Source organism: Microbacterium sp. Bi98, from assembly GCF_918698045.1.
Taxonomy (GTDB): domain Bacteria; phylum Actinomycetota; class Actinomycetes; order Actinomycetales; family Microbacteriaceae; genus Microbacterium.
Genome location: NZ_CAKKLK010000014.1, coordinates 1 through 88999 on the forward strand (window position 1 = coordinate 1; position 88999 = coordinate 88999).

Genomic DNA, 88999 nt, shown 5'->3' on the forward strand with positions numbered 1-88999 from the left:
CCGCTGCGCCCACCCCCGCCGCAGTCTGACCCCGTCTCACCCAGGAAGAGAGAAACCCCATGCTTCGCTCGCTCTACTCCGGAATCTCCGGTCTCCGCTCGCACCAGACCATGCTCGACGTCACGGGCAACAACATCGCCAACGTCAACACGGCAGGGTTCAAGGGCTCGTCCGTGCTGTTCCAGGACTCGCTGTCCCAGCTCATCGGCAACCCGGGTATCCCCGACGACGAGGTCGGAGGTCGCAACCCCGCCCAGGTCGGTCTGGGCGTGCAGGTCGCCGGCGTGCGCACCAACTTCGCTCAGGGCTCGGCCCAGGCGACGGGCCGCGGTGGCGACCTGATGATCTCGGGCGACGGCTTCTTCGCCGTCCGAGCCGGTGGAGAGACCCTCTACACGCGGGCGGGCGGCTTCTCGTTCGACCCCACCGGCAAGATGGTGACCGCCGACGGCTCGATCGTGCAGGGCTGGTCGGCGCAGGACGGCGTGGTGAACACGGGGCAGGCGACGGGCAACATCGTGCTGCCGCTCGAGGCGGTGTCACCTGCGAAGGCGACGACCTCGGCGACGGTCACCGGCAACCTGCCCTCGACCGCCGCGGTCGGTGACGAGCTGGTGCGCGACGTGACCGTCTACGACGCCCAGGGCACGCCGTCGACCCTCAGCCTGACCTTCACGAAGACGGCGGCCGGATGGGACGTGACCGAGCCGACCAGCGGCGCAACGGGGGCGCTGACCTTCACCGACGGCAAGCAGGCCGGCGCAGGCCTCACGCTCGCAGCCGGCGCCGTCAGCGTCGACCTGGGTGCGGTCACGGGCTACGCGAACATGTCGACGGTGGCCGTGACGGAGCAGGACGGATCGGCTGCCGGCACGTTGAAGTCCTACAGCATCACCGGCGACGGATCCATCGTCGGCACATTCAGCAACGGTGCGACGCAGACGCTGGGCAAGATAGCCATGGCGACGTTCGCGAACCCCGAGGGGCTGGAGAAGGCGGGCGGCACGGCCTACCGCGCATCCGTGAACTCCGGAGCTGTGCGCATCGGGGAGCCGGGCCAGGCCGGCTTCGGCAACCTCGTCTCGGGTGCGCTGGAGATGAGCAACGTCGACCTCTCGCAGGAGTTCACCAACCTCATCGTCGCCCAGCGCGGGTTCCAGGCCAACGCGCGCATCATCACCACGAGCGACGAGGTCCTGCAGGAGCTCACGCAGCTCAAGCGCTGATCGCCTGCGCCGACTCGGTCGGACACGCGCGACGAGGCCCGCCCCTGGTTACCGGGGGCGGGCCTCGTCGCGATAGTCGGAGCAGACTTCCCCCTCTCATCCGAAGCCCGGAGAACCCCCGATGATCATCGTCACCCGCCTCGACCGCACCCGGTTCGCGGTGAACCCCGACCTGATCGAACGCATCCACGCCTCGCCGGACACCACTCTGCACATGGTCGACGGTCATGTGTACGTGGTCGAGGAGGATCTCGACGCCCTGATCGATCTGATCGTCGCGTACCGGGCGCGCGTGCTCGGCGCTGCCCAGGCACTGACCTCGCAGACGGGGGCATGACGGTGGATCCCGCATTCATCATCGGGGTGATCCTGGCGTTCGGCGCGCTGGTGGCGATGATCACGATGGAGGGGGCGAGCTTCGAGGCTCTGCTCATTCCGGCGCCGATGATCCTCGTGCTCGGCTCGACGATCGGCGTCGGCATCGCCAGCCACACCCTCCGCGACACGATCCTCGCTGTGAAGAGCCTCGGGCGCATGGTCAGGGGCCCGAAGATGACGCCGGAGGCGGTCATCCCCTTCCTCGTGGGGTATGCCGAGAAGGCCAGGGGCGAAGGTCTGCTGGCACTGGAGCAGGAGCTCGACTCGGCACCCGATGCATTCACCCGACAGGCGCTGCAGGCTCTCGCCGACGGAACGGATGCCGAGGATCTGCGCACGGTCATGGACGACGAGATCGCCGCGACATCGTCGCGCAACCGCGTGGCGTCGAAGTTCTTCGGCTCGCTGGGCGGATATGCGCCCACGATCGGGATCGTCGGCACCGTCGTCTCGCTGACCCACGTGCTCGAGAAGCTCGACGAACCCGACCACCTCGGGCCGATGATCGCTGCGGCCTTCGTCGCCACGCTCTGGGGTCTGCTCTCGGCCAACTTCATCTGGAACCCGATCGCCGGTCGCCTCGGACGGATCGGAGCCGTCGAGCTCGAGCGGATGACCCTGGTCTCGGAGGGCATGCTCGCCATCCAGGCCGGAAGCGCACCGCACCTGCTCCAGGAGCGCCTCGAGGCGCTGTCGACCGTGAAGCCCAAGGCCGCCAAGAAGAAGCGCGAGCCCGAACGGGCAGAGGGCGTGCAATGAGCACAGCCCGTCGAGCTCGCGGTCGCGGGCATGAGGATGACTCGCACGATGAGCCGGACGAGCGCTGGGCCGTCTCGTACGCCGACATGGTCACGGTTCTGATGTGCCTGTTCATCGTGCTCTTCGCCGTGTCGAACGTCGACAAGACGAAGTTCGAACTGCTCGCGAACAGCCTCGCCACGGGCTTCGGGCAGGAGAGCACCGAGGGCGGTGCCGACACGGCCGAGGGCGTGATCGTGCCGCCTGAACTGCAGGACGATGACGGGGTGGTCGACCTCGCGGCGCGGGCCGAGATCGAGTTCGAGTCGCTCGAGGGACTGCGCGATCGCATGAGCACCTCGCTGGCGGCACAGGGCCTGCAGGACACGGTGCAGTTCGTCATCGACGACCGGGGGCTCCAGGTGGGGCTGGTCGGCGCAGAGACGTTCTTCGCCGACAACAGCACCGACCTCTCGGCGAAGGCGGACGCCGTGCTCGACACGATCGGAGACGTGCTCGTCACGGTCGACAACCAGGTGAGTGTCGAGGGGCACGCCGACCACCGCGTCTCCGCCGCACCCTTCGCCACCAACTGGGAGCTCTCCGGCGGGCGCGCGACCCAGGTGGCGCGGTTCCTCGTCGAGCACGAAGGCGTCGGAGGACCCCGTGTGAAGGCGACGGCGTTCTCGGACACCCGACCCATCGTGCCGGGCGACACCCCTCAGGCGCTGGCCAGCAACAGACGCGTCGACATCATCGTCGAATCGAACGAAGAAGAGCAGGTGAGAGCGCTGATACCCGCTCTTGCGGCTGCTGCGAACAACTGAGCTCACGTGAACACCACCGTCGAGGAGACCGTCATGACCGCATCCGCCTTGCTCGATGACCCCGCCCTGCGCCATCCGGCATACGATTTCGGACGCCCCGCCCAGCTCGGACGCGAGAGCACCCGCCATCTCGAAGCGGCCTTCGAGTCGTTCGCCCGGCTGTGGTCGTCCCAGCTCACGGCGAAGATCCGCGTGCGCGCGCACCTCGCACTCGAGACCGTCGAGCTCGTGTCGTACGAGGAGTACGCCGACACCCTGCCCGGGACGACGGCCATGGTCGCCGGCTCGTTCGCCGACCGCGACGAGCCGTGCGTCGTGCAGTTCGGCCTCGACAGCGCCCTGCTGTGGGTGGTGCAGATGATGGGCGGCAGGAGCACATCGCTTCCCGAAGCCCGCACCTTCACGCCGATCGAGCTCGCCCTCGTCCGCAACCTGATGGAGGGCACCTTCGAGCACCTCCACGCCAGCCTCGGCGCCCTGCTCCCTGGTGCACCGCGCTTCACCGCGGTGCACTACAACCCCCAGTACATGCAGGTCATCTCCGCGACGGCGGCGGTGATCGTCGCCCGATACACCATGCGTCTCGGCGATTCCGAGTCGACCGCGACGGTGATGCTGCCGGCGACCGCGGTCGTCGACCGCCTCGCGGCCACGGGATCGGACGCGGCATCGGCGCATTCGACGGATCAGACCCTGGAGCAGGTGCGCAGCACGCCGTTGGAGCTGACGCTGCGCCTCGCGCCCATCACGATCGGCACCGGAGAGATCCTCGATCTCGCACCGGGCGACCTGCTGCGCCTGCCTCACCCCGAGACCCGGCCGTACGAGCTCATGGCCGGGCAGACCCGGATAGCTCTCGCGACACCGGGCAGCAGAGGCTCGCGCCTCACCTGCAAGATCACGACCACCCATGAGGAGACCCACTGATGAGCACCTTCCACGAGACCGCCATCGCCGCGGCGATCGCCGGCAAGCTGCCGTTCGGCTACCCCGTGATCCCCGCACCGTCCACCGACCCCGGCGCGTCGGGCGACGCGGTGGTCGTCACCTTCACGGGCAGCCCCGGGGCCCGCATCGCGATCCAGGTCGTCGACCCGTCGCAGCTCGAGGACGGCTCCAAGAACGCTCAGCTGGCCGATCGCCTGCACCCGATCTTCGAGGCGGCCGCCGCCGTGCTCGGCAGCGGCTCGCTCGGCGACGGAGCCGTGGTCGACGCCGCCGAGGTCTTCACCGACTCCGGGACCCAGGTGTTCGACATGGTCGACGCCGACGGCAGCGTCGTGGCGCGTGCATCCGTGCGCATCGACGGAGCCAGGGCGGCATCCGCGTCGGGTCCGCAGCGGCTCAACCGCATCGCGGGGGTCGAGATGGAGCTCGTGGTCGAGATCGGGCGCACGCGGATGCCGGTGCGCGACGTGCTCTCGCTCGAGCCGGGCCGTGTGGTCGAGCTCGACCGCGCCGCCGGGTCTCCCGCCGACATCAAGCTCAACGGCCGACTGATCGGGCACGGCACGGTCGTCGTCGCCGAGGGCGACTTCGCGATCCGCGTCGAGCGCATCCTCGACAGCGCCGAGACGGTCTGAGCGTGGACGACATCCTCGTCGCGCTCCGTGCGATCGTCGCGCTGGGAGCGGTGCTCGGGCTGCTGCTCTTCCTGAGCCGCCGCCTGCAGAAGTCGCAGGCGAAGGGCATGAGTCCGCTGGCTGGGCTGATGCCGAAGAAGCTCGCCAAGCTGACCGAGCTCGTGCCGACGCGGCCCGCCGCGGCGCCGCGTGCGCGCCCGGAGAAGATCACCGTGGTGGCGAGGTCGGGCATCGGCGGCAAGGCCCAGCTCGTCGTGGCGGAGTTCGGCGGCATCCGCTACGTGCTCGGCGTGACGGAGCACGGGATCAACGTCGTCGACACCCAGGAGGCTCCTCCTCTCGAGCAGGAGGAGGTCGTCTCCTCGGACGTACGATCCGCCTCCGTCGAGATGCCCGATGACATCGTGGACCGCGCGCTGCGCTCGGTCGCCTGATACGCGGTCAGCGCATCGGTCGACGCGGTTACGTGCACCTCGTGATGTCGCGATAGTCGACTGCGAGCACGGATCGCTCGACCCCCTGGCTACGGATCGGCCACGCCACCCATCTTCGGAGTGCCGCCGTGCCCGCATCCGCCGCAGTCGCCGCGCCGCCGTCTGCGCGCGCACCGCGAGTGCCTCGCCGCCCGTGGGTGCTGCTCGCCGCGGTGCTCGTCGTCGTGACCGCACTCGTGCTGCTGCAGGCCACAGGGGCGCACGCAGCGGCGATGCACGTCCCGACTCAGGTCGGTGACGGCGAGGGCGACGGTGTGACGATCAACGGCATCAACGGGGCGCCGTCCGACAGCATCATGACGTTGCTGGGCATCACCGTGCTCAGCGTCGCTCCGGCGCTGCTGCTGATGATGTCGAGCTTCACCAAGATCTTCGTCGTGCTGGCCCTCACCCGGAACGCGCTCTCGCTGCCGTCGATCCCGCCGAACCAGGTGCTGGCCGGTCTCAGCCTGTTCCTGACGCTGTTCATCATGTGGCCGGTGCTCACCGACATCAACACCGTCGCCGTCGCGCCGTTCACCGACGGCCAGATCGACTTCGGCAGGGCGTTCGATCTCGCCCAGGAGCCCTTGCGGCAGTGGATGCTCTCGTACACGCGCGAAGAGGACATCGCGCTGATGCATCGCGCAGCGCAGATGGAGAACCCCACCGACGCCGCGAGCATCCCGCTGCAGACGCTCGTCCCGGCCTTCATGATCAGCGAACTGCGCGCGGCGTTCCTGATCGGGTTCATCATCTTCGTGCCGTTCCTCGTCATCGACCTGGTGGTCGCGAGCGCACTCATGTCGATGGGCATGATGATGCTGCCGCCCGTCATGATCTCGTTGCCGTTCAAGATCCTCCTGTTCCTGCTCATCGACGGATGGGGCATGGTCATCACCGCGCTCGTCCAGTCCTACAACGGGGGTGGCGGGTGAACCCCGAAGCGGTCATCGACATCGGTCAGGCGGCGCTCATCGTCGGTGCGAAGCTCTGCGCGCCCCTGCTCATCACCGCCCTGGTGGTGGGCTTCGCGATCTCGCTGCTGCAGTCCATCACCCAGGTGCAGGAGATGACGATCTCGTTCGTGCCGAAGCTCGTCGCCGTCGGCATCGCGCTCCTCGTCACGGGGCACTGGATGATCGCCGAGATGATCGCGTTCACGAACGAGATGTTCGCGCGGATACCGTCGCTGCTGAACGGCGGCTGATGAACATCCCGATCGATTTCACCTGGCTGGAGGCGACCTCGCTCGCCTGCGTGCGGATCACGGCATTCCTGGTCCTCGCCCCGCCGTTCAGTCACGGCACGATCCCGATGCGGATCCGCGCGATGCTCGGCGTCGGTCTCGCTCTCGCCGTGTCGCCGGTCGTGACCGCAGGATATGAGCGCCTCGACACCGGGGCCTTCATGCTCGCACTGGCAGGGCAGGCCCTCACGGGGGCGCTCCTCGGCTTCCTCGTGATGGTGCTCTTCAGCGCGATCCAGGGCGCCGGCCACCTCGTCGACACCTTCGGCGGGTTCCAGCTGGCTCAGGCCTTCGATCCCGGCATGGCGATCAACGGCGCACAGTTCACCCGACTGTTCCAGATGACCGCGATCATGCTGCTGTTCGCCTCCGACGGATACCAGCTCGTGCTCGGCGGTCTGTTCCGATCGTTCGACGCGGTGCCGGTCACCGGCATGATCGATCTCGCCAAGCCCGCCGAGGCGCTCGTCGGCGCTGCGGGACAGATGATGCTCAGCGCGGTGCAGATCGCGGGACCGCTGCTCATCGTGCTCTTCCTCGCCGACGTCGGACTCGGTCTGGTCAGCCGCGTCGCGCCCGCCCTGAACGCCTTCGCGATGGGCTTCCCGATCAAGATCGGTCTCACCCTCCTGCTCGTCGGATTCGTCTACGCGGCGCTCCCGAGCGTGGTCGCCGTGATCGCCGAGGAGGCTGCGCGACTGCTCCTGGGGGTGACCCGATGAGCGAGACCGACACCGGCGAACGCACCGAGAAGGCGACCGAGCGTCGCCTGAAGGAAGCGAGGAAGAAGGGCCAGATCGGCCGCAGCCAGGACTTCACGGCCTGGGTCTGCATCGCCGCCGCGGCCGTCATGATGGTGCCGACGATCGCCTCGGGCACGCAGGTGGTCACCGAGCTGTTCCTCGCCGTGACGCCCGTCGCGATGAACCCCACCGACGGCGCCGCCATGGATGTGCTGAGCTCGGCCATCACCTCGCTCGGTGGCATCCTGCTCCCGATGCTGGTGGTGGTGCTGCTCGCCACCACGGCCACCGCGGTCGCGCAGGGCGGCATCCACCTGCGCGGGGTGACCATGCGCACCGAGCAGTTCAACATCGTGTCGGGCGTCAAGCGCGTCTTCGGCCGGCAGGCGCTCTGGGAGGGCGCCAAGGCGCTGCTGAAGACCGTGGCCATCGGGCTCGCACTGTGGATCGTCGTCTCGGGTCTCGTCCCGGTACTGATGGCCAGCGGCAGCCACAACATCACCTGGCTGCTCGAGCAGGCGGCCGGGGGAGCGGTCGCGCTGCTGCAGGTCGCCGTGGCGGTGGGCATCCTGCTCGCAGCGATCGATGTGGCGGTGGTCATGCGGCGCAACCGCAAGCACACGCACATGACGAAGAACGAAGCCAAGGACGAGCACAAGAAGACCGAGGGCGACCCGCTCGTGCGCTCCCAGCGCCGCTCGCGGCAGCTCGCCATGAGCCGCAACAGGATGATCGCCGCGGTGGGCGACAGCGACGTCGTGCTCGTGAACCCCACGCACGTGGCGGTGGCGCTGCGCTACGAGCCGGGCAAGTCGGCGCCACGGGTCGTGGCGAAGGGCGCGGGGATCGTCGCGCAGAAGATCCGCGAGAAGGCGGAGGAGAACGGCGTGCCGATGATCAGGGACATCCCTCTCGCACGCGCGCTGCACTCGGCCTGCGAGATCGGGCGGGAGATCCCCGAAGAGCTCTACACCGCGGTCGCCCAGGTGCTCGCCTTCATCGAGCACCTCAAACGTCGAGGCTCGGCCAGGGGAACGCACACGATGCCCTTCGCCAGCACCAGGGACCGCGGCCTGTGAGTCCGGCCGCGAGCACATCAGAACGAGCAGAGAGAATCAGAAGGCGAGACGCATGATCGGTCAGCTGTTGTCCAAGGGGGCTGTTCCCGTCGGTGTGGTGGGGATCATCCTCCTGCTCATCGTGCCCATCCCGACCGGTCTGCTCGACGTGCTCATCGTCCTGAACATCTCGTTCGCGCTGCTGATCCTCCTGACCGCGATGTTCGTGAAGAAGCCTTTGGACTTCTCGGTGTTCCCGAGTCTGCTGCTCGTCGCGACCCTCTTCCGGCTCGGCCTCAACGTCGCGTCGACCCGCCTCGTGCTCAGCGAGGCCCACGCGGGTCAGGTGATCCAGGCGTTCGGTCAGATCACCATCAGCGGCTCACTCGTGATCGGTGCCGTGATCTTCCTCATCCTCACCGTCATCCAGTTCGTCGTGGTCACCAAGGGTGCCGAGCGCGTCGCCGAGGTGGGCGCGCGCTTCACGCTCGACGCCATGCCGGGCAAGCAGATGGCGATCGACGCCGACCTGAACGCCGGTCTGATCACGGATGACGAGGCGCGCAGGCGACGCGCAGAGGTCGCCGCGGAGGCCGACTTCTACGGTGCGATGGACGGTGCGTCGAAGTTCGTCAAGGGAGATGCGATCGCGGGCATCGTGATCGTGGTCATCAACTTCGTCGGCGGCATCATCATCGGCATGGTGCAGCACGGGATGGAGGTCGGCGAGGCGCTCGAGACCTACAGCATCCTCACCATCGGCGATGGGCTGGTGACCCAGATCCCCGCCCTGCTCATGGCGGTGTCGACCGGCATGATCGTCACGCGTGAGAACGCGGAGGCCGAGATGGGTCAGGCCGCCGGCCGTCAGCTCATGCAGTCCCGCAACGCCCTGGTGATCACCGGACTCGCCGCCATCGCCATGGGGTTCATCCCCGGGATGCCGCTCGTGATCTTCCTGGCGATCGGAGCGGTCCTGCTGTTCGCGGCATCCCGCGTGAAGGCGAACGAGGACCGCGATGCCGCACGTGAAGCGGATGCCCTGCAGCAGGAGGCCGTCGAGGCCGGCAGCGAGGGCCCGGAGGACCTCATGGACCGGATGCGCGTGCACGCCCTCGAGATCTCGCTGTCTCCCGACATCGTCGATCTCGCCTCAGGGGGAGCGGGAGATCTGCTCACCCGGGTGAAGTCCCTCCGCCGCAAGCTCGCCCTCGACATCGGCATCCTCATGCCGCCGGTGCGCACGCGGGACAACATCGAGCTGCCCGCGCAGACGTACTCGATCCTCATCGCCGGGGTCGAGGCCGGACGCGGGTCGGTTCCTCGGGGCCACGTTCTCGCGATCGGCACGGGACTCGAGCAGCTTCCGGGCACGGCCGTGGTCGACCCGGTGTTCGGTCTCGAGGGCAAGTGGGTGCCCGCCGAGATGTCGCACGCCGCCGACATGGCCGGCGCGACGGTGATCGATCGGGCGAGCGTCATCATCACCCACCTCTCCGACATCGTGCAGAGCCAGGCCGACCGCCTGCTCTCCCTCGAAGACGTCCGTCAGCTGACCGAGCACCTTAAGCAGTCCAGCCCTGCGACGGTCGAGGAGCTCACCCCGGCCGTGCTGTCGCTCGCCGCGATCCAGCGCGTGCTGGCGGGGCTCCTCTCCGAGCGGGTGCCGATCAACGACCTGGCGCGCATCTACGAGGCGCTCGCGCTCCGAGGCAAGACGTCGACGGAGACGGCGGGTCTCATCGACGCGGCCAGGGCGGCGCTCGGGCCGGCGATCGCCTCGCGCTTCGCCGAGGACGGACGCATCCGGGTCGTCATGTTCGAGCCGATCCTCGAGCAGCAGATGCTCGAGGGCATGCGCGTCGTCGACGGTCACCCGCAGATCGTGCTGACGCCGGAGGCGACGATGCAGGTGCTCGAGAACGTGCGCCGCACTGTCGCCGAACTCGACCAGGTCGGTCCGGAGCCGGTTCTCGTCTGCGCGCCGTCGCTGCGACAGGCGGTGCGTCGGATGGTGTCATCGCAGGTCAGCGGCCTTCCGGTGCTCTCCTACGACGAGGCTGCGGCGGGCGGTCTCGCGACCGACGTGGTCGGCGTCGTCCGCATGACGCAGTCGGCTCTTCCCAGCGGCGCGTTGTAGCGTTCGATTCTGCTCATTTATGAGTTGAGTGCGATACGTTTGTGAGCAGAGGGCGCACCGGCGCTCACGCCATGGAAGGCAGACGACGCATGCTGGTACTGACGAGACGCGCCAACGAGAGCATCGTGATCGGCGACGACATCACCGTCACGATCCTCGCCGTGACGCCGAGCGGTGTCCGTGTCGGCATCGACGCCCCTCGCGACAAGCGCATCAACCGCGCCGAGATCGTCATCGCCGTGAGCGATGCGAATCAGGAGGCCGTGCAGACCTCCTCCGACGACTCCGCCGAATCGCTCATTCTCGGCGCCCTGGGCAGAACCACCCCTGCTCCATGATCGGACGCTCGGAGTGTCATCTCCGGGACTCCGAGTTACTGCGTCGAGCGTTGTCGCGATAGTCGTTCATGTGACGGGCGATCCCGTCATGGAAACCGCGACATGACGAGGTGACGAATCGTGGCCGCTCACGACCTGAGCATGCAACTGATGCGAGAGCGCGATCTGCTGGAGGTGCTGCTGTTCAAGCTCGACGAGCAGCAGATGCTGCTCGCGACCGGACGCAACCGGTGGATCCACCATGCGGCGAACGAGATCGAGCGGGTCCTCGCGGCCATGCCGACCGTCGCACTGTCGCGCGACACGCTGGTCATCGCGGTGGCTGATGAGTGGGGCGTGCCCGAGGCGACGACGCTCCGCGATCTGATCGAGGCTGCGCCGACCGACGCGTGGCGCGAGATCCTGTCGGGTCATCTCGAGGCCATGACCACTCTGGCCGACGAGATCGGCGACATGAAGAAGGTCAACGAGCAGCGTCTGCGCACGGCGATCCGGGTGACGCAGGAGACGATCGCCGGCCTCGGGGTGCCGACCGGCGAGTACGACACGCACGGCGACGTCGTCCGCGGCGCGGACGCCCGACTTCTCGACACCAGGGTCTGAGGTAACCATGTCTTCCTTCGCAGGGCTCCGCCTCGCAGAATCCGCGCTCTCGGCCGCACGCGCGGGGATGACCGTCACGGGTCAGAACATCGCCAACCAGACGACTCCGGGCTACACGCGCCAGCGGGTGGAGCAGACCTCGCTCTCGGCGCCGGGGCAGACGGGGCTCTGGCCATCCGGCATCGCCATCGGCGGGGGAGTGGGCGTGACCGGGATCGCGAGGCTCGGCGACGACATCCTCGATGCCCGTGTGCGCGACGCGCTGTCGACCTCCGGCTTCTGGTCGGCTCGTGCGACGGCAGCGAGCCGCGCAGAGGACGTGCTGGCCGAACCCACGAAGGACGGTCTCGCGGCGAACCTCAACAGGTTCTGGTCGGGCTGGTCCGACCTCGCCAACACGCCGGATCCGGCAGCGGCGCAGGTCGTGCTCTCGAATGCCGACGTGCTCATCGGACAGATCGCGGAGGGCTACCAGACCATTGCGGGGCAGTGGAACGACCTGCGCAGTCAGGTCGACGGTCAGCTCGCCGACGTCAACGCCGCTGCGAGCCAGGTGGCCACTCTCAACGGGCAGATCAGGGAGGCGCTGCAATCGGGGCGCAACGCCAACGAGCTCATGGATCAGCGCAGCGTCCTCGCCCAGCAGCTCTCGTCGGCCGTCGGTGCGAAGGGCATCGTCGAGCCGGACGGCACACTGACTCTTCGCGTCGACGGCAATGCACTCGTGTCGGGCGACAGCAGCCGAGCGCTCGTCGCGAGCGGACCGCGTGACATCGCGGACGCAGGTCGGATCACCGTCTCATGGGCGGATCGACCGAACCTCGCGGTGCCGATCACGGGTGGCGTCGTCGGCGGCACGATCAGCGCTCTGGCCCCCGCGTCCGACGGGGGGACGCTCGCCGGTGTCGCGGCCGCCTACAACGAGACGGCGACCGCGCTCGCGACCGCCGTGAACGACGTGCACCGCACCGGCGTCACCTCGTCGGGGGCGGCCGGAGGCGACTTCTTCGCGCTCGACGGTTCGGGTCCGGCGGCGCTGGGACTCCGTGTCGTCCCGACGGGACTCGATCAGCTGGCACTGGCAGCGCCGGGTGCGGGCGCGAAGGACACCACCATCGCCGACCGCATCAGTGCGCTGGGGACATCTGCGGCGGGGCCCAGCAAGACGTGGTCGACGTTCGTCACCGGGTTCGCAGTCGCCGTCGCCGGGGATCTGCAGCGCGCGGACATCGCCGATATGGGCGCGGTCGCGGCGGTCACCGCGCAGCAGTCGAACGCCTCGGTGGACGGCGACGAGGAGACGATCAACCTCCTGACCTACCAGACCGCATACCAGGCGGCGGCTCGCGTTCTGACGGCCGTCGACGAGGCACTGGATCTGTTGATCAACCGCACCGGCCTCGTCGGCCGCTGACTCTGGGGAGAGTGAAATGATCGGTCGAATCACGACCAGCACCATGACGCAGCAGTCGCTGCGCACACTGCAGACCAACCTCGCGGATCGCGCACGGCTGCAGGATCAGGCCGCGTCGCAGCGCGCCTTCCGCGCGCCGAGCGACGATCCGGCCGCCGCGGCCACGGCGCTCGGTGTGCACGGTGATCAGGCGCGCGTCGCTCAGTTCGCCCGCAACCTCAGCGACGGGATGGCGTGGGTGACCACGGTCGACACCGCTCTCGGCGCGAGCGCCGATCTGCTCAACCGCGCGCGTGATCTCACCGCACAGGGAGCGAACTCGGGCGCGCTGAGCCCGACCGCTCGCGAGTCGATCGCCCAGGAGCTCGAGTCGATCAGCGCAGAGCTGCTCGCCAAGGCGAACACGAGGGTGCTCGGCCGCAGCGTCTTCGCGGGAACGAGCGATGCGGGAGCCGCGTTCGATCCCACCACCTTCAGCTTCAACGGCGGCGCGGGCGACGGCGTGCATCGCCGCATCAGCGAGAACGAGACCGTGCGCGTGGACTTCGACGGCGCTCAGGCGTTCGGCGAAGGGGCCGACAGCGCCTTCGCCCTGCTGAACGACATCGCGGCGGAACTGCGCAGCGGTGCCGAGGTCGGCTCGCGTCTCGGCGACATCGATGCGCGGCTGAAGGACGTCACCGCGGCTCGCGGATCCACGGGCGCTCGTCAGGTGCAGATCGAGCGGGCGTCGGCGCAGAATCTCTCCTCGTCGATCGACCTCGAAGCGCGCCGTGCCGAGGTCGAGAACGTCGACAGTCTCGAGGTGCTCGTGCACCTGCAGTCGGCCGAGCTCGTGTTCCAATCCGCCCTGCAGGTGACGGCCCGCTCGCTGCAGACCAATCTGATGGAGTTCCTGCGATGAGCGCACCCACTGACCGAACGACGGCGACGGTCGACGTCGAGTTCGCTTCGCCGATGCCCGGACTCGCTCCGCACACGTCTTTCACCCTCGAGCAGATCGACGGAGCGGAGGGCCTGCACGCGCTGCGTGCGACGGATGCCGACGTGCGCCTGTTCCTCCTCGACCCGCGATCCGGGGACTACGGCTACGAGCCGAGCATCCCCGCAGACGTGCAGTCCGAGATCGGCGCAGCCGACGAGTCGGAGATCCGGGTGTTCGTCGTGGCGAACCCCTCGGCCGACGGCGTGTACATCAACCTGCGTGCGCCGATCCTGATCCACACCGGATCCGGCCGTGCCGCACAGGCGATCCTCGAGGATCAGCGCTACCCGATCCGCGCCCTGCTGGGTGCCTGAGCAGGACGCGACGTTCCACGGCTCTTTCGACAGGGTGGACTCCCGGCACGGGGAGAATTCCGAGATTCACCGCATATACCAAGGAAGAGCATCTATCCTCTAAGAGCACAGGCTGGGGTACTGGCGGGATCCCGGCGTCGTCGCAGGAGATCGGGACCTGGGGCACGTCATGGATGCGGTTGGTAGGGGTACAGCGCACGACGCTCGGTGACGAGCGACATTCCATGGGACGGAAGACGACATGAGCACATCAAGGACGCTCGAGACGAATCGGGTGAGCAAGCGGGAGTTCGTGCAGAGATTCGCACGACGCGGTGGCATCTCGGTTCAGGCCGCACAGACGGCGTACAACGCGATGATCGACGAGCTCCTCGACCTCGTAGGCCGCGGGAACACGGTCACACTCACCAACTTCGGCAAGTTCTATCCGCAGACGCACAAGGGGCACCGGGTGCAGTTCGCGAAGGACGACGGAGACGCCGAGGTCAACGACTACACCGTGCTGAAGTTCTCCGCGACGCGCGAGGTGAACCGCCGCGTCAAGGTGAACGATTAGTCATCGTTATCTGAACGTAAACGAGAATCCCCGGAGGTTTTGGCCTCCGGGGATATTTCTTGCCCGTCGCACCCCTAGTCTGTAGTCAGATGTAGTTCTGGCCACTGGGGAGAGGCCGCGCTGTGAGTCGCTGGGGAGGGCTTGCACTTACAGTGAAAGAGGCGAATCCGATGCCTATGCGTGCCCGCAACCAGCTCGTGGTCGATCACCTGCACATCGTCGGCGCGGCGACGGCCTATGTGGCGTCTCGACTCACGCATGTCTCCCGTGACGACCTCGCCTCTGCCGGTGCGTTCGCGCTGGTCCGCGCAGCCGAGAAGTTCGACGCGACCCTCGGCGTGCCCTTCGGCGCGTTCGCTCGAGGACGCGTCAACTGGGCGCTGAAAGACGAGCTGCGGTCGATGGACTGGGCGCCTCGAGATGTTCGGGTGCGAGCCAAGCAGACGACGAAGGTCCGACAGACACTCACGGCCGCCCTCGGTCGCACGCCCACTGTGGCGGAGATCGCGGCAGCCATGGGCGTCGACACGGCCGTCGCGCGCGAAGGGCTCGCCGACGCCGAGCGTCTGCTGACGAGTCTCGATGCGCCGGACGCGCCGGAGATCGTGTGGACCGGCTACCTGCCCGAGGAGCTCGCGATCGCCTCCGAGCGCGACGAGTTCCTGCGGCGCGCCGTCGACGCGCTGCCGGAGCGCAAGCGGGCGATCATCACGGCGATCTATTTCGAGGACCGCACGGTCAAGGATCTCGCGGAGCAGCTCGGCGTCTCCCACGCCGCCGTCTCGCAGCAGCGTGCGGAAGCCGTGCGCATGCTTCGAGATGCGCTGGATCGGCACTACGCCGACACCCCTCAGCGTGAGGCAGCACCGGCAGCGCGGTCCTCCGCGTCGGCGCTGGACGCGTACTTCGAGCGCCTCGCGGCCGGCGGTCAGCGGTTCACGCGCGCGATACTGTCGCACGCGGTCGGCGTCTGATCCGTCGCGCGCACGCGCGTGGCCGCAGGGCCGTCAGAGACCGAAGCCGTAGCTGGGCTGACCCACCAGGATGAGACTGACCGTCGTCGGGTAGACCTCGGGCTCTTCATCCTCATCGTCGAGCAGCTCGAGCTTGTGGATCGGCACGAAGATGCCGCCGTCCGGCTCGAAGATCAGATCCTTCGGCACAAACGAGGCGAAGATCGACCGTGTCGCGTGGCGCAGCTCGAACGTGCGACCGACGTCGCCGCGCTCGAAGAGGTTCATCTCGACCTCATCCGACCACACCTTGCCGTCGGGGAAGCGAGCCTCGATGCGATAGGTGCTCGGTTCGACCGCCTTGATGTTGAGATCCTCCACGACGTCCGCGAACAGTGCGTCCGGCTGCTCGAGTTCGAAGGCGATGGCGCGGAGGTGGTCGTAATTGAGGCGAGCGCGACGCGAGAACAGCGCGACGTTCTCGATCTCGTCCGGGTCCGCGTGGGGGGCCTGATCGATGAGGTACTGGCGCACCTCGTCGGGACCGGGGTACTCGAATCGCATGTGGTAGTGGAACCGGCCGGGGCGATTGACGATGTACGTGCTGACGTCGCTGATGTCGTTCACCGTGAGGCAGTAGATGCGCTTCACGGACGAGAGGCCGTCGAACAGGGACAGGAACTGGTTCTGTCGATTGCCTCCCTCTGCGCCCCCGCGGCGGCCAGCGGGGAAGATCTTCTCGAACTCGTCGAAGATGATCAGACACTCGTCGAGGGTGTCCAGGAACTCCACGATGCCGTCGTTGTCCTCTGAGACGATCACGACGGGCAGGCACTGCTCGAGGGCCTCCTCGGCGACCATGCGAAGGAACAGCGTCTTGCCGATCCCCTTGTCGCCGGAGAGCATCACGCCCAGGCTGCGGTCCGAGAGGGCGTAGGACCGGAAGATCTTGTCGACCTTCCTGTCTCGGCCGCCGTAGACGCGCTCGGTGCCGACGGTGAGGTCGTCGATCTTGATCAGGCTGAAGCCCTCTTTCGAGGTGAAGTGCACCCGATAGGTGCCGAGAGGGAACTCATGATGCGTGCGGACGGCGTCGTCGTAGACGCGGACGTGTCCGCCCGTCTCGATGTAGGTGCTGGTCAAGATCCTTCTCCTTCGCTCCCCGTGTTGATATATCGGTTGAGATCGGACTGTCGTAAGGCGTTCGGCGAGATAATTTCGCAGTACCCTGAGCGGACAGCGGGCGTGGGGACGCCCGGGTCAGGGGAACCGCTATGGGGACGAACGCAGGCGAGCAGCCGATCGCGGGGTCGATCGTCATCGTGGTCGAGGCCGCGCCGCAGGGGCTGCTGCAGTACACGCTGGATCCTGACGATCGTCAGCCCGAATGGCAGGTGATCCTCATCGCCCATGACGATGCCGTGATGGGCGCCGCGACGACACCGGAGCAGACGGCGGAGCTGCTGGTGCGCGGCAGCGTCGAGTGCATCAGGCAGAGCATCCCGAGCCTCGAGGTCGGCGGACTCACCATGCGGCCGGAGCTCGGGCCGAACGACAACGCCCAGATCGTCGCCGCCGGCGAGGCCACCTTCCTACAGTCCGAGTGGGATGCGGTCGTGAAGCAGGCGGGCGATCTCCCCGAGGGCTGAGCGCGAGCCTGCCACTCCCGGCGGCACCGTCAGGCCGGCGTCAGGAACGCGTCGACGATCAGCGCCCCGCGGATCTCGCGAAGCTCGTCGATGATGCGATCGATTCCCCGCGCGGTCACCGAAGGCATCTGCAGATCGTGGGGTCCCAGTGGTTCGAGCCGTCCGGTGCGAACCCGGATCACCTCCCAGCCGGCGGAGCGCAGGGCGCGATCCTTGCGGAGATCGGTCTGCTCGCGGGTGCCGACATGCTCGAGTCCGTGGCGCCCGACCGTGTCGTACTCGATCGCGACACGGAGCTCCGGCAGCAGGATGTCCGGCCACACCTCGGTATGGCGGAAGAACGGGCGAGAGACTTTGACCGCGTTGACACCGGTCGTGACGGAGATGCGGGCGGCGAGCATCGCGCGGAGTCTGGCCTCGGCGGCGGATGCCGGTGCCGGGGCGCAGACGCTGGAGAAGGCTTCGCCGGAGGGGAGATCGGGCGTCTTGCTGCAGAGGGTGAGCGGGCGTTTCGGCCGTCGGGGTATCGCGCGGGCTTCGCCCAGCACGACCGGCTGGGGCCTGGCGAGCGTCGAGCATTCCGGGCACCACGCCGACTGGCGGCGCACCCGCCCGGGGCGTTCGCGCTGCTCAGTGGGGGTGGCGGCGAAACGATGGCCCACTCGGCATTCCCAGCACAACAGCACATCGGCCGCCAACGGCACCTGCGAGAGTGCGATGCCGTGATTGAGTTCGGGGTGGTACTGGCGGATCAGTTCGGGGTAGGCGGCCCACTGCGAACGATAGGTGCCGATCTCGTAGGGCACCTCCCGTCCTCGCGAGAACTGGCGTCTCGCCCACCACGACTGCACGGGTTCGGTCACGTCGGGCAACCTACCGGGCACTCCGGACATCGCCAGGAGGGGCTGGACGTGACAGACTCGCGGAGAGCAATGAGTCCGATGAACGGACAGAGGGAGTCGTCATGCCGCAGCGGATCGTGATCAGTGGCGCATCGGGCCTGATCGGCACGGCGCTCGCCTCGTCGCTGCGGTCGGACGGTGTGGAGGTGACGACCCTCGTGCGTCGCCCTCCGCGTGATCTGTCTGAGGTGCAGTGGATGCCGGGGGAGCGCGAGCTCGACCCCGATGTGCTGGCGGGCGCTGTCGCCGTGGTCGCGCTGGGTGGTGCGAGCGTCGGGCGTCTGCCTTGGACGCGACGGTATCGCCGCGAACTCGTCGAGTCCCGACTGACGGGTACCCGCACGCTCGCGACGGCGGTGCGCACCCTGCGAGACGATGCTCCGGCGTTCGTGTCGGCATCCGCTGTCGGCTACTACGGCTCGGCGCCGGGCGAGGTGCTGACCGAGGCGTCGCTCGCGGGCGACACGTTCCTGGCGCAGCTGTGCGTCCGATGGGAGCAGGAGGCGCTGCGCGCGGGGGAGCAGACGACGGTCGCGCTGCTGCGCACCGCTCCGATCATCCATCGCAAGGGTGTGCTGAAGCCGCTCATCCAGCTCACTCGGTTCGGGGTCGCCGGTCCGATCGGGCCCGGCACCCAGATCTGGCCATGGATCTCTCTCGACGATGAGGTGCGCGGCATCCGACACGTGATCGACCAGCGCCTCGAGGGGCCCGTCAACTTCACCGGGCCGACGCGTGCCTCGGCGAACGACATCGGTCGCGCCCTCGCGAAGAGGATGCGCCGACCGTTCTGGATCCCGGCTCCTGCCTGGGCCCTCCGGCTCGCGCTGAGTCGGTCGGCCGCCGATTCGCTGCTGCTCTCCGATGCGGACGTCAGACCCGGCGCGCTCGAAGGCTCGGGCTTCGAGTTTCGGCACACGACAGCCCAGCAGGCCGTCGACGCCGCGCTGTGATCGGGCGACGACGACGGCCGTGCAGGCTCAGTGCCCGTGCGGGTCGCGCCGATTGAGTGTCTCGACCACCTGCGCATAGTCTCCCCGTGCTTCGCCGTAGCGCAGGAACTTCACGTTCTCGACCTGGATCTCGGTCGCATCCGGCTGGGTCTCGATCAGGTCGACGACCTCGCTGACGAACTCGTCGAGCGGCATCGCGAACTCGCTGGTCTCCTGCCCCGGCATGAGCGAGGTGCGGACGGAGGGCGGTTCGAGCTCGAGCACGCTCACACTCGTGTCGGCGAGCTGCAGACGCAGAGATTCGCTGAGCATGTGGATGGCCGCTTTCGTCGCGTTGTAGGTGGGCGTCACGCGGAGCGGCGCGAAGGCCAGACCGGACGACACCGTCATGATCGTCGCGTCCGGCATGGTGCGCAGGTGCTCGATGAAGGCCGCGATCAGCCGGATCGGACCCAGGAGGTTGGTGGTGACGGTGGCCTCGGCGTCGTCGAGGAACCCCTCGGGCGACGTCCAGTCCTCGACCCGCATGATCCCGGCCATCGGGATGACCACGTTGAGCGAGGGGTGGGCGGCCATGACCGTCTGCGCGGCCGCCCGGATGCTGTCGGCGTCCGTCGTGTCGATCCGGACGGTGTGGATGCCCGGGTTCGCCGCGGCGATCTCGTCGAGCAGCTCGGCGCGACGCCCGCCCACGATCACGGTGTTGCCCCGATCGCTGAGCCGCAGAGCGAGGGCGAGGCCGATACCGCTCGTGGCACCGGGGATGAAGATGGTGTTTCCGCTGATGTTCATACGTCCACTCTTCGTGCTCTCGCCCAGGCCCTCCAGAGATGGCGCATCCAGGGATCGGGCGTCCCTGGATGCGCGAGGCAGAGCACGAGATACTGCAGAGGTGGACAGAGAAGCACTGGCCGAGTTCCTCGTGCGTCGCAGGGAGCAGCTGAAGCCGTCCGACGTCGGCCTCGGTGCGGGGGCGCGTCGACGCACCCCCGGGCTTCGACGCGAGGAGGTCGCGCAGCTCGCCGCCATGTCGACCGACTACTACGCGCGGCTCGAGCAGCAGCGCGGGCCGCAGCCCAGCGTGCAGATCCTCGGCTCGCTCGCACGGGCGCTGCGTCTGACCCCCGACGAGCGTGACTACCTGCATCGGGTCTGCGGACACAGCGCACCGGACCGCACGATCTTCACCGACTACGTGCATCCGGGGATGCTCCGCGTGCTCGACCGGCTTCACGACACGCCCGCATTCGTCGTCTCCGCGCTCGACGAGGTGCTGATCCAGAATGACGCAGCACGCGCTCTGCTCGGCGACGCGAGCGGTCTGGAGGGGATCGAGCGCAGTGGGATCTACCGCTGGTTCGCGCACCCGGACGACGAGCGCCGGCGGTACCCGGAGGAGGATCATCCGCGTCACAGTCGTGTGCTCGTGGCCTCCCTCCGATCCGCCTATGGCGCCCTGGGCGAGCGGTCTCGCGCCGGCGAGATCGTCCGCGAGCTCGCGTCGCTCAGCCCGGAGTTCGCACAGCTGTGGGAGGTGCACGAGGTCAGGCGGCGCTTCGAAGACCACAAGGTCCTGATCCATCCCGAGATCGGTCCGATCGAAGTCGACTGCCAGGCGCTTTTCACCGAGGACGAATCCCAGGCGCTCATCGTCCTGACAGCGGCGCCGGGCAGCGACGCCGAGAGCAAGCTCGAGCTGCTCAGAGTGCTCGGGACGCAGCGCGTCTGAGAGCCGTGACGCGCCGTCGTCCGAGGGTCTACGACCGAGACGCCTCAGGACGCCTCAGGACTCCTCGTGCGATGCGGGATCCGCGTCGAACAGTCGCCCATCGGGGCGTCCGAGCGCCGTGATCGCCTCGACCTCCGCATCCGACAGCACGATCGCTCCGGCCGCGAGGTTCGACACCTGATGCTCGAGCGACGACGCCTTCGGGATCGCGACAGTCTCGCGTGCCACATGCCAGGCGAGCACGGTCTGCGCGGGGGAGATCCCATGGGCGGCAGCCACCTCGCCGATCACCCTCTCCTCGATGAGTTGCTTCGCCCGACCGAGAGGACTCCATGCTTCGGTGAGGATGCCGTGCTCCCGGTGGTAGGCGAGCTGATCGGTCTGCGGGAAGTACGGGTGCACCTCGATCTGGTTCACGACGGGCCTGACCCCGGTCTCCCGCTCGATGCGCTCGAGGTGCTCCGGCAGGAAGTTCGAGACGCCGATCTGCCTCACGACGCCGCGCTGCTGAGCGTCGACCAGCGCCTCCCAGGCCTGCACGTACTCGTCCTGCTGCGGGTTCGGCCAGTGGATCAGATGCAGATCGATCGCGTCGACCCCGAGCCGCGACCGGCTCTCCTCGATGCTCGTCCGCGCCTTCGCGCGCGGGTGATGGCGTCCGGGCAGCTTGGTCGTGACGATGAGCTCTGCGGCGTCCACGTCGGATGCGCGCACGCCGCGACCGACTGACCCCTCGTTCTCGTAGTTGAAGGCCGAGTCGATCAGGCGGTATCCGGCCCCGATCGCCGTGGTGACCGCATCCGCACCCGCGTCGCCGTCGAGCGCGTATGTTCCGAGTCCGAGAGCCGGAAGAGCGAAGCCGTTGTGTGCCGTGAAGTGAGGAAGAGCCGTCATGGCGCCAGCGTACGCTGGAGCGATGAGCGTGGTGCAGAGGATGGCGTCGGATGACGGTGTCCCCGATAATGCCGAGCGGTGTCCCTGTGGCTCCGGAGATCTCTTCGGCGGATGCTGCGGCCCGCTGCTCGGCGGCGCCGCTGCGCCGACGGCCGAACGCCTGATGCGCTCCCGGTTCACGGCGTTCGCGATCGGGGATGCCGCGTACCTCCTGGCGTCCTGGCATCCGTCGACCCGTCCGACCGACCTCGACCTCGACCTCGACGTGGTGTGGCGGCGGCTCGTGATCATCGATCGGGTCGACGGCGGACCCTTCGACCGAGAGGGCGTGGTCGAGTTCGAGGCGTTCTGGCGGCAGGATGCCGAGCGCGGTTCGCTGCGTGAACGGAGCCGCTTCGTGCGGGAGGAGCGCAGCTGGCTGTACCTCGACGGACAGGTCGGGTGATGGACGGGGCTGGGCAGCGACTAGATTTGAGAGCGTGAACGCCAGCCCAGAACACCAGCGCATCCTGCTCGACGTCGCCGACCTGGACCGGCGCATCGCGCAGGCTGAGCGCGCGCGCACCAAGCCGCCGCAGGCCGCTCGCATCGCCGAGCTCGTCGCCATCCGTCAGGAGCAGCTCCGAGAGCTGACGACTCTGACGGGTGTGCGCGATGACGTTCGCACCGAGCTCACGCGTCTCGAAGCCGATGTGAAGCTCGTCGAACAGCGTCGCGCCCGTGACGCCGATCGACTGGCCACGGCGACGAACTCGAAGGAGGCGCAGGCTCTCGAGCACGAGATCGCCAGTCTCGCCAAGCGCCAGAGCGATCTCGAGGATATCGAGCTCGACGTCATGGGGCGCGTAGAGGACGCAGACGCGGCGGTCGCCGCTCAGCAGGCACTGCTCGGGACGACCACCGCGGAGGGCACCGCGCTCACCGCTCAGGCCAAGGCCGACGTCGCCACTGCGACCGATCTGATCGCGCAGTTGACTCGCGACCGTGAGGCGGTCACGGCGACCCTTCCGGCGCCGCTCCTCGCCGAGTACACGCGTCGCGCTGCGAACAGTGCCGGTGCGGCGCTGCTCACCCGCGGAACGTGCGAGGGATGTCGGATCCTGCTCCCCGGCACCGACCTGAACGACATCCGCAATGCGGCAGACGACCTCGTGGTGTCCTGCCCCGAGTGCGGGTGCATCCTGGTGCGCACCGAGGAATCCGGGCTGTGATCTGCGCGCCGCGAGCGCGACGGCGGTGAGCTCGCGGCTCCAGACCGAACGTCGGATCGCCCTGGTCAAGGGCGTGACGGGTGCATACATCGCCGTGGAGCTCGACTCGGACGATGTCGAGGTCGCGCGGACCGAGCTCTCTCCGACCGAGATGCCGGTGTGGGTGGCCGAGCAGGAACGCGTCGATCCGCCCCGGTGGGTGATCCGCAGCGCCCGGGAGATCTACCCCGTGCTGCTCGCCTCGGGTGTTCTTCTCGGCCGATCGCATGATCTGGTGCTCTGCCACGCGATCCTCCGCGACACCGACACCGTCGCTCGTCCGCTCGCACCGTCCGCATCGTGGGTGCGACGCGAACCCGTCGACGACGCACCGGCATTGTTCGAGGTCGCCGAGCACAGCGATTCGCACGACCCCGTGGCGGATGCGCTCGATCAGTACCGCGAGCAGCGCCGAGTCCTGCGCGACAGCAAGGACGGGCGGCTGACCCTGCTCACGTCGGCCGAGTCGGCGGGTGGCCTCATCGCCGAGGAGATGCGCGCTGCCGGCCTGCCGTGGAACGAGTCCGTGCACGACGGCATCCTCACCGAGATCCTGGGCACTCGACCGATCGCGGGCGGCCTTCCCAGCCGCATGGTGGTTCAAGGAGAGAGGGTGCGCTCGATCCTCAGCGACCCCACGCTCAACCTCGAGAGCCAGCCGAAGCTGCTGCGCGCTCTGCACCGCGTCGGCGTGCAGGTCGAGTCGACGAGCCGGTGGGAACTCGCCCAGCACAGCCACGCCGTGGTCGAACCGCTCCTGGCCTACAAGAAGCTGTCGCGGCTGCTGAGCGCCAACGGGTGGGCCTGGCTCGCCGATTGGGTGCACGACGGCCGGTTCCGACCGATCTACATCACGGGCGGCGTCGTGACGGGACGATGGGCATCGGCGGGTGGCGGCGCCCTCCAGCTGCCGCGCAATCTGCGCGCCGCCGTGCGCGCTGACGACGGATGGACGCTCGTCGTCGCGGATGTCGCCCAGCTCGAGCCGCGGATGCTGGCCGGCATGGCCGGTGACCGCGCGATGGCCCGGGCGGCCCAGGGCAAGGACCTCTATGAGGGAGTCGTCGAGTCCGGCGCGGTCGCCACGCGAGAGGAGGCCAAGTACGCCGTCCTCGGGGCGATGTACGGCGCGACCACCGGTGACAGCGGCAGGTTGGTCCCTCGACTGCGCAAGGTGTATCCGCGCGCGATGGCCCTCGTCGACCGCGCCGCGCGCTTCGGAGAGGACGGGGGAGTCGTCTCGACGTGGTTGGGACGATCGTCTCCTCGCCCGTCGACGGAGTGGGAGGCGATGCAGGCTGCGGCTACCGGCGCGGATGCCGACCCTGCGGAGGTCGCCCTCGCCCGGCGTCGGGCCCGGGACTGGGGCCGCTTCACCCGCAACTTCGTGGTGCAGGGGACCGCGGCCGAGTGGTCGTTGATCTGGCTGGCGGAGATCAGGCATCGCCTGCAACTGCTGCCCGTCGCGGAGCGCGAAGCGCCGGCATCCGGGATCTTCGGTTCCCGCGCACACCTGGCCTTCTTCCTGCACGACGAGGTGATCCTGCATGTCCCGCAGGAGCAGGCGGATGCTGCGGCCGACGCGGTGCGCGAGGCCGCGGCCGTGGCCACCCGCCGCCTCTTCGGCAACTTCCCGATCGACGTGCCGCTCGATCTCCGCATCGCGGAGTCGGCGGAGAAGTAGCGCAGCCTGGTCGTAGACTGGAGCTGTGAATGGGTCGACTGGACGGCCGCGTGGCGGGCAACCGCACCGAGGAACGTCCGGGCTCCTCAGGGCAGGACGGTGGGTAACGCCCACCCGGAGCAATCCGCGAGAAAGTGCCACAGAGAGCAGACCGCCCCGCAAGGGGTAAGGGTGAAAGGGTGGTGTAAGAGACCACCGGGGGCCATGGTGACATGGCCCGCCAGGTAAACCTCGTCCGGAGCAAGGTCAGACAGAGGATGTTGACGCGGCTCGCCGAGTCCTCGGGTAGACCGCTAGAGTGCCACGGCAACGTGGCGCCGAGAGAGATGGCCGTCGAAGGGGCGAAGAACCCCGGAACAGAACCCGGCGTACAGGTCGGCCCATTCGCACCCACCTCCTGAGCAGGGCCGCGCTGGCTTCCTGGCCGGATGCTCGATAGCGTTCGGGCATGTCGAACCGTTCTGCCGCCACGACGCTCCTCGCGGCTCTGTCACTCGCAGCGCTCAGCGGGTGCACCGCCACGATGCCTGAGGTCGCAGCGACCACGGCAGCCGTTCAGCCCGCGGCTGTGCCGACGCCGAGCGACACGCCCGCGCCGACACCGACCCCACCCGCAGAGGCGAGTCGCTGCACGGTGCTGTCGATGATCTCGATCCCGGGATACAGCGAGGGAGACGAGGAACCCACCTTCTACGCGACATGGAACGGTGTCGCACCGGTGGACAACGGCGAGACCGACTTCGCTCGCGGCACGGTCACGCATACGGCAGACGGGCTCATCTCGACTTACACGGTCGCGGCGGGGGATGCGCCATCCGCCGTGAGGGAGCGGCTGTGCACGGACGTCTATGCGGCGATGACCTACAGCCGTCTGGGTTCGATGCTGTACCCCGGTGATGTGCTGACGCTGGGACCGGGAGCCATGGAGCCGCTCGTGACGGAGCCGTTCGTGAGGGAGCCGCAGCGTCAGTGAGAGCGGGGGAGCGTGGCGATCGCAGTTGCATTGCCGAGCAAGTCTTTTGCTTAGCTAGTTATCTTGATATGTTGTGCGCGTGACCGCGACTTCTGGGTCACCTGCCAGCAGGTCCCCAGCATGCTGGCGAGCGCCCCGCGAATTCCCCAGGTTCCCCGGGGCGCTCTTTTCTCTCGCTCACGGCATCGGCGTGGTCGTCACGCCAGACGGTCCTGCCCCGGCTGATCCTTTCGGGGCATGGAATCTTCGAGCTTCCTGCGCGCGAGGTTACGTCGCACCAGCGGCCAGAACAGCACGAGCGCGCCGGTGGCGACGAGGCTCGTCCAGACCTGGGTGCGACCCCCTTCGCTGAACATCATCACGACGATCACCGCGGCGATGCACGCGATCAGGAGCACGTTCAGCCAGGGGTGCAGCCACATCCTGAGTTTCAGGTTCGCCACCTCTTCCGGCGTCATCTTCTGGCGGAGTCGCCACTGTGTGACGGCGATGAAGACGTACACGAACAGTGCGACCAGGCCCGCGGAGTTCATGATGAAGTCGAAGATGCCCGATCCCGGGGTGAAGAAGTTCACGAGCGTTGCGATCAGGCCGCCGCTGGTCGAGGCGAGCAGCGCCATCACCGGGACGCCGCTCTTCGACCGCTTCGCCACGATCTTCGGCGCGAAGCCCTGCTCGGCGAGGGCCGCGAACATGCGCGACGCCGAGTACAGGCCCGAGTTGAGCACCGAGATCACCGCCGTGAAGATCACGAGCTGCATGATGATGCTCGCGCCCGGGATGCCGAACTGCTCGAGGGCGTAGGTGAAGGGCGCGTTGGCGACGTCGGTCGGCACAGGCAGTTCGTTCCAGGGCACCACGGTGACGATGATGAGCACCGAGCCGACGAAGAACAGCAGGATGCGCCAGATGATCGTGCTCGTCGCCTGACGGATGCCCTTGGCGGGATCCTCCGATTCGGCGGAGGCCATGACGGCGATCTCGGTGCCGAAGTACGAGAAGATCACCAGGGCCACACCGGTGAACGCAACGCCGAAGCCGTTCGGGGCGAATCCGCCGTGTTCCCAGAGGTTGGAGATCGACACCTCCGAGTTCGGCCACAGGCCGAAGGCGAACAGCAGACCCGCGCCGAGGAAGACGACGATCGCGAGCACCTTGACGCTGGCGAGCCAGAACTCCACCTCGCCGAACGCGCGCACCGAGATGATGTTCGTGCCGACGAAGATGCCGATGAGGATCAGCGACCAGGCCCATGACGGCACGGCGGGGAACCAGCTCGCCATCGTCTCGCCGCCCAGCACCGCCTCATACGCGAGGACTCCGACCCAGAAGTACCAGTACAGCCATCCCACGAGGTAGGCGGCCCAGTTGCCGAGGCCCACTCGCGCATATTCCATGAACGAGCCGATCGCCGGGCGCGACGCCGCCATCTCGCCCAGCATGCGCATGGCGAGGAAGACGAGCAGGCCGCCGATGAGGTACGACAGCACGGCGGCCGGACCCACGGCGCGGATGACATTCCCGGATCCGACGAACAGGCTCGCTCCGATGATGCCGCCGAGGGTGATCATGGTGACGTGACGCGACCGCAGCTTCTTCGCCTGTGGTCTGTCGACGGGCACCATCCCGGCTGTCGTCTCCGGCGATACCGGCCGGTCCCATGATGATTCGGATGGTTCGTTCATCTCGACGCTGCCTTTCGTTGCCGTCCGGCCTCACCGTCGAGGCTCAGACGGGCGGGGTGCCATAGTGTCACGTCGTCGGGCCGCCGCGCGGGTGATCCGGTGAGACGCGCCGCAATCCCGGACGCGACGAAGGCCCCGCCGGATCGGCGGGGCCTTCGTCGTCTCTGTGGTCGGGGAATCAGTCGCCGGCGAGCGAAGCCGCGCCGATGATGCCGGAGTTGTTGCGGTGGATCGCCGGGACGATCGGTGTCTTGAGGTCGAGAAGCGGGAGGAAGTCACCGGCGTTCTTCGACACTCCGCCGCCGACCACGAACAGGTCGGGGCTGAAGAGGAACTCGATGTGCGAGTAGAACTTCTGCAGACGTTCCGCCCACTCCGCCCAGCTGAGTCCCTCGCGCTCGCGCGCCGAGGTGGCTGCATACGTCTCGACCGACTCGTACTCGCCGAAGTTCAGGTGGCCGAGCTCGGTGTTCGGCAGCAGGACTCCGTCGTACAGGAATGCCGAGCCGATGCCCGTGCCGAGGGTCGTGAGCAGCGTGAAGCCGCGCACATCCCGCGCCGCGCCGTGGCGGGCCTCCGCGACGCCGGCGGCATCCGCATCGTTGACGAAGACGATGTTGCGCCCGAGCCCGTCGCGGAAGAACCGCTCGGCGTCGAAGTCGATCCATTCCTTCGAGACGTTGGCGGCCGAGAGCGTCTTGCCGCGCTTGACGATCGCCGGGAACGCCACGCCGAGGGGAAGAGTCGTGTCCTTGACGTCGAGCGTCTTCAGAACCGTCTGCACGGCCTGCAGGACGTCCTGCGGTGATGCGCCCTCAGGAGTGGGTACGCGTACCCTGTCCGAGGCCATGGTGCCGTGCTCGAGGTCGACCAGACCTGCCTTGATACCCGTGCCGCCGATGTCGACGCCGATCGCTTTTGCCATGCTGGTTAGCTTAGCGACCACGCTCAGCGCCAGTAGGATCGATGACACCACGTGAAGAAGGGGATCGGCCATGTCGAACGGCGATGAGAAGTACTGGTACAACCTGGAGACCGGCCAGGTGGAATTCGGCATGATCTCCGCATCGGCCGACCGCGTCGGCCCCTTCGACACCGAGGCTGAGGCGTCTCGGGCTCCGGAGAAGCTCAAGGAGCGTTCGCGCGCCTGGGCTGAGGAGGAAGCAGCCGAGAGCGGCTGGGACGCCGGTATCGGCAAGGCCGAGTGACCGTGGACAAGCAGAGGGATTTCGTCCTCCGGACGATCGAAGAGCGCGGCGTCAAGTTCGTCCGCCTGTGGTTCACCGATGTCATCGGCACGCTCAAGTCCGTCGCCATCGCGCCGGCCGAGGTCGAGGGCGCGTTCGCCGAGGGCATCGGATTCGACGGTTCGGCCATCGAGGGCCTGACCCGCAGCTACGAGTCCGACCTGCTCGCCCAGCCCGACCCCACCACCTTCCAGACCCTGCCGTGGCGCGGCGAGATCGACCCGACCGCGCGCATGTTCTGCGACATCACGACGCCGGACGGCCGTCCTGCCGTCTCCGACCCCCGCCATGTGCTCAAGCGCACGCTCGCCAAGGCGGCGGATGCCGGATTCACGTTCTACACGCACCCCGAGATCGAGTTCTACCTCCTCAAGTCGTCGTCGTTCGGCCCTGAGGGTCCGGTTCCGGTCGACTCCGCCGGCTACTTCGACAACGTTCCCGGCGGCACGGCGCACGACTTCCGCCGCCGTTCCGTGCGGATGCTCGAGGATCTCGGCATCTCCGTCGAGTTCAGCCACCACGAGGGCGGCCCGGGTCAGAACGAGATCGACCTGCGCTACGCGGACGCGCTGACGATGGCCGACAACGTCATGACCTTCCGCACCGTCATCAAAGAGGTCGCGATCGAGCAGGGCGTCTACGCCACCTTCATGCCGAAGCCGCTGAGCGGTCACCCCGGAAGCGGCATGCACACGCACATGTCGCTCTTCGAGGGCGAGCGCAACGCGTTCTATGAAGAGGGCGCCAAGTACCAGCTCTCCAAGACCGGACGACACTTCATCGCCGGCCTGCTGCGTCACGCCAACGAGATGGCGGCGGTGACCAACCAGTTCGTGAACTCCTACAAGCGGCTCTGGGGCGGCGACGAGGCTCCGAGCTTCGTCACCTGGGGCCACAACAACCGCTCCGCTCTGGTGCGCGTGCCGATGTACAAGCCCAACAAGGGCGGTTCGTCGCGTGTCGAGTACCGCGCGCTCGACTCGGCAGCCAACCCGTATCTCGCGTACGCCCTCATGCTCGCGGCCGGCCTCAAGGGCATCGAGGAGGAGTACGAGCTGCCTCCCGAGGCCGAGGACAACGTGTGGTCGCTCAGCGACGCAGAGCGCCGCGCGCTCGGCTATTCTGCGCTTCCGGCGAGCCTCGACCACGCGCTCGAGTACATGGAGAGCTCCGAGCTCGTCGCCGAGACCCTCGGCGAATCGGTCTTCAACTACGTGCTGCTCAACAAGCGCAAGGAGTGGGAGGCCTACCGCGGCCAGGTCACTCCGCTGGAGCTGAAGAACAACCTCGAGCTGCTCTGAGCGTCGCCGATGGCCCGTTCGGACGACTCCGTCTCTCTCTCCGCGCTGGCCAGGCTGGGGTTCGCCGAGCTCAGTGAGGCGGCGGCGAATCTCACCGAGCTCGCGACCCTGATCGGAGTCGAGCGCTCACTTCTGCTCAGCGAGGCGGACGCGGCCGACCCCGATGCGGCGGTCGAGGGGATGCTGCGCGTGGCACGGCGCGATGCGGCACCCATCGCCGCCCTGTTCACCGACCAGCGGGCGCGCCGACGTGCGTGGCGGGTGTTCGGGGCGTCGCAGGGCTTCGCCGACTTCTTCCTGCGGCATCCGACCGAGATCTCGGTGCTCGGCGACACGTCCACCGAACTGCCCTCTGCGCACGAGCTGCGCGATCGGATGCTCGAGGCCGTCGGAGCGCGCGACGGATTCGCCGAGTCGGGCGATGACAGCGCGGTGGTCACGCTGCGTGTGGCGTATCGCCGCAACCTCGCTCTGATCGCCGCGATCGACCTGACGGCGCACAACCCTGTGCGCATCGTCGCGGATGTCGCCGCCGCGCTGGCCGATATCGCGGGCGCGGCGCTGGAGGCGTCTCTGGCGATCGCGCGTCGGCGGCTGGTCGACACGATGAGTCGCGAGCAGGTCGCGGCCACGCAGCTGGCAATCATCGGGATGGGCAAGGCGGGTGCACGCGAGCTGAACTACGTCAGCGATGTCGATGTGATCTTCGTCGGCGGAACCGCAGACGAGGACGCCGTCCCGGAGTCGCGCGCGATCGACATCGCGACCCGTCTCGCGAGGGAGACGATGCGAGGACTGAGCGGCATCGAGGTCGAGCCCCCGCTGTGGGAGGTCGACGCCGCGCTCCGTCCCGAAGGCAAGCAGGGCGCGCTCGTCCGGTCGCTCGGCTCGCACCTGGCCTACTACGACCGCTGGGCGAAGAGCTGGGAGTTCCAGGCGCTACTGAAGGCGCGACCCCTCGCGGGCGATGCGGAGCTCGGCGCCGAGTACATCGCCGCCGTGCAGCCGAAGGTCTTCTCCAGTGCCGCGCGTGAGAACTTCGTCGACAGCGTGCAGCGCATGCGCGAGCGGGTCATGGAGCACATCGACCCCGAGGATGCCCCGTACCAGCTCAAACTCGGCTCGGGCGGCCTGCGTGACATCGAGTTCACCGTGCAGCTGCTGCAGCTCGTGCACGGCCTCACAGACCCCCGTCTGCGCACGCGGGGCACACTCGAGAGCCTCGACGCCCTGGTGGAGGGCGGCTACATCGGCCGGGCCGAGGCTGCGTCTTTCGCCGATGACTACTGCGTGCTGCGGTTGATGGAGCACAGGTTGCAGCTCCGCGAGCTCAGCCGCACCCACCTGATGCCCCGCACACCGGCGGGCCTCCGGGTGCTCGCGCGCAGCACCGGCCTGGGCGAGTCCGGTGAAGCGATCTGGGCGCGCTGGGAGAGCGTGCGGCGGGAGGTGCGCGACATCCACACCCGCCTGTTCTACCGGCCTCTCCTGAGCGCTGTGGCGGCGCTGCCGGAAGAGGAGCGCACGCTGTCCACGGCACAGGCGCACGACCGGCTCATGGCGATCGGCTTCCGGGATCCGGCCGGCGCCCTGCGCCACATCGGTGCACTCACCACCGGATTGAGCCGCAAGGCGACCATCCAGCGGCATCTCATGCCCGTGATGGTGCGCTGGTTCGCCGACGGCAGCGACCCCGACTATGCGTTGATCGCGTTCCGTCGCATCAGCGAACGCCTCGGCGACACTCCCTGGTTCCTCCGGATGCTGCGTGATTCCTCGGGCGCTGCCGAGAGCCTGACGCGCCTCCTCTCGTCGTCGCGCTACGTCGGCGAGCTCATGGAGTGGATACCCGAGTCCGTCGCCTGGCTCGACAGCAGCGAGCTGCTGCGGCCCCGCAGCGGGGCCGCTCTCGACGAGGAGGCCAGGGCCATCCAGACGCGGCACAGGAACGTCGGCGACGCGCTGCAGGCGGTGCGAGCGCTGCGGCGGCGCGAGCTGCTGCGAACGGCGATGGGCGGCGTCCTCGACGTGCTCTCGATCGAGCAGATCGCGACGTCCCTGACCGAGATCACCGACGCGACGATCCAGGCGGCGCTGCGCGCGGTCCGCCGCGAGATCGTCCCGCTCGACGATGAGGCGCTCGACTTCGCGGTGATCGGCATGGGGCGGTTCGGGGGAGCGGAGCTGGGCTTCGGCTCCGATGCCGACATCCTCTACGTGTACGACGCGAACGGCGTCGATCCGCAACGCGCGCAGACGCTCGCCACGCGCATCGTCGCCGGCCTCCGAGAGCACCTCACCGACCACCGTGTGCCGTTGGACCTCGATGCCGATCTCCGTCCGGAGGGACGCAACGGACCCGTCGTCCGATCGATCGACGCGTATGCGGAGTACTACCGGCGCTGGTCGCTCTCCTGGGAGGCTCAGGCACTCCTGCGGGCGAGAGGCGTGGCGGGCAGCGCGACTCTCATCGAGAAGTTCACCGCCCTCGCCGACAGCATCCGCTACCCCGCCGAGATCGACCTGCAGGGAACCCGCGAGATCAAGCGCATCAAGGCGCGAGTCGAGGGAGAGCGGCTGCCTCAGGGAGTCGATCCTCGTCGACACCTGAAGCTCGGTCCGGGCACGCTGAGCGACGTCGAGTGGCTGGTGCAGCTGCTCCAGCTGCAGCACGCCCATGACGCACCGGCCCTGCGCACCACGTCGACGCTCACGGCGCTCCAGGCGGCCGTCGACGCAGGCTACGTTCCCGCCGAATCCGCCGATCTCCTCCGGGCCGCGTGGCTGCTGTCGAGCCGTCTGCGATCCGCGATCACCCTCTACACGGGCAAGACGAGCGACGTGCTCCCGACGGATCCGCGCGACCTCGACGCCATCGGTCGGCTGCTCGGGTACCCCGACCGTTCGGCGAGCATTCTCGACGACGACTACCTCGGCGTGACCCGGCGTGCGCGCCGGGCATTCGAGCAGCTCTTCTACGGCTAGCCTGGCTCCATGACGATCTCGAAGCTCGGTGTGATCTGGAACCCCTCGAAGGTCGATGGGGACTCGCTGCGCGCAGCCGTCGCCGAGACCTTCGTCTCCGACGGTGTCGGCACTCCTGTCGAGTGGTGGGAGACCAGCATCGAGGACCCGGGGCGGGGAATGGCCGCCGAAGCTGTGGCCGCAGGCTGCGACGTGGTGATCGCCGTCGGCGGCGACGGCACCGTCCGGGCGGTCGCTGAATCGTTGGCGGGCACGGACGCCGCGCTGGGCATCGTGCCGCAGGGCACGGGCAACCTGCTCGCGCGGAACCTCGAGATCCCCCTGAACGACATCCCCGCCGCGTTGGTTCGGGTGCGCGACGGCGAGCCGCAGCGGATCGACATGGGCTGGGTCGACCACGACGGCACCGAGCACGCGTTCGTGGTGATGGTCGGTTTCGGCATCGACGCGCAGATGCTGGTCGAGACCGACGAGGATCTGAAGAACCGAGCCGGATGGATCGCCTACGTCGAGGCGATGGGACGTGCTCTCGCCGGCACCGAGATGACCGACATCACCCTGACGCTCGACGATCAGGAGCCGCAGGGGCTTCGCGGTCACACCATGCTGATCGGCAACTGCGGCATGCTGCAGGGCGGCATCCGTCTCCTGCCGGATGCGGTGCTCGACGACGGACTGCTCGACATGCTGCTCGTGAGCGCCGAAGGGCCCCTCCAGTGGCTCGACACCGTCCGTGCCTTCGTCTGGGAGAACGGCATCCGTCGCATGATGGGCAATGTCGACACCGCTGTGAGCACCGACTCGACGACGCACATCTCCGCGGAGCGGGTGCGCGTGCAGCTCGCGTCACCGCAGATGTTCGAGATCGATGGCGAAGAGGTCGGACACATCTCCGACTTCACCGTGCGGGTCCAGCCCGCCGCCCTCACCGTTCGCTGAGGGTTCCCGGTGGGACGACCTTGCTGTCCTGCGTCGGGAAGACGACCTTCTGCACGATGATGATGATGCTCGCGGCGACGGGGATGGCGACGAGTGCGCCGAGGATCCCGCCGAGTGCGCCACCGGCGACGGCCGCGATCACCACGAGCGCTCCGGGAACGGCGACCGCCTTGTTCATGATTCGCGGGGACAGGACGTATGCCTCGATCTGCATGTAGACGAGGTAATAGCCGAACGCGATGAGAGCGGTCACCGGGCTCACGATGAGGCAGATCAGCGCATTGATGATCGAGGCGCTCAACGTTCCGACGAGCGGGATCATCGAGCCGATGAAGGCGATCAGCGCGAGAAGCGCCGGCACGGGGGCTCCGATGATGCTCAGCACGATCAGGCTCAGGATGCCGTTGATGAGCGCCAGGCTGGCCTGCCCCATCACGTAGCGCCCGACGGCGCCGGAGACGTCTTCGAGGAGCCCTCCGAAGGTGTCGCGCTGGTAGGACGGGACGAAGCGCACCGCGACGCGCTTCATGCTGCGCAGCGAGGCCATGAAGTACAGGGTCAGGATGAGCACGATGGTGACGCCGGTGAAGCCGCCGGCGATGCCGGCGCCGACCGCGAAGACTCCGCCGCTGATGTTGAGGATGTTGCCCGGATCCTGGACGAAGCTCAGCACGCCCTGCGCCGCGTCGTCGAAGGTGGAACCGAACTGCTCGCTCACGTCCTTGAACCAGGCGCTGGCCATGAAGTCCTCGACCATCTTCGGGCCGTCCTGGATCAGGTTGGTCACCTGCTCGATGAGAAGAGGCACGATGGCCAGGATGATGCCGGCGAAGACCAGGATCACGACGGACACGACGATGGCGACGGCGGCCGGGCGAGGGAGCTTGCGTTCGATGAACGAGACGATCGGGTCGAGCCCGAGTGCGAGGAAGATCGCCACCCCGATGTAGACCAGCACCGTGGCGAGCTGGTTGACGATTCCGCCGAGCATCAGCGCGACGAGCACACCCAGAGCACCGAGGAGGCCGAACATGAACGGGTTGATCCGGGCGATCGCCGCCGCCGCTGTCTTCGGCTGCGCGGGAGGAGTCTCGGTGGTGTGGACCCTCTTCGGCTGCAGCCTGTCGTACTTGCGGCGCATGATGGCCCCCCACTTGTGTTCATTCGGACCCCTCAGTTGACCAGTAGGGGCGGGTGAAAGCAAGCGCGACACGGTCGTGCGGGTGCCGGATCCCCCATGCGGGGGATGCGGTGACCGCGAGGCGTTCGTACGGTGGATGACATGACGGATGCAGAGAAGGATTCGCAGAAGAAGCCGCAGAACGGTCTTGCAGTCGGCCTCGGCCTGGGCATCGCCGTCGGGGCGGGGCTCGGACTCACCGTGTTCGACAACCTCGCTCTCGGAATGGGCCTCGGTCTCTCGATCGGCGTCGCGATCGGCGTCGCGGTGGATTCGCGCGCCGGCGAGTGAGAACTTCCGCGACCGCGGGGACGTCGCGGGCTCGCGTAGTCTTCAGAACATGGCGAAGCGGGGTGGACGGGGTGCACGGTGGCGGTACCGCCGCGAGTGGCTGCTGACTGCGGTGTCGGCGCTGCTCTTCGCCTACATGGTCGGGCTCGTGCTGGTCACGCTGACCTGGAGCGTCGCCTATTCCCTCCCGCAGTGGATCCTCATCGGAGTCATGGTGACCGGGTCGGCCGTGCTGCTCGCATGGCAGGTGCGCAAGGTCCGCGGGCTTCGACGCAGCCGCGACCGGTGAGCTCGGCGCCGCCGTCCGTCGCCCAGGGCTACACCGTAGCGGGCGCGTAGGCCCATCCCGGCCCGGCTCGAACGGGCAGCCTCCCTCTCCGAAAAACTGGACGCGGAGCCGGGGTGAGCTCACGCGCCTAGGGCGGGACCGAGAAAGACTCTACGCGAGACGCACAGAGAGCCCGCCAGGCATGGCCTGACGGGCTCTCTGTGCGATTCGGCGGACCTACCCCCGAAATCCCGCGGGATCTGGTTACACCCCGAAGTACAGCTCGTACTCGAACGGGTGCGGGCGCTGAGCCATCGGCAGGATCTCGTTCTCGTACTTGTACGAGATCCAGGTCTCGATGAGCTCCTCGGTGAAGACGCCACCCTCGAGGAGGAACTGGTGGTCCTCCTTCAGTGCGTCGAGCGAGTCGAGCAGCGAGTTCGGGACCTGCGGGATGTTCTTCGCCTCCTCGGGGGGAAGCTCGTAGAGGTCCTTGTCGACGGGCTCGTGCGGCTCGATGCGGTTCTTGATGCCGTCGAGGCCGGCCATGAGCTGCGCGGCGAAGGCGAGGTACGGGTTGCCCGATGCGTCAGGCGCGCGGAACTCGATGCGCTTGGCCTTCGGGTTGGAGCCCGTGATCGGGATGCGGATGGCAGCCGAGCGGTTTCCGGCCGAGTAGACCAGGTTGACCGGAGCCTCGAAGCCCTTGACCAGACGGTGGTAGCTGTTCAGGGTCGGGTTCGTGAAGGCGAGCAGCGCCGGAGCGTGCGCCAGGATGCCGCCGATGTACCAGCGAGCGATGTCGCTGAGCTGACCGTAGCCGGCCTCGTCGTAGAAGAGCGGCTTGCCGTCGTTCCACAGCGACTGGTGCGTGTGCATTCCCGATCCGTTGTCGCCGTACAGCGGCTTCGGCATGAAGGTGGCGACCTTGCCCCACTCTTCGGCGGTGTTCTTGACGATGTACTTGAACTTCAGGATGTCGTCCGCCGAGTGCACCATGGTGTCGAAGCGGTAGTTGATCTCCTGCTGGCCGGCGGTGCCGACCTCGTGGTGCGAGCGCTCGAGGATGAACCCGGCGTCGATCAGCTTCAGGGTGATGTCGTCGCGCAGGTCAGCGGTCTTGTCGACCGGGCTGACGGGGAAGTAGCCACCCTTGTACGGGGTCTTGTTGGCGAGGTTTCCGCCCTCTTCCTCACGACCGGTGTTCCACGCGGCCTCTTCGGAATCGACCTTGTAGAAGCTCTCGCCGGCGGTGACCGAGTAGCGCACGTCGTCGAAGATGTAGAACTCGGCCTCGGGGGCGAAGAACGCCGTGTCGGCGATGCCGGTGGAGGCGAGGTACTTCTCGGCCTTCTTCGCGACCTGGCGCGGGTCCTTCGAGTAGATCTCTCCCGTGCGCGGGTTGTAGATGTCGAAGATCATCACGAGGGTGCTCGCCTCGCGGAACGGGTCCATGTATGCCGTCGTGACGTCAGGGATGAGCTGCATGTCGGACTCGTGGATGCTGGCGAAGCCACGGATCGAAGAGCCGTCGAACAGCTGTCCGTCCACGAAGAAGTCCTCGTCGACAGTGGCCGCAGGGATGTTGAAGTGCTGCTGAACACCAGGGAGATCAGTGAATCGGATGTCAAGGAACTTGACGTCGTTCTCCTTGATGTAGGTCAGCACCTCGGACGAATCTTTGAACATGTACGACTCCTGGATTGCGGATCGATGGCTTCACGGCCATTGTGCACAGTACGTGCGGGGCGTTACCCCACGGTATCCGCTTTGTTTCGAGCATGTTACGCGCCGGTAGGCTGGATACGTGACGGACGCTGTGAACACGTACCCCGGAGAACGACTCGGAATGCCGCAGACGGGGACGGGCAGCATCGCCCGCCCTGGACGGCGAATCGGGGCCCTTCTCATCGACTATGTGGCTGCGACGATCATCGCCACCGGGTTCCTCGGCTACGACCAGTTCGCACTGCCCGCCGAGGCCGGCCTCACCATGTTCGCGCCGATGGCGGTCTTCGCCCTGCTGCAGATCCTCTTCATCCCGACGGCCGGCGGAAGCCCCGGGCACCGTATCCTCGGCATGCGCGTGGTACGTCTGGGCGGCGGCTGGGTGGGGATCTGGCGTCCGATCGTCCGCACGCTGCTGATCATCATCGTGATCCCGGCGGTCATCTGGGACGCCGATCAGCGAGGAATCCACGACAAGGTGACGGGACTCGTGCTCATCCGCGCCTGATCGGGCTCACTCCTTGCCGCGATTGCGGCGTCTGGCCTCGCGCGGAGCGCGACCGCCGAGGAACGAACGGGCAGGGTCGACGATATAACCCTGTCGCAGCGCTTCGCGACCGATGAGCATGCGGAAACCCATCTCGTCCCGGTTGCTCAGCGTGACCTCCGCGAGCACCTCCCGGTCATGCAGACGGATCAGCATCTCGACGACGAGTCGCTCCTGGGCATGGCCCGATGAGCTGCGCACGGCGCGGCGATCATGCACAGGGGACTCGACGATGACGGCATCCTCCTGGCTGTCCTGCCAGGGCTTCACACGGAACCGAACCCACGACACGCCGTCGCGCTCGAACTCCTGGATCTGGAATGCGTGCAGCGAAGAGGTGCGCGCGCCCGTGTCGATCTTGGCTTTGAGCCAGTCGACTCCGAGATCAGGCAGGCTCACCCATTCTCGCCACCCGATAAGGGTGTTTGAATGGGATGACTTACTCACCCGACCATCCTGGCAGGAAATCCCCCGTGAAGATCGCAGTGCTCTCCCGCGCGCCGCAGGCGTACTCCACCCAAAGGCTGCGCGCCGCTGCGCTCCAGCGCGGTCACAACGTCAAGGTGCTCAACACGCTGCGATTCGCGATCGACCTCACCGCAGACGAGCCGGACCTGCACTACCGGGGCCGTCAGCTCAGCGACTACGACGCGATCCTGCCTCGCATCGGCAACTCGATCACCTACTTCGGCACCGCCGTCGTGCGCCAGTTCGAGCAGATGGACGTCTACACGCCGAACACGGCGAACGGGATCTCGAGCGCGCGGGACAAGCTCCGCGCGAATCAGATCCTCTCGCGCCACAACATCGCGATGCCTCCCACGGCCTTCGTCCGCAACCGTGCGGACGTCCGTCCGGCGATCGAACGCGTCGGGGGTGCTCCTGTCGTCATCAAGCTCCTCGAGGGCACGCAGGGGATCGGTGTGATCCTCGCGCCGCAGGTGAAGGTGGCCGAGGCCATCATCGAGACGCTGCACTCGACCAAGCAGAACGTGCTGATCCAGAAGTTCATCTCCGAGAGCCGCGGGCGCGACATCCGCGCTCTCGTCGTGGGCGACCGCGTGGTCGCCGCGATGCGGCGATCGGCGGCGGGTGACGAGTTCCGCTCGAACGTCCACCGTGGAGGCTCGGTGGAAGCCGTCGAGCTCGATCCGATCTACGAGCGCGCAGCCGTGCGCTCAGCCCAGATCATGGGGCTCCGCGTCGCCGGAGTCGACATGCTCGAAGGCGACGACGGCCCGCTCGTCATGGAGGTCAACTCGTCGCCTGGCCTGCAGGGCATCGAGACGGCCACGAAGCTCGACGTCGCAGGCGCCATCATCGACTACATCGCCGGCCAGGTCGCATTCCCCGAGATCGATGTGCGTCAGCGCCTGACCGTCTCCACGGGATACGGGGTCGCCGAGCTGATGGTGCACGGAGCTGTCGACCTCGTCGGCAAGACACTCGGCGAAGCCGGACTGTGGGAGCGCGACATCACCGTGCTCACGCTGCACCGCGGCGTCTCCGTCATCCCGAACCCGCGCAAGCACGTCGTCCTCGAGGCCGAGGATCGGCTCTTCTGCTTCGGCAAGCTCGACGAGATGCGGTCGATGGTTCCGGAACGTCGCCGTCGCCGCGCGAAGGTCCGTCGCCTTCCGCGTCAGCCGCTGTCGGAGTGAACGACGAAGCGCGGACGCCCTCGCGATGAGGTGCGGCCGCGCTTCTGCGTGTGCGGGGGTCAGCTCAACGCGGACGCTGCGCCCTGACCTTGGTGGGGTCGATGCCCTTCGGGATAGGGAGCGACGAGATCGACTGCGACACGGACTCGATGCGTCGGATGACGGCACCCATGGTGGCCTTGTCGATGACCTTCGGAAGCTTCTTGATGGTCTTTGCGAGGTCGGCGATCGCGACGTCGTCGTCGCCGTGGCCGACGTAGAGCACCGTGACCGGCACGCCGTGGGCCACACGGGCTGCCTTGCTGCGCTCATCGTTGACCAGTCGGGTGAGGCGGCCGCGGGAGCCCTCTCCGACGACCACGACGCCGCCGCGACCCACGGTGCGGTAGACGGCATCCTGCGTCTTCGGGTTGATGCCGACCGGCGTCTCGGATCCCTGCCAGTTGCGTCCGAGGCTCGTGCTCAGCACGTGGCCCGTGGCGCCCGGCATACCGTCGATCTTCTGGTACATCGCAGAAGTCGATAGGCGCGTCATCAGGAACATCGCGCCGAGCAGACCGAGCATCAGACCGGAGATGCCCCAGAGGATGAGAGTCCAGACCTGGAACGGCGGGATCAGGTAGCCCACGATGAGGCCGATGAGGACACCGATGACCAGCAGCGCGATCTGGGCCCAGGGCAGCCAGGGGTAGATCTCCCTCGTGAACTTGAAGAGGGACTTGATCTGGGAGAAGAATCCCGGACGCTTCTCGGGCGCGGACGTGCGGTTTGCCATGTGCATAAGAATACCGACTCCGGGGTGCGCTGATGGCGTCGTTCGCGTCGGGCGGATTCGGGCGCCTCGTCTTCTCCTGCACACGCGGCCGATTCGTGCGCATGCGTGCACATCATGCGATGTCTGCGTGGGAGCGCCGTGCGATGCGATGACATGGGGGAATGGCGGAGAAGGAAACGAAGGCGAGCGGTGCGGCACTGGTGCCCGGTGCGCATCGGACGATCAGGAGGATCGACGCGGACGAGGGGCCGTACGCGGGAACGCTGGTCACCCGAGGCGCGGCGATGGCCGTTCTGGTGGACTCCGCCTCGATCAGCGGGTGGGCTGGGTGGGACCACGCCGGTGACGACCACGTCGCGGGGCCGCTCGACATCGTGCGGCGCGCCGACGGGCACGACGCGCTGCTCCCATGGTGCACCGAGAGGGTCTCGACGTTCGTCGGTCGTCGCGCGGCAGCCGGCGTCGCGCTCGGCTCCGGGGAGATGACGACCCTGGTCGCCAGCATCCTGCGAGGTCTCGGTGAGCTCGGACGGACCGACGAGCACGAACACACGGGTGGCTGGTGGCTCACGGATGACGGGCGACCGACTTTCGTGATCGGCGCAGGCGAGACGGCACGGACGGCAGCGGCGGGTCTCGTCGCGCGGATTCGCGAGGACTGCGTCGACCGCGCACTCGGTCGCCTGCTCGTCACGATCGAGGAAGGGCTGAGCGCTGCCACAGGACGGCCGGGGATGCCGATGCGACAGCTCGAGGGGTGGGAGGCAGAGCTGTTCGACACCGCGGCGCCGAAACCGCTGAGACGCGATGTGCATGCGCCTGAGCTGGCGAGAAGTGCGGACGCAGCGATCCGCGCAGCGGTCGTGCGACCCGACGAGCGAAGTCGGATGAGAACCCGTGCCACTCGCCCTATGGCGGATAGCCGCGTGCGCGCTGTGACGTCTCGCGTCGTCGCGCCCTTGCTGCGTCGCCTCGACCTCTGGCGGGGTGCGATGCTCCTCGTGGTCGCGCGCCGGCATCGGAGAGACGCGGATCGAGCACGCGCCGCCCGCGTCGACAGGAGGATGGAGGCCCCCACAGGGGGCGTCCGAACCCCCGTGCGACGTGGGCGGAGGGCGATCGTCGCTGCGGCTGCGGCCGTAGCGGTGCTCGCCGGCGGACTCCTCTGGCCTGGGGGAGCGACAGGGGAACCGGGCGACGGGGGTACCACGGCGGTGCCGACGAGCGGTCGGGACGCGGAGCAGATCGACTCTGCGTCTGCCGATCCGTCACCGGCGGCGACGCCGACGGCACCCGAACCGAAGCCGGACGAGTCCCCGAAGGGATCACCGCCCGAGCGAGCCGATCCGGAGGATCCGGTCGAGGCGGCGCACCACCTCATCGACGCGATCAGTACCTGCGCGGCGAACGACGACGCGGTCTGTGCCGAAGCGGTCGCTCAGGGGTCCATCGGGGTCGCGGACGCATTGGCGGAAGGTGAGGAAGCATTACAGCTCGAACCCGTGGACGAGTACGGGGATGTCGCCGTGATCCGAGCTTCTGCGTCGGGAGGGGAAGAGGACGGGGCGGAGTCCGCCGCTGGGGAGCGGATGGTCGTACTCGTCCGGGTGGCAGAGAAATGGCTGGTCCGCGACGTGTACGACGTCGCGGACCAGCCAGGATGATGCGGCGGTCAGGCTCCGAGCTGAGCGGCGAACTGCGCCGACTCGAGGCGGGCCTTCACAGCACCGAGGAAGCGTGCGGCGTCTGCTCCGTCGATGATGCGGTGGTCGTACGAGAGAGCGAGGTACACGTACGAGCGGACGGCGATCGCATCTGCGCCGCCGACCTTGACGAGACCGGGGCGCTTGACGACCGTTCCGGTGCCGAGAATCGCCGACTGCGGCAGGAAGACGACCGGAGTGTCGAACAGCGCGCCACGCGAACCCGTGTTGGTCAGCGTGAACGTGCCGCCGGCGAGCTCGTCGGGCTTCAGCTTGTTGTCGCGCGTGCGTGCCGCGAGGTCGGCGATCTCATGCGCGATCTCGGCGATGTTCTTCGACGCGGCGTCGCGCAGCACCGGCGTGAGCAGACCGCGCTCGGTGTCCACGGCGATCGAGACGTTCTCGGACTCGGGGTAGACGATCTGCTCGCCGTCGACCGTGGCGTTCACGATCGGGAAGGCACGCAGAGCCTCTGCGGCAGCGAGGGCGAAGAACGGCAGGAACGACAGCTTGTCGCCCGTCTTCTCGAGGAAAGACGCCTTGACGCTGTCGCGGTACTCCGCCAGAGCGGTCACATCGACCTCGACGACCGTCGTGAGCTGTGCGGTCTGCTGCATCGACTCGACGGCGCGCTTGGCCAGAACCTTGCGCAGGCGCGACATCGGCTGCGTGGTGCCACGCAACGGCGAGACCTCGAGCGGAGCGGGCGCAGCAGGGGCGGCCGCAGCGGCGGGTGCCGCCGACGCGCTCTCTGCGGCCTTGAGCACATCTTCCTTACGGATGCGTCCGCCGACGCCGGTACCGGTGACACTGGCCAGGTCGACGCCCTGCTGCGAAGCCAGACGGCGCACGAGCGGGGTCACGTACAGGTTGTCGCTCTCGGTCGGGAGGGACAGCTTCTGCTCGGCCGGAGCCGGAGCCGGAGCCGGAGCCGGAGCCGATGCCGCCGCGGGCGCGGGCTCGGACGGCGCTGCCGCCGGGGCGGGGGCGACAGGTGCGGACGCACCCTCGCTTGCCGGAGCCTGCTGCACGGGGGCCTCTGCCGCGGGAGCAGCAGGTGCTTCTGCCGCAGATGCGGGAGTCTCGGTGGGAGCGACAGGAGCCTCGGCGGCCGGAGCCTGCGCAGCCGGTGCGGCGGCGGGAGCTGCTCCAGAACCGACACGAGCAAGCACAGCGCCGACCTCGACGGTCTCGTCTTCGGCGGCGACGATCTCCTGCAGCACGCCGGCGACCGGCGAGGGGATCTCGGTGTCGACCTTGTCGGTCGAGATCTCCAGCAGTGCCTCGTCGACCTCGACGGTGTCGCCGATCTGCTTGAGCCAGCGGGTGACGGTGCCTTCGGTCACACTCTCGCCGAGTTCGGGGAGGACGATGTCCGTAGCGTCGCCTGCGGGGGCAGCGGCCGGGGCAGCCGCGGCAGCGGGCGCAGCTTCGGCAGCAGGAGCGGGCTCCGAGGGGGCCTCGGCCTGCGGTGCTGCATCCTGAGGGGCCTCCTCCGCGGCGGGCGCTGCGGCTGCAGGAGCATCCGCGGCAGGAGCAGCGGCGCTGCCGTCGCCGATACGCGCGAGGAGCGCGCCGACCTCGACGGTCTCGTCCTCGGCGACGAGGATCTCCTCGATCACACCGGTGACGGGCGAGGGGATCTCGGTGTCGACCTTGTCGGTCGAGATCTCGAGCAGGCCCTCATCCGCCTGAACGGTGTCTCCCACCTGCTTGAGCCAGCGGGTGACGGTACCCTCTGTGACGCTCTCGCCGAGAGGGGGGAGGACGACGGATGTGCTCATGACTGAGTCTCCTTCAGGAAGTTAAATGACGCGTGTCTAGCTTAGTGAACTGTTCACCGGTTGGTGTTCAGAGGGCGTGCAGCGGTTTTCCGGCGAGGGCGAGGAAGGCTTCACCGAGCGCCTCGCTCTGTGTGGGATGCGCATGGATCAGGGGGGCGATGTCCTCGGGGTGGGCCTCCCACGCGACGGCCAGCTGGCCCTCGGTGATGAGCTCGCCCACTCGGTCGCCGAGCAGATGGACACCGATGACGGGCCCGTCCTTGAGCCGGACCACCTTCACGAGGCCGGCTGTGCCGATGATCTCGCTCTTGCCGTTGCCGGCGAGGTTGTACTCGTACGCCACGACAGCGTCGGCGCCGTGCTCGGTGACGGCAGCCTCCTCCGTGACGCCGACCGAGGCGACCTCGGGGCTCGAGTACGTGACCTTCGGGATCTGGATGTCGGGGACGTGCGCGGGGGAGAGACCGGCGATGCGTTCCGCGACGGCGATGCCCTGCTGGAAACCGCGGTGAGCGAGCTGCAGACCGGGCGTGATGTCTCCGACGGCCCAGAGCCCGGGCACACCGGTGCGCAGGTCCTGATCGACCGTGACGAAACCACGATCGAGAGTCACGCCGGCCTCTTCGAAGCCGAGGTCGGCCGTGACCGGACCTCGTCCGACCGCCACGAGAAGGAAGTCGGCGGTGAACTCCTTGCCGTCCTCCAGCGTGACGGTCACCGAGCTGTCGTCCTGCGTGGCGCTCTGGTAGCGGATTCCGAGGGAGTACTGGATGCCGCGGCGGCGGAACGCCCGTTCGAGGCCCTTGCTCATCGCGATGTCCTCGTTGGGCACCAGGTGCGGCAGCGCTTCGATGATGGTGACCTCGGTGCCGAACGAACGCCAGACGCTGGCGAACTCCACGCCGATCACGCCGCCGCCGAGCACGAGCACGCGCTCGGGGATCACGTCGAGCGACAGCGCCTGTTCGCTGGTGAGGATCCGCCCGCCGATCTCGAGTCCCGGGAGGGTCCGGCTGTACGAGCCGGTGGCGAGGATGACATCGGCGCCGACGTAGACGTCGTCGCCCACGCTCACCGACCGGTCGGCGTTCAGGCGACCGAAGCCGGCGACGGTCGTGATGCCGCGGGCCTTCACCAGGCCCTCGAGGCCCTTGTACTTCTTAGCGACGATCCCCTCGCGGTATGCGCGCACCCCGGCGGGGTCGATTCCGTCGAGGGTCGCGGAGATGCCGACGTGGGCGGCGTCTCGCACATGCTCGGCGACCTCGGCCGCGTGCAGCAGCGCCTTCGTCGGGATGCAGCCGCGGTGCAGGCAGGTGCCGCCGACCTTGTCCTTCTCGATGAGCGCGACGGACTTGCCGAGCTCGCTCGCACGCAGAGCGGCGGCGTACCCGCCGCTGCCTCCGCCCAGGACGACGATGTCGAAGGTGTGCGTGGTCATGGTCATGCCTCCTTGTGGGATGCTTCGGCGAACGCGATGATCGACCGGACCATCGCTCCGGTGGGGCCCTTGTCGGTGAAGCCGTACGGTGCGCCGTTGTGCTCGCCGGAGCCGGCGATGTCGAGGTGCACCCACGGGATGCGCGGGGCGTCCTTCTCGTCGGAGACCCGGCCGACGAAGCGGCGCAGGAAGAGGCCGGCGTACGACGCCCCACCCATCCGATCGCTCATGTTGGCGTTCTGCATGTCGGCGATGGGGGAGTCCAGCGAGTCCTCCATGTAGGCCGGGAGCGGCATGTGCCACGCGAGCTCATCGGCGGCGTCGGCGGCGGCGAGGAACTCCGCGACGGAGTCGTCGTCACCGAATACGCCGGTGTGGCGGTGCCCGAGAGCCATCACGATCGCTCCGGTGAGAGTCGCGACGTCGATGATGACGTCGGGGTTCTCGCGGCTGGCCGCGACGAGGCCGTCGGCCATGACCAGGCGCCCCTCTGCATCCGTGTTCGGAACCTCGACGGTCGTGCCGTCGAGGATGCGGATGACGTCTCCCGGACGCAATGCACGACCTGACGGCATGTTGTCGGTGATGCAGAGCCAAGCGGTGACGTGCACGGGCAGGGCGAGAGCGGCGATCGCCCGCAGTGCTGCGACGCTCGTCGCGGCACCGGCCATGTCGAACTTCATGCCGACCATCGAGGCCGCCGGCTTGAGCGACAGCCCGCCGGTGTCGAACGTGATCCCCTTGCCGACGAGTGCGATGTGACGTGTGGCGTTCGCGGGTGCGTAGTCGAGACGGACGAGGCGCGGCGGCCTGTCGGAGCCCTGCGCGACGCCGAGGATACCGCCGAAGCCCTGTTCGGCGAGCGACTTCTCGTCGAGGATCTCCACCGAGACATCCGCCAGCCCGTCGACGCTGTCGGCTGCGCTCTGTGCGAGCTGGGCCGGGCTCTGCCACTCGGCCGGGACGAACACGAGATCCTTGATGAGGGCCATCGCCTCGCCGACGGCGATGGACCTGGAGAGTGCGGACTCGTCGAGGTCGGCATGCAGCAGGACGGAAGACGCGCGGGTCTTGCCCGACTCCTTGCGGTAGCCGTCGAACCGGTAGCCGCCGAGCACGGCGCCCTCTGCGGCGGCGGCCGCGAACTGCTCGAGACCGGGAGCCAGGGCCACCGAGACCGTCTCGAAGCCGGTCAGAGACCGGAGGGCTGTGCCTACGGCGTTGCGCACGGCGGAGGCATCGGGCTCACGGCCTACGCCGACGACGGCGAACGGCAGGGTCGTGACCTCGGGGGCGTAGGCCCGCGTGAACGACGAGGCCGAGCCGGTGTGGCCGACGGCCTGCAGGGAGTCGGCGAGTCCGGGGTAGCCGGTCAGCGACTCTGCGGAGTCCGAGATCTCGGGGATGACGAGCACTGCGGCGTCTGCAGCGCTTCCTGGGAACTGATCTGTGGTGCGCGAGAGCGCGGGAAGCGTCATACCTCCATCCTAGGAGGGTCGCGCGCCCGGGCGCCGAGCGGGTGTTCGCTCTCAGCTTGAAGGTCACCGCCCGGCCGTCCGAAGCTGCTCGTAGCATTGACTCATGCCCTTCTCCGGAGAGATCCATGAACGTGTAGCGAACGCACCGGTCGTGCCGCGCGGACTGCCCCTTGTCCTGCTCCTGACGGGTTTCACCGACGCAGGCAGCGCCGTCTCCGGGCTCATCGAGCACCTTCGCGAGACGACGTCGCCCGAGCCGATCGCCGTCTTCGACAACGACGTGCTGCTGGACTACCGCGCCCGCCGCCCGGTGATCTCCTTCGACCAGGATCACCTGACCGAGTTCCGTCCTGCCCGGCTGGAGCTCTCGCTCGCGACCGACGCCCTCGGCCAGAAGTTCCTCCTCCTCGCCGGTTACGAGCCGGACTTCGCCTGGAACGAGTTCGCGCGCACCGTGCTCGAGCTCGCCGACGAATTCGAGGTCTCCGGGCTCAACTGGGTGCACTCGATCGCGATGCCGGTCCCGCACACCCGCCCCATCGGCACGACGGTGAGCGGCAACCGCCGTGAGCTCACCGTGGCTCACTCGGTATGGCGCCCGCGCACCCAGGTGCCGGCCACTGCGGGGCATCTCCTCGAATTCCGCTTCGCGGAGCACGGTGAGCGCGTCGTCGGGTTCGTGCTGCTCGTACCGCACTACCTCGCCGAGACCGAGAACCCCGACGCCGTGATCGCGGCAGCCGAGAAGCTGATGGCCGCCACAGGCCTGGTCATCCTGCTCGATGAGGTGCAGGAGCGCCGCCAGGACTACCTCACGCGCGTCGACGACCAGGTGCTGGGCAACGATGAGCTGCAGCAGATGGTGCAGGGGCTCGAGCGCCGCTACGACGCGTATATGGCCGGTCGTGATCCTGAGGACGGGTCGTACGACGAGGGCGGATTCAACGAGCGCGACCTGCCGAGCGCGGATGAGCTCGCCGCAGAACTCGAGCGCTACCTCGCCTCGCGCCCCAGCGGCGACGAGGACAAGCCGGGTCGCGGCTGACATCGAGCGAGCGAACTTGGGCGGATTGCACCTGCATGCCCACACGTGTGCGATACTAGGACTCTGACCCGTTGTCAATCGATCTTTCCGGAGATCGGACTTGACAAGGGTCTTACTAGTGTCCGAAATGCTCCGGGGCCTGCGAGCGGCCCCGTGAAAGGCGAAACGTGACTCCTGCCACGACGAAGAAGACCCGGACGAAGAAGACCGCCGACGCTCCCGAGGTCGATGCTCCGGTCGAGGAGGCCGCTGAGAAGCCGGCGCCCAAGACCGCCGCGCAGCGTGCCGCTGCCAAGCGCGCGCCCGCGAAGAAGAAGAAGGCCGATGACATCGTCGAAGACGACGAGACTCCTCCCGCCGCAGAGCCCGATGAGGACGATGAGGACTCCAAGCCGAAGTTCACCGAGCCTCTGCCCACGGGAGCGATCGTCATCTCGTCGAACGACGACGAAGACGTGCCCGTCTACTCCACCCAGATCACCGGTGCGACCGCCGACCCTGTCAAGGACTACCTGAAGCAGATCGGAAAGGTCGCCCTGCTGAACGCGGCCGAAGAGGTCGAGCTCGCGATGCGCATCGAGGCCGGCCTGTTCGCCGAGGAGAAGCTCTCCACGATGACGGCCGCCGAGAAGGCCAGCCAGCTCGGGCTCGACCTGCAGTGGGTCGCCCGCGACGGTCAGCGCGCGAAGAGCCACCTGCTCGGTGCGAACCTCCGCCTCGTCGTCTCGCTCGCCAAGCGCTACACCGGCCGCGGCATGCAGTTCCTGGACCTGATCCAGGAGGGCAACCTCGGTCTGATCCGCGCCGTCGAGAAGTTCGACTACACCAAGGGCTTCAAGTTCTCGACGTACGCCACCTGGTGGATCCGTCAGGCGATCACCCGCGCGATGGCAGACCAGGCCCGCACCATCCGCATCCCCGTGCACATGGTCGAGGTCATCAACAAGCTCGCCCGAGTGCAGCGCCAGATGCTGCAGGACCTGGGCCGTGAGCCCACGCCCGAAGAGCTCAGCCGCGAGCTGGACATGACGCCCGAGAAGGTCGTCGAGGTGCAGAAGTACGGCCGAGAGCCGATCTCCCTGCACACGCCTCTCGGTGAGGACGGCGACAGCGAGTTCGGTGATCTCATCGAGGACACCGAGGCAGTGGTCCCCGCGGATGCCGTGGGCTTCACGATGCTGCAGCGTCAGCTGGAGCAGCTGCTCGACTCGCTCTCCGAGCGTGAGGCCGGTGTCATCCGGATGCGCTTCGGACTCGGCGACGGACAGCCCAAGACCCTCGACCAGATCGGTGACACGTTCGGCGTGACGCGTGAGCGCATCCGTCAGATCGAGTCGAAGACGATGGCGAAGCTCCGCCACCCGAGCCGCTCGCAGTCGCTGCGGGACTACCTCGAGTGATGCAGGCGAACGAAGGCAAGGCGCTCGAGGCGAGCGTCGACGGCAAGAACTACGCGCGCATCCCGCTGCGGACGCGCGTCGTCATGCCGAACGACGACCTCGACTCCGTCGTCCTGGAGTACGCGAAGGAAGCTGTTCAGCCCGGTGACCTGCTGTTCGTGACCGAGAAGATCGTGGCGATCACGCAGGGCCGGTCGTACCGGCTCGACGAGATCACGCCCCGTCCGCTTGCGCGCTTCCTGTCGCGATACGTCGTCCGCACCTCCTACGGCATCGGTCTCGGCATGCCCGAGACGATGGAGATGGCCCTGCGCGAATGCGGCACCCTGCGGATCCTCTTCGCAGCCGGCGTCTCGGTGATCACCAAGGCCTTCGGGCGTCGCGGTGACTTCTACCGCATCGCAGGTGACAAGGCACGCGCCATCGACGGCCCGACGAAGAACACGATCCCGCCGTACAACCAGGCGGTCGTCCTCGGACCGAAGAACCCGCGTGAGGTGGCCCTCCGTCTGAAGAAGATGCTCGGCGGCGACCTCGAGGTCGCCGTCGTCGACATCAACGACATCGGCGGCAACATCCTCGGCTCGACGCTCGACAAGGCGGGGGAGCGTCGGCTCGTCCAGATCCTGGGCGACAATCCTCTCGGCCAGGCGACGCAGTCGACCCCGATGGGGATCGTCCGCGAGGTCTGACCTCCGCGTGAGCGACGCCTCAGCAAGAAGGGCCCGGATGCTCAGCATCCGGGCCCTTCTTCATGCCTGCCGCGGTCAGAACCCGATCGCGGCCTGGTAGCGCGGCTTGTGCCCTGTGCGGATCCCGGTGACGCTCGGCTTGTTCTCGTACACGCCGGCGCCCCAGTTGCCCTCGACGAGCACCGGACCTTCAGGCGTGACCACGACATCCCAGCCGACGTACTGGATCTGCGGTACGACGCGCGCGACCTGGTCGACGAACTCGCGGACCTCGTCCATCATCGGCAGCTGGAAGTCGGCGATCGGGAAGCCGGAGTCCGGGTGCGTGACGTGCACGTGGCCGTGAGAGTCGTATCCGGATCCCACAGAGTGACCGTTCTCGTCGAGCATCGTGTAGAAGCCGCCGAAGCTCATCTGGTCGCTCACCGCTCCGCGTCCGAACTTCTGGGCCATCGCGAGGATGTGCGTCTTCTCGCCATCGAAGAATGCGGTGATGCGGGTGGTGTTCACGGTGCCGGGGCACACGGCCGCGAGGTCGGCGTGCTGGCGGATGACCTCTTCGACGAGGACCTGCTTCTTCGAGAGCAGCTCGGCGTGGAACGCATCCCAGTCGGTCACGTCGGCGGCGTGGTAGCGGTGGACACCCGTGCCCGCCTGGCCGTGCGTCTCCTTCACGACGATCGTGCCCTGGCGCTCGGTGAATGAACGCAGCTCGTCCGCGTTGCCCTGCGTGATGAGCATCCACTCCCTCTTGAGGAAGGCATCGAAGACGGCGTTGAACTCTGCCTTGTCATGGAACAGGTGCCGATAGTCGGGGTGGTCGTACTTCTGCGAGATCTCGTTCGACACGGGGTGGGTCATGAACGTGTCGCGCTCCGCCTTGGTGAGGATCGCGAAGTCGTAGTCGATGTAGTCCTGGAACCCGACGTTGTGGCGGCCCGCTGACCACAGCATGTCGACGACCACGAGGGGAACGGCCTTGCCGTGCTGAGAAGACGCCTCTTTGGCCCTCTCGATGACCGAGGCGACGTCGATGCGGCGAGCACGCGCCAGCAGATAGCGGACGCGGGGCGCGAGGGAAAAGCGTGACATGGATCTCCAAGTTCGGGGTCCTCTCCAGTCTACGGTGGGTGCGTGGGGCATCCTGAGAAGGCGGAGCTAGGCTGGAAGCGTGTGTGAGAAGACATCCAGCTCCCGCCCGCGCGCGATGATCTCGCGGTCGGCGCTCGCGGTCGCATCCGCTGCCGCCGTCGATGCAGGGGGACGCGTCGCCGACCTCCGCCGCGATGCCTGGGGGCATGGGGTGCTCTCCGTCGCACACGCGGTGGTCGCCGCCGGTGCGGAGGCCGTGCTGGTCGACCATGCCGAGGAGGTCGAGGCCCTGGCTCTCGAAGGCATCGACGCCGTGACGACCGGCGCACCGGATATCGACCCCTTCCTGCTCTACGGGCTCCCCGATGCGGAGGGAGCACTGAGCGCGAGGCCGGTCATGCGGCTCGTCGGCAGAGTGCTCTCCACGAAGCCGCTCAGGGCCGGAGACGCGGTCTCCTACGGCTACACCCATCGAGTGGCCCATGACACGACGGCCGCACTCATCACCGGCGGCTACGCCCAGGGGATCGTGCGCGCGCTGGGCAATGCCGCCCACGTGGAGATCGACGGTGTGCAGCGCCCGATCATCGGGCGTGTCGCGATGGATGTGTGCGTGATAGATCTGCAGGGATCCGCCGCCGTCACCGTGGGCGCCGAGGCCACCTACTTCGGAGGTCGCGGGCCGGCCGCTCCCGGGCTCGCCCGATGGAGCGCCGTCACCGGACTCACGATCGCCGAGCTCGTCACCGTCGCGGGTGCACACGCGGAGCGGGGGTGGGAGGCATGAGTCGGCCGGAGCTGCGGATCGACACCGACCTGTTCCGAGCGAACATCCGCGCGGTCCGCGATCGCATCGCCCCGTCGGAGCTCATGGTCGTCCTCAAGGACGACGCGTACGGTCACGGACTCCGGTGGGCCGTCGAGGCGGCGAAGGACACGGGCGTCGAGTGGTACGGGTCATACGACGTCCGAAGCGGGGTCGAAGCACGACGCGTGCTCGGCGACACCGGTCGGATCTTCGCGTGGGTCACCTCGACGGACGAGGAGATCGACGACGCGCTGCGCGCCGACATCGACCTCGGCGTCGGATCGGCGGAGTACCTGGCGCGCATCACCGCCAGGGCTGCGCATGCCGGCGCGCGGGCACGTATCCACCTCAAGATCGACACGGGGCTGCATCGCAACGGTCTGCTCCCGGCCGAGTGGGAGCGCACCGTCGCCGATGTGCGCGCGGGTGAAGCGGCGGGACACCTCGAGCTCGCCGGGATCTGGAGCCATCTCGCCGAGGCGAGCGACGACGAGGACGACGATGCTCAGGCCCTGTTCCTCGATGCCGTCCGTGTCGTGGAGCAGTCCGGACCGACGCCCGAGGCGCTGCACCTGACGGCATCCGCTGCGTCCTGGTGGCGGCCGGAGCTCCGCGGCTCGCTGTCGCGGATCGGGGCGTTCTGCTACGGCGTCCGCTCGGCGGAGGGACCCGACCTGCCGGGTGTCACGCCGGTGGCCGAGCTCACGGCGACGGTCCGGAAGATCGTGGACGGGAACGCTCAGGTCGGCGTCGGGTCGTTCGACGGCATCCCGTCCACTCTCGCAGGAGCAGACGTGGGCACCCCGGGCGGATCTCGCGAGCTGCTGCGGATCGACGAGACGACGTCGCTGGTCCAGGGGTGGCCGGGGATGCAGATCGGCGACTCGGTCTGGCTGTTCGGCGCGGGCGAGCACGGAGAAGCGAGTGCGACGACCCTCGCCGAGCGCGTCGACACCGTCGGCGAGGAGATACTCACCCGGCTCACGAGCCGCGTGCGCCGGGTCACCACCCCTTAACGAAGGCGGAGCCCGTCTGATGACGGGCTCCGAGGCGGATCGAACCGCGACCGATCAGTCGATCAGTCGTGCGGTCTCGTCGTGCCAGCTCGTTGCGATGCTGCGGAGCTTCTCTTCGTACTTGCGACCGTGGTGGGCGCAGAACAGGAGCTCGGATCCGTTGACCTCGGCGGCGATGTAGGCCTGAGCGCCACATGAATCACAGCGATCCATGGCGGTCAGGCGGAACTCGACGGCGGAGGTCTCACGTTCGGTCGTTGCGTTCATCTCGGGGCCTCCTTGAGTGTCGGGTTCGCTGGCTGGGCGTGTTCAATACAACCACGCTGGGGCTGTGTGCATGCCCGGTTTGCGGCGTGTTTCGCTCAGCGCGTACGTGCGGGTGCCGTACTGAGGGCTCCCGGGGAGTGTCTGCGGCTGGTGGAGAGGCATCGCGAATAGACTCGGAGATTATGACCGCCGAGTATTCCGCCCATCATCTCCAGGTGCTCGAAGGGCTCGAGGCCGTCCGCAAGCGCCCAGGTATGTACATCGGCTCGAACGGATCCCCGGGCCTGATGCACTGCCTCTGGGAGATCATCGACAACGCCGTCGACGAGGCCGTCGCGGGCAACGGCTCGAAGATCGACATCATCCTGCATGAGGACGGCAGTGTCGAGGTCCACGACCGCGGTCGCGGCATCCCCGTCGACGTCGAACCGCGCACCGGTCTCACCGGCGTCGAGGTCGTCTTCACGAAGCTGCATGCCGGCGGCAAGTTCGGTGGAGGCTCTTACGCGGCATCCGGTGGTCTGCACGGTGTGGGCGCCTCTGTGGTGAACGCCCTCTCGGAGCGGCTCGACGTCGAGGTAGACCGAGGTGGCAAGACCTATGCCATGTCGTTCCATCGCGGCGAGCCCGGACTCTTCGCCGACAAGGGTGAGAAGCGGCCGGACGCTCCGTTCACCCCGTTCCAGGACAAGAGCGAGCTGCGGGTCGTCGGCAAGGCGCCGCGCGGCACGAGCGGAACACGTATCCGCTATTGGGCGGATCACCAGATCTTCACGAAGGATGCCGCGTTCCAGCTCAACGACCTGGTGACTCGCGCACGTCAGACGGCGTTCCTCGTCCCAGGGCTGGAACTCGTGATCCGCGACGAGCGCGCGGCCAACGGCGCCGAGGTCGAGGGCCAGCCGATCGAGACGTCCTACCGGTACGACGGCGGCATCTCGGAGTTCGTCGAGTACCTCGCGAACGACGCTCCCGTCACCGACACCTGGCGCATCCAGGGCGAAGGCACGTTCAAAGAGACAGTGCCGGTGCTGCAGGCCGACGGCCACATGATCGCCACAGAGGTCGAGCGCGTCTGCGCCGTCGACATCGCGATGCGGTGGGGCACCGGCTACGACACGACCACGCGGTCGTTCGTCAACATCATCGCGACCCCCAAGGGCGGCACCCACCAGCAGGGCTTCGAGCAGGAGCTGCTCAAGGTGCTGCGCTCGCAGGTCGAGCAGAACGCACGTCGATTGAAGGTCGGCAGCAACGACAAGCTCGAGAAGGACGACGTCCTCGCCGGGCTCACCGCGGTGCTCACGGTGAACGTCCCCGAGCCGCAGTTCGAGGGCCAGACGAAGGAGATCCTCGGCACCCCGGCCGTGCGTCAGATCGTGGCCCAGGTGCTCCGGAAGGATCTCGGCGCCCGATTCAGCTCGACGAAGCGCGACGACAAGAGCCAGTCGACGCAGCTGCTCGACAAGGTGGTCGCGGAGATGAAGGCACGAGTCTCCGCTCGTGCCCACAAGGAGACCCAGCGCCGAAAGAACGCGCTCGAGTCCTCGACCCTTCCGACCAAGCTGGTCGACTGCCGCACGAACGAGGTGGAGCGCAGCGAGCTGTTCATCGTCGAGGGAGACTCCGCGCTCGGCACAGCGAAGAACGCACGGAACAGCGAGTTCCAGGCGCTGCTGCCCATTCGCGGAAAGATCCTCAACGTCCAGAAGGCGTCGGTCGGCGACATGCTGTCGAACGCCGAGTGCGCATCGATCATCCAGGTGATCGGTGCGGGCTCCGGCCGCAGCTTCGACATCGACGCCGCGCGGTACGGCAAGGTCATCCTGATGAGCGACGCCGATGTCGACGGCGCGCACATCCGCACGCTCCTGCTCACGCTGTTCTATCGCTACATGCGGCCGCTCATCGAGCATGGCCGCGTGTTCGCCGCGGTGCCGCCGCTGCACCGCGTGATCGTGATGAATCCGGGCTCCAAGCCCAACGAGACCATCTACACCTACAGCGAGCAGGAGATGCACGCCCTTCTCGCCAAGCTCCGCAAGTCGGGCAAGCGGTGGCACGAGCCGATTCAGCGTTACAAGGGACTCGGCGAGATGGACGCGGAGCAGCTCGCCACGACCACCATGGAACGCGGCGGCCGCCTGCTGCGCCGGGTGCGCATGGAGGATGCCGAGGCGGCGGGTCGCGTGTTCGAGCTGCTGATGGGCAACGAGGTCGCGCCTCGACGTGAGTTCATCATCGATTCGTCCGATCGCCTCTCCCGGGAATCGATCGACGCCTGATCGGTCAGCGCCTCAGCGCCAGAGCCGCGCGGTAGACGTCGAGCAGCGCGTCGCGGTGGGCGTTCGGCAAGCGGCGTGGAACAGCGCTCAGACCAGAGTGCGGCCGATGCTCCCGATCACGCCGTCCACCGGCTGACCCGATGCGTCGCGTCGTGCGCCGGGTGCGGGGAGCTTGCGCACCGCACCCGTCGGATCGACGGCCTGCGCCGGGCTCGGCCCGACCCAGGCGACCATGAGGCGGTCCTCGCCCTTCAGGAAGGCGTGGGCACGGACTCCGCCGGTCGCTCGGCCCTTCGAGGGATACTCCGCGAACGAGGTCACCTTGGCACGTCCCGGTTCGGTACCGGGCAGGCTGCTGTCGGAACCGGAGACCGTGGCGACGACGGCATCGGCATCCGGAGTGACAGCGCCGAAGAACAGCACGGACGCGCCGGCCCCCAGCTTCATGCCCGCCATGCCGCCGGCCGGTGCTCCCTGCGGGCGCACCGCTGAGGCCGAGAAGCGCAGCAGCTGGGCATCCGTGGTCACGAACACGAGGTCTGCGTCATCCTGAGCCTCGACAGCACCCACGACCGTGTCGCCGGGCTTCATGCCGATGACCTCGAGGTCGGGACGCACGGGGAGCGTGGAGGGAACGATCCGCTTGACTGTGCCCTGGGCCGTGCCGAGGGCGATCGGGACGTCGCTGTCGAAGCGCACGAACGCGAGGATCCGCTCTCCGCGGGTGGTGATCCCGAGGTAGTCGCGCAGCGGCGCGCCTGCCGCGAGCTGCACGGAAGACGACGGTACCGACGGCAGATCGACGGGGGAGAAGCGCAGCACGCGCCCTTCCGTCGTCAGTGCACCGATCTCCGCGCGCACCGTCGTGTCGACGGTGGTCAGGATCGCGTCGTGCTTGCTCCGTCGGGCCGGCAGCGTGAGCTCCTGCCCCTCGGCGAGGTCCACGCGCACGGCGCGTCCGGTCGTCGACAGCACGAGCACGGTGGGAGCATCGGCGATCTGCAGGTCGACGGCACCCTTCGTCGCGCGCGGCTTCGGGGGCGCGGCGTTCATCAGGAGCGTACGGCGAGGAGTGCCGTAGGCCTCGGCTGCGGCATCCAACTCCTGTGCGACCACTGCGCGCAGCAGGGCCTCGCTCGACAGGAGATCGCGGAGTCTGGCGATCTCGGCGAGCAGCGCGTCGCGCTCGGTCTCGAGCTCGATGCGCGAGAACTTCGTCAGACGCCGCAGGCGCAGCTCGAGGATGTACTCCGCCTGCAGTTCGCTGAGGTCGAAGACGGACCGCAGTCGTGCGCGCGCCTGCTCGGAGTCGTCGGAGGAGCGGATGACCTGGATGACCTCGTCGATGTCGAGGATCGCGATGAGGAGCCCCTCGACGAGATGCAGACGCTCTTCGCGGCGAGCGAGGCGATAGCGGCTGCGGCGCGTGATGACCTCGAGCCGGTGCGCGACATAGACGCGCAGCATCTCCTTGAGCCCGAGGGTGCGCGGCTGGCCGTCGACCAGAGCCACATTGTTGATGCTGAAGGAATCCTCGAGAGGCGTGAGCCGGTAGAGCTGCTCGAGGACGGCGTTGGGGTCGAACCCGGTCTTGATGCCGATCGCGACGCGCAGGCCGTGGTTGCGGTCGGTGAGGTCGGTCACGTCGCTGATGCCCTGCAGCTTCTTCGACTGGACGGCATCACGGATCTTCTCGATCAGTCGCTCCGGCCCGACCATGTACGGCAGCTCGGATACGACGATGCCGGTGCGCCGCGGGCCGAGTGGCTCGACCGACACCTTGCCGCGCACCTTCAATGCGCCGCGTCCGGTCGCGTATGCATCCTTGACTCCGTCGAGACCCATCAGGATGCCGCCCGAGGGGAAGTCCGGTCCGGGGACGAACTCCATGAGCTCTTCGGTCGTCGCGTCGGGATTCTCGAGCAGGTGGGTGGCGGCGGCGACGACCTCGATCAGGTTGTGCGGTGCCATGTTGGTCGCCATGCCGACGGCGATACCGCTCGCTCCGTTGACGAGCAGGTTCGGGAAAGCTGCGGGCAGCACGGACGGCTGCTGGAACTGGCCGTCGTAGTTCGGGATGAAATCGACGACGTCCTCGTCGAGGTTCTCGGTGAGCGCCATCGCGGGGGAGGCGAGACGCGCCTCGGTGTAGCGCGCAGCCGCGGGACCGTCGTCGAGCGAGCCGAAGTTGCCGTGTCCGTCGACCAGCGGCACGCGCAGCGCCCACTCCTGGGCGAGGCGCACGAGGGCGTCGTAGATCGCCGAGTCGCCGTGCGGGTGCAGCTTTCCCATGACCTCGCCCACGACGCGGGCGCTCTTGACGTGACCGCGGTCGGGACGGAGGCCCATCTCGGCCATCTGATACAGGATGCGTCGCTGCACGGGCTTCAGGCCGTCGCGAGCGTCGGGCAGAGCCCGCGAGTAGATCACCGAGTAGGCGTACTCGAGGAAGGAACCCTGCATCTCTGTCTCGAGATCGATGTCCTGGATACGCTCAGGGGCGAGCTCGGCAGGCGGGGTCTTCGGCATGGGCATCCTGAATGGTGCGAGGCTGAGGGCGTACGGGAGCCTGTGTCAGACTGGCTCGGATGTCCCTCATTCTACCGTCCGAGTCGCCGGCAGCCCGGAGCGTCGTCGGGGTGGCGGACGACGTGTTCGCCGCTCTGCGCGGTGAGTCCGCGACCCTGCCGCGGGCTGAGTCCGTCGTCCTCGTGCTCATCGACGGCCTCGGCGCCATCAGTCTGCGCGCCCATGCCGGCCACGCCAGAGCGCTCACCGCCGGCATGGCGAAGAAGGATGTCGCCCATTCGGTCTTCCCGTCGACCACCGCGGCGGCTCTCACCAGCATCCTCACGGGTACATGGCCCGGCCAGCATGGACTGGTCGGCTACCGGGTCCTCGATCCCGACAGGGACGTGCTGGTCAACCAGCTCACGGGCTGGGAATCGGAAGGTCTCGATCCGGCGACGTGGCAGGCGGCTCCGACGGTCTTCGAGCGCGCCAGGTCAGAGGGTCGTCCGACCTTCGCCGTCGGCGTCGCGGCGTACGCGGGGAGCGGGTTCACCCGTGCGACGCTGCGCGGTGCCGACTTCGTCGCCGCCCAGACACCCGCCGAGCGAGTGGAGGCCGCATACGACCTCGCGGAGCGCCACCCGGGCTCGCTCGTCTACTGCTACCTGCCCGAGGCCGATAAGGCGGGGCACAGATACGGCCTCGACTCCGTGCACTGGATCGCCGCGCTCGAGGAGATCGACGCCGCGCTCTCACGACGTGTGCCGCCGGGTGTCGGTGTGCTCGTGACGTCGGACCACGGCATGCTCGACGTGCCGGCGCACCGGCAGATCGTTCTCGAGGCAGAGCACCTCGAGGGAGTTCGCCATCTCGGTGGGGAACCGCGGATGCTGCACGTCTATGTCGAACCGGATGCCGACGCATCTGCGGTCGCCGAGCGGTGGGTTCGTGACCTCGACGGCGTCGCTGATGTCGGAACCCGGGATCAGGCGATCGCGGCGGGGTTGTTCGGCCCGGAGGTGACCGAGGCGGCCTCGTCGCGGATCGGCGATGTCCTCGTCGTGGCCCGGGGCAACGGTGCCGTCTACGACGGCACGGCTGCAGACCAGCGCGGCCGTGGAATGATCGGGCAGCACGGGGGACTGACTCCGGAAGAGCGTCAGGTTCCGCTGCTCAGGTTCGGAGCCTTCGCGCGCTGAGTCCTCGCACTCGTGCCGGGTGCCGGTCTACTCGTCGGTGCGGGCCCCGAAGACGATCTCGTCCCACGACGGCATCGCGTTGCGGCGTCGACGGCGACCGTTGCCCTCGTTCGCGGGCTCCGGTGCGGGCTCCGGCTCGTCACTCTCCGCAGGAACGCTTTCGAAGGCGTCGAACAGCGCGATCGGACTCTGGTCCGTGTTCTCGTCGTCCGGCTCGTCGAGGATCGGTGCGGTCTCGCGCTGACCCCGCCGGCGTCGCAACGCCTCGAGCAGGTCGGCGGTCTCGGGGCTCGTCGTCGCGGACTCCGGCGCGCGCTTGATCGCGGCGTCCTGCGCCGCTGCCATCGAGCGCTCTGGGGCGATGCTGTCGTCGACCTCGGCTTCGGGCGCCGGGAGCAGACGTGGCCCGAATGCGCCGGAGTCGAAACGGCTGTCGTCCTTGTAGGGCGATGCCTGCCGCTCGGCCTCGACGGCGCGCAGTCGCGGGATGAGTCCGTCCGGCAGCGAGCCCTGGCGAGACAGCTGGGTCGCATCGGCGTTGAGCGGTGCGAGGGCGCTGCGGCGGGGGTCGAAGCTCCAGCGAGCGTCGTGCTCGACCTCGTTGGCGGTGAACTCGAGCTTGATGATCCAGCCGCTCTCGTCCTTCCAGCTCGCCCAGCGCTCGGCAGAGGCCTCGACCTCTGACAGCTTGGCTCGGATCGCGGTGCCGAAAGTCGGCTGAGCGTCGGGCTCGACATCGCTGCCGATCAGGACGGGTACGGCGAGCGCCTGGCCGATGACGTGCTCGCGCTCGGCGAGAACGGGTCCTTCGAAGCGGATGACGTCGTCGACGCCGATGCCGAGGAGGGCCGCGACCTCGGGCGCCGTGAGACCGGCGCGGATCTGAGCCTGGATGTCGCGCGGGCTCGCCGCGAGACGCTGAGCAGCCGGCTCGCTCTGTCGCGTCGCCCGACGGATCTCTCGGTGCAGGACGTCGTCGATGGGCAGCGCGAACCGCTCGCCCGACTCGGTCGCGAGTACGAGCAGTCCTGCTTCTGTGCCGACGATGGTGACGTTTTCCATGCGAATGCCCCTCTGATGGGTGTGCGTTCATGGTGTCACGCGGGGCCGCTCAGAACCGGGAATAGTCTGGGCGTGCCGTGAGTTTGGTCTGTCGCAGCCGCGGGCATTTGCTTATTCCTCCGCGGTCATGCAAACTATGGCCGCCGATTACCCCGACGGCGCACCACCCACTCGCATGAAAGTGGAGATTTACCACATGGCAACCGACTACGACGCTCCCCGCAAGAGTGAAGACGACTCCGAGTCGATCGAAGCCCTCAAGGAGCGTGTGCCGGACAAGCTCTCCGGCTCATCGGGAGACGAAGACGCGGACAACCCGTCCAGCTTCGACCTCCCGGGAGCGGATCTCTCCGACCTCGAGCTCGATGTCGTCGTGCTGCCCGCGCAGCAGGACGAGTTCACCTGCATGAACTGCTTCCTCGTGAAGCACCGTTCTCAGCTCGACCACGAGGGCGCATCCGGCCCCATCTGCAAGGAGTGCGCCGCCTGAGCGCACCATAGAGCGAGATCTCACGCGCCCCCGACCGCTTGGTCAGGGGCGCGTCGTCTTTCCGGCCTTGAGCGGCGTGATCGATCCCGCAACGTGCTCCGGCGGGCGGCGTGGTCAGCGCTGGGCCGCGACGATCGCGGCGGCCAGCCGATCGGGCGTGCGCGACGAGATGGTCCAGGTGTCGACGGGATCGTCGGGGTCGATGTTCGGAACGACGACGATGCCGTCGACTCCGCCCCGGATCAGATGCCAGCCTCGCGCCGGAAGCCCCGGTCCTCGAGCCTGGCGCGCCTCTTCGCCGTTCAGCGCCCGTGGTGTGCCGAGGTGTCGGACGTCGATATGCGCTCGACCGGCCCGCAGCACATCGCCGTCGACCGAGACGGGCGGGGCGAGTGCGAGGAAGGCGATCACGAGGAGAGCCGAGACCGCTGCGCCGACGACCAGGGCGATGGTCGAGCCGACGGGCACGAAGATGAGCGCCACCATGGGGCCCGCCAGAGCGACCGTCACCAGCAGCCACAGGCTGGGGGACAGTCTCTCGCGGTAGTGGATCCGCGCGTCAGGAGCGATGTTCTGCATTAGCCTCGTGGGGTGACTGATTCCGTTGATGTCCCCATTATCGCCTCTGTGGTGCCCGGCTACGCCCACCCCGGTGATGCGGGCGCCGATCTCGTCGCCGCCGAGGCCGTCCACCTGGCACCCGGCGAGCGGGCGCTCGTGGCCACCGGAGTGCGCATCGCCCTGCCCGAGGGATACGCCGCCTTCGTGGTGCCGCGCAGCGGACTCGCGGCCAAGCACGGGATCTCGATCGTCAACTCGCCCGGCACGGTGGATGCCGGCTATCGCGGTGAGATCAAGGTGAGCCTGATCAACACCGACATCCACAGCGCGTACGATGTCGCCGTCGGCGATCGCATCGCGCAACTGATCGTGATGCCCGTGACCCGAGCCGTGTTCATCCCGGTCGAGGAGCTGCCAGAGAGCGTCCGCGGCGAGGGTGGCTTCGGCTCGACGGGCTACCAGGCAGGATCCCATTCCCCTTCGGCAGGACAGACCAATGACTGACAACAACGCGACTCCTTCGAAGTCCGCGCCGGACGACCGGGCGACACAGGGCCCGTTCGACGACTCCGAGGCGAACCCCGTCCGGCCCTACATTGATCTCGGCGGCATCAAGATCCTTCCGCGCGAGGGCCTCAACCTTCGGCTCGAGGTCGAAGAGCAGTCCAAGCGCATCGTGGCCGTCGGGCTCGACTACGCCGATTCGTCCCTGCAGGTGCAGCCTTTCGCGGCACCGCGCTCGGGCGGTCTCTGGGACGAGACCCGGGTGCAGCTGCGTGATCAGGTGCGCACCCAGGGCGGCCGGGTCGAGGAGCGCGACGGTCCCCTCGGCAAGGAGCTCCTCGCCGAGGTTCCCGCGGCGGCCAACGAGGGATCCGAGCTGCGCCTCGCGCGCTTCATCGGCATCGACGGGCCCCGCTGGTTCCTTCGTGGGGTCATCGGCGGAGCCGCGGCATCCGATCTCGAAGCGGCCGCCAAGGTCGAGGATCTCTTCCGGTCGATCGTCGTCGTGCGCGGTGGCGCTCCGATGCCGCCGCGCGACCTGATCCCGCTGAAGATGCCCGCGACTCCCGGCTCCGCGTGACCACCCCGGCCCCGGAGCCCGAGCGCGAGCAGAGCGCGTCGGACATCGTCGGCGCGGCTCTCGGCGGCGCCGCTCGCCGAGCGGGTCTCGACCCGAACGAGAGCGGCGCGACGCACCGTGTGGTGTGGTCCGCGATCGGCGGATGGCGCGGCATCCTCGAGTCCGTCCTTCCGAGCCTCGCGTTCGTCATCCTCTTCACCATCCGCCCCGAGCCGCTGATCGTTCCTCTGGGCGTGTCGGTCGGGCTCGCCGCGGTGTTCACCGTCGTGCGGCTGATCCAGAAGTCACCCCCGTCTGCGGCCATCGGCGGTCTCGTGGCCGCCGCAGCCGCGGCTGCGCTCGCGCTGTGGACGGGCCGCGGCGAAGACAACTTCGTCCCCGGTCTCATCACCAACGCCCTCTATGGCACCGGCATGCTGGTGTCGGCGCTGATCGGCTGGTCGCTGATCGGTCTCGCGGTCGGTTTTCTGATGGGGGAGGGCACCGCATGGCGGCGCGACCGTCGCAAGCGTCGTGCCTTCCTGTGGCTCGGCGTGGCCTGGGCCGCTCTGTTCTTCGCACGTCTCGCAGTGCAGTTGCCGCTGTACCTCGCCGGAGACGTCACCGCGCTCGGCACGCTGAAGCTGATCATGGGCCTGCCGCTGTTCGCGCCGCTGATCGCCGTCACCTGGCTCGTCGTGCGCGCGCTGTATCCGCGCGGCGCCGATGCCGACAAGGCCGCTCAGCCGTGATAGATTTATCTTGACATCAAGATAAATTGCAGGCTTTCGCCTGAGGGCTGAGCGGAGCAGACTGGTTAGGTCTGCCTTGCTAGCCGCAGGGGCTCGCTGGCGAGCAAGATGGAGGCGCCTGTCGCTCCCATCCGAATAGAAGGAGACGGATTCGTGTCCACGGTGAACAGCTTCGGTGCCAAGAGCACCCTGACGGTCGGCAGCACCGACTACGAGATCTTCCGCATCGACACGGTGCCCGGTTTCGACAAGCTCCCTTTCAGTCTGAAGGTCCTCCTCGAGAACCTGCTTCGCACCGAGGACGGCGCGAATGTGACCAAGGCGCAGATCGAAGCACTGGGTTCGTGGGATGCCGCGGCTGAGCCGAGCACTGAGATCCAGTTCACGCCGGCCCGTGTGGTCATGCAGGACTTCACCGGTGTTCCCTGCATCGTCGACCTCGCCACCATGCGCGAGGCCGTCACGGCGCTGGGTGGCGACGCGAACAAGATCAACCCGCTCTCGCCCGCCGAGATGGTCATCGACCACTCGGTGATCGCCGACCTCTTCGGTTCCGAGAACGCCCTCGAGCGCAACGTCGAGATCGAGTACGAGCGCAACGGCGAGCGGTACCAGTTCCTTCGCTGGGGCCAGACGGCATTCAGCGACTTCAAGGTCGTTCCCCCCGGAACCGGCATCGTGCACCAGGTGAACATCGAGCACCTGGCCAAGGTCATCTACGACCGTGACGTCGACGGAGTGCTGCGCGCCTACCCCGACACCTGCGTCGGCACCGACTCGCACACCACGATGGTCAACGGCCTGGGTGTGCTCGGGTGGGGCGTCGGCGGCATCGAGGCCGAGGCCGCGATGCTCGGCCAGCCCGTGTCGATGCTCATCCCGCGCGTCGTCGGCTTCAAGCTCTCGGGCGAGATCCCGGCCGGCGTCACGGCTACGGACGTCGTGCTGACGATCACCGACCTGCTGCGCAAGCACGGAGTCGTCGGCAAGTTCGTCGAGTTCTACGGTGAGGGCGTGGCATCCGTGCCGCTGGCCAACCGCGCGACGATCGGCAACATGTCGCCCGAGTTCGGTTCGACGGCGGCGATCTTCCCGATCGACGACGTGACCCTCGACTACCTGCGTCTGACCGGTCGCAGCGACGAGGCCGTCGCGCTGGTCGAGGCGTACGCGAAGACCCAGAAGCTCTGGCACGACGCATCGCAGGAGCCCGTCTTCAGCGAGTACCTCGAGCTCGACCTCGGCACTGTGGTGCCGTCGATCGCCGGCCCGAAGCGCCCGCAGGACCGCATCCTCCTCTCCGAGGCGAAGTCGCAGTTCGAGCAGGACATCCTGGCCTACGCCGCACCGTCGACCTCGGACGACGTCGTCGACCTCGAGTCGAAGCACTCGTTCCCCGCCTCCGACCCGGGCAACGCGCCCGGTGAAGAGGAGCCGCGCACCACCCGGCCCGTGCACATCAACAGCGGCGCACCGGCGAACGCGTCGAAGCCCGTGCCGGTCACCACTCCGTCGGGTGAGAAGTACATCCTCGACAACGGTGCAGTGACCCTCGCGGCGATCACCTCGTGCACCAACACCTCGAACCCCTCGGTGATGATCGCCGCAGGTCTCGTCGCCCGCAAGGCGCTCGAGAAGGGCCTGAAGCAGAAGCCCTGGGTCAAGACCACCCTCGGCCCCGGCTCGAAGGTCGTCACCGACTACTACGAGAAGTCCGGACTCGACAAGGACCTCGAGGGCCTCGGCTTCTACACCGTCGGCTACGGCTGCACCATCTGCATCGGAAACTCGGGTCCGCTGATCGAAGAGGTCTCCGCGGCCATCAACGATCACGACCTCGCCGTGACCGCCGTGCTCTCGGGCAACCGCAACTTCGAGGGCCGCATCAGCCCCGACGTGAAGATGAACTACCTCGCGAGCCCGCCGCTCGTCATCGCCTACGCCCTCGCGGGGTCGATGCACTTCGACTTCGAGAACGATGCGCTCGGCAAGGGATCCGACGGCAACGACGTGTTCCTCAAGGACATCTGGCCGACGCCCGACGAGGTGCAGGAGATCGTCGATTCCTCGATCTCGCGTGAGCAGTTCATCAAGCAGTACGCGACCGTCTTCGACGGTGACGAGCGCTGGCGCAGCCTGCCCACCCCGGACGACGACATCTTCCAGTGGGACGAGAACTCGACGTACGTGCGCAAGGCTCCGTACTTCGACGGCATGACGATGGAGCTCACCCCGGTGCGCGACATCGAGGGCGCCCGCGTCATGGCGACTCTGGGCGACTCGGTCACGACCGACCACATCTCGCCCGCCGGCAACATCAAGCCCGGCACCCCCGCGGCGCAGTACCTCATGGAGCACGGGGTCGACCGCAAGGACTTCAACTCCTTCGGATCGCGTCGCGGCAACCACGAGGTCATGATCCGCGGCACGTTCGCGAACATCCGCCTGAAGAACCTGATGGTCTCGGCTGTCAACGACGGCCAGGTCGTCGAGGGTGGCTACACCCGCGACTTCACCCAGCCCGGTGGACCGCAGTCGTACATCTACGACGCGAGCATGAACTACCAGGAGCAGGGCACGCCCCTCGTCATCTTCGGTGGCAAGGAGTACGGTTCGGGATCGTCGCGCGACTGGGCGGCGAAGGGCACGAGCCTCCTCGGCGTCAAGGCGGTCATCACCGAGAGCTTCGAGCGCATCCACCGCTCGAACCTGATCGGAATGGGCGTCGTCCCGCTGCAGTTCCCGGCCGGTGAGAGCTGGGAGTCCCTGGGTCTCGACGGCACCGAGATCGTCTCGATCTCCGGTCTCGAGGAGCTCAACAACGGCGTGACCCCGAAGACGGTTCGCGTCACGGCCACGCCGAGCGAGAACTCGCCCGAGGGCAAGCAGGTCGTCGAGTTCGACGCGGTCGTCCGCATCGACACCCCCGGTGAGGCGGATTACTACCGCAACGGCGGCATCCTGCAGTACGTGCTGCGTTCGCTGGTCTGATCGCACGATCGGAAAGGGCTCGGTTCTTCGGAACCGGGCCCTTTCCGCGTGCCGGGGGCGGTGTCAAGGGGGCGTCGCTCCCCGAGCTTTCCCGGGTGCCCGGGGTAGGATCGAGCAGGCGTCCGTACCGGAATCGGCGCCGCGAACGGTGCCTAAGAGGAGGTGCAGATGCCCATTCTTCCGAGCATCTCAGGACCCCGTGACCTCGACTCCCTGTCAGAGGATCAGCTGATCGAACTCGCCGGTGAGATCCGCGAGTTCCTCGTCGAGAACGTGTCGCGCACCGGCGGGCATCTCGGCCCCAACCTCGGTGTCGTCGAGCTCACGATCGCTCTGCACCGCGTCTTCTCGTCGCCCGACGACCCCTTCATCTTCGACACGGGGCACCAGTCCTACGTGCACAAGCTCCTCACCGGTCGCCAGGACTTCTCGTCTCTGCGAGTGCGCGGTGGACTCGCCGGGTATCCCCAGCGCGGCGAGAGCCCTCACGACGTGGTCGAGTCCTCGCACGCGTCGAGCTCGCTCAGCTGGGCCGACGGTGTGTCGCGCGCGCTGACCGCCACGGGGCGAGCCGACCGTCACGTCGTGGCCGTCGTCGGCGACGGAGCACTCACGGGCGGCATGACGTGGGAGGCGCTCAACAACATCTCCGACGACAACGATCGCAACCTCGTGATCGTCGTGAATGACAACGGTCGTTCCTACGCGCCGACCATCGGCGGCATGTCCCGGTTCCTCAACCGGGTGCGCACCGCGGCTGCGTACAAGGAGCTGCACCACAAGTCGGACCGACTCTTCCGTGCGTTCGGTCCGGTCGGCCGCGCGGTGTTCCGCGGGGTGCGCGGCGGCACCCACGGCTTCCTCTCGCGGTTCACGAACAACGAGGCGCTGTACTCGAACCTCGACATCAAGTACCTCGGCCCGGTCGACGGGCACGATCTCCCCGCCCTGCTCGAGACGCTCGAGCTGGCCAAATCGTACGGTGCGCCGGTGATCGTGCACACGATCACCGAGAAGGGCCGCGGCTACCAGCCTGCTCGCGACGATGAGGCCGACCAGTTCCATGCGGTCGGACGCATCGACCCCGCGACCGGCGAGACACTCTCTTCCAGCGGAACGGGCTGGTCCGACGTGTTCTCCGAGTCGCTCGTCGCCATCGGAGAGCGTCGAAGCGATGTCATCGCGATGACCGCAGCGATGCTGCGACCGACCGGTCTCGCGCCGTTCGCCGAGCGCTTCCCCGATCGCGTGTACGACGTGGGCATCGCCGAGCAGCACGCCGTCGCGTCGGCCGCAGGTCTCGCCTTCGGAGGTCTGCACCCCGTCGTCGCGGTCTACGCCACCTTCATGGGGCGCGCCTTCGACCAGGTGCTCATGGACGTCGCTCTGCATCGGGCGGGCGTGACCTTCGTGCTCGACCGCGCCGGCGTCACCGGCCCGGACGGTCCCAGCCACCACGGCATGTGGGATCTCGCGATGCTGCAGATCGTCCCGCACATCCGCATCGCCGCGCCGCGTGACGGAGCCCGGTTGCAGGAGGCCCTCGATGAGGCGGTGCTCGTCGACGATGCGCCGACCGTCATCCGCTTCCCGAAGGGCGACGTCGCGGCGGATCTTTCGGCGATCGAGCGGCTGCACGACGGCGTCGATGTGCTCGCCCGCGGCGAATCCGAGGATGTCCTGCTCATCGGCATCGGCCCGTTCGCCTCGCTCGCGATGGACGTCGCAGAGCGTCTGCGCGCTCAGGGCATCGGCGCCACGGTGATCGATCCGCGCTGGGCCATCCCGGTGCAGCCGTCGATCGTGAGCATGGCAGCGCGTCATCGTCTGGTCATCACCATCGAAGACGGCATCCGCGTCGGCGGCATCGGCACGCGTGTCCGGCAGGTGCTTCGCGAGGCGGGCATCGACACCGCCGTCGACGAGCTGGGGCTTCCTGACGAGTTCATCGATCACGCGTCGAGGGACCAGATCCTCGCCGACGCCGGTCTCACCGCATCGAAGATCGCGCAGGACGTCGTGTCGCAGGTGCTCGGGACTCGGATCCCCGTCGCTCGGGATGCGGGCACGAGCGGGACGGTCGATCTGCCGCTGCACGAACGCCGCTGACCGGCGTCGCCACCGCGTGACGGCGGATGACGGTCACAGACCGTTCGACCGCTGCGATCAGTTGAGAGCGTGGAGTGCGGCGACCGCCTGCGCCCCGCGATCGGTGTCCCGGAGCGCGGCCGAGAGCAGATAGCCGTCGGTGAGCGCGTCACCGGTGACCATGACGCGTACCAGCTCGACGCCGCACGCCCGACGCACCTCGTCGGCGCTGGCCGCGATCACGCGGGTGTTGATCTCGTCGTTGTGGGGCAGCTCCGCGCCCTCGAGGCCGCGGATGACGTCGCGCAGTGCGGCGCCCACGATGTTCGAGGCCCGTTCTTTGACGTTCACGACGTCGAGTTCGAACACTCGGAGATCTCGTCCGGTCGGGATCGGTCGCCACTCGAACGACGCGTGCACCCGGTGCTGATGGCCGCTCGCCCCGGTCATCTCGCGCGCGGGCAGATCCGTCGCCCTGCAGCGCACATCGATCAGTCGATACCAGTAGAACAGGGGGAACGCGCCATGCGACCCCGGATCGAGGACCACGACTTCGCCGACCGCTCCGCCACGTGAGGTGGGGCGCCGTTGCGGGCGGTTCCGGATGATCGGCTTGCCGTTCCGGGTGCGGATCGCAGCCCACCCCTCATCGACCGTGACGATGAAGATCTTCAGCAGTGCCGGCACGACCAGCAGGATCGTGAGGATCGCCGTGCCGGTCTTGAAGAGCCCCGACATTCCCTTGCCGCCCAACATCGAGAGGAGCATGTCCATGCCACCACTGTGCCCCCTCGATCGCGTTCGGAGCGCTCTCTGAGCGGCGCTGGCGAAGGTGTTCATTCGCTGTTCCGTGCTCGTTACCCGGTGTGCCGTGACGCGGATACGGTTGGCGGCGGTCGCGCGGATGCGGCGTCGTCAGGAGAACGTGGCGAGGATCTCGGCGACCTCGGATTCGACGAACGCCCTCTGCCGCTCCCGGTCGTCGTCGACGAGGCCGAGCCGGGTGCGGCGATCGAGGACGTCGTCGGCGGTCATCGCGCCCTCCGCGCGGACGGCGAAGTCGATGGTCGCTGGGGAGATGTGCCCCCGGCCCCCGCTGTCCTCGGCCCTCATCGCGGAGTCGGTGAGGCGGAGGGATACCGTGCGGCTCGCGCCGGCGTCGAGCCCCGCCGATGCCACGGCGAGGTCGACCGCATCCTCCGCCATCCGCCGGTAGGTGGTCAGCTTGCCTCCGAGGACGTTGACGAAGCCGCGCTCGGAGACGCGGACCAGATGCCGGCGGGAGATGTCCGCCGTCGACGCCGCACCGGTGTCGACGAGCGGCCGCAGGCCCGCGAACGATCCCCTGACCTGCGTGCGCGTGATCGGGACGGTCAGTACTCGGTTGAGGTTCGCGAGCAGGAACTCGATCTCGCCCTCGGTCGGCTCGGGGACCCGCGGAACAGGGCCCGGCGCATCTTCGTCAGTGAGTCCGACGATCACGCGGCCGTGCTGCTGCGGCAGCGCGAACACGAAGCGGCTGATCGACCCCTCATGCGGAATGGTCAGTGCCGCGGACGGGTCGCCGAGATCCGCGGCATCCAGCACGATGTGCGTTCCGCGGCTGGGCCGCACGGTGATCGACTCGTCGAGGTTTCCGGCCCAGACGCCGGTGGCATTGACGACGGATCGGGCGCGCACGTTCAGACGCTCGCCCGTCAGCACGTCTTCGGCGGTCGCGCCGTCGACGCGCAGCTCGAGCGCTCGGACGCGGGTGAGGACGCGGGCGCCCAGACTGGCGGCTGTCCTGGCGACGGTCACGACCAGGCGGGCGTCGTCGATCAGCTGCCCGTCGTAGGAGAGCATCCCTCCGCGCAGCCCAGCTCCGGCGAGCGACGGGAAGAGCCGCTGTGCCGTACGCGCCGAGACGAGACGCGGCGGGGGGAGGAACCGGCGCGGCGTGCCCGCTCGCATCCGCAGCAGATCACCCAGGGCCATCCCGACCGCGCCGGCTGCGCGCTGGCGGGCCGTCAGCCCTGTCGTGAAGGGCAGCAGCTGCGGGAGGGAGCGAATGAGGTGCGGCGCGATCCTGGTCATCAGCAGGTGACGCTCGAATGCGCTCTCCTTCGCCGTGGCCACATCGCCGGTGGCGAGATAACGGAGTCCGCCGTGCACCAGTTTCGAGCTGAATCGGCTGGTGCCGAACGCGAGGTCCTCGCCTTCGAGAAGGGTGACGCTCAGACCCCGCGAGGCGGCGTCGAGCGCGACACCGACCCCCGTGATGCCTCCGCCGATCACCAGAAGGTCGACGGTCTGCTCCGCGGCCAGGGAGAGCTCTGCGGCCCGACGCGCGACGTTGAGGTCGGGGGAGTGCGCGGTCATGGCCGCAGGAGCCCGTCGAGGGCTGCTCGCAGCTCGCGCTCCCAAGACTCCTCAGAAAGGAGCTCCGACACCGTTCCGTGCGAGAGCACGGCCGACTGCGCGATGAGCAGCAGCATGACGGCAATCTCGTCGGGATCGCCGTGCCTCACCGATCCTCCCTGCTGCGCCGCACCGATCGCGGTCGCCAGCCACCTCAGGATGAGTCTCTGGCTCGAACCCACACGCTGCAGCGTGTAGCGGGTGAACGCCTCCGGTTCATCGGCGAGAAGCCGTCCGTACACGTCGTCGGCACGGAAGAGGGTGGAGAAGCGGAGAACATCGTCGACGAGTCCGTGTCGGCTGGTCGCGTGCGTGGGGAACTGCGCGAGGATCACCGCGACTCTGCGCAGGAGCGCCGAGCGGACGACATCGTCGGCGTCGTTCCAGCTGCGGTAGATCGTCGGCCGGCTGTGACCCGCGCGCCGAGCGAGCTCTGCGATCGTGACGCCATTCACGCCTCGTCGACCGATCAGCGCATCGGCGGCGTCGAGGATGCGCGACTGCGTGGCATCCCACTCCGGAGCGCGGTCGGACATCGCGTCGAGCACCAGTTGACGTTCTTCCATGATCTGTCACACTGTAACGCATGGGCTCAGAGAACGGCAGGGTTGCCGTGACGGCGGAGATGCGATGGAACGGCTGGGGCGATCCCGCCAGGGCGTCGGATCTGCCGCGCGCCGTCCGGATGATGCTGCCGTTGCTGCTCGGTCGCGTGCACAGGCCCGCGACGCCCGTGGAACTCGCCGAGGTGGCGCTCGCGCCGTCGTCGCTCCAGGAGGACGATCTCGAGGGACTGGCCGCCGTCGTCGGCGCGGAGCACATCGACATCTCGAGCGAGACGCGCATCCGCCATGCCGGGGGACGTTCGACGCCGGACCTTCTCCGGCGCCGTAGACCTCAGCAGACTTCCCCTGACGCGGTGGTGCTGCCGGGAACCCACGATGAGGTCGCGGCGGTGCTCCGGGCGTGCGTCGACCGGAGGATAGCCGTGATTCCGTTCGGCGGTGGGACGAGCGTGGTGGGCGCTCTCGATCCCGAACGCGGCACGCACCGCGCTGTCGTCAGCCTGGATCTGCGCCGGCTCTCGGGCCTCATCCACTTCGACGAGGCGAGCGGCGAAGCGATTCTCGCCGCCGGAACGACGGGGCCGGATGCTGAGGCTCTGCTCGCGGCCAGGGGGTTCGAACTCGGTCACTACCCCCAGAGCTTCCGGTACGCCACGATCGGAGGGTTCGCCGCTGCACGCTCGTCAGGTCAGAACTCGGCAGGGCATGGGCGATTCGACTCCATGGTCACCGGGCTGAGAGTCGCGACGCCGACCGGCGACATCGAGCTCGGACGGTCGCCGGGATCTTCAGCCGGGCCCGATCTCGTCCGCGTCTTCCTGGGGTCGGAGGGCATCTTCGGCGTCATCACCGAAGTGAGAGTGCGCGTTCATCCGGTACCGCGTGACCGCCTCTTCGAAGCCTGGACCTTCGCGGACTTCACGCAGGGCGTCGAGGGACTGCGCCGCGTGACGCAGCACGGTGGCGGCCCGACAGTGCTGCGTCTGTCGGATGAAGCCGAGACGGCGGTCAGCCTCGCCCAGGTCGGTCGGATCGGGCGGGCCCTCGCGAAGGGCGCGAGCCTCGTCAGCGTCTATGAGGGAGACGACATCGCCGAGCGTCGGGGGCGCACATCGGCGATCCTGGCGGCGGCCGGTGGGATCTCGTCGGGTGAGGGCGCCGCAGAGGGGTGGCTCTCCGGGCGCTTCGACGGTCCGTATCTGCGCGACTCGCTGCTGGACGCAGGAGTGTTCTGCGAGACGCTCGAGACGGCGACCACCTGGTCGAACCTGCTGCACCTCAGAGCGGCGGTCACGTCGGCTCTTCGCGCAGGATTCGAGGATGCCGGCGCCCGGTCGTACGTGATGTGCCACGTCTCGCACGTCTATCCCACCGGAGCCTCGCTGTATTTCACGGTGATCGCGAACCTCCGATCCGAACCGCTCGACACCTGGACGCAGATCAAGCGACGCGTGAACGATGCGCTGCTCGCGGCGGGCGGTACCATCAGCCATCACCATGCGGTCGGTCGTGATCATGCCGCCTGGCTGGAGCAGGAGATCGGAGACACGGGGGTGCGAATCCTCGCGGCCATCAAGCGGGAGCTCGATCCGACGTGGATCCTCAACCCGGGAGCGGTCATCTCGTCGGATCGGGCGCGCGGACGTGGCTGAGCACATCGCGGTGCTGTCGAACCCGTTCGCAGGAAAAGGTCGTGGCGCCCGAGAGACCGAGGTCGCCGTGGCGCACCTGCGATCCCGAGGAGCGGACGTGCGGGCGTACACGGGAGAGTCGGCAGCATCGAGTCGGCTCCTGGCGACTCGGGCGCTCGACGCGCGCCCGGGGGTGCTCGTCGTGGTGGGCGGAGACGGCACGCTGTCCGGCATCCTCGACGTGGTCTGCGCTGCGGGGGTTCCGGTGGTCCTGGTGCCTGCGGGCACGGGCAACGACCTCGCTCGAGCCCTGGGCCTGCCGCGTCGCGACGCGGTCGCTGCGGCCGAGCTCGCTCTGACGGGTATCCCGCGCACGATGGATGTCGGCGAAGTCCGCGCCGCCGGCCGTGTCGATCTGTTCCTGACGATCGCCGCCCTCGGCTTCGATGCGAAGGTGAGCGATCGGACCAATCGTCTGCGCTGGCCGCGCGGCGTGCTGCGCTACTACCTGGCGCTGGTCGTGGAGCTCGTGCGACTGCGGCCGATGGATTTCACCGTCTCCCTCGATGGCGCGGAGCCGGTTCACGTGCCGGGAACGCTCGTCGCCGTGGGCAATACGCCGAGCTACGGAGGTGGCATGCCTCTCTGCGTGGGCGCCGCCGCGGACGACGGGATGCTGGACATCGTGCACGTCGCGCCGCTGACCCGGCTCCGCCTGCTGCGGCTGTTCCCGCTCCTGCTGCGCGGAGTGCATCTCGCTCGACCGGAGGTGACGCGGCGCCAGGCTCGTACCGTGACAGTGAGCGCGCCTGGACTCGTCGTCTACGCCGACGGAGAGCGCATCGCCGAAGATGAGTGCACGATCGGAATCCGGCGCTCCGCGCTGACCGTCCTCGTCCCCTCGGGTGCCGGAGGGACACCGTGAACCACAGGTCGGCTTCTCCTCACCACGCCCAGGACTTCGACGAGGACGTCGTCGTCATCGGCTCGGGGTTCGGCGGATCGGTCGCTGCGTTGCGGCTCGTGGAGAAGGGCTACCGTGTCCGCGTGTACGAGGCGGGCCGACGCTTCGAGGACGAGGACTTCGCGAAGACCAGCTGGGACGTGCGCCGCTATCTGTGGGCACCGAGGCTCGGCTGTTTCGGCATCCAGCGCATCCATCGCCTGCCGCACGTGATGATCCTCGCCGGGGCGGGCGTGGGCGGAGGGTCTCTGAACTATGCCAATACGCTGTACCAGCCCGGCGGAGCGTTCTTCGCGGATCCGCAGTGGGGCGCTCTCGCAGACTGGGAGGAGGAGCTGGCGCCGCACTATGCGACGGCGAAGCGGATGCTCGGGGTGGTCGAGCGCTACCCGCACTCCGGACCCGTCGAGCGCATCATGGCAGGAGCGGCCGAAGATCTCGGCGTAGGAAGCACATTCCGACACGCGCCGGTCGGGGTCTGGTTCGGCGCGCCGGGAGTTCGAACGCCCGATCCCTTCTTCGGTGGGGAGGGGCCGGACCGCACCGGATGCACTCTCTGCGGCAACTGCATGGTCGGATGCCGCGTCGGCGCGAAGAACACGCTCATGAAGAACTACCTGGCTCTGGCCCAGAGGCGAGGCGCCGTCATCGAAGCGCTGCGCACCGTCACCGAGGTGCGTGCCCTGGCAGACGGCGGCTTCGCCGTGACGACGGAGCGCAGCGGAGCGTGGTTCCGGCGCGACCGTCGCACCGTGAGCGCGCGTCAGGTGGTGCTCGCCGCGGGAACCTGGGGCACGCAACAGCTGCTGCATCGGATGAAGCTGTCCGGGGCCCTTCCACGGGTCTCCGATGCGGTGGGTCGCCTGACGCGGACCAACTCCGAGGCTCTCGACGGTGCCGTCGCCGTCGCCGTTCCGGCGTCCCTCGAACTCGCGCACGGTGTCGCGATCACGACCTCGTTCCACATCGACGAGAGCACTCACGTCGAGAATGTGCGGTACGGGCTGGGATCGAACCTGATGGGGGCCCTCGCATCGCTGATGGTGCCGGGCGACCGAGGTCTCGGAGGCCGTCTCGTGAGTGTGCTGGGCCAGGTCGTCCGCGCACCGATCCGTCAGTTGCGCCTGGGCTCGCTCCGACGTTGGAGCGAACGGGGCATCATCGCACTCGTGATGCAGACCCTGGACAATTCGCTCACTCTGTCGCTCCGGCGCAGATTCGGGCGGATGGTCATGACGAGCGCGCAGGGGCACGGCGAACCGAACCCCAGTCATCTTCCGCAGGCTCATCGCGCGGCTTCGGCGATCGCCGCGCGTGTCGAGAAGGACGGCGGGGTCGCCGCCGAGCCTCGCGGATCCTGGCCCGAGATCTTCGGGATTCCGCTCACCGCCCACTTCCTCGGCGGAGCGGTGATCTCTGGGGCGCCCGAGACCGGTGTCGTCGACCCCTTCCACCGGGTGTGGGGTCACCCGGGGCTGCACGTCATGGACGGCGCAGCGGTTCCCGCGAATCCCGGGGTGAATCCGTCGCTCACGATCACCGCGCTCGCTGAGAGAGCGATGTCGTTCTGGCCGCGTTCCGGTGAGCTCGACGAGCGTCCTGCACCGTAGACACGGAAAAGGGGGCCGCCGGACGGCGGCCCCCCCAGAGGTTCAGCTCAGCCGTGCTCGATGCCGCGGATCTGCGGGGTGTGGAACTCTCCGCCGAACGCGCGCTGCGAGGCGCCCTCGCGGTCGAGGTAGGGCGAAGCCCCGCCATCGATGAAGGGCCAGCCCGCGCCGAGGATCAGGCACAGGTCGATGTCCTCGACCTCGGGTACGACGCCCTCGTCGAGCATCATCTTGATCTCGCTCGCAAGGCCGTCCTGCACCCGTTGCAGGATCGTCTCGGCCGACGCGGGCGTCTTGCCGACAGCGGGCTTCAGCAGCTTCTCGGCCTGCTTCGTCCAGCCGGTCACACGACCGCCCTTGTCCTTCTCGATGACCCCGTCGAGCTCCGCGAGAGCGTGGAAGTTCTCGTTCGCGTAGAAGCGATCGGGGAACGCGTGCGCCATCGTGTCCTGCACGTGGGCGGCGACCTTCCATCCGACGAGATCGATCAGCTGGAAGGGACCCATCGGGAGTCCGAGGGGCGCGAAGGCCTTCTCGACATCCGTGATCGGGGTGCCCTCGTACACCGCGCGAGCCGCTTCGCCCATGACCTTGGCCAGCAGACGGTTCACGACGAAGCCCGGCGCGTCGGCGGTGAGGACCGCGTTCTTGCCGAGATTCTTCGCGACGACGAACGCGGTCGAGAGCGCCGCCTCCGAGGTCGTCGGTGTCTTGACGATCTCGATCAGCGGCATCACTGCCACCGGGTTGAAGAAGTGGAAGCCGACGAGGCGCTCGGGGTGAGCGAGCTTCGCGCCGATCTCCTCGACCGAGAGCGAGGAGGTGTTGGTCGCCAGGATCGCGTCCTCGGCGATGATCTTCTCGATCTCGCCGAACACCTGCTGCTTGACGCCGACCTCCTCGAACACGGCCTCGATGACGAAGTCGCAGTCCGCATAGAGGTTCTTGTCCGTCGTCCCGGTCACGAGCGCGCGCAGCTTGTTCGCGGAGTCCGCATCCAGGCGGCCCTTGGCCTCGAGCTTGCCGATCTCCTCGTGGATGTAGGCCACGCCCTTGTCGACGCGCGCCTGATCGAGGTCGGTGATGAGTACCGGCACCTGCAGCTTGCGCACGAAGAGCAGGGCGAACTGGCTCGCCATGAGACCAGCGCCGATGATGCCGACCTTCGTGACCTTCTTCGCAAGTGCCTTGTCGGGGGCTCCCACCGGACGCTTCGCACGCTTCTGCACGAGGTCGAAGGCGTACATGGATGCTGCGAACTGGTCGCCCGTGACGAGTTCGGCGAGCGCCTCGTCCTCACGGGCGAAGCCCTCCGCCTTGGTGCCGCTCTTGGCCTTGTCGAGCAGGTCGAGTGCGGCGTAGGGCGACTTCGGGACGGTGCCGATCTTCGATTCCAGCATGCCGCGTGCCATCTTGATGGCGATCGGCCACTTCGTGAGTCGCTCGATCTTGCCCGGCTCGTTCCTGCGCTCGACCTTCTTGCCGCCGAGCACGGCGTCCGCCCACGCGAGCGAGTTCTCGAGATAGTTCGCGGCGGGGAAGATCGCGTCGACGATGCCGAGGTCGAACGCCTGCTGCGGCTTCAGCATCCGGTTCTGCTTGAGCGGGTTCGAGATGACCACCTCGAGGGCGTTCTCGATCCCGATCAGGTTGGGCAGCAGGTAGGCGCCGCCCCAGCCGGGGATGATGCCGAGGAAGACCTCGGGGAGCGCGATCGCCGCGGCGGAGGCGTCGACCGTGCGGTAGGTCGAGTTGAGTGCGATCTCGAGTCCGCCTCCGAGTGCGAGTCCGTTCACGAAGGCGAACGACGGAACGCCGAGCTCCCCGAACTTTCCGAGCACCTTGTGGCCGAGCTGCGCGATCAGGCGGGCGTTTTCCCGCGACCCGACCTTGCTGATGTCGGAGAGATCGGCGCCGGCGGCCAGGATGTACTGCTTGCCGGTGATGCCGACCGCCTGGATCTCGCCGGCTGACGCACGAGCGGCCAGGCCGTCCAGCGTCTCACCGAGGGCGGTGAGCGTCGCCGGCCCCAGAGTGTTCGGACGCGTGTGGTCGCGTCCGTTGTCGAGGGTGATCAGTGCGAGCACCTTGCCCGACGCGAGACGGATGTCACGCACGGGGGAGTGCGTGATCACCTCGCCGTCGGTGAGCGCCTGGATGGGGGAGAAGTCGACGTTCGCGTACTGCTCGGAAATCGAGTGGGCCATCAGGCTTACTTCCTCTTCTTGCCGTCGAAGTGCGGGTTCTCCCAGATGACCGAGCCGCCCTGTCCGAGACCGACGCACATGGCCGTCAGGCCGTAGCGCACATCGGGTCGCTCGGCGAACTGCGCCGCGAGCTGGATCATCAGACGCACGCCGGATGCCGCGAGCGGGTGGCCCAGCGCGATCGCGCCGCCCCACTGGTTGACGCGGGGGTCATCGTCGGCGATGCCGAAGTGGTCGAGCAGCGAGATCACCTGGATGGCGAAGGCTTCGTTGAGCTCGAACAGGCCGATGTCGGCGATCGTGAGTCCGGCCTTCTTCAGGGCTTTCTCGGTCGACGGAATCGGGCCGATTCCCATGATCTCCGGCTGCACGCCTGCGAAGGCGAACGAGACCATGCGCATCTTCGGCGCGAGACCGAACTCCTTGACCGCGCCGCCTCCGGCGAGCAGTGACATCGTGGCGCCGTCTGTGAGGGGCGACGAGGTTCCGGCGGTCACACGGCCGTGCGGGCGGAAAGGAGTCTTGAGGGCCGCGAGGTCCTCCATGGTGGTCTGCGGACGACGACCTTCGTCCTCCGTCGCCAGGCCCCATGCGCCGTCGGCGGTCTTGGTCGCGACGGGCACGAGATCCGGCTGGATCTTGCCCGCGTCGTAGGCCGCCTGCACCTTGTGCTGGCTGAGCATGCCGAATCGATCGGAGCGCTCCTTGGTGAGGTGCGGGAAGCGATCGAAGATGCGCTCGGCCGTGACACCCATGTTCAGAGCGCCGGGGTCGACCATGCGCTCCGCGACGAATCGCGGGTTGGGGTCGGCGTTGCCGCCGATCGGGTGGTGACCCATGTGCTCGACCCCGCCAGCGAGCGCGAAGTCGTACATGCCGACCCCGATCGATGCTCCCATCGTGGTGACGCTCGTCATCGCTCCCGCGCACATGCGCTCGACGGCGAGTCCGGGCACCGTCTGCGGGAGTCCCGCGAGGATCGCCACGGAGCGCCCGAGGGTCAGGCCCTGGTCTCCGGTCTGGCTGGTCGCGGCGATGGCGACGTCGTCGATGCGGTCGGCCGGAACGGCTGCGTTCCGCTCCATCAGGCCGATGGTCGCCTTGACGGCGAGGTCATCAGCGCGGGTGTTCCAGTACATGCCTTTTTCGCCGGCGCGCCCGAAGGGGGTGCGCACTCCATCGACGAAGAAGACGTCCGAGATCTCGGCCACTCTGCCTCCAAGTTTGTGCGGTGGCCTCAGTCTATGGAGGGCCGGAAACGGGGAGGAATCGGTTGGATCGAACCTACGAAGCCGGTGCGGACGCCTCGTCGGGCGTTTGCGCCGCCTCTACAAAGGCGTCCGCGATCTTCTGTGCAGTCTGTGCAATCTGCCACGGGCGGGCACCCAGTGCGGCGAGTGCCTCGCCGATGGCCTCGGGCGTCGTTCCCGGTACATCCCACGCCACACGGCGCAGGTGATCGGGGGTGAGCAGGTTCTCGGTCGGCATCCCGAGTTCCTCGGCCGTGGCCTCGACGACCGGGCGGGCGGCTTTGAGTCGCGCGTCGGCCTCCGGATTGCGATCGGACCAGGCTCGCGGCGGCGGCAGCGTATCGCTGGGAACCCGCTCCCGGGGAAGCTCCTCCGTGGCACGTCCGTCGACCATCGCCTGCCACCAGCGGTCGAGCTGGGTGCGGCTCGCTCGGCCCTGGAACTCCTTGATCCCCGCGAGCGCCTGCTTGCTCTGCGGGTTCGCCAGCACGGCCGCGATGAGCGACCGATCCGGCACCAGACGGCCGGGAGAGACGTCCTGATCCTGGGCGAAGCTCTCGCGAGCCTGCCACAGCGAGCGAGCGACCGCGAGGTTCCGCGCGCCGCGCACCTGGTGCAGTCCGCTGAGTCGTCGCCAGGGGTCTTCGCGAGGAGGCTTCGGCAGTCGGGCGAGCGTGGCGGCGAACTCCTCGGCCGCGTACTCGGTCTTCCCCTGCTCCTCGAGCTCCGCCTCCAGAGCCTCGTAGACGTCGATGAGGTGCAGCACATCGAGTGCCGCGTACTCGAGCCATGCAGCGGGAAGGGGTCTGGTCGACCAGTCCGCCGCGGAGTGCTCCTTCTTGAGCGTGATGCCGAGCGTGTTCTCGACGACCGCGGCGAGTCCGACTCGGTCATGACCCAGCAGTCGCGATGCGAGCTCCGTGTCGAAGATCGTGTGGGGGAGCAGATCGAGTTCGCGCAGAGACGGAAGATCCTGGCTGGCGGCGTGGAACACCCACAGGGCGTCGCCGATGGCCTGCTGCAGAGGGCTGAAGTCGCCGAGAGCGGGAGGGTCGAACAGGAAGACCCCCGCGTCGCGGCGGAACACCTGCACGAGATAGGCGCGCTGGGAGTAGCGGAATCCGGATGCCCTCTCGACGTCCACGGCGACAGGCCCAGTTCCTGCGGCCAGTGCGGCGCATGCCGCGTGGAACTCCGAGACGTCGGAGATCACGGAGTATTCAGTCACGTGCTGCCTTTCGCGCGCCGATAACGGCGATGCCCTCGGAACCGGGCGGAAGACCCGCCAGCATCCCGACCAGTTCGACCCAGGCCTCGACATGGGGTGTGAAGGGGCCCTCGGGTGTCCAGGACGCCCTCAACTCTATCTGTGCGCCGTCTCCTTCGTCGGCGAGTCCGCCGAACCCCTTCGACAGGGTCTTGGTCGACGTGCCCGACGCGGAGTGGTAGCCGGCGCCTCTCGAGTCGAGTGCATCGACGAGCCAGGACCACGTGACGTCGGCGAGCAGGGGGTCGGTGCCGATCTCGGTCTCGAGCGGCGCCTGGGCGAAGATCACGATCCGCCAGTCGCCGTCCCATGCGGCCGGGTTGTCGGGATCATGCAGCAGAACCAAACGTCCCGTCCCGTATGCCGACTCTCCGCCGTCGTCCGGGCGGACGTCTGCTGCGAGGGCGAGGGCGTGCGGAGCGAGGCCCTGCGGCGTCGCTATCTCGCGGATGGTGATGTCTGAGCGGAAGGCGATGTCGCGCAGTTCAGCCACGGCGGCGTCGAAGATCGTCCCGGCATCGGGGTGTGCGGTCACGGCAACAGGCTAGAGTCAGGAAGCGATGAAGAGTCTCAGGCACGCCGTTGCACTCCTTGTCCCTGCTCTGCTCGCTCTGGGGACGGCGCTGGCTCTGCTCGTCTTCAGCGTCGCCCGTCGGGTCGTCATGCCGGCGAAGCGACCGGCGAACGTCGAGATCCTCGCCGTCGACACCGGGGCGCAGACGATCGAGCTCACCCGGACGCGGGACACCGAGCTCCCGGGTCGATACGGACTCTTCACCTCGGGAACGTATGGCTACGTCAAGCTCGGCGCGGTGCTGAGCGCTGATGCCACCACAGTGAGGCGCAAGCTGCTGACGCAGATCGAACCGGGCGCCCGCGTCGACAGGAGCGCGGCGTTCAGCGGTTGGTACTACTCCACTCCCGGCGAGCTCCACCTGCCCTCGCAGAACGTGCTCATCGGTTCCCCGGCCGGGCCATGCCCCGCCTGGCTGTTCCCGGCCGACTCCTCGACGTGGGTGATCCAGGTCCACGGACGAGGGGTCACCCGAGCCGAGTGCCTTCGTGCCGTCCCCGTGCTGCATGCCGCGGGCTTCCCGAACCTCGTCGTCTCGTACCGCAACGACGGTGAGGCGCCGCGCAGCCGAAGCGGTGCGTACGCTCTGGGGGCTTCGGAGTGGCGCGACGTCGATGCGGCGGTGTCGTATGCGCTCCGACACGGCGCCGATCGAGTGATCCTGATGGGATGGTCGATGGGCGGAGCGGTCGCGATGCAGACCGCCCTGAACTCGGGCAACCGCGACCGCATCGTCGGTCTCATCCTCGAGTCGCCGGTGATCGACTGGCGCAGCGTGCTGCGATTCCAAGCGCGCGAGTCCGGCATGCACGCACCGCTGCCGGACCTCGCGATGGGCGCACTGTCCGTCCCGTTCACCGCGCGGCTCAGCGGCGCGGAGAACGCGATCCCGTTCGACAGCCTGGACATGGTGTCGCGCGCCGACGAGCTGTCGGTGCCCATCCTCATCCTGCACAGCGACGACGACGGATTCGTGCCCGCCGATGCATCGCACGCACTCGAGCAGGCCAGACCCGACCTGGTCACGATGCCCCGCTTCACGGTCGCCCGGCACACCAAGATCTGGAACTACGACCAGGCAGGGTGGAGCGATGCCATCACCGGATGGCTCGCAGCGCAGGGGTTCAGCGCTTCTGCATGACCTGCTTCTTGGCGCGCATCAGCATGCCGGTCATGCCGCCGATGCGCAGCGGCGACACCGCGCGGGTGAGACCGATCGACTGCGGATAGTCGTCGGGGATCGCGAGAACCTCGTCAGGGGTGAGGCCGGAGATGCCCTGCACGAGGATGCTCGCGAATCCGCGCGTGGTCGGCGCCTCGGGCGGGGCGGTGGCGTGCATGGTCACGATTCCGTCGGCGACCTCGACGTAGATGTAGACCGGTGACTGGCACTCCGCGACGCGCTCGCACATCTCGGGGTGATTCGCGACCTCTTCGGAGACCTCCGGCAGCTCGTCCGAGTACTCCAGCAGGAGCAGCAGTCGATCCGCCTCGGGGGTCTCGAGGAATCCGTCGCGGATCTCGGCGAGGGTGTCAGGAACGTGCGTGGTGCTCATCCCTGTCATTCTCCCACGATCAGAGGGATCCGGGCTCCGCGCCGGTCACGATCGGGACCCGCACCGCGCTGCCCCACTCGGTCCACGAGCCGTCGTAGTTGCGGACGTTCTCGAATCCGAGCAGGTGCGTGAGAACGAACCACGTGTGGCTCGAGCGCTCTCCGATGCGGCAGTACGCGACGACCTCGTCGCCATCGGCGAGTCCGGCCCCGTCACGGTAGATCGCGTCGAGTTCGGCCCGCGACCGGAAGCCGCCGTCCTCAGCCACGGCCTTCGCCCACGGCACGCTCTGGGCGGTGGGGATGTGCCCCGCGCGCAGGGCTCCCTCTTCGGGGTAGGCCGGTGCGGTGGTGCGCTCACCGCTGTACTCCTCGGGAGAGCGCACATCGATCAGCGGGCTGCCGATGTGAGCGAGGACATCCTCCTTGTATGCGCGGATCTCCGAATCGTCGCGTTCGACCACGGGATACTCCGTCGGTGTGATCTGCGGGGCGTCACGGGTGATCTCGCGGCCCTCGGAGATCCAGCGATCGCGTCCGCCGTCGAGCAGCCGAACGTCCTCGTGGCCGAAGAGCGAGAAGACCCAGAGCGCGTAGGCGGCCCACCAGTTGTTCTTGTCGCCGTAGATCACGACGGTGTCGTCGCGGGAGATGCCCTTGGTGCTGAGCAGCTTCGCGAAGCCCTCGCCGTCGACATAGTCGCGCACGACGGGATCATTGAGCTCGGTGTGCCAGTCGACCTTCACGGCGCCGGGGATGTGGCCCGTCTCGTACAGCAGCACGTCCTCATCGGATTCGACGACGACCAGGCCCGGTGTGCCGAGGCGCTCGGCCAGCCACTCGGTGCTCACGAGACGGCCGGGCTCGGCGTACTCGGCGAACTTTGACGAAGTGGTGTCGAACTCGATGGCCACAGGGATCTCCTCAGACGGTGAGCGGCGATGATGCAGGGGACGACGGCGTAATGTGGAGCCGATACTTCGACGATAGATCCACGCCGTGCGCCCTGCACCCGATTCGTAAGACTTCGACACAGGTGCGCCCCCGACACAGGACCGTGATGACCGACACGCCCAGCCGCACGGGCATCGTGCACCTGACAGATCGACAGCCGACCGTCACCGGTCCCGAGATGCTGGCCAGCCTCGTGCCGCCGCCGCAGTTCGACGGTGCGACGTTCGAGAGCTATCGTGCCGATGCGGCCTACCCCTCGCAGGAGGACGCCAAGGAGACGCTCATCCGGTTCGCCGGACGCGGTGCTCCGCTCAAGCGGGGCGGATTCTTCAGCCGAGCCAAGAAGGAGCCGGAGACGAAGCCGGGCGTCTATCTCGACGGCGGATTCGGCGTCGGCAAGACCCACCTGCTGGCGTCGATCTATCACGCGATGCCCGCGCGCAGGAAGTACTTCGGCTCGTTCATCGAGTACACGGCTCTGGTCGGCGCGCTCGGTTACAAGAACACCGTCGACCTGCTCAAGGGTGCAGACCTGCTGTGCATCGACGAGTTCGAACTCGATGACCCGGGCGACACCATGGTCATGACTCGGCTCATCGGCGAGCTGGTTCCCACCGGCACCAAGCTCGCGGCGACCTCGAACACTCCGCCGAACGCATTGGGTGAGGGCCGCTTCGCCGCACAGGACTTCCTCCGAGAGATCCACGCGATGTCCGACAGCTTCCAGACGATCCGCATCGACGGCGTCGACTTCCGCCAGCGGGCGCTCGACGGGCACGCCGTCGTGAGCGACGACGATTCCTATGCCCGCGCGATCGACGAGGGGGCGGGGCACGGAAACGCATCCGACGATTCCTTCGCCGACGTCATCCGTCACCTGGCCCGAGTGCACCCCTCGCGGTACCTGCGGATCATCGCCGAGCTGGATCTCGTGGGCCTGCGGGATGTGCAGATCCTGACCGATCAGTCCGAGGCTCTGCGCTTCGTCGCGTTCGTCGACCGCGTGTACGACGCGCAGATCCCGATCGTCGCCACCGGTGTGAGCCTCGACCAGGTCTTCGCAGAAGAGATGCTGAACGGGGGATACCGCAAGAAATACCTGCGCGCTGTCTCCAGACTCAATGCACTTACACACGCGGATCGCAGTGTCGCGTAACGCAGTGTTCACACACGCGGCGTCTCTGTAACGCCACCGCAACAAACCTCACGCATTCCGGAAATCGGGCCTCGTCACACTGAAGCTCTCAGTTTCCCGAATGTGAGGTTTGACTATGGATGCTCCAGGCAACATCTCCTGGGCGATCACCGCGACCGCCCTCGTACTGCTCATGACGCCCGGCGTCGCCTTCTTCTACGGCGGTCTCGTCAAGGCCAAGAGCGTCGTCAGCATGATGATGATGAGCTTCGGCTCGATCGGTCTCGTCGCCGTCCTCTGGATCCTCTTCGGATTCTCGATGAGCGCGGTCGACAGCCCGACGGCATTCGCCGGCAACCCCTTCGCCGACTTCGGTCTCTCGAGCCTCGCGGCCGGTGAGGGCTCGAACGTCGCACTTCTCGGAGTCGCCTACGGCGCGACCTTCGCGATCATCACCGTCGCGCTCATCTCGGGCGCCATCGCCGACCGCGCGAAGTTCGGCAGCTGGCTCATCTTCGCCGGTGTCTTCGCCACCGTCGGATACTTCCCCGTAGCCGCATGGGTCTGGGGCGGCGGCTGGATCATGAACCTCGGCACCACGCTGTTCGGTGAGGACAGCGGCATCGGCGTCATCGACTACGCCGGTGGTACCGCGGTGCACATCAACGCCGGCGCCGCGGCTCTCGCCCTCGCGATCGTCCTCGGCAAGCGCATCGGCTTCCAGAAGGGCATCCTCAAGCCGCACAACGTGCCGCTGACGCTCCTCGGCGCAGCGCTGCTGTGGTTCGGCTGGTTCGGCTTCAACGCCGGCGCGGAGTGGCTCGCAGAGGACATGGGCGGCGTCGGACTCATCGGCCTGAACACCCTCGGCGCCACGGCGGCCGCGATCCTCGGCTGGATCCTCATCGAGCGCATCAAGGACGGCAAGGCAACCTCGGTCGGTGCAGCGTCCGGCGCGGTCGCCGGTCTCGTCGCCATCACCCCGGCCTGCGCGAACCTGACGCCCGGATGGTCGCTGCTGCTCGGTGCCGTCGCCGGTATCGTCTGCGCCCTGGCGGTCGAGATGAAGTTCCGTCTCGGCTTCGACGACTCGCTCGACGTGGTCGGCATCCACCTGGTGGGTGGCCTCATCGGAACGCTGTACCTCGGCTTCTTCGCCACCGAGACCGGTCTGTTCGTCGGAGGCGACGCACGTCAGCTCGCCGTCCAGGCGATCGCAGCGCTCGGTGTGCTGATCTACTCCTTCGTCGTCGCCTTCATCATCGGCTTCGCGATCGAGAAGACGATCGGCTTCCGCATCACGAGCGAAGACGAGATCGCCGGTGTCGACCAGGTCGTCCACGGCGAGGAGGGCTACGCGCTGGCCGACGCCTGAACTGCCGTTAGGGTGACCGTGTGAGCAACACCAACGGCATCCTGGCACGACTCGCGGAGATCCTCTTCACAGCACTGGGATCTGACCGGGCGTCTCGGACGAAAACTCGTCCGAGACGCCCGGTCTCGCGTCTGCGCACCTCCGAGGAGGTTCTTTCCGCCTCAGGGGAGTCGAGAGGGGCGTCGCGCGGCACCGAGACACGGCGGGTCGACCCCGACCGGATCGATGAGCTCCGCATCGGCTACGCGCCCGACCGGGACCGCGCCCCTGACGCGGGTGAGATCATCTGGACCTGGGTGCCCTACGAGGAGAACGACGGTCGAGGCAAGGATCGGCCGGTGCTCGTGATCGGGCGCGAATCCGCAGAACGTGTCTATGCGGTGCGGATGACGAGCAAGCCGCACGACGGCGACCGCGACTATCTGTCGATCGGCTCCGGCGGCTGGGACACGCAGGGACGGGAGTCCTGGGTCGACATCGAGCTGCTGTACAGCGTGCACGAGAGCGGACTGCGCCGTGAGGCCGCGGTTCTCGACCGATCGCGCTACGGGGAGGTCGCTTCGGCTCTGGCTCGACGATACGGCTGGGCGAGCGCATGAGGCTCCGACCCGTGTGACCGTTCGCAATCCGTTCGACGAACGGCTGCGAACAGTCTGTGAGTCGCAGGATGCGACGACACCACAGGAGGAATCATGCGTTTCATCCCCACCAAGGTCCATGGAATTCTCGACTACATCGTCGGAGTGGCGCTGATCGCCGCTCCGTGGCTCTTCGGCTTCTCGAGCATGGGCGGCCCCGCCGTGATCATCCCGATCGTGCTCGGAATCGGGCTCATCGTCTACAGCCTCTTCACGAAGTACGAATGGGGGCCGTTCGGCGTCATCCCGATGCCCGTCCACCTCGTGTTCGACATCGTCGCGAGCCTGTTCCTGGCGCTGTCGCCGTGGATCTTCGGCTTCTCGACGGAGGCGCCGAACGTCTGGGTGCCGCACGTGGTCGTCGGCGTCGCCGTGATCGTGGTCGTGCTGTTCTCGCAGCCGCAGCCCGCGAAGGTCAAGGCCACCGCTCGCGTCTGATGGCGTACGAACTCTGAAGCCCCGCACGGAACGTCGGCCCCGTGCGGGGCTTCAGTTCTGCAATGCCGCCGCCACCCAGCGCGCGTAGAGCTGCCAGGGGTCGTCCAGCGTGCGCAGCCCATCGATGTGGGCCGCGAGATACGGGGTGAGGGTGAACCATTCGCCGCCCTCCCGGATGTCGGCGAACTCGCGGTGTCTCGATTGCTCCACCGCACGGCCACCCGGCTCGAACGCGAGGAGCTCGTCGTGGCGGATGCTCGCGAGTCGTTGACGCGGCCGGCGACTCGTGCCGATCTTCACTCGACGGTCGTAGCGGATGTAGTAGACCACCTCGACCACCGGGCGGGGGAGGTCGGGGTCGGGGGAGTCGCCGTAACGCCACCCGCACCAGTCGCACAGCAGCGCGGTGGTCACGCGCACCGCGTCTCCATGGCCGCAGAGCGGACAAGGGCTCGGGAGCGGAGTGCGCGGCATGGTCGGAACGCTACCGCCGGCCACCGACGTCAGACCTCTCCGCGGCTTCTCTTCACCCCGCGCGGCACCCATCTCCACCACATGAAGTGATGGTCCCCCTGCTCGACATCGAACAGCCTCCCGCACACGGCGCATTCGGTGACATAGGTCATCGACCAGCCAGGATCACTCGTCGAGAGGATGCTGACGTGGCCGAGCGCCTGTTCCTTCTCGGGGTCATTCGTGAGCAGCCCGGGGTAAGCGGCGCACCAGCACTCCCTGTCGCGATACTGTTCGAGTTTGGTGAGCGCGTGCGCCAGATGGGCGTTGTTCGAATAGATCATCCCGCCCAGATCGAGCCTCGTCGCCTCGCGCCGGAGCTGCGGAAGCGCGGCGACGAGGGGGTCGAGAGTCGCGGCATCCCGCGAGCGGATCGTCTCCCACACCGCGTGCATCACGCGTCCGCGATCTCCGGACAGGAAGTCGTCGAGCAGGGTGGGCATGCCGCAACGCTAGCAATCGAAAGATCGGCGCTGGCTCCCGCGCCCTCGCGACATGAGAAAACCCCGCGGCATCTCAGATGCGCGGGGTTCTGTGGTGGGCGATACCGGACTCGAACCGATGACCTCTTCCGTGTGAAGGAAGCGCGCTACCAACTGCGCCAATCGCCCATACCTGCGGGGTACGTCAACCGATACTACCCGACCGTCGGAGGCCAAGTTGACCACCCTGCGAGACACGCGCGAGATTCGGTTTCGGTTTGGACAGTCGCCGATCATCGGCTAATGTTTCATAAGTGCCCGGGACAACAACCGGGAACAACGCGGATGTAGCGCAGTTGGTAGCGCACAACCTTGCCAAGGTTGGGGTCGCGAGTTCGAGTCTCGTCATCCGCTCAAGTGCAGGGGCCTTCTTCGGAAGGCCGTCGGCACGTGGGGTCAATCCACACGGTGGCGTGGCCGAGCGGCTAGGCACCGGCCTGCAAAGCCGTTTACACGGGTTCGAATCCCGTCGCCACCTCTCAGTAACTGAATAGCCCCAACGGGCGCGATTGGCGCAGCGGTAGCGCGCTTCCCTGACACGGAAGAGGTCACTGGTTCGATCCCAGTATCGCGCACAGACAAAACCCCCGGTTCTCCGGGGGTTTTTTGTTGTCCCATGACGGGACGCAGCCGTCACCGGCGGCGGTCACCCCGAGACCGGGGACGACCGCTTGACGACCTCGTACGCTGCGAGCGCCGCTTTGCGGGTGGCCGCGAGATCGACGATCGGCTCTGTCGGGGCATCCGACGCCCACTCCGAGATGTACAGGCCGTGCGGGTCGAACTTCTTCGCCTGCAGCTCGGGATTGAAGACGCGGAAGTACGGGGCGGCGTCGGCGCCGGATCCTGCCACCCACTGCCAGTTGAACGGGTTGCTCGCGCCGTCGGCGTCGACCAGGGTGTCCCAGAACCACTCCTCGCCGCGCCGCCAGTCGATGAGCAGGTTCTTCACGAGGAACGAGGCCGTCACCATGCGCACCCTGTTGTGCATGAAACCCGTGCGCCACAGTTCACGCATCCCCGCATCGACGAGCGGGATCCCGGTATCGCCGCGCTGCCACGCCTCGAGTTCCGACGGCTTGAGCCGGGGCCAGGGGAAGGCGTCGTACTGACGGCGGAGGTTCTTCGTGGCGATGTCCGGTGCGTGGAACGTCGTGTGCCAGGCGAATTCGCGCCAGCCCAACTCCGAGAGGAACCCGGCCGCGCCATCGGCCTCCACCGCCGCGTGCCACACGGTGAACGGGCTCAGCTCGCCCCAGCGCAGACGCGGTGACAGCAGTGACGTCGCGCCCGCCGACGGCTCGTCCCGCGCGCGATCGTACGAGCCGATGTCGTCATGCAGGAACGTACGCAGCCGAGCTCTGGCCGCCGGCTCACCGGGCTCCCAGGCGTCGCGGAGTCCGCCCGCCCAGTCGGGGCGGGTCGGCAGCAGATTCCAGTCGACGAGATCGTCGGACGCCGGGGGCCGGGGCACGCCAGCGACACTCCGGGGC

General features: G+C 67.9%; 86 protein-coding genes, 4 tRNA genes and 1 other RNA gene. 60 read left to right on the forward strand and 31 right to left on the reverse strand.

From position 1 onward, the window contains the following. Positions 1-59: 59 nt before the first annotated feature. From LQZ85_RS15890 to LQZ85_RS15980, 19 genes are all read left to right on the forward strand, one after another. A complete protein-coding gene (locus tag LQZ85_RS15890) occupies positions 60-1226 on the forward strand; it encodes a flagellar hook protein FlgE (RefSeq protein ID WP_053096332.1) in 1167 nt (388 codons plus the stop codon). 121 nt (positions 1227-1347) lie between these two features. Continuing rightward, entirely contained in the window at positions 1348-1563 is a 216-nt protein-coding gene (locus LQZ85_RS15895; protein WP_042541095.1) for a flagellar FlbD family protein, read from the forward strand. Positions 1564-1565: 2 nt separating this feature from the next. Continuing rightward, positions 1566-2363, forward strand: coding sequence for a MotA/TolQ/ExbB proton channel family protein (locus LQZ85_RS15900; RefSeq protein ID WP_056278831.1), 798 nt, complete (start codon positions 1566-1568; stop codon positions 2361-2363). Beyond that, a complete protein-coding gene (locus LQZ85_RS15905; protein ID WP_053096330.1) occupies positions 2360-3169 on the forward strand; it encodes a flagellar motor protein MotB in 810 nt (269 codons plus the stop codon). The genes LQZ85_RS15900 and LQZ85_RS15905 overlap by 4 nt, the downstream gene beginning before the upstream one ends. A 33-nt stretch (positions 3170-3202) precedes the next feature. Continuing rightward, a complete protein-coding gene (locus LQZ85_RS15910) occupies positions 3203-4096 on the forward strand; it encodes a flagellar motor switch protein FliM (RefSeq protein WP_157538193.1) in 894 nt (297 codons plus the stop codon). Then, a complete protein-coding gene (locus LQZ85_RS15915; RefSeq protein WP_056278829.1) occupies positions 4096-4752 on the forward strand; it encodes a FliM/FliN family flagellar motor switch protein in 657 nt (218 codons plus the stop codon). Before LQZ85_RS15910 ends, LQZ85_RS15915 begins: the two co-directional genes overlap by 1 nt. 2 nt (positions 4753-4754) lie before the next feature. Further along, positions 4755-5186 carry a flagellar biosynthetic protein FliO gene (locus tag LQZ85_RS15920; protein ID WP_056278828.1) on the forward strand — a complete coding sequence of 144 codons (432 nt, stop codon included), beginning with the start codon at positions 4755-4757 and terminating at the stop codon, positions 5184-5186. 128 nt (positions 5187-5314) lie between these two features. After that, positions 5315-6163 carry a flagellar type III secretion system pore protein FliP gene (gene fliP, locus LQZ85_RS15925; RefSeq protein WP_230101203.1) on the forward strand — a complete coding sequence of 283 codons (849 nt, stop codon included), beginning with the start codon at positions 5315-5317 and terminating at the stop codon, positions 6161-6163. Beyond that, a complete protein-coding gene (gene fliQ, locus LQZ85_RS15930) occupies positions 6160-6435 on the forward strand; it encodes a flagellar biosynthesis protein FliQ (RefSeq protein WP_042541106.1) in 276 nt (91 codons plus the stop codon). Before fliP ends, fliQ begins: the two co-directional genes overlap by 4 nt. After that, positions 6435-7196, forward strand: a complete 762-nt coding sequence (locus tag LQZ85_RS15935) for a flagellar biosynthetic protein FliR (protein WP_042541108.1) — start codon at positions 6435-6437, stop codon at positions 7194-7196. Before fliQ ends, LQZ85_RS15935 begins: the two co-directional genes overlap by 1 nt. After that, positions 7193-8296 carry an EscU/YscU/HrcU family type III secretion system export apparatus switch protein gene (locus LQZ85_RS15940; RefSeq protein ID WP_056278827.1) on the forward strand — a complete coding sequence of 368 codons (1104 nt, stop codon included), beginning with the start codon at positions 7193-7195 and terminating at the stop codon, positions 8294-8296. The genes LQZ85_RS15935 and LQZ85_RS15940 overlap by 4 nt, the downstream gene beginning before the upstream one ends. Positions 8297-8348: 52 nt before the next feature. Beyond that, positions 8349-10415, forward strand: coding sequence for a flagellar biosynthesis protein FlhA (locus tag LQZ85_RS15945; RefSeq protein ID WP_056278826.1), 2067 nt, complete (start codon positions 8349-8351; stop codon positions 10413-10415). A gap of 89 nt (positions 10416-10504) precedes the next feature. After that, entirely contained in the window at positions 10505-10753 is a 249-nt protein-coding gene (gene csrA, locus LQZ85_RS15950; protein WP_053096324.1) for a carbon storage regulator CsrA, read from the forward strand. A gap of 120 nt (positions 10754-10873) precedes the next feature. Beyond that, complete coding sequence (gene flgN / locus LQZ85_RS15955) at positions 10874-11356, forward strand: flagellar export chaperone FlgN (protein ID WP_053096323.1); 483 nt, start codon at positions 10874-10876, stop codon at positions 11354-11356. Positions 11357-11363: 7 nt separating this feature from the next. Next, positions 11364-12770 (forward strand): flagellar hook-associated protein FlgK, encoded by a 1407-nt coding sequence (gene flgK / locus LQZ85_RS15960; protein ID WP_056278825.1) that lies wholly within the window; start codon positions 11364-11366, stop codon positions 12768-12770. A 16-nt stretch (positions 12771-12786) separates the two neighbouring features. After that, on the forward strand, positions 12787-13674 hold the full coding sequence (gene flgL, locus LQZ85_RS15965; protein ID WP_082586599.1) for a flagellar hook-associated protein FlgL: 888 nt from the start codon (positions 12787-12789) through the stop codon (positions 13672-13674). Then, complete coding sequence (locus LQZ85_RS15970) at positions 13671-14069, forward strand: flagellar assembly protein FliW (protein ID WP_056278824.1); 399 nt, start codon at positions 13671-13673, stop codon at positions 14067-14069. Before flgL ends, LQZ85_RS15970 begins: the two co-directional genes overlap by 4 nt. Positions 14070-14310: 241 nt before the next feature. Then, positions 14311-14625 (forward strand): HU family DNA-binding protein, encoded by a 315-nt coding sequence (locus LQZ85_RS15975; protein WP_053096320.1) that lies wholly within the window; start codon positions 14311-14313, stop codon positions 14623-14625. A gap of 170 nt (positions 14626-14795) precedes the next feature. After that, the gene (locus LQZ85_RS15980; RefSeq protein ID WP_053096318.1) at positions 14796-15599 is read left to right on the forward strand and encodes a sigma-70 family RNA polymerase sigma factor; all 804 of its coding nucleotides are present in this window, start codon (positions 14796-14798) and stop codon (positions 15597-15599) included. Between the two features lie 33 nt (positions 15600-15632). On the opposite strand, the gene LQZ85_RS15985 is transcribed toward LQZ85_RS15980, so the two are convergent. Beyond that, positions 15633-16721, reverse strand: coding sequence for an AAA family ATPase (locus tag LQZ85_RS15985; protein WP_053096315.1), 1089 nt, complete (start codon positions 16719-16721; stop codon positions 15633-15635). 131 nt (positions 16722-16852) lie between these two features. Here LQZ85_RS15985 and LQZ85_RS15990 point away from each other — a divergent pair, with 131 nt between their 5' ends. Further along, entirely contained in the window at positions 16853-17227 is a 375-nt protein-coding gene (locus LQZ85_RS15990) for a hypothetical protein (RefSeq protein WP_056278823.1), read from the forward strand. Positions 17228-17256: 29 nt separating this feature from the next. On the opposite strand, the gene LQZ85_RS15995 is transcribed toward LQZ85_RS15990, so the two are convergent. Continuing rightward, positions 17257-18090, reverse strand: coding sequence for a zinc-ribbon domain-containing protein (locus LQZ85_RS15995; RefSeq protein ID WP_082586598.1), 834 nt, complete (start codon positions 18088-18090; stop codon positions 17257-17259). A 101-nt stretch (positions 18091-18191) separates the two neighbouring features. On the opposite strand from LQZ85_RS15995, the gene LQZ85_RS16000 reads away from it, so the two are divergent. Beyond that, on the forward strand, positions 18192-19082 hold the full coding sequence (locus LQZ85_RS16000) for a TIGR01777 family oxidoreductase (protein ID WP_230101204.1): 891 nt from the start codon (positions 18192-18194) through the stop codon (positions 19080-19082). A 27-nt stretch (positions 19083-19109) separates the two neighbouring features. Here LQZ85_RS16000 and LQZ85_RS16005 read toward each other — a convergent pair whose 3' ends face one another. Continuing rightward, complete coding sequence (locus LQZ85_RS16005) at positions 19110-19874, reverse strand: SDR family oxidoreductase (RefSeq protein WP_056278820.1); 765 nt, start codon at positions 19872-19874, stop codon at positions 19110-19112. Between the two features lie 100 nt (positions 19875-19974). Between LQZ85_RS16005 and LQZ85_RS16010 the strand changes: the two genes are divergently transcribed. Beyond that, on the forward strand, positions 19975-20811 hold the full coding sequence (locus tag LQZ85_RS16010; RefSeq protein ID WP_053096305.1) for a helix-turn-helix transcriptional regulator: 837 nt from the start codon (positions 19975-19977) through the stop codon (positions 20809-20811). Between the two features lie 54 nt (positions 20812-20865). Here LQZ85_RS16010 and LQZ85_RS16015 read toward each other — a convergent pair whose 3' ends face one another. Further along, positions 20866-21705, reverse strand: a complete 840-nt coding sequence (locus tag LQZ85_RS16015) for an aldo/keto reductase (protein WP_053096303.1) — start codon at positions 21703-21705, stop codon at positions 20866-20868. A gap of 22 nt (positions 21706-21727) precedes the next feature. On the opposite strand from LQZ85_RS16015, the gene LQZ85_RS16020 reads away from it, so the two are divergent. The 5 genes from LQZ85_RS16020 to LQZ85_RS16040 all read left to right on the forward strand — a co-directional run bounded on the left by LQZ85_RS16020 (position 21728) and on the right by LQZ85_RS16040 (position 25612). Then, the gene (locus LQZ85_RS16020; RefSeq protein WP_053096300.1) at positions 21728-22150 is read left to right on the forward strand and encodes a YchJ family metal-binding protein; all 423 of its coding nucleotides are present in this window, start codon (positions 21728-21730) and stop codon (positions 22148-22150) included. A gap of 34 nt (positions 22151-22184) precedes the next feature. Beyond that, positions 22185-22916: a C4-type zinc ribbon domain-containing protein gene (locus LQZ85_RS16025; protein ID WP_053096298.1), complete on the forward strand. Its 732-nt coding sequence runs from the start codon at positions 22185-22187 to the stop codon at positions 22914-22916. A gap of 25 nt (positions 22917-22941) precedes the next feature. Continuing rightward, a complete protein-coding gene (locus LQZ85_RS16030; RefSeq protein ID WP_230101205.1) occupies positions 22942-24639 on the forward strand; it encodes a bifunctional 3'-5' exonuclease/DNA polymerase in 1698 nt (565 codons plus the stop codon). Between the two features lie 30 nt (positions 24640-24669). Then, positions 24670-25026: RNase P RNA component class A (gene rnpB, locus LQZ85_RS16035), an RNA gene on the forward strand. Between the two features lie 61 nt (positions 25027-25087). Beyond that, positions 25088-25612 (forward strand): hypothetical protein, encoded by a 525-nt coding sequence (locus tag LQZ85_RS16040; protein WP_056278819.1) that lies wholly within the window; start codon positions 25088-25090, stop codon positions 25610-25612. A gap of 197 nt (positions 25613-25809) precedes the next feature. On the opposite strand, the gene LQZ85_RS16045 is transcribed toward LQZ85_RS16040, so the two are convergent. Further along, entirely contained in the window at positions 25810-27297 is a 1488-nt protein-coding gene (locus LQZ85_RS16045; RefSeq protein ID WP_056278818.1) for an amino acid permease, read from the reverse strand. Positions 27298-27475: 178 nt separating this feature from the next. Beyond that, the gene (ppgK, locus tag LQZ85_RS16050; RefSeq protein WP_053096292.1) at positions 27476-28222 is read right to left on the reverse strand and encodes a polyphosphate--glucose phosphotransferase; all 747 of its coding nucleotides are present in this window, start codon (positions 28220-28222) and stop codon (positions 27476-27478) included. 70 nt (positions 28223-28292) lie between these two features. On the opposite strand from ppgK, the gene LQZ85_RS16055 reads away from it, so the two are divergent. The 4 genes from LQZ85_RS16055 to LQZ85_RS16070 are packed head-to-tail and all read left to right on the forward strand — an operon-like array spanning position 28293 to position 33769. Then, the gene (locus LQZ85_RS16055; protein WP_053096290.1) at positions 28293-28505 is read left to right on the forward strand and encodes a hypothetical protein; all 213 of its coding nucleotides are present in this window, start codon (positions 28293-28295) and stop codon (positions 28503-28505) included. Positions 28506-28507: 2 nt separating this feature from the next. Next, a complete protein-coding gene (gene glnA / locus LQZ85_RS16060) occupies positions 28508-29845 on the forward strand; it encodes a type I glutamate--ammonia ligase (protein ID WP_042541155.1) in 1338 nt (445 codons plus the stop codon). 9 nt (positions 29846-29854) lie between these two features. Further along, on the forward strand, positions 29855-32830 hold the full coding sequence (locus LQZ85_RS16065) for a bifunctional [glutamine synthetase] adenylyltransferase/[glutamine synthetase]-adenylyl-L-tyrosine phosphorylase (RefSeq protein ID WP_056278817.1): 2976 nt from the start codon (positions 29855-29857) through the stop codon (positions 32828-32830). A gap of 9 nt (positions 32831-32839) precedes the next feature. Further along, positions 32840-33769: a diacylglycerol kinase family protein gene (locus LQZ85_RS16070; protein WP_053096286.1), complete on the forward strand. Its 930-nt coding sequence runs from the start codon at positions 32840-32842 to the stop codon at positions 33767-33769. Here the strand turns inward: LQZ85_RS16070 and LQZ85_RS16075 are convergent. Beyond that, on the reverse strand, positions 33756-34910 hold the full coding sequence (locus LQZ85_RS16075; RefSeq protein ID WP_082586596.1) for an AI-2E family transporter: 1155 nt from the start codon (positions 34908-34910) through the stop codon (positions 33756-33758). The two genes, LQZ85_RS16070 and LQZ85_RS16075, sit on opposite strands and share 14 nt — an antisense overlap. A 141-nt stretch (positions 34911-35051) precedes the next feature. Here LQZ85_RS16075 and LQZ85_RS16080 point away from each other — a divergent pair, with 141 nt between their 5' ends. Both LQZ85_RS16080 and LQZ85_RS16085 read left to right on the forward strand, forming a co-directional pair. Continuing rightward, on the forward strand, positions 35052-35240 hold the full coding sequence (locus tag LQZ85_RS16080; RefSeq protein ID WP_053096284.1) for a hypothetical protein: 189 nt from the start codon (positions 35052-35054) through the stop codon (positions 35238-35240). 49 nt (positions 35241-35289) lie between these two features. Continuing rightward, a complete protein-coding gene (locus LQZ85_RS16085) occupies positions 35290-35529 on the forward strand; it encodes a hypothetical protein (RefSeq protein WP_053096281.1) in 240 nt (79 codons plus the stop codon). 243 nt (positions 35530-35772) lie between these two features. Here the strand turns inward: LQZ85_RS16085 and glnA (LQZ85_RS16090) are convergent, their stop codons facing one another. After that, positions 35773-37197 (reverse strand): type I glutamate--ammonia ligase, encoded by a 1425-nt coding sequence (gene glnA / locus LQZ85_RS16090; RefSeq protein ID WP_053096279.1) that lies wholly within the window; start codon positions 37195-37197, stop codon positions 35773-35775. A gap of 160 nt (positions 37198-37357) precedes the next feature. Here glnA (LQZ85_RS16090) and LQZ85_RS16095 point away from each other — a divergent pair, with 160 nt between their 5' ends. Continuing rightward, positions 37358-37744, forward strand: coding sequence for an RDD family protein (locus LQZ85_RS16095; RefSeq protein ID WP_150115179.1), 387 nt, complete (start codon positions 37358-37360; stop codon positions 37742-37744). Positions 37745-37750: 6 nt separating this feature from the next. Here LQZ85_RS16095 and LQZ85_RS16100 read toward each other — a convergent pair whose 3' ends face one another. After that, positions 37751-38230, reverse strand: a complete 480-nt coding sequence (locus LQZ85_RS16100; protein WP_053096276.1) for an ATP-dependent zinc protease — start codon at positions 38228-38230, stop codon at positions 37751-37753. 26 nt (positions 38231-38256) lie between these two features. Between LQZ85_RS16100 and LQZ85_RS16105 the strand changes: the two genes are divergently transcribed. Continuing rightward, positions 38257-39444 carry a RimK family alpha-L-glutamate ligase gene (locus LQZ85_RS16105; protein ID WP_053096274.1) on the forward strand — a complete coding sequence of 396 codons (1188 nt, stop codon included), beginning with the start codon at positions 38257-38259 and terminating at the stop codon, positions 39442-39444. A 64-nt stretch (positions 39445-39508) separates the two neighbouring features. Here LQZ85_RS16105 and LQZ85_RS16110 read toward each other — a convergent pair whose 3' ends face one another. Further along, positions 39509-40219: a DUF4191 family protein gene (locus tag LQZ85_RS16110; RefSeq protein ID WP_053099128.1), complete on the reverse strand. Its 711-nt coding sequence runs from the start codon at positions 40217-40219 to the stop codon at positions 39509-39511. A 161-nt stretch (positions 40220-40380) separates the two neighbouring features. Here LQZ85_RS16110 and LQZ85_RS16115 point away from each other — a divergent pair, with 161 nt between their 5' ends. Next, the gene (locus LQZ85_RS16115) at positions 40381-41883 is read left to right on the forward strand and encodes a hypothetical protein (RefSeq protein WP_056278816.1); all 1503 of its coding nucleotides are present in this window, start codon (positions 40381-40383) and stop codon (positions 41881-41883) included. 8 nt (positions 41884-41891) lie between these two features. Here LQZ85_RS16115 and sucB read toward each other — a convergent pair whose 3' ends face one another. The 3 genes from sucB to LQZ85_RS16130 all read right to left on the reverse strand — a co-directional run bounded on the left by sucB (position 41892) and on the right by LQZ85_RS16130 (position 46625). Continuing rightward, complete coding sequence (gene sucB, locus LQZ85_RS16120) at positions 41892-43706, reverse strand: 2-oxoglutarate dehydrogenase, E2 component, dihydrolipoamide succinyltransferase (RefSeq protein WP_230101207.1); 1815 nt, start codon at positions 43704-43706, stop codon at positions 41892-41894. Positions 43707-43773: 67 nt separating this feature from the next. After that, positions 43774-45147 carry a dihydrolipoyl dehydrogenase gene (gene lpdA / locus LQZ85_RS16125; protein ID WP_056278814.1) on the reverse strand — a complete coding sequence of 458 codons (1374 nt, stop codon included), beginning with the start codon at positions 45145-45147 and terminating at the stop codon, positions 43774-43776. 2 nt (positions 45148-45149) lie between these two features. Next, complete coding sequence (locus LQZ85_RS16130; RefSeq protein WP_056278813.1) at positions 45150-46625, reverse strand: leucyl aminopeptidase; 1476 nt, start codon at positions 46623-46625, stop codon at positions 45150-45152. A 103-nt stretch (positions 46626-46728) separates the two neighbouring features. Here LQZ85_RS16130 and LQZ85_RS16135 point away from each other — a divergent pair, with 103 nt between their 5' ends. The 3 genes from LQZ85_RS16135 (at position 46729) to LQZ85_RS16145 (ending at position 49762) form a co-directional block, all read left to right on the forward strand. Beyond that, a complete protein-coding gene (locus LQZ85_RS16135; RefSeq protein WP_053096264.1) occupies positions 46729-47670 on the forward strand; it encodes a PAC2 family protein in 942 nt (313 codons plus the stop codon). A 167-nt stretch (positions 47671-47837) separates the two neighbouring features. After that, positions 47838-49070, forward strand: a complete 1233-nt coding sequence (locus tag LQZ85_RS16140) for an RNA polymerase sigma factor (protein ID WP_053096261.1) — start codon at positions 47838-47840, stop codon at positions 49068-49070. Beyond that, positions 49070-49762, forward strand: a complete 693-nt coding sequence (locus tag LQZ85_RS16145) for a coenzyme F420-0:L-glutamate ligase (RefSeq protein ID WP_053096259.1) — start codon at positions 49070-49072, stop codon at positions 49760-49762. Before LQZ85_RS16140 ends, LQZ85_RS16145 begins: the two co-directional genes overlap by 1 nt. A 75-nt stretch (positions 49763-49837) precedes the next feature. On the opposite strand, the gene LQZ85_RS16150 is transcribed toward LQZ85_RS16145, so the two are convergent. After that, positions 49838-50854 carry a sugar-transfer associated ATP-grasp domain-containing protein gene (locus tag LQZ85_RS16150; protein ID WP_056278812.1) on the reverse strand — a complete coding sequence of 339 codons (1017 nt, stop codon included), beginning with the start codon at positions 50852-50854 and terminating at the stop codon, positions 49838-49840. A gap of 79 nt (positions 50855-50933) precedes the next feature. On the opposite strand from LQZ85_RS16150, the gene LQZ85_RS16155 reads away from it, so the two are divergent. Both LQZ85_RS16155 and LQZ85_RS16160 read left to right on the forward strand, forming a co-directional pair. Further along, entirely contained in the window at positions 50934-51641 is a 708-nt protein-coding gene (locus tag LQZ85_RS16155; RefSeq protein WP_230101208.1) for an alanine racemase C-terminal domain-containing protein, read from the forward strand. After that, positions 51638-52678: an alanine racemase gene (locus LQZ85_RS16160; RefSeq protein WP_056279082.1), complete on the forward strand. Its 1041-nt coding sequence runs from the start codon at positions 51638-51640 to the stop codon at positions 52676-52678. Before LQZ85_RS16155 ends, LQZ85_RS16160 begins: the two co-directional genes overlap by 4 nt. A gap of 54 nt (positions 52679-52732) precedes the next feature. On the opposite strand, the gene LQZ85_RS16165 is transcribed toward LQZ85_RS16160, so the two are convergent. Beyond that, positions 52733-52945: a hypothetical protein gene (locus LQZ85_RS16165; protein ID WP_042540282.1), complete on the reverse strand. Its 213-nt coding sequence runs from the start codon at positions 52943-52945 to the stop codon at positions 52733-52735. Between the two features lie 182 nt (positions 52946-53127). Between LQZ85_RS16165 and LQZ85_RS16170 the strand changes: the two genes are divergently transcribed. After that, on the forward strand, positions 53128-55230 hold the full coding sequence (locus LQZ85_RS16170; RefSeq protein WP_082297819.1) for a DNA topoisomerase IV subunit B: 2103 nt from the start codon (positions 53128-53130) through the stop codon (positions 55228-55230). Positions 55231-55317: 87 nt separating this feature from the next. Here the strand turns inward: LQZ85_RS16170 and LQZ85_RS16175 are convergent, their stop codons facing one another. After that, positions 55318-57759 carry a DNA topoisomerase IV subunit A gene (locus tag LQZ85_RS16175; RefSeq protein ID WP_082586595.1) on the reverse strand — a complete coding sequence of 814 codons (2442 nt, stop codon included), beginning with the start codon at positions 57757-57759 and terminating at the stop codon, positions 55318-55320. A 59-nt stretch (positions 57760-57818) separates the two neighbouring features. On the opposite strand from LQZ85_RS16175, the gene LQZ85_RS16180 reads away from it, so the two are divergent. Then, positions 57819-58940: a nucleotide pyrophosphatase/phosphodiesterase family protein gene (locus tag LQZ85_RS16180; protein ID WP_230101209.1), complete on the forward strand. Its 1122-nt coding sequence runs from the start codon at positions 57819-57821 to the stop codon at positions 58938-58940. 27 nt (positions 58941-58967) lie between these two features. Here LQZ85_RS16180 and sepH read toward each other — a convergent pair whose 3' ends face one another. Beyond that, positions 58968-60002, reverse strand: coding sequence for a septation protein SepH (sepH, locus tag LQZ85_RS16185; RefSeq protein WP_053096248.1), 1035 nt, complete (start codon positions 60000-60002; stop codon positions 58968-58970). Between the two features lie 196 nt (positions 60003-60198). On the opposite strand from sepH, the gene LQZ85_RS16190 reads away from it, so the two are divergent. Further along, complete coding sequence (locus LQZ85_RS16190) at positions 60199-60492, forward strand: DUF4193 domain-containing protein (protein ID WP_042540214.1); 294 nt, start codon at positions 60199-60201, stop codon at positions 60490-60492. Positions 60493-60606: 114 nt separating this feature from the next. Here the strand turns inward: LQZ85_RS16190 and LQZ85_RS16195 are convergent, their stop codons facing one another. After that, positions 60607-61071, reverse strand: a complete 465-nt coding sequence (locus LQZ85_RS16195) for a DUF3093 domain-containing protein (protein ID WP_056278808.1) — start codon at positions 61069-61071, stop codon at positions 60607-60609. Between the two features lie 12 nt (positions 61072-61083). Between LQZ85_RS16195 and dut the strand changes: the two genes are divergently transcribed. The 5 genes from dut to dxs all read left to right on the forward strand — a co-directional run bounded on the left by dut (position 61084) and on the right by dxs (position 67968). Beyond that, positions 61084-61557: a dUTP diphosphatase gene (gene dut, locus LQZ85_RS16200; RefSeq protein WP_056278807.1), complete on the forward strand. Its 474-nt coding sequence runs from the start codon at positions 61084-61086 to the stop codon at positions 61555-61557. Continuing rightward, complete coding sequence (locus LQZ85_RS16205; protein WP_056278806.1) at positions 61550-62137, forward strand: DUF3710 domain-containing protein; 588 nt, start codon at positions 61550-61552, stop codon at positions 62135-62137. The genes dut and LQZ85_RS16205 overlap by 8 nt, the downstream gene beginning before the upstream one ends. Continuing rightward, positions 62134-62868, forward strand: coding sequence for a DUF3159 domain-containing protein (locus tag LQZ85_RS16210; RefSeq protein ID WP_056278805.1), 735 nt, complete (start codon positions 62134-62136; stop codon positions 62866-62868). The genes LQZ85_RS16205 and LQZ85_RS16210 overlap by 4 nt, the downstream gene beginning before the upstream one ends. Positions 62869-62976: 108 nt before the next feature. Beyond that, positions 62977-65859 carry an aconitate hydratase gene (locus LQZ85_RS16215; protein WP_171821918.1) on the forward strand — a complete coding sequence of 961 codons (2883 nt, stop codon included), beginning with the start codon at positions 62977-62979 and terminating at the stop codon, positions 65857-65859. A gap of 168 nt (positions 65860-66027) precedes the next feature. After that, positions 66028-67968: a 1-deoxy-D-xylulose-5-phosphate synthase gene (gene dxs, locus LQZ85_RS16220; RefSeq protein WP_230101210.1), complete on the forward strand. Its 1941-nt coding sequence runs from the start codon at positions 66028-66030 to the stop codon at positions 67966-67968. A gap of 57 nt (positions 67969-68025) precedes the next feature. Here dxs and LQZ85_RS16225 read toward each other — a convergent pair whose 3' ends face one another. From LQZ85_RS16225 to LQZ85_RS16235, 3 genes are all read right to left on the reverse strand, one after another. Next, complete coding sequence (locus LQZ85_RS16225) at positions 68026-68721, reverse strand: SPFH domain-containing protein (RefSeq protein ID WP_053096235.1); 696 nt, start codon at positions 68719-68721, stop codon at positions 68026-68028. A gap of 141 nt (positions 68722-68862) precedes the next feature. After that, positions 68863-70308, reverse strand: a complete 1446-nt coding sequence (locus LQZ85_RS16230) for a glycerol-3-phosphate dehydrogenase/oxidase (RefSeq protein ID WP_230101211.1) — start codon at positions 70306-70308, stop codon at positions 68863-68865. Continuing rightward, positions 70305-70913 carry a TetR/AcrR family transcriptional regulator gene (locus LQZ85_RS16235; protein ID WP_230101212.1) on the reverse strand — a complete coding sequence of 203 codons (609 nt, stop codon included), beginning with the start codon at positions 70911-70913 and terminating at the stop codon, positions 70305-70307. Before LQZ85_RS16235 ends, LQZ85_RS16230 begins: the two co-directional genes overlap by 4 nt. A gap of 20 nt (positions 70914-70933) precedes the next feature. On the opposite strand from LQZ85_RS16235, the gene LQZ85_RS16240 reads away from it, so the two are divergent. The 3 genes from LQZ85_RS16240 to LQZ85_RS16250 are packed head-to-tail and all read left to right on the forward strand — an operon-like array spanning position 70934 to position 75118. Further along, a complete protein-coding gene (locus tag LQZ85_RS16240; protein ID WP_230101213.1) occupies positions 70934-72565 on the forward strand; it encodes an FAD-binding oxidoreductase in 1632 nt (543 codons plus the stop codon). Next, complete coding sequence (locus LQZ85_RS16245) at positions 72558-73469, forward strand: YegS/Rv2252/BmrU family lipid kinase (RefSeq protein ID WP_187249676.1); 912 nt, start codon at positions 72558-72560, stop codon at positions 73467-73469. The genes LQZ85_RS16240 and LQZ85_RS16245 overlap by 8 nt, the downstream gene beginning before the upstream one ends. Further along, positions 73466-75118, forward strand: coding sequence for a GMC family oxidoreductase (locus LQZ85_RS16250; protein WP_230101214.1), 1653 nt, complete (start codon positions 73466-73468; stop codon positions 75116-75118). The genes LQZ85_RS16245 and LQZ85_RS16250 overlap by 4 nt, the downstream gene beginning before the upstream one ends. A gap of 47 nt (positions 75119-75165) precedes the next feature. Here the strand turns inward: LQZ85_RS16250 and LQZ85_RS16255 are convergent, their stop codons facing one another. The 4 genes from LQZ85_RS16255 to LQZ85_RS16270 form a co-directional block, all read right to left on the reverse strand. After that, the gene (locus LQZ85_RS16255; protein WP_230101215.1) at positions 75166-77325 is read right to left on the reverse strand and encodes a 3-hydroxyacyl-CoA dehydrogenase NAD-binding domain-containing protein; all 2160 of its coding nucleotides are present in this window, start codon (positions 77323-77325) and stop codon (positions 75166-75168) included. Positions 77326-77330: 5 nt separating this feature from the next. After that, positions 77331-78536 (reverse strand): thiolase family protein, encoded by a 1206-nt coding sequence (locus LQZ85_RS16260; protein WP_053096225.1) that lies wholly within the window; start codon positions 78534-78536, stop codon positions 77331-77333. Between the two features lie 73 nt (positions 78537-78609). Beyond that, positions 78610-79803 (reverse strand): HRDC domain-containing protein, encoded by a 1194-nt coding sequence (locus tag LQZ85_RS16265; protein WP_053096223.1) that lies wholly within the window; start codon positions 79801-79803, stop codon positions 78610-78612. Then, positions 79796-80377, reverse strand: coding sequence for a DUF3000 domain-containing protein (locus LQZ85_RS16270; RefSeq protein ID WP_230101216.1), 582 nt, complete (start codon positions 80375-80377; stop codon positions 79796-79798). The genes LQZ85_RS16265 and LQZ85_RS16270 overlap by 8 nt, the downstream gene beginning before the upstream one ends. A gap of 25 nt (positions 80378-80402) precedes the next feature. Between LQZ85_RS16270 and LQZ85_RS16275 the strand changes: the two genes are divergently transcribed. Further along, positions 80403-81557 (forward strand): alpha/beta fold hydrolase, encoded by a 1155-nt coding sequence (locus LQZ85_RS16275; RefSeq protein WP_056278797.1) that lies wholly within the window; start codon positions 80403-80405, stop codon positions 81555-81557. Here the strand turns inward: LQZ85_RS16275 and LQZ85_RS16280 are convergent. Then, complete coding sequence (locus tag LQZ85_RS16280) at positions 81541-81972, reverse strand: SufE family protein (RefSeq protein WP_072591311.1); 432 nt, start codon at positions 81970-81972, stop codon at positions 81541-81543. The genes LQZ85_RS16275 and LQZ85_RS16280 overlap by 17 nt on opposite strands. A 19-nt stretch (positions 81973-81991) precedes the next feature. After that, the gene (locus tag LQZ85_RS16285) at positions 81992-82885 is read right to left on the reverse strand and encodes a sulfurtransferase (protein WP_072591310.1); all 894 of its coding nucleotides are present in this window, start codon (positions 82883-82885) and stop codon (positions 81992-81994) included. A gap of 146 nt (positions 82886-83031) precedes the next feature. Here LQZ85_RS16285 and zapE point away from each other — a divergent pair, with 146 nt between their 5' ends. The 4 genes from zapE (at position 83032) to LQZ85_RS16305 (ending at position 86511) form a co-directional block, all read left to right on the forward strand. Beyond that, positions 83032-84081 carry a cell division protein ZapE gene (gene zapE / locus LQZ85_RS16290; RefSeq protein WP_053096214.1) on the forward strand — a complete coding sequence of 350 codons (1050 nt, stop codon included), beginning with the start codon at positions 83032-83034 and terminating at the stop codon, positions 84079-84081. A gap of 115 nt (positions 84082-84196) precedes the next feature. Next, a complete protein-coding gene (locus LQZ85_RS16295; protein WP_053096211.1) occupies positions 84197-85435 on the forward strand; it encodes an ammonium transporter in 1239 nt (412 codons plus the stop codon). A gap of 20 nt (positions 85436-85455) precedes the next feature. Further along, on the forward strand, positions 85456-86034 hold the full coding sequence (locus LQZ85_RS16300) for a type II toxin-antitoxin system PemK/MazF family toxin (RefSeq protein ID WP_082586594.1): 579 nt from the start codon (positions 85456-85458) through the stop codon (positions 86032-86034). Between the two features lie 93 nt (positions 86035-86127). Continuing rightward, positions 86128-86511, forward strand: coding sequence for an SPW repeat protein (locus LQZ85_RS16305; RefSeq protein WP_056278793.1), 384 nt, complete (start codon positions 86128-86130; stop codon positions 86509-86511). A gap of 51 nt (positions 86512-86562) precedes the next feature. Here the strand turns inward: LQZ85_RS16305 and LQZ85_RS16310 are convergent, their stop codons facing one another. The 3 genes from LQZ85_RS16310 to LQZ85_RS16320 all read right to left on the reverse strand — a co-directional run bounded on the left by LQZ85_RS16310 (position 86563) and on the right by LQZ85_RS16320 (position 87635). Next, a complete protein-coding gene (locus LQZ85_RS16310; protein WP_230101217.1) occupies positions 86563-86925 on the reverse strand; it encodes a GIY-YIG nuclease family protein in 363 nt (120 codons plus the stop codon). Positions 86926-87014: 89 nt separating this feature from the next. Next, on the reverse strand, positions 87015-87467 hold the full coding sequence (locus LQZ85_RS16315) for a hypothetical protein (RefSeq protein ID WP_056278792.1): 453 nt from the start codon (positions 87465-87467) through the stop codon (positions 87015-87017). A gap of 92 nt (positions 87468-87559) precedes the next feature. Next, positions 87560-87635, reverse strand: a tRNA-Val gene (locus tag LQZ85_RS16320). A gap of 152 nt (positions 87636-87787) precedes the next feature. Here LQZ85_RS16320 and LQZ85_RS16325 point away from each other — a divergent pair. The 3 genes from LQZ85_RS16325 to LQZ85_RS16335 all read left to right on the forward strand — a co-directional run bounded on the left by LQZ85_RS16325 (position 87788) and on the right by LQZ85_RS16335 (position 88081). Then, positions 87788-87860, forward strand: a tRNA-Gly gene (locus LQZ85_RS16325). A 53-nt stretch (positions 87861-87913) separates the two neighbouring features. Continuing rightward, positions 87914-87984 (forward strand) — tRNA-Cys (locus tag LQZ85_RS16330). 25 nt (positions 87985-88009) lie between these two features. Next, positions 88010-88081 (forward strand) — tRNA-Val (locus LQZ85_RS16335). A gap of 71 nt (positions 88082-88152) precedes the next feature. On the opposite strand, the gene LQZ85_RS16340 is transcribed toward LQZ85_RS16335, so the two are convergent. Beyond that, positions 88153-88999: deoxyribodipyrimidine photo-lyase (locus tag LQZ85_RS16340; protein ID WP_230101218.1), on the reverse strand; the 847-nt coding region annotated here is incomplete at its 5' end.

Bases quoted from the DNA above. Each gene is read 5' to 3' on its own strand.
- LQZ85_RS15890 (WP_053096332.1), top strand. From the start codon at position 60: ATGCTTCGCTCGCTCTACTCCGGAATCTCCGGTCTCCGCTCGCACCAG.
- LQZ85_RS15895 (WP_042541095.1), top strand. From the start codon at position 1,348: ATGATCATCGTCACCCGCCTCGACCGCACCCGGTTCGCGGTGAACCCC.
- LQZ85_RS15905 (WP_053096330.1), top strand. From the start codon at position 2,360: ATGAGCACAGCCCGTCGAGCTCGCGGTCGCGGGCATGAGGATGACTCG.
- LQZ85_RS15910 (WP_157538193.1), top strand. From the start codon at position 3,203: ATGACCGCATCCGCCTTGCTCGATGACCCCGCCCTGCGCCATCCGGCA.
- LQZ85_RS15915 (WP_056278829.1), top strand. From the start codon at position 4,096: ATGAGCACCTTCCACGAGACCGCCATCGCCGCGGCGATCGCCGGCAAG.
- LQZ85_RS15935 (WP_042541108.1), top strand. From the start codon at position 6,435: ATGAACATCCCGATCGATTTCACCTGGCTGGAGGCGACCTCGCTCGCC.
- LQZ85_RS15940 (WP_056278827.1), top strand. From the start codon at position 7,193: ATGAGCGAGACCGACACCGGCGAACGCACCGAGAAGGCGACCGAGCGT.
- LQZ85_RS15945 (WP_056278826.1), top strand. From the start codon at position 8,349: ATGATCGGTCAGCTGTTGTCCAAGGGGGCTGTTCCCGTCGGTGTGGTG.
- csrA (WP_053096324.1), top strand. From the start codon at position 10,505: ATGCTGGTACTGACGAGACGCGCCAACGAGAGCATCGTGATCGGCGAC.
- flgK (WP_056278825.1), top strand. From the start codon at position 11,364: ATGTCTTCCTTCGCAGGGCTCCGCCTCGCAGAATCCGCGCTCTCGGCC.
- flgL (WP_082586599.1), top strand. From the start codon at position 12,787: ATGATCGGTCGAATCACGACCAGCACCATGACGCAGCAGTCGCTGCGC.
- LQZ85_RS15970 (WP_056278824.1), top strand. From the start codon at position 13,671: ATGAGCGCACCCACTGACCGAACGACGGCGACGGTCGACGTCGAGTTC.
- LQZ85_RS15975 (WP_053096320.1), top strand. From the start codon at position 14,311: ATGAGCACATCAAGGACGCTCGAGACGAATCGGGTGAGCAAGCGGGAG.
- LQZ85_RS15980 (WP_053096318.1), top strand. From the start codon at position 14,796: ATGCCTATGCGTGCCCGCAACCAGCTCGTGGTCGATCACCTGCACATC.
- LQZ85_RS15990 (WP_056278823.1), top strand. From the start codon at position 16,853: ATGGGGACGAACGCAGGCGAGCAGCCGATCGCGGGGTCGATCGTCATC.
- LQZ85_RS16000 (WP_230101204.1), top strand. From the start codon at position 18,192: ATGCCGCAGCGGATCGTGATCAGTGGCGCATCGGGCCTGATCGGCACG.
- LQZ85_RS16005 (WP_056278820.1), bottom strand. From the start codon at position 19,874: ATGAACATCAGCGGAAACACCATCTTCATCCCCGGTGCCACGAGCGGT.
- LQZ85_RS16015 (WP_053096303.1), bottom strand. From the start codon at position 21,705: ATGACGGCTCTTCCTCACTTCACGGCACACAACGGCTTCGCTCTTCCG.
- LQZ85_RS16020 (WP_053096300.1), top strand. From the start codon at position 21,728: ATGAGCGTGGTGCAGAGGATGGCGTCGGATGACGGTGTCCCCGATAAT.
- LQZ85_RS16040 (WP_056278819.1), top strand. From the start codon at position 25,088: ATGTCGAACCGTTCTGCCGCCACGACGCTCCTCGCGGCTCTGTCACTC.
- LQZ85_RS16045 (WP_056278818.1), bottom strand. From the start codon at position 27,297: ATGAACGAACCATCCGAATCATCATGGGACCGGCCGGTATCGCCGGAG.
- ppgK (WP_053096292.1), bottom strand. From the start codon at position 28,222: ATGGCAAAAGCGATCGGCGTCGACATCGGCGGCACGGGTATCAAGGCA.
- LQZ85_RS16055 (WP_053096290.1), top strand. From the start codon at position 28,293: ATGTCGAACGGCGATGAGAAGTACTGGTACAACCTGGAGACCGGCCAG.
- LQZ85_RS16065 (WP_056278817.1), top strand. From the start codon at position 29,855: ATGGCCCGTTCGGACGACTCCGTCTCTCTCTCCGCGCTGGCCAGGCTG.
- LQZ85_RS16070 (WP_053096286.1), top strand. From the start codon at position 32,840: ATGACGATCTCGAAGCTCGGTGTGATCTGGAACCCCTCGAAGGTCGAT.
- LQZ85_RS16075 (WP_082586596.1), bottom strand. From the start codon at position 34,910: ATGCGCCGCAAGTACGACAGGCTGCAGCCGAAGAGGGTCCACACCACC.
- LQZ85_RS16080 (WP_053096284.1), top strand. From the start codon at position 35,052: ATGACGGATGCAGAGAAGGATTCGCAGAAGAAGCCGCAGAACGGTCTT.
- LQZ85_RS16085 (WP_053096281.1), top strand. From the start codon at position 35,290: ATGGCGAAGCGGGGTGGACGGGGTGCACGGTGGCGGTACCGCCGCGAG.
- glnA (WP_053096279.1), bottom strand. From the start codon at position 37,197: ATGTTCAAAGATTCGTCCGAGGTGCTGACCTACATCAAGGAGAACGAC.
- LQZ85_RS16095 (WP_150115179.1), top strand. From the start codon at position 37,358: ATGCCGCAGACGGGGACGGGCAGCATCGCCCGCCCTGGACGGCGAATC.
- LQZ85_RS16110 (WP_053099128.1), bottom strand. From the start codon at position 40,219: ATGGCAAACCGCACGTCCGCGCCCGAGAAGCGTCCGGGATTCTTCTCC.
- LQZ85_RS16115 (WP_056278816.1), top strand. From the start codon at position 40,381: ATGGCGGAGAAGGAAACGAAGGCGAGCGGTGCGGCACTGGTGCCCGGT.
- sucB (WP_230101207.1), bottom strand. From the start codon at position 43,706: ATGAGCACATCCGTCGTCCTCCCCCCTCTCGGCGAGAGCGTCACAGAG.
- lpdA (WP_056278814.1), bottom strand. From the start codon at position 45,147: ATGACCACGCACACCTTCGACATCGTCGTCCTGGGCGGAGGCAGCGGC.
- LQZ85_RS16130 (WP_056278813.1), bottom strand. From the start codon at position 46,625: ATGACGCTTCCCGCGCTCTCGCGCACCACAGATCAGTTCCCAGGAAGC.
- LQZ85_RS16135 (WP_053096264.1), top strand. From the start codon at position 46,729: ATGCCCTTCTCCGGAGAGATCCATGAACGTGTAGCGAACGCACCGGTC.
- LQZ85_RS16145 (WP_053096259.1), top strand. From the start codon at position 49,070: ATGCAGGCGAACGAAGGCAAGGCGCTCGAGGCGAGCGTCGACGGCAAG.
- LQZ85_RS16150 (WP_056278812.1), bottom strand. From the start codon at position 50,854: ATGTCACGCTTTTCCCTCGCGCCCCGCGTCCGCTATCTGCTGGCGCGT.
- LQZ85_RS16160 (WP_056279082.1), top strand. From the start codon at position 51,638: ATGAGTCGGCCGGAGCTGCGGATCGACACCGACCTGTTCCGAGCGAAC.
- LQZ85_RS16165 (WP_042540282.1), bottom strand. From the start codon at position 52,945: ATGAACGCAACGACCGAACGTGAGACCTCCGCCGTCGAGTTCCGCCTG.
- LQZ85_RS16170 (WP_082297819.1), top strand. From the start codon at position 53,128: ATGACCGCCGAGTATTCCGCCCATCATCTCCAGGTGCTCGAAGGGCTC.
- LQZ85_RS16175 (WP_082586595.1), bottom strand. From the start codon at position 57,759: ATGCCGAAGACCCCGCCTGCCGAGCTCGCCCCTGAGCGTATCCAGGAC.
- LQZ85_RS16180 (WP_230101209.1), top strand. From the start codon at position 57,819: ATGTCCCTCATTCTACCGTCCGAGTCGCCGGCAGCCCGGAGCGTCGTC.
- sepH (WP_053096248.1), bottom strand. From the start codon at position 60,002: ATGGAAAACGTCACCATCGTCGGCACAGAAGCAGGACTGCTCGTACTC.
- LQZ85_RS16190 (WP_042540214.1), top strand. From the start codon at position 60,199: ATGGCAACCGACTACGACGCTCCCCGCAAGAGTGAAGACGACTCCGAG.
- LQZ85_RS16195 (WP_056278808.1), bottom strand. From the start codon at position 61,071: ATGCAGAACATCGCTCCTGACGCGCGGATCCACTACCGCGAGAGACTG.
- LQZ85_RS16205 (WP_056278806.1), top strand. From the start codon at position 61,550: ATGACTGACAACAACGCGACTCCTTCGAAGTCCGCGCCGGACGACCGG.
- LQZ85_RS16215 (WP_171821918.1), top strand. From the start codon at position 62,977: ATGGAGGCGCCTGTCGCTCCCATCCGAATAGAAGGAGACGGATTCGTG.
- dxs (WP_230101210.1), top strand. From the start codon at position 66,028: ATGCCCATTCTTCCGAGCATCTCAGGACCCCGTGACCTCGACTCCCTG.
- LQZ85_RS16225 (WP_053096235.1), bottom strand. From the start codon at position 68,721: ATGGACATGCTCCTCTCGATGTTGGGCGGCAAGGGAATGTCGGGGCTC.
- LQZ85_RS16230 (WP_230101211.1), bottom strand. From the start codon at position 70,308: ATGACCGCGCACTCCCCCGACCTCAACGTCGCGCGTCGGGCCGCAGAG.
- LQZ85_RS16235 (WP_230101212.1), bottom strand. From the start codon at position 70,913: ATGGAAGAACGTCAACTGGTGCTCGACGCGATGTCCGACCGCGCTCCG.
- LQZ85_RS16240 (WP_230101213.1), top strand. From the start codon at position 70,934: ATGGGCTCAGAGAACGGCAGGGTTGCCGTGACGGCGGAGATGCGATGG.
- LQZ85_RS16255 (WP_230101215.1), bottom strand. From the start codon at position 77,325: ATGGCCCACTCGATTTCCGAGCAGTACGCGAACGTCGACTTCTCCCCC.
- LQZ85_RS16275 (WP_056278797.1), top strand. From the start codon at position 80,403: ATGAAGAGTCTCAGGCACGCCGTTGCACTCCTTGTCCCTGCTCTGCTC.
- LQZ85_RS16280 (WP_072591311.1), bottom strand. From the start codon at position 81,972: ATGAGCACCACGCACGTTCCTGACACCCTCGCCGAGATCCGCGACGGA.
- zapE (WP_053096214.1), top strand. From the start codon at position 83,032: ATGACCGACACGCCCAGCCGCACGGGCATCGTGCACCTGACAGATCGA.
- LQZ85_RS16295 (WP_053096211.1), top strand. From the start codon at position 84,197: ATGGATGCTCCAGGCAACATCTCCTGGGCGATCACCGCGACCGCCCTC.
- LQZ85_RS16305 (WP_056278793.1), top strand. From the start codon at position 86,128: ATGCGTTTCATCCCCACCAAGGTCCATGGAATTCTCGACTACATCGTC.
- LQZ85_RS16315 (WP_056278792.1), bottom strand. From the start codon at position 87,467: ATGCCCACCCTGCTCGACGACTTCCTGTCCGGAGATCGCGGACGCGTG.